This window comes from Pseudomonas neustonica (assembly GCF_003797945.1).
GTDB classification, from domain to species: domain Bacteria; phylum Pseudomonadota; class Gammaproteobacteria; order Pseudomonadales; family Pseudomonadaceae; genus Halopseudomonas; species Halopseudomonas neustonica.
Window position 1 is genome coordinate 173,015 of sequence record NZ_RKKU01000001.1, and the last position, 110,482, is coordinate 283,496.

118 protein-coding genes, 2 pseudogenes and 1 riboswitch (2 of these 121 cut by a window edge) are annotated in these 110,482 nt (G+C 56.6%); of the genes and pseudogenes, 64 read left to right on the forward strand and 56 right to left on the reverse strand.

Translation table 11 applies throughout. From position 1 onward, the window contains the following. A protein-coding gene (locus EF096_RS00715) for a DedA family protein (protein ID WP_158611214.1) crosses the window boundary here: on the reverse strand, positions 1-828 show its 5' portion. Its footprint begins 375 nt before the window's first position; only the first 828 of its 1,203 coding nucleotides appear in the window; its start codon is at positions 826-828; its stop codon lies beyond the left edge, outside the window. After that, positions 818-1,564: a DNA-3-methyladenine glycosylase gene (locus EF096_RS00720; protein ID WP_372237831.1), complete on the reverse strand. Its 747-nt coding sequence runs from the start codon at positions 1,562-1,564 to the stop codon at positions 818-820. The genes EF096_RS00715 and EF096_RS00720 overlap by 11 nt, the downstream gene beginning before the upstream one ends. A gap of 126 nt (positions 1,565-1,690) precedes the next feature. Here EF096_RS00720 and EF096_RS00725 point away from each other — a divergent pair, with 126 nt between their 5' ends. Genes EF096_RS00725 through lipB form a run of 11 tightly spaced genes read left to right on the forward strand, consistent with a single transcriptional unit; the run spans position 1,691 to position 11,648 of the window. Then, complete coding sequence (locus EF096_RS00725) at positions 1,691-2,956, forward strand: glutamate-5-semialdehyde dehydrogenase (RefSeq protein ID WP_235869585.1); 1,266 nt, start codon at positions 1,691-1,693, stop codon at positions 2,954-2,956. Positions 2,957-2,963: 7 nt separating this feature from the next. Continuing rightward, positions 2,964-3,605 (forward strand): nicotinate-nucleotide adenylyltransferase, encoded by a 642-nt coding sequence (nadD, locus tag EF096_RS00730; RefSeq protein WP_123887689.1) that lies wholly within the window; start codon positions 2,964-2,966, stop codon positions 3,603-3,605. 21 nt (positions 3,606-3,626) lie between these two features. Next, positions 3,627-3,986: a ribosome silencing factor gene (rsfS, locus tag EF096_RS00735; protein WP_123887690.1), complete on the forward strand. Its 360-nt coding sequence runs from the start codon at positions 3,627-3,629 to the stop codon at positions 3,984-3,986. 6 nt (positions 3,987-3,992) lie between these two features. Continuing rightward, positions 3,993-4,460 carry a 23S rRNA (pseudouridine(1915)-N(3))-methyltransferase RlmH gene (gene rlmH, locus EF096_RS00740; RefSeq protein WP_123887691.1) on the forward strand — a complete coding sequence of 156 codons (468 nt, stop codon included), beginning with the start codon at positions 3,993-3,995 and terminating at the stop codon, positions 4,458-4,460. Positions 4,461-4,463: 3 nt separating this feature from the next. Then, the gene (gene mrdA / locus EF096_RS00745) at positions 4,464-6,347 is read left to right on the forward strand and encodes a penicillin-binding protein 2 (protein WP_123887692.1); all 1,884 of its coding nucleotides are present in this window, start codon (positions 4,464-4,466) and stop codon (positions 6,345-6,347) included. Continuing rightward, positions 6,344-7,486 carry a rod shape-determining protein RodA gene (gene rodA, locus EF096_RS00750; RefSeq protein WP_123887693.1) on the forward strand — a complete coding sequence of 381 codons (1,143 nt, stop codon included), beginning with the start codon at positions 6,344-6,346 and terminating at the stop codon, positions 7,484-7,486. Before mrdA ends, rodA begins: the two co-directional genes overlap by 4 nt. Positions 7,487-7,510: 24 nt before the next feature. Further along, entirely contained in the window at positions 7,511-8,533 is a 1,023-nt protein-coding gene (gene mltB, locus EF096_RS00755) for a lytic murein transglycosylase B (protein ID WP_372237825.1), read from the forward strand. Next, complete coding sequence (locus EF096_RS00760; RefSeq protein ID WP_123887694.1) at positions 8,530-9,468, forward strand: septal ring lytic transglycosylase RlpA family protein; 939 nt, start codon at positions 8,530-8,532, stop codon at positions 9,466-9,468. The genes mltB and EF096_RS00760 overlap by 4 nt, the downstream gene beginning before the upstream one ends. Before the next feature lie 46 nt (positions 9,469-9,514). Further along, on the forward strand, positions 9,515-10,720 hold the full coding sequence (locus tag EF096_RS00765) for a D-alanyl-D-alanine carboxypeptidase family protein (RefSeq protein WP_123887695.1): 1,206 nt from the start codon (positions 9,515-9,517) through the stop codon (positions 10,718-10,720). 17 nt (positions 10,721-10,737) lie between these two features. Continuing rightward, positions 10,738-11,016, forward strand: a complete 279-nt coding sequence (locus EF096_RS00770; protein ID WP_123887696.1) for an HP0495 family protein — start codon at positions 10,738-10,740, stop codon at positions 11,014-11,016. After that, complete coding sequence (gene lipB, locus EF096_RS00775; RefSeq protein WP_177412282.1) at positions 11,016-11,648, forward strand: lipoyl(octanoyl) transferase LipB; 633 nt, start codon at positions 11,016-11,018, stop codon at positions 11,646-11,648. The genes EF096_RS00770 and lipB overlap by 1 nt, the downstream gene beginning before the upstream one ends. On the opposite strand, the gene lipA is transcribed toward lipB, so the two are convergent. Beyond that, a complete protein-coding gene (gene lipA, locus EF096_RS00780) occupies positions 11,649-12,698 on the reverse strand; it encodes a lipoyl synthase (RefSeq protein ID WP_123887697.1) in 1,050 nt (349 codons plus the stop codon). It lies immediately after the preceding gene. Positions 12,699-12,835: 137 nt separating this feature from the next. Beyond that, the gene (locus tag EF096_RS00785; RefSeq protein ID WP_123887698.1) at positions 12,836-14,131 is read right to left on the reverse strand and encodes a lytic murein transglycosylase; all 1,296 of its coding nucleotides are present in this window, start codon (positions 14,129-14,131) and stop codon (positions 12,836-12,838) included. A 375-nt stretch (positions 14,132-14,506) separates the two neighbouring features. On the opposite strand from EF096_RS00785, the gene EF096_RS00790 reads away from it, so the two are divergent. Together EF096_RS00790 and EF096_RS00795 are read left to right on the forward strand one after the other, a co-directional pair. Beyond that, positions 14,507-16,135 carry a SulP family inorganic anion transporter gene (locus EF096_RS00790; protein ID WP_372237824.1) on the forward strand — a complete coding sequence of 543 codons (1,629 nt, stop codon included), beginning with the start codon at positions 14,507-14,509 and terminating at the stop codon, positions 16,133-16,135. A 36-nt stretch (positions 16,136-16,171) separates the two neighbouring features. Next, on the forward strand, positions 16,172-17,035 hold the full coding sequence (locus tag EF096_RS00795; RefSeq protein WP_123887699.1) for a universal stress protein: 864 nt from the start codon (positions 16,172-16,174) through the stop codon (positions 17,033-17,035). A gap of 29 nt (positions 17,036-17,064) precedes the next feature. Here the strand turns inward: EF096_RS00795 and holA are convergent, their stop codons facing one another. From holA to leuS, 3 genes are read right to left on the reverse strand one after another with little or no spacing between them, the layout of a single operon-like run. Next, positions 17,065-18,093, reverse strand: coding sequence for a DNA polymerase III subunit delta (holA, locus tag EF096_RS00800; protein ID WP_123887700.1), 1,029 nt, complete (start codon positions 18,091-18,093; stop codon positions 17,065-17,067). 7 nt (positions 18,094-18,100) lie between these two features. Continuing rightward, on the reverse strand, positions 18,101-18,649 hold the full coding sequence (locus EF096_RS00805) for an LPS-assembly lipoprotein LptE (RefSeq protein ID WP_158611215.1): 549 nt from the start codon (positions 18,647-18,649) through the stop codon (positions 18,101-18,103). Between the two features lie 21 nt (positions 18,650-18,670). After that, positions 18,671-21,280 carry a leucine--tRNA ligase gene (leuS, locus tag EF096_RS00810; protein WP_123887702.1) on the reverse strand — a complete coding sequence of 870 codons (2,610 nt, stop codon included), beginning with the start codon at positions 21,278-21,280 and terminating at the stop codon, positions 18,671-18,673. A gap of 205 nt (positions 21,281-21,485) precedes the next feature. On the opposite strand from leuS, the gene EF096_RS00815 reads away from it, so the two are divergent. Continuing rightward, complete coding sequence (locus tag EF096_RS00815) at positions 21,486-21,758, forward strand: hypothetical protein (RefSeq protein WP_123887703.1); 273 nt, start codon at positions 21,486-21,488, stop codon at positions 21,756-21,758. On the opposite strand, the gene lnt is transcribed toward EF096_RS00815, so the two are convergent. The 5 genes from lnt to miaB all read right to left on the reverse strand — a co-directional run bounded on the left by lnt (position 21,708) and on the right by miaB (position 27,069). Next, positions 21,708-23,222 carry an apolipoprotein N-acyltransferase gene (lnt, locus tag EF096_RS00820; RefSeq protein WP_372237830.1) on the reverse strand — a complete coding sequence of 505 codons (1,515 nt, stop codon included), beginning with the start codon at positions 23,220-23,222 and terminating at the stop codon, positions 21,708-21,710. The genes EF096_RS00815 and lnt overlap by 51 nt on opposite strands. A gap of 39 nt (positions 23,223-23,261) precedes the next feature. Continuing rightward, entirely contained in the window at positions 23,262-24,101 is an 840-nt protein-coding gene (locus EF096_RS00825) for an HlyC/CorC family transporter (RefSeq protein WP_123887705.1), read from the reverse strand. Between the two features lie 6 nt (positions 24,102-24,107). Further along, positions 24,108-24,566, reverse strand: a complete 459-nt coding sequence (gene ybeY / locus EF096_RS00830) for an rRNA maturation RNase YbeY (RefSeq protein ID WP_123887981.1) — start codon at positions 24,564-24,566, stop codon at positions 24,108-24,110. Beyond that, entirely contained in the window at positions 24,556-25,584 is a 1,029-nt protein-coding gene (locus tag EF096_RS00835; RefSeq protein WP_123887706.1) for a PhoH family protein, read from the reverse strand. The genes ybeY and EF096_RS00835 overlap by 11 nt, the downstream gene beginning before the upstream one ends. Positions 25,585-25,728: 144 nt before the next feature. Further along, positions 25,729-27,069 (reverse strand): tRNA (N6-isopentenyl adenosine(37)-C2)-methylthiotransferase MiaB, encoded by a 1,341-nt coding sequence (miaB, locus tag EF096_RS00840; protein ID WP_123887707.1) that lies wholly within the window; start codon positions 27,067-27,069, stop codon positions 25,729-25,731. A gap of 151 nt (positions 27,070-27,220) precedes the next feature. On the opposite strand from miaB, the gene EF096_RS00845 reads away from it, so the two are divergent. After that, entirely contained in the window at positions 27,221-27,556 is a 336-nt protein-coding gene (locus EF096_RS00845; protein ID WP_123887708.1) for a DUF1820 family protein, read from the forward strand. A gap of 626 nt (positions 27,557-28,182) precedes the next feature. On the opposite strand, the gene EF096_RS00850 is transcribed toward EF096_RS00845, so the two are convergent. From EF096_RS00850 to EF096_RS00875, 6 genes are all read right to left on the reverse strand, one after another. Next, positions 28,183-28,788 (reverse strand): tetratricopeptide repeat protein, encoded by a 606-nt coding sequence (locus EF096_RS00850; protein WP_123887709.1) that lies wholly within the window; start codon positions 28,786-28,788, stop codon positions 28,183-28,185. Between the two features lie 7 nt (positions 28,789-28,795). Continuing rightward, the gene (locus tag EF096_RS00855) at positions 28,796-29,455 is read right to left on the reverse strand and encodes a hypothetical protein (protein WP_123887710.1); all 660 of its coding nucleotides are present in this window, start codon (positions 29,453-29,455) and stop codon (positions 28,796-28,798) included. Beyond that, entirely contained in the window at positions 29,452-30,738 is a 1,287-nt protein-coding gene (gene hemL / locus EF096_RS00860; RefSeq protein ID WP_123887711.1) for a glutamate-1-semialdehyde 2,1-aminomutase, read from the reverse strand. Before hemL ends, EF096_RS00855 begins: the two co-directional genes overlap by 4 nt. Before the next feature lie 11 nt (positions 30,739-30,749). After that, positions 30,750-31,379 carry a thiamine phosphate synthase gene (gene thiE, locus EF096_RS00865; protein WP_123887712.1) on the reverse strand — a complete coding sequence of 210 codons (630 nt, stop codon included), beginning with the start codon at positions 31,377-31,379 and terminating at the stop codon, positions 30,750-30,752. Then, the gene (locus EF096_RS00870; RefSeq protein WP_123887713.1) at positions 31,376-32,176 is read right to left on the reverse strand and encodes a hydroxymethylpyrimidine/phosphomethylpyrimidine kinase; all 801 of its coding nucleotides are present in this window, start codon (positions 32,174-32,176) and stop codon (positions 31,376-31,378) included. Before EF096_RS00870 ends, thiE begins: the two co-directional genes overlap by 4 nt. Positions 32,177-32,301: 125 nt before the next feature. Further along, on the reverse strand, positions 32,302-33,570 hold the full coding sequence (locus EF096_RS00875) for a DUF1835 domain-containing protein (RefSeq protein ID WP_123887714.1): 1,269 nt from the start codon (positions 33,568-33,570) through the stop codon (positions 32,302-32,304). A 238-nt stretch (positions 33,571-33,808) separates the two neighbouring features. On the opposite strand from EF096_RS00875, the gene EF096_RS00880 reads away from it, so the two are divergent. Further along, the gene (locus EF096_RS00880) at positions 33,809-34,231 is read left to right on the forward strand and encodes an Mpo1 family 2-hydroxy fatty acid dioxygenase (protein ID WP_123887715.1); all 423 of its coding nucleotides are present in this window, start codon (positions 33,809-33,811) and stop codon (positions 34,229-34,231) included. Between the two features lie 7 nt (positions 34,232-34,238). On the opposite strand, the gene EF096_RS00885 is transcribed toward EF096_RS00880, so the two are convergent. The 8 genes from EF096_RS00885 to EF096_RS00920 all read right to left on the reverse strand — a co-directional run bounded on the left by EF096_RS00885 (position 34,239) and on the right by EF096_RS00920 (position 40,132). After that, positions 34,239-34,868 (reverse strand): pseudouridine synthase, encoded by a 630-nt coding sequence (locus tag EF096_RS00885; protein ID WP_123887716.1) that lies wholly within the window; start codon positions 34,866-34,868, stop codon positions 34,239-34,241. A gap of 19 nt (positions 34,869-34,887) precedes the next feature. Then, complete coding sequence (locus EF096_RS00890; protein ID WP_123887717.1) at positions 34,888-35,334, reverse strand: PaaI family thioesterase; 447 nt, start codon at positions 35,332-35,334, stop codon at positions 34,888-34,890. 3 nt (positions 35,335-35,337) lie between these two features. Further along, entirely contained in the window at positions 35,338-36,993 is a 1,656-nt protein-coding gene (locus tag EF096_RS00895) for an acyl-CoA dehydrogenase family protein (RefSeq protein WP_123887718.1), read from the reverse strand. Next, entirely contained in the window at positions 36,990-37,631 is a 642-nt protein-coding gene (locus EF096_RS00900) for a TetR/AcrR family transcriptional regulator (protein WP_123887719.1), read from the reverse strand. The genes EF096_RS00895 and EF096_RS00900 overlap by 4 nt, the downstream gene beginning before the upstream one ends. A gap of 135 nt (positions 37,632-37,766) precedes the next feature. After that, entirely contained in the window at positions 37,767-37,964 is a 198-nt protein-coding gene (locus EF096_RS00905) for a DUF2788 domain-containing protein (protein WP_123887720.1), read from the reverse strand. Positions 37,965-38,036: 72 nt separating this feature from the next. After that, complete coding sequence (locus EF096_RS00910; protein ID WP_123887721.1) at positions 38,037-38,525, reverse strand: Lrp/AsnC family transcriptional regulator; 489 nt, start codon at positions 38,523-38,525, stop codon at positions 38,037-38,039. 315 nt (positions 38,526-38,840) lie between these two features. After that, positions 38,841-39,722: a cation diffusion facilitator family transporter gene (locus EF096_RS00915; RefSeq protein WP_123887722.1), complete on the reverse strand. Its 882-nt coding sequence runs from the start codon at positions 39,720-39,722 to the stop codon at positions 38,841-38,843. Next, a complete protein-coding gene (locus EF096_RS00920) occupies positions 39,722-40,132 on the reverse strand; it encodes a polyribonucleotide nucleotidyltransferase (protein ID WP_123887723.1) in 411 nt (136 codons plus the stop codon). Before EF096_RS00920 ends, EF096_RS00915 begins: the two co-directional genes overlap by 1 nt. Before the next feature lie 172 nt (positions 40,133-40,304). Between EF096_RS00920 and hrpB the strand changes: the two genes are divergently transcribed. The 4 genes and pseudogenes from hrpB to EF096_RS00940 all read left to right on the forward strand — a co-directional run bounded on the left by hrpB (position 40,305) and on the right by EF096_RS00940 (position 44,885). Then, positions 40,305-42,839 carry an ATP-dependent helicase HrpB gene (gene hrpB, locus EF096_RS00925; RefSeq protein WP_123887724.1) on the forward strand — a complete coding sequence of 845 codons (2,535 nt, stop codon included), beginning with the start codon at positions 40,305-40,307 and terminating at the stop codon, positions 42,837-42,839. A gap of 16 nt (positions 42,840-42,855) precedes the next feature. Then, a pseudogene (locus EF096_RS00930) lies at positions 42,856-42,993 on the forward strand ((2Fe-2S)-binding protein); the annotation flags it as partial. Positions 42,994-43,050: 57 nt separating this feature from the next. After that, the gene (locus EF096_RS00935) at positions 43,051-44,067 is read left to right on the forward strand and encodes a class I SAM-dependent methyltransferase (protein ID WP_123887725.1); all 1,017 of its coding nucleotides are present in this window, start codon (positions 43,051-43,053) and stop codon (positions 44,065-44,067) included. Positions 44,068-44,104: 37 nt separating this feature from the next. Next, a riboswitch (yybP-ykoY riboswitch) is annotated at positions 44,105-44,223 on the forward strand. A gap of 89 nt (positions 44,224-44,312) precedes the next feature. Then, the gene (locus tag EF096_RS00940) at positions 44,313-44,885 is read left to right on the forward strand and encodes a TMEM165/GDT1 family protein (protein ID WP_235869586.1); all 573 of its coding nucleotides are present in this window, start codon (positions 44,313-44,315) and stop codon (positions 44,883-44,885) included. Between the two features lie 19 nt (positions 44,886-44,904). Here EF096_RS00940 and EF096_RS00945 read toward each other — a convergent pair whose 3' ends face one another. The 7 genes from EF096_RS00945 to EF096_RS00975 form a co-directional block, all read right to left on the reverse strand. After that, a complete protein-coding gene (locus EF096_RS00945) occupies positions 44,905-45,849 on the reverse strand; it encodes a GGDEF domain-containing protein (RefSeq protein ID WP_123887727.1) in 945 nt (314 codons plus the stop codon). A gap of 185 nt (positions 45,850-46,034) precedes the next feature. Next, positions 46,035-47,333: a homocitrate synthase gene (locus tag EF096_RS00950; RefSeq protein WP_123887728.1), complete on the reverse strand. Its 1,299-nt coding sequence runs from the start codon at positions 47,331-47,333 to the stop codon at positions 46,035-46,037. Between the two features lie 107 nt (positions 47,334-47,440). After that, on the reverse strand, positions 47,441-48,037 hold the full coding sequence (locus tag EF096_RS20435) for a SpoIIAA family protein (protein ID WP_218565685.1): 597 nt from the start codon (positions 48,035-48,037) through the stop codon (positions 47,441-47,443). A 100-nt stretch (positions 48,038-48,137) separates the two neighbouring features. Continuing rightward, complete coding sequence (locus tag EF096_RS00960) at positions 48,138-49,166, reverse strand: ArsA family ATPase (protein ID WP_218565684.1); 1,029 nt, start codon at positions 49,164-49,166, stop codon at positions 48,138-48,140. Between the two features lie 6 nt (positions 49,167-49,172). Next, positions 49,173-49,457, reverse strand: coding sequence for a cory-CC-star protein (locus EF096_RS00965; RefSeq protein ID WP_123887729.1), 285 nt, complete (start codon positions 49,455-49,457; stop codon positions 49,173-49,175). Further along, positions 49,447-51,129, reverse strand: coding sequence for a carbon starvation CstA family protein (locus EF096_RS00970; protein WP_123887730.1), 1,683 nt, complete (start codon positions 51,127-51,129; stop codon positions 49,447-49,449). Before EF096_RS00970 ends, EF096_RS00965 begins: the two co-directional genes overlap by 11 nt. Positions 51,130-51,286: 157 nt before the next feature. Further along, positions 51,287-51,538 carry a DUF1272 domain-containing protein gene (locus tag EF096_RS00975; protein ID WP_123887731.1) on the reverse strand — a complete coding sequence of 84 codons (252 nt, stop codon included), beginning with the start codon at positions 51,536-51,538 and terminating at the stop codon, positions 51,287-51,289. 182 nt (positions 51,539-51,720) lie between these two features. Here EF096_RS00975 and EF096_RS00980 point away from each other — a divergent pair, with 182 nt between their 5' ends. Further along, positions 51,721-52,365: a DsbA family oxidoreductase gene (locus EF096_RS00980; protein ID WP_123887732.1), complete on the forward strand. Its 645-nt coding sequence runs from the start codon at positions 51,721-51,723 to the stop codon at positions 52,363-52,365. A 14-nt stretch (positions 52,366-52,379) separates the two neighbouring features. Here EF096_RS00980 and EF096_RS00985 read toward each other — a convergent pair whose 3' ends face one another. Both EF096_RS00985 and EF096_RS00990 read right to left on the reverse strand, forming a co-directional pair. Then, positions 52,380-52,814, reverse strand: a complete 435-nt coding sequence (locus tag EF096_RS00985) for a GFA family protein (RefSeq protein WP_123887733.1) — start codon at positions 52,812-52,814, stop codon at positions 52,380-52,382. 56 nt (positions 52,815-52,870) lie between these two features. After that, a complete protein-coding gene (locus tag EF096_RS00990; protein ID WP_123887734.1) occupies positions 52,871-53,392 on the reverse strand; it encodes a hypothetical protein in 522 nt (173 codons plus the stop codon). 399 nt (positions 53,393-53,791) lie between these two features. Between EF096_RS00990 and chrA the strand changes: the two genes are divergently transcribed. Next, the gene (gene chrA, locus EF096_RS00995; protein WP_123887735.1) at positions 53,792-55,144 is read left to right on the forward strand and encodes a chromate efflux transporter; all 1,353 of its coding nucleotides are present in this window, start codon (positions 53,792-53,794) and stop codon (positions 55,142-55,144) included. Between the two features lie 39 nt (positions 55,145-55,183). On the opposite strand, the gene EF096_RS01000 is transcribed toward chrA, so the two are convergent. From EF096_RS01000 to EF096_RS01010, 3 genes are all read right to left on the reverse strand, one after another. Then, entirely contained in the window at positions 55,184-55,843 is a 660-nt protein-coding gene (locus EF096_RS01000) for a 7-cyano-7-deazaguanine/7-aminomethyl-7-deazaguanine transporter (protein ID WP_123887736.1), read from the reverse strand. A 219-nt stretch (positions 55,844-56,062) separates the two neighbouring features. Beyond that, entirely contained in the window at positions 56,063-56,869 is an 807-nt protein-coding gene (locus tag EF096_RS01005; protein WP_158611216.1) for a M48 family metallopeptidase, read from the reverse strand. A gap of 59 nt (positions 56,870-56,928) precedes the next feature. Then, positions 56,929-57,060 (reverse strand): entericidin A/B family lipoprotein, encoded by a 132-nt coding sequence (locus EF096_RS01010; RefSeq protein ID WP_123887737.1) that lies wholly within the window; start codon positions 57,058-57,060, stop codon positions 56,929-56,931. 1,431 nt (positions 57,061-58,491) lie between these two features. On the opposite strand from EF096_RS01010, the pseudogene EF096_RS20840 reads away from it, so the two are divergent. Then, positions 58,492-58,647: pseudogene (locus tag EF096_RS20840) on the forward strand (HAMP domain-containing protein); the annotation flags it as partial. Positions 58,648-58,731: 84 nt separating this feature from the next. Further along, a complete protein-coding gene (locus EF096_RS20845) occupies positions 58,732-59,505 on the forward strand; it encodes a methyl-accepting chemotaxis protein (RefSeq protein ID WP_408003375.1) in 774 nt (257 codons plus the stop codon). Here EF096_RS20845 and EF096_RS01020 read toward each other — a convergent pair. The 3 genes from EF096_RS01020 to EF096_RS01030 are packed head-to-tail and all read right to left on the reverse strand — an operon-like array spanning position 59,490 to position 60,594. Next, the gene (locus EF096_RS01020; RefSeq protein ID WP_123887739.1) at positions 59,490-60,140 is read right to left on the reverse strand and encodes an SOS response-associated peptidase; all 651 of its coding nucleotides are present in this window, start codon (positions 60,138-60,140) and stop codon (positions 59,490-59,492) included. The two genes, EF096_RS20845 and EF096_RS01020, sit on opposite strands and share 16 nt — an antisense overlap. Next, positions 60,137-60,397: a putative signal transducing protein gene (locus EF096_RS01025; RefSeq protein WP_123887740.1), complete on the reverse strand. Its 261-nt coding sequence runs from the start codon at positions 60,395-60,397 to the stop codon at positions 60,137-60,139. The genes EF096_RS01020 and EF096_RS01025 overlap by 4 nt, the downstream gene beginning before the upstream one ends. 2 nt (positions 60,398-60,399) lie before the next feature. Then, on the reverse strand, positions 60,400-60,594 hold the full coding sequence (locus tag EF096_RS01030; protein ID WP_123887741.1) for a CPXCG motif-containing cysteine-rich protein: 195 nt from the start codon (positions 60,592-60,594) through the stop codon (positions 60,400-60,402). Between the two features lie 115 nt (positions 60,595-60,709). On the opposite strand from EF096_RS01030, the gene EF096_RS01035 reads away from it, so the two are divergent. Then, entirely contained in the window at positions 60,710-61,858 is a 1,149-nt protein-coding gene (locus EF096_RS01035; RefSeq protein WP_123887742.1) for a 1-acyl-sn-glycerol-3-phosphate acyltransferase, read from the forward strand. 28 nt (positions 61,859-61,886) lie between these two features. Here EF096_RS01035 and EF096_RS01040 read toward each other — a convergent pair whose 3' ends face one another. After that, positions 61,887-62,165, reverse strand: a complete 279-nt coding sequence (locus EF096_RS01040; RefSeq protein ID WP_123887743.1) for a hypothetical protein — start codon at positions 62,163-62,165, stop codon at positions 61,887-61,889. Positions 62,166-62,503: 338 nt separating this feature from the next. On the opposite strand from EF096_RS01040, the gene EF096_RS01045 reads away from it, so the two are divergent. The 7 genes from EF096_RS01045 to EF096_RS01075 all read left to right on the forward strand — a co-directional run bounded on the left by EF096_RS01045 (position 62,504) and on the right by EF096_RS01075 (position 68,949). Next, entirely contained in the window at positions 62,504-62,965 is a 462-nt protein-coding gene (locus EF096_RS01045; RefSeq protein ID WP_123887744.1) for an outer membrane lipoprotein, read from the forward strand. A 249-nt stretch (positions 62,966-63,214) separates the two neighbouring features. Continuing rightward, complete coding sequence (locus EF096_RS01050; RefSeq protein ID WP_123887745.1) at positions 63,215-66,007, forward strand: monovalent cation/H+ antiporter subunit A; 2,793 nt, start codon at positions 63,215-63,217, stop codon at positions 66,005-66,007. Next, on the forward strand, positions 66,007-66,333 hold the full coding sequence (locus tag EF096_RS01055; protein WP_123887746.1) for a Na+/H+ antiporter subunit C: 327 nt from the start codon (positions 66,007-66,009) through the stop codon (positions 66,331-66,333). Before EF096_RS01050 ends, EF096_RS01055 begins: the two co-directional genes overlap by 1 nt. Then, a complete protein-coding gene (locus EF096_RS01060) occupies positions 66,333-67,844 on the forward strand; it encodes a monovalent cation/H+ antiporter subunit D (RefSeq protein ID WP_123887747.1) in 1,512 nt (503 codons plus the stop codon). Before EF096_RS01055 ends, EF096_RS01060 begins: the two co-directional genes overlap by 1 nt. Further along, positions 67,841-68,347: a Na+/H+ antiporter subunit E gene (locus EF096_RS01065; RefSeq protein ID WP_123887748.1), complete on the forward strand. Its 507-nt coding sequence runs from the start codon at positions 67,841-67,843 to the stop codon at positions 68,345-68,347. Before EF096_RS01060 ends, EF096_RS01065 begins: the two co-directional genes overlap by 4 nt. Further along, positions 68,332-68,601 (forward strand): K+/H+ antiporter subunit F, encoded by a 270-nt coding sequence (locus tag EF096_RS01070; RefSeq protein ID WP_123887749.1) that lies wholly within the window; start codon positions 68,332-68,334, stop codon positions 68,599-68,601. The genes EF096_RS01065 and EF096_RS01070 overlap by 16 nt, the downstream gene beginning before the upstream one ends. Positions 68,602-68,610: 9 nt before the next feature. Continuing rightward, on the forward strand, positions 68,611-68,949 hold the full coding sequence (locus tag EF096_RS01075; protein WP_123887750.1) for a Na+/H+ antiporter subunit G: 339 nt from the start codon (positions 68,611-68,613) through the stop codon (positions 68,947-68,949). 236 nt (positions 68,950-69,185) lie between these two features. On the opposite strand, the gene EF096_RS01080 is transcribed toward EF096_RS01075, so the two are convergent. Beyond that, positions 69,186-69,740 carry an OmpA family protein gene (locus EF096_RS01080; protein WP_123887751.1) on the reverse strand — a complete coding sequence of 185 codons (555 nt, stop codon included), beginning with the start codon at positions 69,738-69,740 and terminating at the stop codon, positions 69,186-69,188. Between the two features lie 173 nt (positions 69,741-69,913). On the opposite strand from EF096_RS01080, the gene EF096_RS01085 reads away from it, so the two are divergent. Then, positions 69,914-70,564, forward strand: a complete 651-nt coding sequence (locus EF096_RS01085; protein ID WP_123887752.1) for a hypothetical protein — start codon at positions 69,914-69,916, stop codon at positions 70,562-70,564. A gap of 10 nt (positions 70,565-70,574) precedes the next feature. Here EF096_RS01085 and EF096_RS01090 read toward each other — a convergent pair whose 3' ends face one another. The 5 genes from EF096_RS01090 to EF096_RS01110 form a co-directional block, all read right to left on the reverse strand. Beyond that, the gene (locus tag EF096_RS01090) at positions 70,575-71,276 is read right to left on the reverse strand and encodes an ABC transporter ATP-binding protein (protein ID WP_123887753.1); all 702 of its coding nucleotides are present in this window, start codon (positions 71,274-71,276) and stop codon (positions 70,575-70,577) included. Positions 71,277-71,289: 13 nt separating this feature from the next. Next, entirely contained in the window at positions 71,290-72,057 is a 768-nt protein-coding gene (gene livG, locus EF096_RS01095; protein ID WP_123887754.1) for a high-affinity branched-chain amino acid ABC transporter ATP-binding protein LivG, read from the reverse strand. After that, positions 72,054-73,310, reverse strand: a complete 1,257-nt coding sequence (locus EF096_RS01100) for a high-affinity branched-chain amino acid ABC transporter permease LivM (RefSeq protein ID WP_123887986.1) — start codon at positions 73,308-73,310, stop codon at positions 72,054-72,056. The genes livG and EF096_RS01100 overlap by 4 nt, the downstream gene beginning before the upstream one ends. Then, complete coding sequence (gene livH / locus EF096_RS01105) at positions 73,310-74,236, reverse strand: high-affinity branched-chain amino acid ABC transporter permease LivH (RefSeq protein WP_123887755.1); 927 nt, start codon at positions 74,234-74,236, stop codon at positions 73,310-73,312. The genes EF096_RS01100 and livH overlap by 1 nt, the downstream gene beginning before the upstream one ends. Positions 74,237-74,344: 108 nt before the next feature. Continuing rightward, positions 74,345-75,466: a branched-chain amino acid ABC transporter substrate-binding protein gene (locus EF096_RS01110; RefSeq protein ID WP_372237829.1), complete on the reverse strand. Its 1,122-nt coding sequence runs from the start codon at positions 75,464-75,466 to the stop codon at positions 74,345-74,347. A 298-nt stretch (positions 75,467-75,764) separates the two neighbouring features. On the opposite strand from EF096_RS01110, the gene EF096_RS01115 reads away from it, so the two are divergent. Then, positions 75,765-76,070: a DUF2288 domain-containing protein gene (locus tag EF096_RS01115; RefSeq protein ID WP_123887757.1), complete on the forward strand. Its 306-nt coding sequence runs from the start codon at positions 75,765-75,767 to the stop codon at positions 76,068-76,070. Between the two features lie 201 nt (positions 76,071-76,271). Here the strand turns inward: EF096_RS01115 and phnE (EF096_RS01120) are convergent, their stop codons facing one another. Genes phnE (EF096_RS01120) through EF096_RS01135 form a run of 4 tightly spaced genes read right to left on the reverse strand, consistent with a single transcriptional unit; the run spans position 76,272 to position 79,526 of the window. After that, positions 76,272-77,036: a phosphonate ABC transporter, permease protein PhnE gene (phnE, locus tag EF096_RS01120; RefSeq protein WP_123887758.1), complete on the reverse strand. Its 765-nt coding sequence runs from the start codon at positions 77,034-77,036 to the stop codon at positions 76,272-76,274. Then, complete coding sequence (gene phnE / locus EF096_RS01125) at positions 77,033-77,869, reverse strand: phosphonate ABC transporter, permease protein PhnE (RefSeq protein ID WP_123887759.1); 837 nt, start codon at positions 77,867-77,869, stop codon at positions 77,033-77,035. Before phnE (EF096_RS01125) ends, phnE (EF096_RS01120) begins: the two co-directional genes overlap by 4 nt. Further along, positions 77,860-78,666: a phosphonate ABC transporter ATP-binding protein gene (locus EF096_RS01130; RefSeq protein ID WP_123887760.1), complete on the reverse strand. Its 807-nt coding sequence runs from the start codon at positions 78,664-78,666 to the stop codon at positions 77,860-77,862. The genes phnE (EF096_RS01125) and EF096_RS01130 overlap by 10 nt, the downstream gene beginning before the upstream one ends. Continuing rightward, a complete protein-coding gene (locus tag EF096_RS01135; protein ID WP_123887987.1) occupies positions 78,663-79,526 on the reverse strand; it encodes a putative selenate ABC transporter substrate-binding protein in 864 nt (287 codons plus the stop codon). The genes EF096_RS01130 and EF096_RS01135 overlap by 4 nt, the downstream gene beginning before the upstream one ends. 170 nt (positions 79,527-79,696) lie before the next feature. Here EF096_RS01135 and EF096_RS01140 point away from each other — a divergent pair, with 170 nt between their 5' ends. Next, positions 79,697-80,485 (forward strand): hydroxypyruvate isomerase family protein, encoded by a 789-nt coding sequence (locus EF096_RS01140; RefSeq protein ID WP_123887761.1) that lies wholly within the window; start codon positions 79,697-79,699, stop codon positions 80,483-80,485. Positions 80,486-80,840: 355 nt separating this feature from the next. Here the strand turns inward: EF096_RS01140 and EF096_RS01145 are convergent, their stop codons facing one another. Both EF096_RS01145 and EF096_RS01150 read right to left on the reverse strand, forming a co-directional pair. Next, on the reverse strand, positions 80,841-81,287 hold the full coding sequence (locus EF096_RS01145) for a PA0061/PA0062 family lipoprotein (RefSeq protein ID WP_123887762.1): 447 nt from the start codon (positions 81,285-81,287) through the stop codon (positions 80,841-80,843). Continuing rightward, on the reverse strand, positions 81,284-82,534 hold the full coding sequence (locus EF096_RS01150; protein ID WP_123887763.1) for a transporter substrate-binding domain-containing protein: 1,251 nt from the start codon (positions 82,532-82,534) through the stop codon (positions 81,284-81,286). The genes EF096_RS01145 and EF096_RS01150 overlap by 4 nt, the downstream gene beginning before the upstream one ends. A gap of 233 nt (positions 82,535-82,767) precedes the next feature. Between EF096_RS01150 and EF096_RS01155 the strand changes: the two genes are divergently transcribed. After that, positions 82,768-83,616, forward strand: coding sequence for an SDR family NAD(P)-dependent oxidoreductase (locus tag EF096_RS01155; protein WP_123887764.1), 849 nt, complete (start codon positions 82,768-82,770; stop codon positions 83,614-83,616). Positions 83,617-83,659: 43 nt separating this feature from the next. Here the strand turns inward: EF096_RS01155 and EF096_RS01160 are convergent, their stop codons facing one another. Next, positions 83,660-84,748, reverse strand: coding sequence for an alpha/beta fold hydrolase (locus tag EF096_RS01160; protein ID WP_328588815.1), 1,089 nt, complete (start codon positions 84,746-84,748; stop codon positions 83,660-83,662). A 508-nt stretch (positions 84,749-85,256) separates the two neighbouring features. Here EF096_RS01160 and EF096_RS01165 point away from each other — a divergent pair. From EF096_RS01165 to flhB, 28 genes are all read left to right on the forward strand, one after another. Then, a complete protein-coding gene (locus tag EF096_RS01165) occupies positions 85,257-86,678 on the forward strand; it encodes a flagellin (protein ID WP_123887765.1) in 1,422 nt (473 codons plus the stop codon). A 72-nt stretch (positions 86,679-86,750) separates the two neighbouring features. Further along, on the forward strand, positions 86,751-87,155 hold the full coding sequence (locus tag EF096_RS01170) for a flagellar protein FlaG (RefSeq protein ID WP_235869587.1): 405 nt from the start codon (positions 86,751-86,753) through the stop codon (positions 87,153-87,155). A gap of 104 nt (positions 87,156-87,259) precedes the next feature. Continuing rightward, positions 87,260-88,726 carry a flagellar filament capping protein FliD gene (gene fliD, locus EF096_RS01175; RefSeq protein WP_123887766.1) on the forward strand — a complete coding sequence of 489 codons (1,467 nt, stop codon included), beginning with the start codon at positions 87,260-87,262 and terminating at the stop codon, positions 88,724-88,726. A gap of 3 nt (positions 88,727-88,729) precedes the next feature. Continuing rightward, a complete protein-coding gene (fliS, locus tag EF096_RS01180) occupies positions 88,730-89,098 on the forward strand; it encodes a flagellar export chaperone FliS (protein WP_123887767.1) in 369 nt (122 codons plus the stop codon). 233 nt (positions 89,099-89,331) lie between these two features. Beyond that, positions 89,332-89,715 (forward strand): flagellar export chaperone FliS, encoded by a 384-nt coding sequence (gene fliS, locus EF096_RS01185; protein ID WP_123887768.1) that lies wholly within the window; start codon positions 89,332-89,334, stop codon positions 89,713-89,715. Positions 89,716-89,726: 11 nt separating this feature from the next. After that, complete coding sequence (locus EF096_RS01190) at positions 89,727-90,023, forward strand: flagellar protein FliT (protein WP_123887769.1); 297 nt, start codon at positions 89,727-89,729, stop codon at positions 90,021-90,023. 159 nt (positions 90,024-90,182) lie between these two features. Then, positions 90,183-91,652, forward strand: a complete 1,470-nt coding sequence (locus EF096_RS01195; RefSeq protein WP_123887770.1) for a sigma-54 dependent transcriptional regulator — start codon at positions 90,183-90,185, stop codon at positions 91,650-91,652. A 107-nt stretch (positions 91,653-91,759) separates the two neighbouring features. Then, entirely contained in the window at positions 91,760-92,983 is a 1,224-nt protein-coding gene (locus EF096_RS01200) for a sensor histidine kinase (protein ID WP_372237828.1), read from the forward strand. After that, a complete protein-coding gene (locus tag EF096_RS01205; RefSeq protein ID WP_123887772.1) occupies positions 92,980-94,392 on the forward strand; it encodes a sigma-54-dependent transcriptional regulator in 1,413 nt (470 codons plus the stop codon). Before EF096_RS01200 ends, EF096_RS01205 begins: the two co-directional genes overlap by 4 nt. A gap of 39 nt (positions 94,393-94,431) precedes the next feature. Continuing rightward, complete coding sequence (locus tag EF096_RS20245) at positions 94,432-94,575, forward strand: hypothetical protein (protein ID WP_158611217.1); 144 nt, start codon at positions 94,432-94,434, stop codon at positions 94,573-94,575. A gap of 124 nt (positions 94,576-94,699) precedes the next feature. Beyond that, complete coding sequence (gene fliE, locus EF096_RS01210; protein WP_123887773.1) at positions 94,700-95,032, forward strand: flagellar hook-basal body complex protein FliE; 333 nt, start codon at positions 94,700-94,702, stop codon at positions 95,030-95,032. A gap of 38 nt (positions 95,033-95,070) precedes the next feature. Next, positions 95,071-96,789, forward strand: coding sequence for a flagellar basal-body MS-ring/collar protein FliF (fliF, locus tag EF096_RS01215; RefSeq protein ID WP_123887774.1), 1,719 nt, complete (start codon positions 95,071-95,073; stop codon positions 96,787-96,789). Beyond that, entirely contained in the window at positions 96,782-97,804 is a 1,023-nt protein-coding gene (fliG, locus tag EF096_RS01220) for a flagellar motor switch protein FliG (protein WP_123887775.1), read from the forward strand. Before fliF ends, fliG begins: the two co-directional genes overlap by 8 nt. A gap of 69 nt (positions 97,805-97,873) precedes the next feature. Next, positions 97,874-98,692, forward strand: a complete 819-nt coding sequence (fliH, locus tag EF096_RS01225) for a flagellar assembly protein FliH (RefSeq protein WP_123887776.1) — start codon at positions 97,874-97,876, stop codon at positions 98,690-98,692. Continuing rightward, positions 98,679-100,031, forward strand: a complete 1,353-nt coding sequence (fliI, locus tag EF096_RS01230) for a flagellar protein export ATPase FliI (RefSeq protein ID WP_123887777.1) — start codon at positions 98,679-98,681, stop codon at positions 100,029-100,031. The genes fliH and fliI overlap by 14 nt, the downstream gene beginning before the upstream one ends. Continuing rightward, entirely contained in the window at positions 100,024-100,479 is a 456-nt protein-coding gene (fliJ, locus tag EF096_RS01235; protein ID WP_123887778.1) for a flagellar export protein FliJ, read from the forward strand. Before fliI ends, fliJ begins: the two co-directional genes overlap by 8 nt. A 59-nt stretch (positions 100,480-100,538) precedes the next feature. Further along, the gene (locus tag EF096_RS01240) at positions 100,539-100,844 is read left to right on the forward strand and encodes an STAS domain-containing protein (RefSeq protein ID WP_123887779.1); all 306 of its coding nucleotides are present in this window, start codon (positions 100,539-100,541) and stop codon (positions 100,842-100,844) included. 6 nt (positions 100,845-100,850) lie between these two features. Further along, positions 100,851-102,548: a fused response regulator/phosphatase gene (locus EF096_RS01245; protein WP_123887780.1), complete on the forward strand. Its 1,698-nt coding sequence runs from the start codon at positions 100,851-100,853 to the stop codon at positions 102,546-102,548. Between the two features lie 90 nt (positions 102,549-102,638). Continuing rightward, a complete protein-coding gene (locus EF096_RS01250; RefSeq protein WP_123887781.1) occupies positions 102,639-102,974 on the forward strand; it encodes an Hpt domain-containing protein in 336 nt (111 codons plus the stop codon). Between the two features lie 81 nt (positions 102,975-103,055). Beyond that, positions 103,056-104,498: a flagellar hook-length control protein FliK gene (locus tag EF096_RS01255; protein WP_235869588.1), complete on the forward strand. Its 1,443-nt coding sequence runs from the start codon at positions 103,056-103,058 to the stop codon at positions 104,496-104,498. Positions 104,499-104,734: 236 nt separating this feature from the next. Further along, a complete protein-coding gene (locus EF096_RS01260; RefSeq protein ID WP_123887782.1) occupies positions 104,735-105,247 on the forward strand; it encodes a flagellar basal body-associated FliL family protein in 513 nt (170 codons plus the stop codon). Positions 105,248-105,256: 9 nt separating this feature from the next. Beyond that, positions 105,257-106,228 (forward strand): flagellar motor switch protein FliM, encoded by a 972-nt coding sequence (gene fliM / locus EF096_RS01265; protein WP_123887783.1) that lies wholly within the window; start codon positions 105,257-105,259, stop codon positions 106,226-106,228. A 51-nt stretch (positions 106,229-106,279) separates the two neighbouring features. Then, the gene (fliN, locus tag EF096_RS01270) at positions 106,280-106,747 is read left to right on the forward strand and encodes a flagellar motor switch protein FliN (RefSeq protein WP_123887784.1); all 468 of its coding nucleotides are present in this window, start codon (positions 106,280-106,282) and stop codon (positions 106,745-106,747) included. A 2-nt stretch (positions 106,748-106,749) separates the two neighbouring features. After that, positions 106,750-107,190 (forward strand): flagellar biosynthetic protein FliO, encoded by a 441-nt coding sequence (fliO, locus tag EF096_RS01275; protein ID WP_235869589.1) that lies wholly within the window; start codon positions 106,750-106,752, stop codon positions 107,188-107,190. Beyond that, a complete protein-coding gene (gene fliP, locus EF096_RS01280; protein WP_123887785.1) occupies positions 107,187-107,939 on the forward strand; it encodes a flagellar type III secretion system pore protein FliP in 753 nt (250 codons plus the stop codon). The genes fliO and fliP overlap by 4 nt, the downstream gene beginning before the upstream one ends. A gap of 13 nt (positions 107,940-107,952) precedes the next feature. Next, on the forward strand, positions 107,953-108,222 hold the full coding sequence (gene fliQ / locus EF096_RS01285) for a flagellar biosynthesis protein FliQ (RefSeq protein ID WP_123887786.1): 270 nt from the start codon (positions 107,953-107,955) through the stop codon (positions 108,220-108,222). Further along, complete coding sequence (gene fliR, locus EF096_RS01290) at positions 108,222-108,998, forward strand: flagellar biosynthetic protein FliR (RefSeq protein WP_123887787.1); 777 nt, start codon at positions 108,222-108,224, stop codon at positions 108,996-108,998. Before fliQ ends, fliR begins: the two co-directional genes overlap by 1 nt. Beyond that, complete coding sequence (gene flhB, locus EF096_RS01295; RefSeq protein ID WP_123887788.1) at positions 108,998-110,128, forward strand: flagellar biosynthesis protein FlhB; 1,131 nt, start codon at positions 108,998-109,000, stop codon at positions 110,126-110,128. Before fliR ends, flhB begins: the two co-directional genes overlap by 1 nt. 31 nt (positions 110,129-110,159) lie before the next feature. On the opposite strand, the gene tssL is transcribed toward flhB, so the two are convergent. After that, on the reverse strand, positions 110,160-110,482 hold the 3' portion of the coding sequence (tssL, locus tag EF096_RS01300) for a type VI secretion system protein TssL, long form (RefSeq protein WP_123887789.1). Its footprint extends 589 nt past the window's final position; 323 of the gene's 912 nt are visible here — the last part of the coding sequence; its start codon lies beyond the right edge, outside the window; its stop codon occupies positions 110,160-110,162.

Sequence of the window (110,482 nt, forward strand, 5' to 3'; positions counted from 1 at the left end):
CATGGCGGCGTGATTCCATCGCCGGGACAGCATTAGCAAGGCGGTAATCGGCACGACGACCAGCAGAACCTGTGGGGTCAATATCAGCGTGTGATTGTCGCCCGGCAGTCGCAGGTGATCAGCACTGCTGACCAGCGTGCTGTCAAAGATCGTCAGTGCGCGCTGATTCATACCCAAGGTTAGCAGTGAGAGCAGGCAGCAGGCCGCTGCAACCAGGCAGCTCCAGCGTTTTTGCAGCTTGAGTACGTAGAGGCAGCAACTGATCAGGATGGCTGCACCGATCAGCAGGCTGAGTGCCTGGCTCCAGAAAAACGGTGGCACAGCCCACTGGGCTGCGCGGCCGGTGGTGTAGCCTGGAATCAGATAAGCCGGTGCCCAGATAAGAGCGGATGTCAGATTAATTGCGATAAAGCGCCAGACCGGCATGTCGAACATCCCGGCGATCATGGGAATGATCGGGCGTATGGGGCCGATGAAGCGACCCAGTACCACGCTAAGCCAGCCATAGCGCCGGAAGAAGCGCTCGCCACCGTCGATCCACTGGGGATTGCGCACGAAGGGGCCAAAGTCGCGAATATTCTGATGGAAGTAACGGCCAAGAAAGAAGCTGATCAAGTCACCCAGTACGGCACCGCTGAAGGCCCACATGACAGCAATCGTTAGTGACATGCCGCCGCCGGCGGCTAGCGCTGAGACGGCGAAGAGTAAAAACACGCCTGGCACTACCAGGCCCGCGACCGCCAGTGACTCGGTAAATGAAATCAGAAAAATAGCCAGCCCCAGCCATTGCTGATGCTCGGCCAGCCAGCTTGTTAGTTCAACCAGCAAGGGTATCTCCAGAGACCGCGTTTAGCTTTGCCTGTTGCAGGCTCAGCAAACGGTAGTCGCGATCAGGTTGGCGTGTTCTTCCCCGCGGGTTGCGTGTGCAGTAAGCGGCAAAGTCAGCATCGACAAAGCGGTAGGGTAGGGCTTCGTCGCGGCCGCTGGGTATGCCCAGTCTTGCTGCTTGTACGACTGTTGAGGGCCGATACGCATCGTCCGCGATGAACAGCTGGTTTGGGCAAAATGGCTTGGCGTTCCAGTCGGGTACTTTAATTCCTAAAGCTCGACACAGTAAAGTCTGCCCGGCGCAAAGGCGTTGCTGCGTTCGTTGAGTGCCGTCGCGGTTAGGGTTGAGCTGCTGCATCAGCTCCAGGCTTTTAGCGTCGCTGATAGAATCAACAACCGGGTAGGCTGATTTGATCAATACGCCATTGCCGGCGCCTTCGGCGCTGCAGTTCATGGAGTCGCCACCCCGCGCGTAATACATGTAAATCGTGCCACCCTCCATAAAAAGAGCGCGTCTGGCGTCGGTATAGCCGAGCGAGGCATGGCTGCCTTTTTCTGCTATCAGATACGCCTCGGTTTCAATGATGCGCGCGGACAGCCACCGCCCGTCCATTTGCCTGCGGATTACCTTGCCTAGCAAGTCAACGGCCAGGCTGCGGGCATCTTGCTGAAAGAAGGACGCGGGCAGCGGGTATTCAGGAGCGGGTGGCAAGGGGGTGTTTGGCATGGCGGTTATTCTAGCAGCTCGGGTATTGCAGGTTGAATTAGCCTGACGCTGCAGGATTCGGTAGGGCGGCCCTGTCAAGTGCCCGGTGACCCAGCTATAATGCCGCATTTGCGCAGACAGGTAATGGGTAACAGCATGAGTGCGGAACAGGTGGTCGTTTACATGACCGAGCTGGGGCAGAACGCCAGACGCGCATCGCGGGTCATTGCTCGCGCGACGACAGCGGTCAAAAACGCGGCTTTGCTGGCAACAGTCGATGCGATCGAGGCAGCCAGCGACAGGTTGGTCGCAGCCAACGAACTGGATTTGCAGGCCGGGCGCGATAGCGGTCTTGATGACGCCATGCTGGACCGGCTGGCGCTGACGCCAGCTCGCCTGCAGACGATGATCGAAGGCTTGCGCCAGGTTGCGGCACTGCCAGACCCGGTAGGTGTTATCCGTGATATGAAGTTCCTCCCTTCCGGTATCCAAGTGGGCAAGATGCGTGTGCCGCTGGGGGTGATCGGGATTATTTACGAGTCCCGTCCCAATGTGACCGTAGAAGCGGCCAGTTTGTGCCTGAAATCGGGTAATGCCTGTATTTTACGCGGCGGTTCAGAGTCGATTCACTCCAATCGTGCCATTGCCGAGTGCCTGCGCACTGGACTGGCAGCGGTCGGCTTGCCTGATGAAGTTGTGCAGGTGGTGGAGACCACCGACCGCGCGGCGGTGGGCGCACTGATTACCATGCCGGACTATGTTGACGTGATTGTGCCGCGTGGCGGCAAGGGGCTGATCGAGCGGATCAGTAAAGATGCCCGCGTGCCAGTGATCAAACACCTGGATGGCATTTGTCACGTTTATGTCGACGATCGCGCTGATCTGGATAAGGCTGAAGCCATTGCTATCAATGCCAAGACCCATCGTTACGGCGTATGCAATGCAATGGAAACACTATTGGTACATCAGGCCGTGGCGGCAGAGTTCCTGCCTCGGGTTGCTGCTATCTATGCGGCCAAGGGAGTAGAGCTGCGCGGCTGCCCGCTGAGCTGTGAGCTGTTGCCGCAGGCTGTTGCTGCTACCGAAGAGGACTGGTCCACCGAATATCTGGCGCCGATTCTATCGGTCAAAGTAGTTGCTGATATGGATGCGGCTATTGAGCATATTAATACCTATAGCTCACAGCACACCGATGCCATGGTCTCTGAAGACTTTTCCCGTGCTCGTCGCTTCCTGGCCGAAGTTGATTCCAGTTCGGTGATGATTAACGCATCGACGCGCTTTGCTGATGGTTTTGAGTATGGCCTGGGCGCTGAAATCGGTATCTCTACGGACAAGATTCACGCCCGTGGTCCGGTAGGCCTGGATGGTTTGACCAGCGAGAAGTACGTGGTATTCGGCGACGGCCATATTCGTCAGTGATACGCGGATGAGGAAGCGAATCGGCCTGTTGGGTGGCACTTTTGATCCGGTGCACTTTGGTCATTTGCGCAGTGCTATAGAGGTGCGCGAGCGGCTGCAACTTGATGAGCTGAGGCTAATTCCCAGCGCGCGGCCGCCGCATCGTGAGGTACCCGGCGCAAGCGCGGATCAACGTTTGGCCATGGTGCAGCTGGCGGTAGGCAAGGGCGGCGGTTTGCAGGTTGATGACCGCGAGCTATGCCGTGAAAAGCCGTCCTACACGCTGGACACACTGGAGTCCTTGCGCGCTGAGCTGGGTAGTGAGGTGGCCTTGTTTATGGTGTTGGGTTGGGACGCCTTTTGCGGGCTACCGAGCTGGCATCGCTGGCAGGAATTGCTGGGCTTGGCACACATAGTGGTGCTGCAGCGTCCGGATTACGATGTGGACGTGCCCGAAGTACTAAAGGATCTGCTGGCTGCCCGCAGTGTGGATGACCCGCAGCGACTGGCTAACGTCAGTGCTGGACATGTTTTTTGCTTGTCGCAGACGCCTTTGGCGATTTCTGCAACGCATATTCGCGGCCTGGTGGCCAGCGGCGCTTCGCCGCGATTTTTGTTGCCGGACGCCGTACTTGACTATATTGAAACTAAAGGGCTGTATCGGCCCTGATATTGAGGATTTAAACGTCTTATGCAGATCGAAGAGCTTGCGCAACTGGTTGAGAACGCGCTGGATGAACTCAAGGCTAAGGATGTCGTGCGCATTGATGTGCGTGAGCACACGAGCGTGACGGATTTCATGATCATTGCCAGCGGCACTTCCAACCGTCACGTCAACGCGCTCAGTGATAATGTGGTTGAGAAAGCCAAAGAGGCCGGTCGTAAGCCTCTGGGTATTGAAGGCAAGGGTTCCGGAGAGTGGGTCTTGGTCGATCTGGCCGACGTGGTAGTACACGTCATGCAGCCGGCTACGCGCGAGTTCTATGATCTTGAGCGCCTGTGGCAGAGTGCCGAGTCGCGTCGCGAACAGCAGCAACGTCCCGTGGAGTAAGGCCTTTTGCGTATTCGCCTGATCAGCGTGGCATCGCGGATGCCACGCTGGGTAGAACAGGGCTATCAGGAGTACGCCAAGCGCATGCCGCCTGATTTGCCCGTGGAGCTGGTGGAAATTCCGCTGGCAACACGTGGTAAAAATGCTGATGTCAGTCGTCTGATGCGCCGTGAAGGTGAGCAGATGCTGGCAGCGGTGCAGCCAGGGGAACGCATCGTAACGCTGGAGGTCACAGGTCGAGCCTGGTCAACCGAGACGCTGGCAGAGCAGCTGGAGATGTGGCGGCTGGATGCGCGTAACGTTAACCTGATGGTCGGTGGCCCCGAGGGTTTGGCCGACGAAGTCAGTGCGCGCAGTGACCAGCGCTGGTCGCTGTCTGCCTTGACGTTGCCGCATCCGCTGGTACGCATACTGCTTGCTGAACAGTTATATCGGGCCTGGACCATTATTAATCGCCACCCCTACCACAAGTAATTCATGTCCAAGCCAATTCACCTGAAAGACCATAGTAAAGATGCCGGGATAGTCCATCGCCGCTTGCTGGTGGCGGCTGTCTTGGTGTTGGCGCTGGTTGGTGCTCTGGTCGCTCGTATGTATTACTTGCAGGTGACGCAATACGAGCATCACTCCACGCTGTCGGAAAATAATCGGGTGCATGTGCAGCCAATTCCGCCAACGCGCGGCCGCATTTACGACCGTAACGGCGAAGTGTTGGCGGAAAATCGGCCCAGCTACAGTCTTACCATTACCCGTGACCGGGTGAAGGACCTGCCGGCTACTTTTGATTTGCTTAAATCGTTATTGGCGCTCAGTGATGAAGACGTGGAGCAAGCTGAGCGGCGTCTGATGCAGGCGCGGCGCCCTTTTGAATCAGTGCCGGTGATGCTGGAGCTGACGCAGGAGCAGATTGCCCGGATCGCGATCAACCAGTTTCGCTTACCAGGGGTCGAGGTCCAGGCGAGCTTTGTTCGTTATTATCCTTTTGCAGACCATTTTGCTCATGCCCTGGGTTACGTAGGGCGCATTAACGAGCGTGAACTCAAATCGATTGATACCGTGGCTTACGCGGGCACCCATTACATAGGAAAAACGGGTGTCGAGCGTTACTACGAAGAGTTGCTGCACGGCACCGTCGGGTACGAAGAAGTCGAAACCAACGCCCGCGGCAGGGTCTTGCGGGTGCTTTCGCGAACCGAACCAGTAGCCGGCAAGGATTTGACCTTGCAGTTGGATGCCAACCTGCAGCGCGTTGCCGAAGAAGCCCTGGGTGATCGGCGCGGCGCGGTGGTTGCCATCGACCCGGCGACTGGCGGCGTACTGGCTTTTGTCAGCAAGCCTGGCTTTGATCCCAACCTGTTTGTCACCGGCATTAGCTACGCAGACTACGGCGCGTTGCGTGACTCGCTGGATCAGCCCCTGTTCAATCGCGTTTTGCGCGGCCAGTATCCGCCTGGTTCAACTATCAAGCCAGTAGTCGCGCTGTCTGGGCTGGACAGCGGCGCCACCACGCGTAGTGCCCGAGTGTATGATCCGGGCTTTTTTCAGTTGCCCAACTTCAGTCACAAGTACCGTAACTGGAACCGCAGTGGTGATGGCTGGGTAGACATGTCTTACGCGATCGCCCGCTCGAACGATACCTACTTTTATGATCTGGCGAACAAAATGGGTATCGATAAAATGCACGACTACCTGACGCGTTTCGGGATTGGTCAGCGCGTTTCGATTGATATGTATGAAGAAGCGCCGGGCCTGATGCCGTCCAGCGAGTGGAAACGGAACAAGTACAAGCAGCCCTGGTACCCCGGAGAAACCCTGATTGCCGGTATCGGGCAGGGCTATATGCTGGCTACACCTCTGCAATTGGCGCAGACCATGGCGCTGATCGCCAATCATGGTAAGTGGCATCGCCCGCGGCTACTGATGGATGCAGAAGGCATTCCGCCTGATGAGTCTGACACCCCAGACGACATCAAATTGCGCGACGAGTCGGACTGGGGCTTCATTACTCAGGCTATGCAGGATGTGATGCAGTCGCCGCATGGCACGGCGCGTGCCGCTGCAAAGGGGGCGGAATATAATATGGCCGGTAAAAGCGGTACTGCTCAGGTAGTTGCCATAGCGCAGGGCGAGCGTTACGACTCCAAGAGTCTGCGCGAGCGCCATAGAGATCACGCCCTTTTTGTCGGCTTTGCGCCCACTGAAAAGCCGTTGATCGCGGTTGCCGCGCTGGTTGAGAATGGCGAGTCGGGGGGGCGGGTTGCTGGCCCGGTAGTACGCGCGGTTTTCGACGCCTGGGTGTTGCCGCGCCTGCCCAAACCTGAGGTTGAGATAACCGATGCGCCTCAGGAGGCAGCGCCATGAAGCGTCCAACCCCCATGCCTGCTTCTGCCGGGCTGAGTCGCCGGGAGTCCTTCTGGACGCGTATTCATGTCGATCCCTGGTTGCTGGTGTTGATCCTTGGTCTCGCGGTGGTTGATGCCTTCGTGCTTTATTCTGCCAGTGGCAAGAGTGTAGGCATGGTCTACCGGCAAATGGCTTACTTTGCTGTCGGTATTGCCGTGATGGTTGTTATTGCGCAGTTTCAGCCAAGGTTCATGCAGCGCTGGGTGCCTGTTGCCTATGTCGGCGGTACCTTGTTGCTGGTCGCGGTCCTGCTGTTTGGCACCGAAGCCAAGGGCGCGCAGCGCTGGCTCACAGTGCCGGGTGTGATGCGTTTTCAGCCCTCGGAAATTCTCAAGCTGGTCATGCCCATGAGTGTGGCCTGGTATCTGGGCGCACGCACGCTTCCGCCGCGTTTCAAGCATGTGGTCATCGCGCTGGCGATCATCTTTATACCGGTGGTATTGATTCTTAAACAGCCTGACCTGGGCACCTCATTACTGATTGCTGCATCCGGGATTTTTGCGCTTTTGTTGGCTGGGCTGCTGTTGCGTTACATTATTGGTGCGCTACTTTTGCTGGCGCCCGCGGCAGCCGGTATGTGGTATTTCGTGATGCATGGGTACCAGAAACAACGGGTACTAACCTTCCTTAATCCGGAGAGTGACCCCTTGGGCTCCGGCTGGAATATCATCCAATCCAAAGCCGCGATAGGTTCCGGCGGCGTGTTTGGCAAGGGGTGGCTCCAGGGTACGCAGTCGCATCTGGATTTCCTGCCAGAAGGGCATACCGACTTTATCATCGCGGTACTGGCCGAAGAGTTCGGCATGGTTGGGGTATGCCTGCTGCTTGGGGTCTATATGTTGCTGATCAGTCGCGGTCTGGTTATCACGTTGCAAGCACAGGACGCATTCTGCAAACTGCTTGCAGGTAGTATCACCTTGACGTTTTTCGTCTATGTATTTGTCAATATTGGCATGGTCAGTGGGCTCTTGCCGGTGGTGGGCGTGCCGTTGCCCTTTATCAGTTACGGCGGTACTTCGCTGATTACCCTGTTGTCAGGGTTCGGCATTCTCATGTCCATCCATACGCACCGTAAATGGATGGCACAAAGTTCATGACGTGGGCCGGGATTGAAACAAAACATGTATAAAAACAACGCGGGTCGTGGTTGCCGTTGGTTTAGTCGGGTCAGCGCAGTGATGGTTTCGGCATTGTTGGCCAGCGGTTCGCTGGCGCAGGATTACAGTGCCGAGCATGCAGGTGTGCCTGACTTTGTGCAGAAAATGCAGTTGGAATACGGTTTTAATGCTCAGCATGTGCAGGATCTGCTAGATCAGGCGGTTCGTCAGGAGGCTATTTTAAAGGCGATCGCCCGCCCCGCGGAGCGGGTCAAGCCATGGCATGAATACCGTGCGATCTTTATTACCGACAAGCGTATCGAGCAGGGTGTTGCGTTCTGGAATGAGCATGCCGATACCCTGGCCCGCGCCGAGAAGGAGTATGGCGTCGAGCCTGAAATTATTCTTGCGATCATGGGGGTAGAGACCTCCTATGGCGGCAATATGGGCTCCTATCGCGTTATCGATGCATTGACGACGCTCGGTTTCGACTATCCCCCGCGCGCTGATTTTTTCCGTCGTCAGTTGGAAAGTTATCTGGTTCTGACTCGCGAGCAGCAAATGGACCCGCTGGCGCTCAAGGGCTCCTACGCAGGTGCCATGGGCTATGGCCAATTTATTCCCAGTAGTTACCAGGCTTTTGCTGTCGATTTTGATGGTGATGGGGTCGTGGATATTTGGAACAACCCGGTCGATGCGATTGGTAGTGTTGCCAACTACTTCCGTCAGCACAACTGGGAGCACGGTGCTGATATAGCGATTGCTGCCGATGTCAGCGGCGATCAGTTTGCCGAGGGCGTTACCCTCGAGCAGGGGCTGGAAGCTCGCAAGACAGTTGGCGAGTTGCGACAACTTGGTTGGACGCCGCGGGTCACCCTGGATGCGGACGCAGAGGTAATGGCGTTCGAGTTTGATGCCGGGGAACAAATGCAGTATTGGCTGGGTCTTAACAACCTGTATGTTATCACCCGCTATAACCGCAGCGTGATGTATGCCATGGTGGTACACCAACTAGCCGATTTGTTACGTGAGGCCCGGCAGCAATGAAGCCAGCTTTTATCTCCCTTTTTCGCAGTACCTGTAGCTGCGCGGCGTTGCTGGCTCTAGCCGCCTGTTCTTCTGGTCCCAATACCACTAGTGGTAGCGGTGCAGCGCCGGCCGCCGGTATGCCTGGTCCAGTGCGCACCGTGCATGATGGGCCGCCCAGTTATATGCAGGACGTATCCCAGATTCCGGATGCTGTACCCGTGCCGCATACCGGGCGCTACAAGGCCGCGCCTTATCGTGTTTTGGGGCGCGACTACAATCCTATGCAGGATGGCCGTGACTATCGCGAAGAGGGCACCGCTTCCTGGTACGGGACCAAGTTTCATGGTCAAAACACCGCCAATGGCGAGCTCTATGATCTCTATGGCATGACCGCTGCGCACAAGACCCTGCCACTGCCCAGCTATGTGCAAGTGACCAATCTAGCGAATAATCGCAAGATTATTGTGCGGGTAAATGATCGTGGGCCTTTCTACTCCGATCGCATCATTGACCTGTCCTATGCAGCTGCCAAAAAACTGGGCTACGCAGATCAGGGTACTGCTCATGTGCTGGTTGAGGGTATTGATCCGGTCGCTTGGCAACAACAGAACAACCCCAGCTATCTGGTGCAGAATCCGTCGGCAGTCAGTCAGCCCGCAGTGGTAGTATCGCAGCCAGCCGAGGTTATACCGCCAGAGCCAGTTGAACTTGGGCACACGGGCTACTATCTCCAGGTTGCTGCTTTTTCCAACCCTCAGTCTGCCGAGCAGCTGCGCCAGCGTTTGAGGGGCGTTGTGTCCGCCAATGTTTTTGTCAGTGAGTTCCAGCAGGATGCGCGTACCTTGCATCGAGTACGCCTTGGTCCGGTAACCAGTCAGGACGAAGCTCGACGCCTTATGGAGGCTCTGCGCCTTGCCAATATGGGCACGCCTACGCTGGTTACGGTTAACTGAATAATCTGTTTTGAATAAACGCACTCCACCTTTGATTGTGAGTAACATGCTGAAAAATCTGATCTCCACCTTGCTCGTCACCGGCGCTACATTGCTTTCCGTCAGCGCTCTGGCACAAACGCCCACACTCAACTCGGCACCCACGCTGGACTCGCAGTCAGCGGCGCCCATTGTGCCTGCAGCACCCGAGTTAGCCGCGTCCAGCTACCTGCTGATCGATGCCAACAGCGGTGCAGTGCTCGTCGAGCACAACGCCGATGAGGCGCTGCCCCCAGCCAGTCTGACCAAAATGATGACCAGCTATATCGGCAGCCAGGAAATCAAACGCGGGCAGATAGGCCAGAATGACCTGGTGCTGGTTAGTGAGAAAGCTTGGCGTATGGGCGGCTCCAAGATGTTCATTAAAGTGGGCAACCAGGTCCCGGTGATTGACCTGATGCGCGGCATCATCATTCAATCCGGCAACGACGCCAGCATCGCGCTGGCCGAGCATATCGCCGGCAGTGAAGACGCTTTCGCCGATATGATGAATGGCCAGGCCAAGCGCCTGGGCATGACTAATAGTCACTTTGTCAACGCTACGGGATGGCCGGCCGAGGGACATTATTCCTCCGCTCGTGACCTTGCGATCCTGGCCCGTGCCATCATCGACGATGACCCGGAAGAGCACTACAAGATTTATGGTGAGAAAGAGTTCGTCTGGAACGAGATACGCCAGCCTAACCGTAACCTGATGCTCTGGCGTGACAGCACGGTTGACGGCCTGAAAACCGGTCATACCGAAGAAGCTGGCTACTGCCTGGTGGCTTCTGCCAAGCGCGAGGATATGCGCCTGATTTCTGTGGTCATGGGTACCACCAGCGAGCAGGCACGCGCAGCGGAAACTCAGAAGCTGCTGACATGGGGCTTCCGTTTCTTTGAGACCAAGACGTTTTATCAGCCTGGTCAGGTTATTTCGACGGCACGCGTCTGGAAAGGGCAACAAGAACAGGTCGACCTCGGTTTGCAGAACGGTTTGCAGTTGACCTTGCCCAAAGGTCAGCTGGATAGGCTGGAAGCGGGCGTCACCATGCAGACTCCAATTCAGGCGCCGATTAAAGCGGGTGACGTGCTGGGTCAGGTTGAGGTTAAGCTGGGTGATGAAATCGTACACTCGGCTCCTTTGGTTGCCTTGTCTGATGTTGCAGAAGCCGGCTTTGTAGGTCGTTTGTGGGACAGTGTTCGGCTGTTCTTTTATGGTCTGTTTAACTGAATCGGGAGCGAAAACTAATGGCCGATAGCAGTGAGCCGCGGGCACCCAAGATTGAGTTCCCTTGTGAATATCCGATCAAGATAATCGGCGCCGCCGCTGATGATTTTGCCGAAGTGATCTGCTCGGTGGTTGAAAAACACGCACCTGGCGTGGATACCACCAGCATCGAGATCAAGGACAGTAAAAACGCGCGTTTTCTATCCTTACGCATTGTTATCACTGCGACCGGACCTGAGCAGTTGGACGCCCTGCACAAGGAATTGAAGGCAACGGGTCGCGTGCATATGGTGCTTTGATGGGCGCTATCCCTGAGCTTTACGTCCGTGCGTTGGGGCTGGTTGAATACCAGCCAACGCTGGATGCCATGCGGCGGTTTACCGATGAGCGTAACGCCAACACCCCCGATGAAATATGGCTGTTGCAGCATCCTCCTGTGTTTACGCAGGGGCAGGCGGGCAAGGCGGAGCACGTACTGGCGGCAGGCGACATACCCGTTGTTCAGGCCGAGCGGGGAGGCCAGGTCACCTATCATGGGCCTGGCCAGCTGGTCGCCTATCTGTTGCTGGATCTCAGACGCTTGGGCTTAGGGGTGCGCGATCTGGTTACCGCCATGGAGCAGGCGTTGGTTGATGTGCTACGCCAGTATGATCTGGATGCCGCACCAAAGCCGGATGCGCCGGGTGTGTATGTGGCGGGTAACAAGATTGCCTCTCTGGGACTAAGAGTGCGGCGTGGGTGCTCGTTTCACGGGCTGGCTTTGAACGTTGATATGGATATGGAGCCTTTCCAGCGAATCAACCCTTGCGGCTATGCGGGGCTGCGCATGGTTCAGATGAGGGAGCTGGTTGCGGGCACGCTGTTGTTTGAAACTGTCGAGCAGCAGCTAACTCAGGCGCTGCGTGAGCGCCTGGGCTACAGTTTGGTTTGATTAATTCAGGTTCAGGGCAGGGATCAGGCTTTGATCAATATCCTGGCCTGGCACCGCCACAGGGGCGGCCAGTCCCAGATTGTTCTTTTCAAACACCCGGTCGGCTCGGTAGCTGGAGCGGACTAGCGGCCCAGATGCTACTTCCATAAAGCCTTTTTCCAATCCCAGATCGCGGAAGCGGTTGAATTCCTCAGGACTAACCCAGCGCTGAACCGATAAATGATTGCGCGTAGGTTGCAGGTATTGTCCCAGGGTTACGATATCCACGCCGATGGCTCGCAGGTCATCGAAGGTCTGCAGCACTTCCTCATCGGTTTCACCCAGCCCGAGCATGAGACTGGTTTTGGTCAGCACGTCGGGACGGTGGCGCTTGGCATGTGCCAAGACGTTGAGCGTTTTCTCATAACCAGCGCGCGGATCGCGAACCTCATGGGTCAGCCGCTTGACCGTCTCAACATTCTGCGCAAAAACCTGCAGGCCGGAATCAACCACCCGTTCGATCGCTGAAAGGTCACCATCAAAGTCCGGTGTCAGCGCCTCTACCACTACATGCGGAGTGCGCTGCTTGATGGCGCTGACGCAGGCGGCGTAGTGGGCCGCGCCGCCATCTTCGAGATCATCGCGATCAACCGAGGTAAGCACTATATAGCGTAGCGCCATGAGCTCAACCGATTTGGCCGTGTTTTCCGGCTCTTCCTGGTCGAGCCAGCCGTTCGGGTTACCTGTGTCCACCGCACAGAAGCGACAGGCCCTTGTGCACACCGAACCCATGACCATGATAGTGGCTGTGCCGTTTGACCAGCACTCGCCCATATTAGGGCAGTGCGACTCCTGGCATACGGTACTCAGGCGATGTTCGCCAACATTACGCTTTACCGCTTCAAAGCGGTCACCACTGGGCGCTTTGACCCTGAGCCATTTGGGCTTGGGACTAAACACTTTTGGTTCGCTGGAGTTGCGGCGTTTTTGGCCGTCCTTGATGGCCGGAATGCCTTGGGCATTACGAAACTTCTCGCCACTGGAAACGGTTTTCTGCGGACTGTCGGACATCGGAATCAGGGCTCCTGCGGGTAGCGGCTCCACGGGGGAATGTGCTGGGCACGGGTCGGCTTGTGGCCACGGCAAAGTTTATCACAGAACCTGTCGCGTGCACCGACCAGTGCTGGCCGGTGCTTTGCGCGTATGCCTTACTGTCTGCGCTTCAACTGCTCCAGCAACTCCGGTGTCGGGTAGCCGTCCGCAGGCCAGCTCAGTTGCTGCTGAACTCGACGGATGGCAGCACGCGTGTTGGCACCTATGATGCCATCAATGCCGCCCGGCTCGAAGCCCTGTTGTGTCAACAGCGTCTGCAGCTCGGTACGTTCGCTGCGTGATAGCGGGCGATCGGAGGTTGGCCAACTGCCGACGACCTTGCCGCCGCCCTGAAAGCGCTCCGACAGCAGGCCGATAGCCAGGGCGTAACTGGATGAGTTGTTGTAGCGCATGATGGTGCGGAAGTTGTTCATGACCAGAAAGGCGGGTCCGCGATGGCCAGCGGGCAACAGCAGGGCGGCGCTTTGCTCGTTCAAGCCGGGCGCCAATGGCGCGCCCTTGGCGTCAGTGATACCCAGCTCAGCCCATTGTTGCATGGGTTTGCGGATGCTGCTGTCGGCCAGAGCGTAGTCGAAACCATCGGGTAGTTTGACTTCCTGCCCCCAGGGCTGCCCGCTTTGCCAGCCGGACTGTTGCAGGTAATGCGCGGCCGATGCCAGGGCGTCGGTGGCACTAAACCAGATGTCACGACGGCCGTCGCCATCGAAATCAACGGCATATTGGTTGTAGGTGGTCGGGATGAATTGGGTTTGGCCCATTGCGCCTGCCCAGGAGCCGAGCATGCGTTCGGGCTCAATGTCACGGTGCTGCAGGATATCCATGGCGCCGAGCAGTTGATCGTGGGCGAAGGTAGGTCGCCGTCCTTCATGCGCCAGTGTAGCCAGGGAGCGAATGACCTGGCGGTTACCCATATTTTGCCCGAAGTTACTTTCCAGGCCCCAGATGGCCGCCAGGATATGGCGGTCTACGCCATAGCGCTGCTCAATACGCGCCAACTGGGCGCGCTGCTCGCCAAGTTTACGCTGTCCGGTAGCAACTCGCTGGCTCGATAGTGCGCTGTCCAGGTAAGCCCAAACCGGCCGCGAAAACTCAGGCTGGCTCTGGTCTGCTTTGATCACATCAGGGTCGGGGGTGACACCAGCGAAGGCACGGTCGAAGAGTTGCGGATCGATTCCCTGCGCCAATGCCTCGACACGAAAGTCGGCGCGCCAGTCGGCAAAGCTACGCGGAATGACAACGGGGTCTACCATTACACTGCTGTTTGGCTGGGCGGCGGCCTGGCTCGTCTCAATCTGGGCTTTGATCGGGGTGTCGGCGCAGGCGGTGACGCTGAACAGGCTGGCGCAGGCGATTAAGTATATGCCGGCGCGGCGTTGGGATGGATGGCGCATGTAGTCATTCCTGAAAGCGGTCTGGCACCGGGTCTGGCGCCAAGGTACGGGTGTTTGCTTTGGAGGATACTGACGTTGGAAGGTTCCTGCCAGCGCTACGCGATAACGTGTGGCGGGGTTGTGCGGTGGTCCGCATGGCGACGCTGTGCTAAAGTTCGCGGCCTTCTACTCCCAGACTGAATGACGGACAAGCTATGTTTTGCCCAAGCGGCGTTACGCCACCTTAGCCCTCTTTTCAGTGGTGTTCGTTGTTTGCGTGCGGCGTCCGCGCATCAACACCTTATGCAGCAGCCTTGCAAAGAGTGCGTGTCTATCAGGGCGCCATCGCCCTTGCTGGGCAGTCAATCAGCTATATCGAACCGGCAGAAATAATTTATGACTCTGATCGAATCCATTCGCCAACAGTGGTTTTCCAATGTGCGTGGTGACCTGCTCTCAGGTTTAGTGGTAGCGCTGGCACTTATTCCTGAAGCTATCGCGTTCTCCATTATTGCCGGGGTTGACCCCAAGGTCGGCCTGTACGCCTCATTCTGTATCGCTGTAGTGATTTCCTTTACCGGTGGCCGGCCTGGCATGATCTCGGCCGCAACAGGCGCTATGGCGCTCTTGATGGTCACCCTGGTGCGGGATCATGGCTTGGAGTATCTGCTCGCTGCCTCCATTCTCTGTGGGGTGCTGCAGATAGGCGCTGGTTATTTACGCCTTGGCTCGCTAATGCGTTTTGTCTCGCGTTCAGTCGTAACCGGTTTTGTTAACGCCTTGGCTATCTTGATTTTTATGGCGCAGTTGCCAGAGTTGACCAATGTTACCTGGCATGTATATGCCTTGACCGCAGCGGGTCTTGGCCTGATTTACGGTCTGCCCTGGTTGGGCAAGTACACTTTTCCAGGTGTTGGCCTTTATGGCTTGATTATTGGTTTCGCACTGGTGATCGGTAGCATAGATGTGCGGGCGGGTTACGGGGTCGTTTTGATAGGTATCATTCTGGCTACGGTAACCGCGCGCTGGAGCCGAAATATAGTCATTCCTTCGCCGCTGATATGCATTGTGCTGCTGACGGGCGTTGCCATGTGTTTAGGGCTGGATGTTCGCAGCGTTGGAGATATGGGTGAGCTGCCGGATACCCTGCCGATCTTCCTCTGGCCAGATGTACCCCTGAATCTGGATACGCTCCTGATAATCTTGCCTTATTCCGCTGCCATGGCCGTGGTCGGCCTGCTCGAATCCATGATGACCGCGACCATCGTTGATGATCTGACCGATACCAGCAGTGACAAGAACCGGGAGTGCAAGGGGCAGGGGATTGCCAACATCGGCTCGGGCCTGCTCGGCGGTATGGCGGGTTGCGCTATGATCGGTCAGTCGGTAATTAACGTGAAGTCTGGCGGGCGTACGCGTTTGTCGTGCTTTGTCGCAGGTGTGGTTTTATTGCTGATGGTGGTATTCGCCAGCGACTGGGTTGGCCAGATTCCCATGGCTGCACTGGTTGCTGTGATGATCATGGTTTCCATCGGTACCTTCAGCTGGGACTCGCTGCGTAATCTGCGCAAGCACCCGCTGTCGACCAATATCGTCATGGTCACCACAGTGCTGGTGGTGGTTGTCACGCATAACCTGGCCTACGGGGTGTTGGCTGGCGTGCTGCTGGCTTCGCTGTTCTTTGCCAATAAGATTGGCCACTTCTTGTATATCACCAGTGAGGCCAATACCGACGGCACCGAGCGGCGTTATCAGGTGGTCGGGCAGGTGTTTTTCAGCTCCGCAGACAAGTTCAGCGACAGCTTTGATTTCAAAGAGGTGCTTGATAAGGTGGTGATTGATCTTAGCCGCGCACATTTCTGGGATATTACTGCTGTGGGAGCGTTGGATAAGGTGGTAATGAAGTTCCGCCGCGAAGGCAGCGAGGTGGAAGTAATAGGTTTGAATGAGGCCAGTGCGACCATCGTTGATCGCTTTGGTGTGCATGACAAACCCGATGCCGTTGACCGACTGATGGATCACTGAGCCTAACTAACCCGACAGCAACAAGGAGAGCAGCAGATGAGCGAAAGCGAAGCCAAGGTAGTGGCCTGCATTGATGGCTCCGGCGCTGCGGTTGCCGTGTGCGACTACGCGGCCTGGGCCAGTCAGCGTTTGCAAGCACCGCTTGAGCTACTGCATGTATTGGATCACAGTCAGTCGCCAGCCCATGCGGACCTGTCCGGCAACATTGGCTTGGGTAGTCGTGAGCATCTGCTGGTTGAATTGGCCGAGCTGGATGAAAAGCGTGGGCGGCTGCTGCGTGAGCAAGGTAAAACCATGCTCGAAGCAGCAGCTCAGCGCGTACGTGCCGACGGTGTTGAAGCACCTTTGACGCGTCAGCGTCACGGCGAGTTGGTCGATACGCTGCGCGAGCTGGAAAGCGATATCCGGCTGCTGGTGATGGGGCGTCAGGGCGAGGTAAGTGACTCTCTGGCACGCCACGTGGGTAGCCATCTGGAGAGCGTGATACGTACTCTGCATCGTCCCATCCTGGTCACCACGGGCGAGTTCACGGCGCCGCGCAATCTGTTACTGGCTTATGACAACAGCCCCAGCACCCGCAAGGGTCTGGAAATGCTGGCGGACAGCCCACTCTTTGCCGGGCTGCCAATTCACCTGTTGATGGTCAGTGGCGATAGCGAAGAGGCCTGGGCCAGCTTGGGCGCCGCACAGCAACGTCTGCAGCAAGCAGGGTTCAGTGTTACCACTGCGGTGCGTACGGGTGAGGTTGAGGCTGCGCTGCTGGCTTATCAGCGCGAAGAGAGTATCGACCTGATCGTGATGGGCGCCTACGGCCACTCACGTATTCGGCAGTTCCTGGTGGGCAGTACCACAACCGGCATGCTGCGCAATACCCAGTGTCCGTTGTTGTTGCTGCGCTGAGTTGTTGCTGATTAGCAGGTGCTGAAGTCTCAAAGACTGAGGCGTACGCCTGCCGCTTCTACCAGAATGCGCGCCAGGCCGTCCCAGGGCGAGCCTTGAGCCTGCCCCTTGATCTGTTCATCAACGGTTTGCGCTGCACCCAGCCACTGCTCCCAGGCGCCGGCTGGATGGCGATCCAGTGCGCTTTTCATTACCGGTTTGCGTTTATCCCAGATAGGCGGTCGCTGGCTGGAAAACACCTTCTCCAGCGGAATGCCTCTTGCGCTTTCCTGCGCCATGTTGGCGAGTGTGCGTAATTCACGGGTCAGAGCCCAGAGCACCACAGGCGCCTCAACGCCTTCGCCCCGCAGACCCTGCAGAATCCGAACAGCCTGTTGTGGCTGGCCCAGCAACATGGCATCAGACAGGTTGAAAACATCAAAGCGAGCGCTGTCGGCAACCACCTGCTGCACGGTGTCGAGATCCAGCTCGCCGCTGGCACAGAAAAGTTTAAGCTTTTCGATTTCCTGAGCGGCGGCGAGCAGGTTGCCCTCCACCCGCGCAGACAAAAGCTCTAAAGCCTGCGGGCTGGCCTGGATGCCAGCGGCGGCGAGGCGGTCGCGCATCCAGCTGGGTAGCTGATGGGCTTCTATCGGCCACACTTGGACAAAACGGGTGTCCGCATGCTCGACCAGCGTCTTGGCCCACTTGCTGCGCAGCGTTGTACCATCCAGTTTTGGCAGGCTAACGAGCAGGGTAGTGTCTGCTGGCGGCTGCTCCAAGTAGCCTAGCAATGCCTTGGCACCCTGATCGCCCGGCTTGCCACCAGGAATGCGTAGCTCCAGCATGCGTTGCTGGGCGAACAGAGACAGGCTGTGGCTGGCCTCGTAGAGCTGAGACCAGTCGAAGCTGCGATCAACGTGGAATACCTGGCGTTCTTCGCTACCTGCGTCGCGGCATGCCTTGCGGATAAGGTCCTCAGACTCGCTGGTCAGCAGCGGATCATCGCCGCTGACGACGTAGACTGGCGCCAGGCCTTCCTTCAGCTGGCGTGGCAGTTGCGCCGCGTTCAGCTTCATAAGAGGCTCAGCGTGCCTGCTGTTGGTCTAGGGTCTGCTCGCGCGCAGACAGCTCACTTTCGGTCAGACTCGACAGACGAAACAGCAGCTGCCGTGTCAGGTCGCCGCGCATCTCGCGACGCAGCAGGCTCTCTTCTTCGCTGGTGCCGATGATGTTGTCCTTGTCGTTGACGTAAGTGCGTCGCGTGTCCAGGGTTTCCGGGCCAATCAGAGCACGGCCCTGGCGGTCGGAGATCACAAAGGTCAAGTCGCTGGTCAGCTCGTACTCGGCAGGCGTCGCCCGGCTGGTGTAGCTGAGGGCGCGGCGGCCGACAGACTCATCCAGCAGCTGTAACTTATAAGGTGCGGTCGAGGTGACCTGTACACCGTCAATCTCAAGCGCGTCCAGTACTTGCTGATAGGTCTGCCCGTAGCGGTTACTGGCGGACACGTCGAGTTCACTCAGTTCGACGTTGTCGACGCCGGTTCCGCGCAGCTGAAAGCCGCAGCCGGAGACGAGCAGAGCCGCGCCGAGCAGGGCGCTGCTCAACAGCAGACGAGGTGTGTTCAGGGACATCTTGGCTCTCCGTTGCATAATTCAGTTGGCGACAATATTGACTAGTTTACCCGGTACCACGATCACCTTGCGGATGGTCAGGCCTTCGGTAAAGCGTTGCACGTTCTCATTATCTCTTGCCGCCGCCTCAATGGCGTCACGGCTGGTATCGGCAGCGACATCGATATGGCCGCGCAGTTTGCCGTTCACCTGAATGACCAGCTGCAGCGTATCCTGCGTCAGCGCGTTTTCATCCAGCTGCGGCCAGCGTGCGTCGATGACAGCATCGTTGTGACCCAGTGCCTGCCAGAGGCTGTGGCAGATGTGCGGCGCAATAGGGGCCAGCAGCAGTGCGACTGTTTCCAGACCTTCTTGCAGCAGGGCACGATCTTGCGCGGTCTCCTGTGGCGCTTTTTCCAACACATTCATTAGCGTCATGACCGCCGCGATGGCGGTATTGAACTTGTGGTGTTGACCAATATCCTGGCTGGCTTGCCTGATTGCCAGATGGATAGCCCGGCGAACGTTTTTCTGTGCATCGCTGAGGGCGTTCAGGTCTGGCTTGCCTGCCGGACCACCATTGTTAGCGTGCGCGTGATTCAGACGCCAGACGCGGCGCAGGAAGCGGAAAGCACCCTCGACCCCTGAGTCGGACCATTCCAGGCTCATATCCGGCGGTGAAGCAAACATCATGAACAAGCGGCAGGTATCGGCGCCGTATTGCTCAATCATCGCCTGCGGGTCCACGCCATTGTTCTTTGATTTGGACATCTTTTCGATGCCGCCGACTACAACCGGCAGGCCATCGCTTTCCAGCTTGGCAGCGAGAATCTTGCCCTTGGCATCGCGCTCAACTATCACGTCAGCGGGATTGAACCAGCTTTTGCTGCCATTGGCCTCAAGGCGGTAATAAGTTTCTGCGATCACCATGCCTTGGGTCAGCAGGTTCTTGAAAGGCTCACTGGCCTCAATCAAGCCTTCGTCGCGCATCAGCTTGGTAAAGAAGCGCGCGTACAACAGGTGCAGAATGGCGTGCTCGATTCCACCAATGTATTGGTCAACGGGCAGCCAGTGGTTGGCGGCTTTGGGGTCAACCATACCTTGATCATAGTTAGGCGAGGCGTAGCGGGCAAAGTACCAGGAGCTTTCTACGAAAGTGTCCATGGTATCGGTTTCGCGCTTGGCCGCAGCGCCGCACTTGGGGCAACTGCAATCATAAAAATCAGCCATTTTGGCTAGCGGCGAACCCGAGCCGTCAGGTACCACGTTTTCGGGCAGTACGACCGGCAGCTGATCTTCGGGTACCGGCACGTCACCGCAGGCATCGCAATGGATGATCGGGATCGGACAGCCCCAATAACGCTGGCGGCTGATGCCCCAGTCGCGCAGTCGGAACTGGGTGCGTGGCGCGCCCAAATCGTTCTGCTCCAGTACATCACCAATGGCGGTGAAGGCGCTGGCAAAGTCCAGGCCGTCGAACTCTTCCGAGTTAATCAGCTCGCCTTTCTCGCCGTAAGCGTCCTGCCAGGGCGCTGGCGTGGAGTCGCCGGCAGAAGTGCGTACAACCGGCTTGATTGGCAGGTCAAACTTGGTGGCAAACTCGAAATCACGTTCGTCGTGCGCCGGTACGGCCATCACCGCGCCTTCGCCGTAGGTCATCAGCACGTAGTTGGCGACCCAAACGGGCATTTTGGCGCCAGTCAGTGGATGCTTGACGAACAAGGGGGTCGGCAGGCCTTTCTTTTCTTGAGTGGCGATGTCGGCTTCGGCGACGCCGCCGCGTTTGCACTCATCAATAAAGGTTTGCAAGCGCTTATCGCTTTTGGCCGCCAGGGTGGCTAGCGGGTGTTCGGCCGCGACCGCGACATAGGTCGCGCCCATCAGGGTGTCGGGGCGCGTGGTGAAGACTTTCAGTTTGCCGTCTTGACCGATGCTGTCGGTATCGTAAGGGAAGTGCACTTCCATGCCGACCGATTTGCCGATCCAGTTGCGCTGCATCGTCTTGACCTGCTCAGGCCAGCCAGGCAGATCATCCAGTGAGCTGAGCAGTTCTTCCGCGTAATCGGTGATCGCGAAGTAGTACATGGGGATTTCGCGTTTTTCGATCAAGGCGCCTGAGCGCCAGCCTTTGCCGTCGATAACCTGCTCGTTGGCCAGTACTGTTTGGTCTACCGGGTCCCAGTTTACCGTGCCGTTCTTGCGATAGATCACGCCTTTTTCGAACAGCTTGGTAAACAGCCACTGCTCCCAACGGTAGTAGTCTGGCTTGCAAGTTGTGACTTCGCGCGACCAATCGATGGCCAGGCCCAGACTTTTGAGCTGGGTGCGCATGTAGTCAATATTGGAGTAGGTCCACTCGGCTGGGGCAACCTTGTTGTTCATGGCCGCGTTTTCCGCAGGCATACCAAAGGCATCCCAACCCATTGGTTGCAGCACATTCTTGCCCTGCATGCGCTGATAACGCGCAATCACATCACCGATGGTGTAGTTACGCACGTGCCCCATGTGCAGCTTACCGCTGGGGTAGGGGAACATGGACAGACAGTAGAACGTTTCCTGGTCGGGCGTTTCAGTGACCTTAAACGCGTCTGCGTTCTCCCAATCTGTCTGTGCGGCGGCTTCTATATCACTCGGTGAATACTGTTCTTGCATGGCGTGGGTCTGAAGACTCGTAGTTGAGAAAAGTTAATGGGGCAGGATACACCACCAGGCTTGGCACAGGTAGTCATATGCCATTCGTCGCCGAGCACTTTGCGCGCGGCGATGCGGGTCTATCATCAGAGGGACATGCTTATCAGCGCGACTCAGGGAGGAGGCGATGAGAGGGCAGTGCGACCACCATTGAGGAGGGTAAGGCATGAGTTGGAGAACGCCTGACGCAGTAGCTAGGCGAGAGCAGGACTGTTCCTACAGTCGCATTCTGCGTCGCCTGGATCAGGCGCTGGATGTAGCGCATACCCGTCAATGGCTTGCCGGGTATAGTGGCGACTGTATAGCCGAGCTGGAGCTGCGCGGGCTAAGTCAGGAGGATCTAAAGGTGTTGTGGCAAATACTCTTGTCGCTGGATGCCTATGTGCCCTTACCGGGTGTTTTGCCGCCTGCGGCGCAACCCGATAACCAGCAACACTAGTACGACAAGTGCCATCAGAGGGGCGCTCTGCCAACGGAGGTAGGGCGTCAGGCCCTGCATCGGTTGTACTTCCCCCAGTAGTACTTCTTGCTGAAATTGAGCTATACGTTGACGAATCCGTCCCTGTTCATCGATCAGAGCGGTGACGCCGTTATTGGTCGCTCGGATCATCCAGCGTTGGCTCTCGATCGCGCGCATCTGGGCCATCTGCAGGTGTTGTAGCGGGCCAATTGAGCTGCCAAACCAGCTGTCGTTACTGATGGTGATCAGCAGGTCACTTTGCGCCGCCTGCCTGGCGGCAAAGTCGGGATAGACCGCTTCGTAGCAGATCAACGGTGCGAGGCGGTAACCGGCCGCCAGCAGCGGGCCCTGGTCCGCCGGACCACGGCTGAAGCTCGACATGGGCAGATTAAAAAAGTCGATCAGACCGCGCAGTAGCTCTTCCATGGGAACGAACTCACCAAAGGGCACCAGTTTTTGTTTCAGGTACTCACTTTGCGGTTCGCTGCCGCCGACCATGATGCCGTTGTAGATTTTCATCCCAGCGGGCTGCATATCGTCTACCGGAATGCCGGTAATCAAGGTACTGCCGCGTTTGGCGAGATTGGCCGCGATACCATCAACAAAATACTGGCCCTGACTCTGCAGTACCGGCACGGCGGTCTCTGGCCAGACGACCAGGTCCGTGGCTGGCTGTGCGTAAGTAAGATCACGGTAGAGTGACAGGGTGTGGGTTATGTAGTCGGGGTCCCACTTCAGCGCTTGCTCTATATTGGCCTGCACCAGATTGACCGTCAGCGGGTCGCCTTTGGACTGGGTCCAGTTCACCTGCTGGAGAGCGTAGCCGCCACACCAGAATGCAGCGACCAATAACAGGGCCGCCAGCGCTTGCTTTGGACGGCGCAGCAGCTGCCACTCGCTGAGTAGGCAGGCGATAAACACGGAGATACCGCCAACCAGCCAAACTCCGCCGACCGGAGCCCAACCATTAAGCCAGGTTTGGGTGTGCGCATAGCCGTGGTACAGCCAGGGAAAGCCGGTCAAAAACCAGCTGCGGAAGATTTCTTGCGCGACCCAGATAGCAGCAAAGCTCAGGCTGCCAAACCAGGGTCCGTGACTGCGAAAAAATCGTACCCAGACCCACGCCATCAGCGCGAAGAATAGCGACAGAATCAGCTCGAGTCCGCCGGTCAGCACGCCAGCCAACAGCGGCGAGGCGTTGCCATGCAGGTGAATGCTGATGTAGATCCAGGAAACACCGGAGGCAAATAGGCCAAGGCCCCAGGCGCCGCCACGCACTGCTGCCTGCTTGCTGTCGACCTGACATAGCCCCTGATACAGCAAGGCAACGGAGAGCATGCCCAGCGGCCAAAGATGGTAGGGCGCAAACGACAGCGTACTGAGCGCGCCGGCCAGCATGGCTATCACATGGCCGACCAGGCCGGGGCCGCGCAGTCGGTTCAGCAGAGCGGTTGGCAGATGCATGCCGTTCCTTAGGTAACTTTAGGTATTGACCAGTGTGACGCGAAGCAGATGCACGCGGCGGCTGTCTGCGTTGAGTACGCGCACACGGAAACCGTCCAGCTCCACCACTTCGTTGCGCTTGGGTAAATGGCCAAAGGCATTCATGACCAGGCCGCCGACGGTGTCGAATTCTTCATCCGGGAAGCTGGTGTCAAAGTGCTCGTTAAACTCTTCGATGGGAGTCAGACCCTTGACCAGATAGTCGCCGCTGGGCAGTGGTTTGATTTGACTGTCCTCATCGACGTCATGCTCGTCTTCAATATCACCAACGATCTGTTCAAGCACGTCTTCAATGGTCACTAGTCCTGAGACGCCGCCGTATTCATCGATCACCACGGCCATGTGGTTACGCGTGGCGCGAAATTCCTTGAGTAGCACATTCAGGCGCTTGGACTCTGGTACAAAGGTGGCCGGGCGCAGGATGTCCTTGATATTGAACCGCTCCATATTATCTTCGAGCAACAGCGGCAGAAGATCCTTGGCGAGCAATATGCCCAGCACGTCGTCAATGCTCTCGCCGATGACAGGGAAGCGCGAGTGAGCGGCTTCGATGACTTCCGGCAGAAACTCGCGCGGGGTTTGGGTGGCTTTGATGGTGGTCATCTGGGAGCGCGGGATCATGATATCCCGTACCTGCATGTCGCTAACCTGCAGGGCGCCTTCGATAATCGACAGGGCCTCAATATCCAGGACTTCGTTAGCGTGCGCCTCGCGCAGTAGCTCTAGCAGTTCCTGGCGGTTCTTGGGTTCATGGACAAAAGCCTGGACCAGCTTGTCCAGCCAGGACTTCTGTCCATTAGTCGATCGGTCTTCGCTCATTGATCCTTACTCATTATCGTCTAGATAGGGGTCGGCTATGCTCAGCTGTGCCAGCAGTTCGCGTTCCAGGGTTTCCATTTCATCTGCCTCGGTGTCGTCAATATGGTCATAGCCGAGTAAATGCAAGCAGCCATGTATGACCATATGCGCCCAGTGGGCGTTCAGCGGTTTGCCCTGTTCAGTTGCCTCGCGGGCAACCACCGGGGCGCAAACGACCAGATCGCCGAGTAGTGGCAGGTCAAGTTCGGGGGGCAGGTCAGCCGGAAAGGAGAGTACGTTGGTGGCGTAATCCTTGCCGCGATAGGTGTGATTGAGGCTGCGGCCTTCGTCTTCATCGACCAGGCGAATGGTTAGTTCACGGTCGGTACCAGCACCCAGCGCCAGCCCGACCCAGCGTAAAAAGCTGTCGTCGTCTGGTTGCTCTGGCGCCTCAGAAGCGCGTTGAATATCCAGCTCAATGCTCATTTTTGCGCTGCTCATTCTTGCGTTCTTCGCGCTCGATTTCCTGCAGTACTTCAAAGCGATCGTAGGCTTCCACAATGCGCTGTACCAGTGGGTGGCGCACTACATCTTTGGACAGGAAGTGGGTGAAGCCGATGCCGGGTACGTCTTTCAGTACCTGAATAACATGGGCGAGCCCCGACTTGGTGCCGCGTGGCAGGTCTACCTGGGTGATGTCGCCGGTGATGACGGCGGTAGAGCCAAAGCCGATGCGCGTCAGGAACATCTTCATTTGCTCGAGCGTCGTGTTCTGGCTCTCATCAAGAATGATGAAGCTGTTGTTCAGTGTGCGGCCACGCATATAAGCCAGTGGCGCGACTTCGATGACCTGCTTCTCGATTAGCTTAGTGACCTGTTCAAAGCCAAGCATTTCGTAGAGCGCGTCGTAAAGGGGGCGCAGGTAGGGATCGATTTTTTGCGCCAGGTCACCGGGCAAAAAGCCAAGCTTCTCGCCAGCTTCTACTGCCGGGCGTACCAGCAGGATGCGGCTGATCTGCTCGCGCTCAAGCGCATCTACCGCGCAGGCTACCGCGAGATACGTCTTGCCGGTACCCGCCGGGCCAACACCAAAGTTGATGTCGTGTTCCAGGATCGAGCGCACATAGCTTTGCTGGTTCGGACCACGCGGCTGAATGGTCATGCGGCGCGTACGCAGAATGACCGGCTTGCCGTCACCGCTCTGGTTGAGGGCTTCGCTCAGGCTTTCAAGGCCAGACTCCTGCAAAAAAAGATGCACTGTATCTGGGCTCAGGTCCTTGCTGTCACGGGTTTCACGGTACAGCTGGCGCAGCACGGCTTCGGCGGAGCGGGTGATGGCTTCCTCGCCAATCAGCTCGAAGTGATTGCCGCGATTGCGCACCTCAATGCCGAGGCGCTGCTCGATCAGGTGGAGATTGTCGTCGAACTGGCCGCAGAGGGCGGCAAAGCGCCGAGGATCGACGGGTTCGATGCTAAAACGATGAATATGTAGAGGTGCGTTCAAAATAGTCCGTAGGTCGCCAGGTGGCTTGGAAGAAACGACAGAATAGCGCGCAATTTGGAGCCTGCAAAGCACTGCCAATGTCTGATGGTCGCAAGCCAGCCATCAGACATTGGCATATCACTATTGCTTGGCGAGCAGATCGCGTTAATGCAGCGTCTCGCTGATCAGAGTGCCGCGCAGGGAGTGGGGCAAGGCTTCGTCGATAAGCACGTCAACAAACTGCCCGATCAGTTGCGGGTTGTTGCTGCGGAAATTGACGATGCGGTTGTGCTCGGTGCGGCCCTGCAGCATGCCAGGGTCTTTTTTCGAGTAGTCGGTCACCAGAATGCGCTGGGTGGTGCCAGCCATGCGGCGGCTGTTCTCGAAGCCCTGCTGGTTGAGGCGGTTCTGCAAAATCTGCAGTCGCTGCTTCTTGACCTCATCCGGCGTATTGTCCGGCAGGTCGGCAGCCGGTGTCCCCGGGCGCGAGCTGTAGATAAAGGAATACGAGAAATCGAAGCCTACATCCTCTACCAATTTCATCGTCTGCTCGAAGTCACGATCGGTTTCGCCAGGGAAGCCGATAATAAAATCGGAGCTGAGAATGATGTCCGGTACGGCGGCTTTCAGCTTGCGAATCCGCGACTTGTATTCCAGTGCGGTGTGGTTGCGCTTCATGCCGGCCAATACCCGGTCAGAGCCCGATTGCACTGGCAGGTGCAGGTATTTCACCAGCTCTGGCACTTCGGCATGGGCCTGGATCAGGCTGTCGGAGAATTCCAGTGGGTGCGAGGTGGTGTAGCGAATGCGATCAATGCCATCAATCGCGGCAACAACGCGAATCAGATCGGCGAGGTCGGCCACGCTGCCGTCATGGGTCACGCCGCGAAAGCCGTTCACGTTCTGGCCCAGCAGGGTGACTTCACGCACGCCATTTTCGGCCAGGTGGATTACCTCAGCCAATACATCATCAAAGGGCCGACTGACTTCTTCACCACGGGTGTAGGGCACCACGCAGAAGCTGCAGTACTTGCTGCAACCTTCCATGATGGAAACAAAGGCGGTGGGGCCATCAACGCGCGGTTCTGGCAGGCGATCGAACTTTTCGATCTCGGGGAAGCTGATATCCACCTGCGGCTTGTGCGTGGTGCGCGCGGCGTCAATCATTTCTGGCAAGCGGTGCAACGTCTGCGGGCCAAAGACCACGTCAACGTAGGAGGCACGGCTGCGGATCGCATCGCCTTCCTGACTGGCCACGCAACCACCGACGCCGATAATCAAATCGGGGTTCTTTTCTTTCAGTGGGCGCCAACGACCGAGTTGGGAAAACACCTTTTCCTGTGCCTTCTCGCGGATCGAACAGGTGTTGAGCAGAATGACATCTGCGTCTTCTGCGCGGTCGGTCAGCTCCATTGCCTGGTGCTCACCGAGCAGGTCTACCATACGAGAACTGTCGTACTCGTTCATTTGGCAACCGTGGGTCTGGATAAAGAGTTTCTTGGCCATGGGATATGTGCTGAGCATCGCTTGAGAAAAGGGGCGATTATACACACAAGCGAGGGCCTTTGTTATGCCCCGCGCTGTGCTATGATGCGCGCCCGCTAAACGGCAGCTGCCGTGGCGTCCACGGTTTTTTAAAGGTTTTGGTCATCCCGCTATGAGTAAAGAAAGTCAGCCGGTCTTTCGGATTATCTTCAACAACCAGGGACAGGTGTTTGAACTCTACGCACAGCAGATTTTTCAGAGCGAGCTGTGGGGCTTCATGGAGATCGAAGAGTTGATCTTCGGTGAGCGCTCGCAACTGGTGGTCGATCCGGGCGAAGAAAAGCTAAAAAATCAGTTTGATGGCGTCAAGCGCAGCTTTATTCCAGTGCACTCGATCATTCGTATCGACGAAGTTGAGCGCGTGGGCACGGCCAAGATCAGTGAGGCCAAGGGTGATAGTGGTAGCAATGTGATGCATTTTCCGATGCCGCCGCGGTCGGATAGCTGACCAGGCTGGGCGCTAGCTCCACAGGATGGATACGGTCCAGATTGGGCTTTCTGCAAGCCCAGTAACGTAAAAAAGCTCACGCGACTTTCGGGTTTAGCTACTTTTCCTGCTGTTGGTGAGCATGCCTTTCGCCTTTTTCCGGCGAGTTACTTTTCTTTGAATGGCCAAAGAAAAGATAACCAAAAGAAATCCACCCAACCAAGCTAGCCTGCGGCTTCTCTGCGTTACGCGGTGTTGAGCGCGCCTGCGGAACTCGCTTCGCTCAGGCTAGGCGCCCCCAACATTCCTCGGCTCAATCGCTCAACCCCTGCGTTACTCGACAGCTTGGAACGGGGATTTATGGCGAGCCACCGCGTGATTTTTGAGTTTGATTGTCTGGCCTGACCTCTTGCGCAAAAGGCCTGTGACTGCACGTACTATCTAATCCCATCTGAGCGGGCGAGCAACGCAGCGTACCCGCAGGGCCGCGCAGCTGGGTGCCCTGGGGGATCGCTAAGGGGGCATGGGCAAACATGCCCCCTTGGCTCGCCTAAAGGCGAAAACGTAAGTGAGTTAAAACACCAGCTTCAAGCATCATGAGCGAGTTTCGTTGGACGTTATGCCAAGCCTAAACAAGGCGGCGAAGACTACTCCAACAATTCCTCAATCTCTTCCGCATTAGACTCAGGCCGCAACTGAGGCTCTTCCGTCTTGAGCGTCCCACTCAACTGCTCTTCCCGAATCTGCGCCAGATAATCCCGAAACAGCGTACCCAGTACATGGGTGGCGGCACTCATTTCCTGCTGATTCATCTGCAGTGCGACCAGGTCGGCACTGTCCATGGCGGCGTCATGGCCGTTAATGGACGCCATTTTCAGAATGACGTAAGCCTGCGGCAGGTTGCGCTGCACCCCTTCACCCTTGAAGTGCATCATGCCGAGGCGGTATTGCGCGCGGGGTTCGCCTTGAATAGAGGCTTGTTCCAGCCATTGCAGGGCAGTCTCGTAGTTCTGCTCCACGCGCTCGCCACTGAAGTAGAGTTGGCCCAGTTCGTATTGCGCCTTCATGTCGCCCTTGTCTGCCGCACTGATACAGGTATCGATCGCCAGCTGCAGGCTGTCGTTGTTCACGCGCTCGAAGGCGCAGCGATCGTTGGCGCTGATCAGTAGTGTATTGTCAGTCTCTGCATTGGCCTGGATGGCGGGCGCGAGCAATAAACCGATCAGTGTGAGCCTTGGCAGCAGGCGGTGCATGGTGTTTTCAGATCCTCTCGGCAGTCGGTTCTTTGGCACTTCGATTAGCGCTATTGTGCGCCTGTTCGCTGAGCAGGCCAACAGTCAGTCCTGCACCTAGTAGCGCGGGGAATAACCACAGCGCCAGTGCCGAACTGTCGAGGAGGCCAGCCAGTGCCGCCGCGCCGGGGCTAAATAACGGGGCAAGAATGCCGATTGTGGCGATAATGCCGGCTAATACTGGCCGCAGATCACGGCGTAATATCAGCATGCAGGCAAGTATCAGCAGAGTCAGGCCGATCAGGCTGATGCTCCATTGATAGCCGTGTTGCATATCCATGCGACGGGTCAGCTCAAAAGCGGCCATCAGGCCGAGCAGGATGCGCCCCCAGTTTGCGGGCTGCCAACGCAGGCCAAACGCCAGGTAGAAGGCGGTCAGGCCCAGCAGTGGCAAGCTGATGCTTTGCGCGGCCAGACCGAGAATCCTTTGGATATGGGTAACAGTTTCACCCAGCGCCAGGCTGTCCAGAGTCAGCAGCAGACTGCTGGCAGCCGGTAACAGCAGCGCCAGCAAAGACGCGGTGACAGCGCCGCGAGCGTTCTCGTGCAACCTGTTGCGGCGTTGCCATAACCATAGGCTGAGCCCTAGCAGGGCTGCGCTCAGCAGCCCGTATAGCAAACTCATCATAAGGCGGCGAAGGCCTTCTCGGCCGCGTCCAGGGTGAGCTGCAGCTCGGCATCGCCATGGGCGATGGAAGTAAATCCGGCCTCGAAAGCGCTGGGCGCCAAATACACGCCACCGTCCAGCATCAGGTGGAAGAACCGCTTGAAGCGTTCACCGTCGCTGGTCATAACGTCATCGAAGGTAACGATCTTGTCTGCGTCAGAAAAGTACAGACCAAACATACCACCGGCCTGGGTCGTGACGAAGGGCACGCCAGCGGCGTCAGCCCGTTGTTGCAAACCAGCCAGCAGGCGGCTGGTGTAATCGGTCAGCTCATCGTGGAAGCCGTCGCGGCTGATCAGTTTGAGCGTAGTCAGACCCGCCGCCATGGCCAGTGGGTTGCCGGACAGAGTGCCAGCCTGATAAACCGGACCGAGCGGCGCGATCTGTTCCATCACTTCGCGTTTGCCGCCGAAGCAGCCGACCGGCATGCCGCCGCCGATAATCTTGCCGAAAGTAGTCAGGTCCGGTTTAACGCCGTAGAGCGCCTGCGCGCCGCCAAGGGCCACCCGGAAGCCGGTCATTACTTCATCAAAAATCAGCACTACGCCGTGCTCGTCACAGGCGTCGCGCAGACCTTGCAGGAAGCCCGGCGCTGGCGGCACACAGTTCATATTGCCTGCTACGGGCTCAACAATGATGCAGGCGACATCTTTACCGACCTCGGCCAGGGTTTCGCGCACTGCGTCGATGTTGTTGAAGGGCAGGGTGAGCGTGTGCTTGGCAAAAGCGGCGGGTACACCGGCGGAATTGGGCACGCCTTGGGTCAGTGCGCCGGACCCAGCCTTGACCAGCAGGCTGTCGGAGTGGCCGTGGTAGCAGCCCTCAAACTTGATGATGCTATCGCGGCCGGTGTAGCCCCGCGCCAGCCGGATGGCGCTCATGGTGGCTTCGGTACCGGAGCTGACCATGCGCACCATATCCATGGAGGGCACCAGCGCGCAGACCAGATCGGCCATTTCGGTTTCCATCGCTGTTGGCGCGCCATAGGACAGACCATGCTGTAACTGATTGCGCACGGCATCCAGGACGTCCGGATGGCTGTGGCCCAGAATCATCGGGCCCCAGGAGCCGACATAGTCAACGTAGCGCTTGTCGTCTTCGTCAGTAACGTAGGCACCTTCGGCGTGCTTGAAAAACAGCGGCGTACCGCCGACGCTTTTAAAGGCGCGCACCGGCGAGTTGACGCCGCCTGGGATGTGTTTCTGGGCGCTGGCAAACAGGGATTCGGAACGGGACTGAGACATGGTGAACTCTCTCAACAGGCATTAATGAGTTGGCTGAAATTGCTGGCACGCTGTTGCACGGCGCCAGCATCAGAAGCGCCGAACAGGCCGTTGATCACGGCCAGGTAGTCGGCGCCGGCGCCGAGTAGTTGCGGCGCGTTGTGCAGGGTGATGCCGCCGATAGCAATGATCGGCAGGGTGAAGCGTTGGCGCGCCTGCTGCAGCAGTACGGGTGTGGCTGCTGGGGCGCCGGGTTTGGTGACCGACTGAAAGAAGCGGCCAAAGGCAATATAGCTGGCGCCTGCGTTGACGGCCTGGTCGGCTAGCTCAAGGCTGGCGTGACAGGTGGCGCCAATCAACGCCTGCGAACCAAGCTGCTGACGTGCTTCATGCAGTGAGCCATCTTCCTGACCCAGGTGCAAACCAACGCCAAGGCGGCTGGCCAGCGCCAGGTCATCGTTGATTATCAATTGGCAGTCATAGCGCTTGCACACTTGCGCCAGCTGGCTGGCTTCGTCCAGCCGGCGGCCCCGATCACCTGATTTATCACGGTATTGCAACCAGCGAGCACCGCCTTGTAGCGCGGCTTCGACAAAAGGCAGCAGCTTGCCATTGGCCAGCAGTGCGCTGTCAGTAATGGCATACAGGCCGCGTTGGCTCACGAGCAGAAGTCCAACGGCAGGCGGCGCGGCACGTATTGGCCGTGGCCCGGTTTTTCGGCGTCGCGCAGGGTGCGCCAGGTGTAGTCGAGCGCTGACCTGACAGCGCTGACCAGATCTTCGCCGAGAGCCAAGCGGCCACTCAGGGCACTGGCTAGTGTGCAGCCGGAGCCATGATAGCTGCCGGGCAGGCGCGCGCAGGTAAAGTCGTGTTGGCTGCCGTCCTTGCAGTACAAACGGTTGTGAATGTCGGCTTCGTCGCCATGGCCACCGGTGATCAGCAGGTTCTGGCAGTAGGGCAGCAGTTTGGCTGCGCACTCATCGGCGCTGCCTGTAGGCAGCTCAGCGAGAATGCGTGCTTCGGGCAGATTCGGGGTAGCGATCAAGGCGAGCGGCAGCAGGCGTTCACGCATGGCAAAACCGACATCCTCTTTACCCAGTGATCCGCCGCCACCGGCGCGTAGTACCGGGTCGCAGACCAAAGGCAAGCCCGGGTTGGCCTGCATGATCTCGATAATGGTATCGACCATGCCGACACTCCCCAGCATCCCCAGCTTGACGGCAGAGACGGGCATGTCGCTGAGTACGGCATGGGCTTGGGCCAGTACCCATTCGCGATCAAGCACGCGGAAGTCTGTGACATCGACGGTGTTTTGCACCGTGAGTGCGGTCACGGCTGGCGCAGCGTGACAGCCTTGGGCCAGCAGCGCTTCGATGTCAGCCTGCAAGCCGGCGCCGCCGCTCGGGTCATGGCCGGACAGGCAGAGAACGACCGGCTTGAAGGGATTGGGTTGTGGCATCTATCTGGATTCCAACTCGTTGGCTATGCATTGGGCAGGGCTTGCGGCATGCGTGCGGCACAAGCCCTGCGAAACAGTGCGCTAGCTTATCATCTCAGACCGCTGTCGGGCAGCGGTGCGACGTCTCAGCGGTGGTGATAATGCAGTTGCTGTTGTGCGGCGTCGTAGCGCCAATGCGGCTGCGCGGGTGTTAATTTGACTCCGCCAACCCAATAGCCGCTGGCGCGGGCGGCAAAGCCATCAGCCTCGCCAAGCAGCACCGCCTGGCCTTTCGCGGTGAGGCGTAGCGGACGTTGTGGCCAGTCTGGCTGGTGGTCGTCGATTTGCAGCAGCGGTGTGTCGCCGAGCAGCAGCGGCTGTAATAGCCACCAGAACATCATATCGCCAAGGTAGGGCAGCGGCTCGTGCGTGACCATCAGCTCACGAAAGACCTGCCCGACGGTCAGCGACTCGCTTTGCTGAACAATCTGCAGTGTTAGTCGCTCGGTCAGGCCCAAGCCATCGTGCTGGCCAGGCAACTGCTGCAAATGCCGCTCCAGCGCCTTGCCCAGCATGGGTAACGCGGGTGTGCCCTGTTTTATCAGCCGTAACAGGGCTTGCGGACTTGGCGCAGTCAGTGCGTGCCAAGCTTGCGTACCCAGTTCCAGCAACGCATCACTGACTGGTTGGCGCTGTGGCCACAGCCAACTGAGCAGGTCGGGTGCCAACTGGCCAATACCGATGAAGCGTTTTACGCCTGGAATCTGGTCGACGGCAACGAGTTCGATTTTTGCTGTTGGTTTTAGCTGCTGTAATTGCTGCAGTAGATACGCAAGGATCAACTGGTCGTAGCTGTCGTGCTCAAACCAGAGCACGATGCGTTGGTAATGACCCAGCTGCTGCAGACACTGGTAGCTCTTTTGTTGGCGTGCGAGCGCATCGGCGGGCGCCAGATCAAAGGCCTCAGCGAGAAAGTCAGCGCGTTCGCGTAAAAGCGCTTCAGGTGCCTGGTCGCTGAGCGGGCCGATGCAGTAGGGATCGGAAAATTCCAGAAAGTCGCCATTGAAGCCGGCGATAGTAAGACTGTGCTGAATATCACTGCCGCAGCGGATGTGCAGAGTACGCAAATCCTGGTCACCGTGGCGCAGCAGTTTGCGGCTGGCATGATCAAGACTATCGATATGCGCTTTCAATTTGGGCCAGCTGCTGAAGCCGGCTTCGCGGGCGATCACCAACTGGGCTTCGGCCAAACGCAGTGCTTCGCTGCGCGGCGGTAACCAACGGCTGATGCGCAACAACGCTTCGTTGTCGCCCGCTTTGAGCGCTTTCAGCAGCTCTTTGGCGCGCTTGCGCTGCTGTTCGAGGTTGATGCGGCCGTGACTAATCGGGTTGCTTGGTGCTTTGGTCGTGGACATACGATTCCCTTATCGGGCCTGTGTCCGCCAGGCAGGCTGGGTGTCGTATGAATAAACAGGTGTTGGGTACAGCGGGCGCAGCCCTTTCCGCGAACGGGGACGCCAATCGGCGTGTGTTGCAGATGTTCACTGCTTGTCTGCCGGTTGTCAATGATGTCGCCTGTGGCGCCTTATAAGCTTGTTGACTTACACTGGTCCAACAATGAACACCTGACTAAATCGATAATAAGGGTGCTACATGAAAGCGATAGATCAATGGTTCGACGAGTACGGCGAAAGCCATCTCAACCCCGTCAACAAGTTGCTGCACTGGATCTGCGTCCCGCTGATCACCTTTAGTGTGCTGGGCATTCTGTGGGCGATTCATCCCTGGGTATCCATGCTTGCGGTAGCTGCGGCTCTGGCCTTTTACCTTACGCTCTCATGGCGCATTGCTGCTGTGATGCTAGTGATCTCGCTCTTGATGTTGTTGATTTTGAGCATGATGACCTACGTGTTCTGGCCCTGCGTAGCCGTCTTTGTAGTGGCTTGGGTTGGCCAGTTCATTGGTCATCATCTGGAAGGTAAAAAACCGTCTTTTTTCAAGGATGTACAGTTCCTGCTGATCGGCCCAATCTGGCTGTTGGGGTTTGTGTTTCGTCTGTTTGGCTTGCGTTGCTAACATTTTATCAGGTGGTAATTGCCAGCTCTCGCCATTGGCCGGGCTGCAACTCACCTAGCTGCCAATCGCCAATACTGACGCGTACCAGCCTCAGTGTCGGCAAGCCTACGGCGGCAGTCATGCGTCGAACCTGGCGATTGCGTCCCTCACGAATCGTGATTGCCAGCCAATGGGTCGGAATGCTTTTGCGGAAGCGCACCGGCGGATTGCGAGGCCAGAGGGTGGGTTCGGCAATGGCTTCAACGTCAGCGGGGCGGGTGGGGCCGTCATTCAGCACGGGTCCGGCGCGTAATTGGTCAAGCTGCTCTGGCGTCGGCTCGCCCTCTACCTGAACCCAATAGGTTTTTGCCAGTTTGTGCTTGGGATCGGTAATGCGTGCCTGCAATTGTCCGTCGTTGGTCAGCAATAACAGACCTTCGCTATCACGATCCAGGCGTCCGGCCGGGTAAACCCCGTGCAGGTCAATAAAATCCTTGAGTGTTGCCCGCCCCTGTCCATCGGTAAACTGCGTTAACACGTCAAAAGGTTTGTTCAGCGCAATCAACTGCGGATTGGCAGGCGGTGGCGCGGGCTGGCGTCGCGGCTTGCTGTTAGCCTTCTGGTGTGGGCGTTTTGCTGGAAGAGGGCGTTGGGCCATGCAATCTAACCTTGTGTAATCAGCGCGGCTGGGTGTCGGCAATAGGCATAACGGCGAGGGTCACAGTTGCTTTGCTGAACAAGCGTTTTTTGCCGTCTGCCCATGCAAAGACCTCTGCTTCGACCACGCAGATCTGTTTTCCGGGCTTGAGGACCTCCGCGCGGCATAACAGGGTAGCGCAAAGTGCGGGGCGTAGCAGGTTGACTTTGAACTCCACACTTAGCACGCCGAATCCGTCAGGGATCAAGGTCGCTGCTGCTGCGCCAGCGCTATGGTCGGCGAGGGTGGTTTGCACCCCGGCATGTACGAAGCCGTTCTGCTGGCTGTGGCGTGGCAGGATTTGCAGCTCTGCCTCAACCCAACCGGGCCCGCAGGCGGTCGGGCGAATACCCAGATCATTGATGAAGGCGGCCTTGGCGAAGCCTGCCTGTACACGAGCGTCGATATCTTGCTGTGCTAGCGTCATGCCTTACTCCTGAAAACCGGCTGGTGTGGAGCGCGCAATCAGCGCCGCTAGGTTCAGGCCGCGTGGCAGCGTCCCGTAGGCTTGACCATGCTGGCCCAGACGGCTAGCGATAAAGGCGTCGGAGACGCTGCTGTTGCCTGCCTCAAGTAATAGTTTGGCCTGTAGCGCGGTAGCGACGTCTTCGGTCAGTTGGCGTGCGCGGTGCTGAATTTCATCGGTGTCACCGAACTGTTGCTTGAGTTGCTCAATTTGTTGCTTTAGCACTGCCGAGCCGTGCCCGTCGCCCAGTTCGGCAAATAACACATCAAGTACGCCTGGCTCTTTGGATAGGGCGCGCAGCACGTCCAGGCACTGCACATTGCCGGAGCCTTCCCAGATCGAGTTGACCGGTGCTTCGCGGTACAGGCGCGGCAGTATGCTGTCCTCCACATAACCGGTGCCGCCCAGGCATTCCTGTGCCTCGTTGATCATGCCCGGTGCGCGTTTGCAGATCCAGTATTTGCCAATTGCTGTTACCAGGCGTGCGAACTTGTCTTCCTGTTCGTCATGTACGGAGTCGAGCGCCTTGCCCATGCGCATGGTCAGTGCCAGCGCCGCTTCGCTCTCCAGTGCCAGATCGGCGAGTACGTTCTGCATCAGCGGCTGCTCATTGAGTACGCGGGTGCCGACCATGCGGTGCGCGCAGTGGTGCGCTGCCTGGGTGAGTGCCTGACGCATCAGCGAGCTGGAGCCGATCATGCAGTCGAAGCGAGTCAGTGAGACCATTTCAATAATAGTGGGCACGCCGCGGCCCTCCGCGCCGACCATCCAGGCCAGTGCACCGCGAAACTCGACTTCGCTGGAGGCGTTGGCCCAGTTGCCCAGTTTGTTTTTCAGGCGCTGAATATAAAATTCATTACGCGAGCCGTCCGGGCGGTGGCGTGGCAGCAGAAAACAGCTCAATCCCTTGTCGGTCTGGGCCAGCGTCAGGAAGGCGTCGCACATAGGCGCCGAGCAAAACCATTTGTGGCCGACCAGTTCGTAGGCTTGGCCGGGACCGCCGACGCCCACGGGATAGGCGCGGGTGGTATTGGCGCGTACGTCGGTACCGCCCTGTTTCTCGGTCATGGCCATGCCGATAGTAGCGCCGGTTTTTTGCTCGACTGGCAGATTGCGTGGGTCGTATTGGCGCGAGAGTATTTTCGGCAGCCAGTGCTCTGCCAGGTCGGGCTGTAGACGCAGCGCGGGCACACAGGCGTAAGTCATGGTCATGGGGCAGCTAGTGCCGGCCTCGGCCTGATTATGCAGGTACATGGTGGCCGCGCGCGCCACTTGGGCGCCGGGGCGCGGGTCAGTCCAGGGCGCACTGGTCACTCCTGCGCCAATGCCGGCAGCCATCAACTCATGGTAAGCGGGATGAAACTCAACCAGGTCAATGCGGTGCCCGCAGCGGTCATGGCTCTTGAATACCGGCTTGTTCTCGTTGGCTAGAAAACCGGCCTGCATCAGGCTGCTGCCCGCTAGCTGGCCGTACGTGTTTAGCGCTGCGTCTGCCCATTCGCCCTGATAGCGTTTGACCCACTCCTGCAGCGGCAGGTCATCGCGGTACAGGTTGATAGCGCTGAGTGGCGGTACCTGGTTGGTGACGTCGTGGGTTTCGGCATAGTGATGTAGGTTCATTGCGGTAGGTCCTTCGCACCGAGTGCGCGTAGACAAAAACGGGTGATGGTGCGCGTTACGGCTGCCAGCGTTTCAGTGGGTAAGCCGCTTTCCCGGTCGGCGCGTGCTTGTGGCGAGAGTGGGCCAACGAGTGACTCGGCGACAGCGCCGACCAGGCAGGCTGCGGTGAGCGGGATGTTTTCAACCACAAAGCTGCCGTCTGCAACACCGTCTTTCAGCAGCTCGCCGTAGATGGTGGCGTAGGCCTGACGGTAATAAAGGCGCTGTGTTTCCACTTCTTCTTCGGCGGGCTCGGCAATCAAGGCGTAAGCCAGTTGGCGGCTATGCCAGGCTCTGGCGGCAAACTGCGCGATGCCATTGCGCAGGCGGTCATGCGCCAAGCCAGGCGCAAGAAACTGCTCTTTGAGCGTATTGAGCTCAATGCGGGTAGCCTTTACAAAGACCTCGGCTGTCAGCGCGCCTTTGCCGGGGAAGTGCCGGTACAGGCTGCCGGTGGCAATGCCAGCAGCGCGGGCCAGTCCGCTCATGGTCAGGGCGCCGAAGCCACTGTCTGCGACCTGCTGCAGGGCGCAGTTGAGTATGTGCTCGCGGGTGACTTCGTCACGCTCGAGGCGGGTGGCGGTGGTACGATAAACCATAAGCTGAATCCGGATTCATTATTTGTTTATAGTGAATCAGGATTCAGGCTTTGATGCAGGCGGTAAAATGGTCAGACTCAGTGGCGTTCTGGTCGTTGGTGCTGGGTCGACAGGGAGAGGGTGAGCGGCAGTGTCTCAGCCAATAACACCGATCACCACTTCCTTGATCACAAAGGCGATAACGCCCAGGCCCAGAACTGAAAACAGGACGAAAGTGCCGTAGCGTCCGGCCTTTGATTTTTTTGCCAGATCCCAGACGATAAAACCCATAAAAGCGACCAGGGCAAAGATCATGACTGGCATGGCCAGGGCTTCAAATTGTTGGTAGGTCATGGGGCATGCTCCAGACAGTGAAAAAGGGCGCCCAGTATAACGGCTCTGGTTGGCATGCGCGCGAGTCGGTAATTAGTTCAGGCCAAGATGCTTCAATGGCAGTTCGGTGCTGGCCAGTACTTGGCTGAGTACAAAGCTGGAGCGCACGCTTGATACGCCTTCGATCCGCGTGAGCGTGCCTAGCAGCAGTTGCTGATAGTGCTCCATATCCGGTACCACCACGCGTAGGTGGTAGTCGGCATCCATGCCGGTTACCAGGCAGCAGTCGAGCACTTCCGGGCAGTCGCGAATAGTCTTCTCAAACCCGGCAAAGCGTTCAGGGGTATGCCGGTCCATGCCGATCATGACGAAGGCAGTCAGTTTTAGGCCGAGCATGGTTGGATCGAGCAGAGCGACCTGTTTTTTGATCAGTCCGCTGTCTTCCAGCTGCTTCACCCGGCGTGAGCATGGCGAGGGCGATAGGCCGATGCGTTCGGCTAGCTCCTGATTGCTGATACGAGCGTCCTGCTGTAACGCGGCCAAAATCTTCAAGTCGTAGCGATCAAGGTTGACGGAATTCATGGTTTTTTACCTTATTGCGCATTTATCGCTATTTTTAGGTTTTTATTGCTGTTAAGGCAAGTATTTATGCAATATTAGAAAAGTTATTTCGCTCTTGTCGGCTTACTATAGTCAACAGTTTCAGCCAGAACCGATCGTCCAACCGGCTCGCTTATCCGGCGAGTTGGGGCAAGATCACCTACCAGGTGTGCTGCCAATCGGTTACCCAGCCCACAAGGCACGGGAATAAGGCAACATCCCATCAGGATGCAGGAGGACGCATAAAAAAGGCGAGCTACCTTTCTCGGTGGCTCGCCTTTTTTTTGCCTGCTTTGCTTAGGCAGGGTCTTTGTGCACCAGCACGTCTGCTTGCGGGTAGCGCTCAATGATGGCTAATCGCACCTGCTCGCCGCGCGCGTGCGCATCCGCCAAGGTTAGCGTAGCGGGCAGCTCAAGATGCAGCTGCATGAACCAGTGGTGGCCCGACTGGCGAGTGCGCAGATCGTGCACATCGATGACGTCGGGCACCGCGCGGGCGATGGCCAGCGAGGCTGCACGCACGTCGTCCGGCAGTTCGTGATCCATCAGTATCGCAATGGCTTCCAGGCCGATGCGCACGGCGCCATAGCCGATGAATACCGCAATGCCCAGTCCGAATAGAGCATCTGCGCGCTGAATGCCGAAGTGCGCCAATAGTAAGGCGGCGATAATGCTGACGTTAAGTATCAGGTCTGAGCGGTAATGCAACGAGTCTGCGCTGATGGCGGTGGAATGGGTGCGTTTGATTACGTGTTGCTGGATTGCCAGTAGGCCGAGTGTTGCGACAATGGAAAATACCATGACGGCGATGCCAGCCCAGGCGGTCTCAAGCGGTTGGGGGTGCAGCAGCCGGTTGATACCTTGCAGCAGCACCAGAACCGCAGAGCCGGTAATGAAGGCCGATTGCGCCAGCCCGGCCAGCGCTTCCGCCTTGCCGTGCCCGAAGCGATGCTCTTTATCCGCCGGCTTCAGCGCGTAGCCGACGGCAAACAGATTGATGATGGAGGCACCCGCGTCCATCAATGAGTCGATTAACCCCGCCAGCAGACTGACCGAGCCTGACATCAGCCAGACTCCACTCTTCAGCGCTATAAGCACCAGTGCAACGATGACCGAAGCACGTGTAGCCAGCCTGAGTAGGCGAGCGCGTTCGGTTGCATCGTGGGTTTGCTCTGTCATCAGGCGCGCGGTGTGCTGTGCAGCATGGCGATATGGCTGGGCAGTGGCTGTCGGCTTTCCTCGGCCTGCTCAACTGGCAGATCCAGGTTCAGTTCCTGGCGAATGATCGCCTGAAGTTTGGCCTTGTCGACCTTGCCATCGGCATCGATAGCGGGCTGCAGTTGTTCCGGTTCCAGGCTGTAGCGCGCGTCAGGCAGGTATATGGCGCCGGTAGCGAAGTCGACAGCAAAGGCGATTACACCAGGAATGATATAGAACAGCAGGCCAATACCGTTGAGAATCGCCACGCCGGGATCGATTTCTCCACTGATCTGGCCGCGGCGCTCCGGATAAAACACGGTACCGCAGGCGCTAAGTTGGGTGATGACAGTAGTGGCAAGCAGAATGCTGGCTAGGGGCTTGAGACGCATGACTGCGGGACTCCTGAAAGCAGTGAGGGAATCGGTAGGTGCTATTTTCCAGGCCACGGCAAACACGGCGTTCTGTGCGATGCTCTGGTTGTGCATAGCATATCTGCGCCTTGGGCTGACTGAAAGCCCGTAAGCCGTATAATGCGGCCTCTATTTTCGGTACGGTTTAGCCATGAGCGAATTACCCGTCACGCAGATTCTGCCTGAGTTATTGCAGGCATTGGAGTATAGCCCCTCGGCGGTGCTGCAGGCGCCCCCCGGCGCGGGTAAAACCACGCTTGTGCCTTTGGCGCTGTTGGACGTGGATTGGCTGGCAGGGCAGAAGATTATATTGCTTGAGCCGCGCCGGCTGGCAGCACGCGCTGCGGCGGAGCGCTTGGCTGATTTGCTGGGTGAGCCGGTGGGGCAGACTGTGGGCTATCGTATTCGGCTCGACAGCAAGGTCAGTGCGGCCACCCGCATTGAGGTCGTAACCGAAGGTATTTTGCAGCGCCAGTTGCAGTCGGACCCCGAGTTGCCTGGGGTGGGCATAGTGATCTTCGATGAATTCCATGAGCGCAGCCTGGATGCTGACTTGGGGCTCGCGCTCTGCGTTCAGACCCAGCAATACCTGCGCGATGAGTACCCCCTGCGTTTGTTGGTGATGTCGGCCACACTGGACGCTGACGCGGTCAGTCAGCTATTGGATGATGCGCCGGTGATAACCAGTATGGGTCGTCAGTATCCGGTGACGGTGAACTACGGTACCCCCTGGGAGCCGCGCCAGTTTATTGAGCCGCTGGTTTGTCAGACGGTGATGCAGGCGCTGGACGACGAGCACGGCAGCGTACTGGTGTTTTTACCGGGCACGGCGGAGATCCGCCGAGTGCAGGCGCAGTTGGAGCAAAGCCTGAACGGTCGTGCGGATGTGCTCTTGACGCCGCTCTACGGTGAGCTGGATTTCGGCACTCAGCGACAAGCGATTCAACCGGCCCCGGCGGGTCAGCGCAAGGTGGTGCTGGCAACCGCTATTGCGGAAACCAGTTTGACCATCGAGGGGATTCGGGTGGTGGTGGACGCTGGTTTATCGCGCGAGGCTGCCTTTGATCCACAATCGGGTATGACCGGCTTGCATACTCGCCGGGTGTCGCGTGCAGCAGCAGAGCAGCGTGCAGGCCGAGCGGGCCGTCTGGAGCCCGGTGTTTGTTACCGGTTGTGGTCGGCACAGCAGCATGAGCAACTGGCGGCGCAACGCGAACCGGAAATAAAACAGGCTGATTTGGCGCCGCTTGCATTGCAGTTGGCGCATTGGGGCGTGCAAGACGTCAGCGAGCTGGTGTGGCTCGATCCGCCACCCGCTGCGGCGCTGCAGCAAGGCAGAGACTTGCTGCAGCGGCTCGGTGCCTTGCAGCTGTCTGCACAGGGCTGGCAGTTAACCCCGCACGGTGAGACGCTGACACGCTTGCCTATGCACCCGCGGCTGGCACATATGCTGGTTGAAGGGCAGCGTCTGGGCCTGGGTCAGTTGGCGGCCAGACTGGCTGCAGTGGTTGATGAGCGCGATTTGCTGCGCCGCGCACAGAGCGCGGATATCAGCCGCCGCGTGGCCCTGTTTGACGATCCACGTGGCGCGGATGCTGACCGTAACGCGTTGCAGCGGGCGCGCAAGCTGGCAACACAGTGGCAAGCATTGCTCAAGCGACTCCCGGTTACCTCGCCGGTCAATGATGCGCAGGATGAAAAGTGGATTGGTGTGCTGCTGGCGCTGGCTTACCCGGATCGCATAGCGCAGCGTCGGGGGGAGTCCGGCACTGAATACCGTCTGGCCAATGGCCGGGCGGCCGCGTTTATGGAGCCGGACTCGCTGCAGCAGTGCAACTGGTTGGCGATCACCGCGCTCGGCGGTCAGGCCAGTCAGCGTAATGCGCGCATTTTCATGGCGGCGGAGCTGGATGTGCCTGCCTTACTTGCAGTGCAGCCCGGCCTGCTTAGTCAGCGTGAAACCCTGTCCTGGGATGCGCGTACAGAATCCTTGCTGGCCGAACGGCAGGAACGTATCGGTGAGTTGGTCTGGCAACGCGCAGCATTAGCGCAGATCGATCCGCAGCAACGTCAGCGCGCGCTCTGTGATGTCGTGCGTCGGCAAGGGATCAACCTGCTGCCGTGGACGCCAGCGCTGCGCCAGTGGCAGGCGCGTATCGGTTTGTTGCGTGCCCTCGATCTGGCTGAAAAGGGTGATAGTGCCTGGCCGGATCTTGCTGATCAGACGTTGTTGGACACCCTGGAAGACTGGCTCGCGCCCCATTTAAACAAGATCACCCGCTTGGCTCATTTCGCCCAGCTGGAGTTGGCCAATATTCTTCTTGGGCTCTTGCCCTGGCCCTTGCCCCAGCAATTGGAGGAGCAAGCCCCGACCCATTGGACGGTGCCCACGGGGTCACGTATTCGTATTGATTACAGCGAAACGCCGCCAAGTCTCTCGGTACGCTTGCAGGAGCTGTTTGGCAGCGCCGACACACCGCGCATTGCGCGCGGCCGCCAGGCGCTGAAGTTACAGTTATTGTCGCCCGCGCAGCGCCCTGTGCAGGTCACTCAGGATCTGGTCGGCTTCTGGCATGGCAGTTATGCCGAGGTAAAGAAGGACCTGAAAGGCCGCTACCCCAAGCATTATTGGCCGGACGATCCGTTGCAGGCCGAGCCCACCAGACGCGCAAAGCCGCGCAAGTAAATATTCCCCTGGCGTTCGCCGTACCTGCTGCTTTTACTATCGGGCCAGCAGCCCGATTGAGTACTGCGCCGCCTGTCCTTTGTTGCGCGGAAAAAGCACTAGTTTGCTGACGTTGCTGCACCCTTGTTATGTGCTTGATCAATCGTCTGGTTGACCCGCTTGTCGCTGTGCTTACAATGCCCACTTTGCGCAGACCGCCCCGGAGTAGACGATGGACAACACCAGCCAGATTCTTGAACGTAGTGCCGAGTTGTTTAGCGGCCAGCGCCTGCTGCTGGTCAATCCCGCAGCAGATACCCTGACTCGTAGTCTGGCGGCGGACTGGACGCTATGGAGCTGGGATTTTTCGGTCGCGCACGGCCTGGCCAACCAGTTGCCTGCAGACAAGCTGGTATTTTCTCACCTGTGCCCTGCGGTGGATGCGCTGGATGCTGCCATTCTGGTGATGCCCAAGGCGATAGAGCGGGCGGAATACGCGTTGGCGCAGATGGCACCGTTGCTGGCCGCTGGTAAGCCGCTTTATCTGGTGGGTGAGAAGAAAGGCGGGGTCACGCGTGCCGAGCGATTGTTGAGCCAGTTCGGCGCGCGGCCGGAAAAGCTCGATTCGGCGCGGCATTGTCAGCTGTGGCGCGTCGTCGTTGACCGGGTCGCAAAACCCTTCAATCTGCAAGACTGGCAACAGCATTACACGCTGGAATTGGCTGACCAGAAGATTGACTTGCTCAGTCTGCCCGGCGTATTCAGCCACGGCCGGCTGGACGAGGGTAGCGAGTTGCTGCTTGAAGAGCATTCAGCGTTGCGCGGCAAGGTGCTGGATTTCGGCTGCGGTTCCGGCGTGCTTTCTATCGCGTTGGCTCGTCGCAACCCGGATTGTCAGTTTGAGCTGGTGGATGTTGATGCGCTGGCCATTTATTGCGCCGAGCAATCGCTCAAACTCAATGACGTTGAGGCGCAGGTTTATGCCTCTGATGGGTTGAGTGAAGTGCACGGTCGTTATACGTCGGTTATCAGCAACCCGCCGTTTCATACCGGCATCCGCCAGGACACCAGTATCGCTGAGCGCTTTTTCAGTCAGGTGACGCGTAATTTGCAGCCACGCGGTGAGTTACGGATTGTGGCCAACGGTTTCCTGCGTTACCCGCCATTGATCGAGCAGCATATTGGTCCCTGTCAGGTGTTACGCGAGAACAACCGCTTCAAGGTCTACTCTGCGGTGGTGCCGGGCTGATTTGTAGTTGCCTGGTGTTGGCGATACTGGTAAATTTGCTGCTGTCTTAGGGGAGTAGTCTCTCCGGAAGCCTGTCTTCCATTGGCGAACGTCAACATAATTGATCCGCAGATCATGGCGTTCGCAAACCTCAGTCGCCTGGCGCGACACGGGTTTGACGAGACCTATGACATACGAACACCAGCCGAGGGCGGGGGTGTCTGTATGTCATTGGTATGTCTGACCCGCCCTCCTTTGGAACCTCCGTGGAAGCTTTTTTTGTATCAACCGGGATTGTCTCGCTGGCAGAGATCGGCGACAAAACCCAACTGCTGGCGCTCTTGCTGGCTGCCCGTTTTCGTCGTCCCTGGCCCATTATCTGGGGCATTCTTGTTGCTACCGTGGTCAACCATGCCCTTGCCGGTGCGGTGGGACAGGTGGTGGCCGATATGCTCAGTTCGCAATGGCAGCACGGCCTGCTGGCAATCTCCTTTCTGGCTGTGGCGGCCTGGACGTTGGTGCCGGATAAACTGGATGAAGACGAGGCGCCACCGATAGGAAAATACGGCGCCTTCATGGCAACCCTGGTGGCATTTTTCCTTGCTGAAATGGGCGACAAGACACAAATTGCGACTGTGGTTCTGGCCGCGCAGTTTGATGCCTACATCTGGGTGGTAATGGGTACGACGCTGGGTATGCTACTGGCTAATGTGCCGGTAGTGTTATTGGGCAACGCGGCGGCCGACAAGTTGCCGCTGGCCTGGATTCGCCGGGTAACGGCGTTCGCCTTCCTGTTGCTGGGTCTGTACGCCGCCTGGTTGTTTATTCAGGCAGGTTGAAGGGCGAGCTGGACTCGTATCAATCGAGTCCGCACACCGCACGATTACGGCCTCTTTGCTTGGCCAGATACAGGTTGCGATCCACCGCGTCGATAAAGGCGCGGGGATCGTCTTTCTGGCTTGGTACTATGCTGCCCAACCCCATGCTGATGGTCAGTATCTGGCTGACCTCTGAGGCATTATGTGCGATCTGTTCCTTGAAGATCAGATTACGGCAGCGCTCGGCGACCAGCTCTGCAGCATGAGCGTCGGTTTCAGGTAACACCAGAATGAACTCTTCTCCGCCATAGCGAGCGAAAAAATCCCGTGAGCGAGCCGCGGCAGTATTCAGTGCCTTGGCTACCCGCTTGAGGCTATCATCACCTTTGATGTGTCCATAATGATCGTTGTATTGCTTGAAGTAGTCGATATCTATCATGACTACCGACAATGGCTGGCCTGTGCGCCGGGCGTTCGTCCACTCCAGCTGTAAAATAGAGTCAAACATGCGGCGGTTGGCAACGCCGGTTAGGCCATCCTTGAATGAAAGCTCTTCCAGTTCCTTCTGCAGGTTGAGTAGCTTTTCTTCGTTCTTTTTGCGCTCACTGATATCGAACATGAAGCCAATCAGCGATTCGACTTCGCCGTCGTCGTTGCGAACCACATGCACGACATCACGGATCCAGACATAGTTGCCGTCGCTCGTTAGCGCTCGGTAGTCGGCCTCATGGTCAATGCCGGACTGGGATTGAGACACGCAGAAGTTGACTACCCACTCGCGATCTTCGGGGTGCATGCGATCAGACCAGTCGTTCACGCTCAGCCAGCTATCCTGGGACCAGCCCAGCAGTGATTCTATCTGCGGGCCGATATAGGCAAATGCCATGGTTTCCCAATCAATTTTCCAGGGAATGGCCTTGGTCGATTCCAGCAGTGTTTTATAAACCGCGCTGTCCTGCTCTATCTCTCGGGCTATGTCTTTCATAATCCTTCAACTCTGTTTGTTGACGTGCCAGAGTGCAGGGCTCAGCCATTTCCTTGGCATTCAGGGCTGATCCGCTACGGGCAAGATCACTGTTGCGAACTGTGCGTTAGCGCACGGAATCACTATAACCTTTTGTTTTAGACCCTGATCGGGGTGGTTGTAAAGCCCGACATGCAGGATATTGCTCAGGCTTGGCCGCCGGCACGTTGATATAAGGCCATCAACTGTGTTGGTTCATCGTAGACAATACGCTCGCCGGCACGCAGTTCACGTCGCATGAGACGCACCATTTGCTCCAGCACCTCGGCCGAGAAAACACTGGAAGGCCGCCCGGTCACCTCGCTCAAACGCCCGGCTATCACGTCTGGATCGCTTACCACCGGGCAGATACGATAGCCGTAGCTACCGCCGATAGCCTCGGGTACCAGGTCCATGAAGCGGTCCGGGCGTTGGCGGAAAAAACTCAATGGCAGGCGATAGGCATTGTGGCCCAGGATCGGCAGATCATCCGGAACCTGTTGCTCCTCATCCATGATTTGCAAGCTGGTTGCCAAAGGCATCAGTTGATCCAGCTGGTAGTTGCTCTGCATGTGCTGGTTACCGACGCGCACCAGATTGGCGATGAGCTCACCCAGTGACGCATGGCCAATAATGGCTGCACGCTTGGGCAGGCCTCCCCAGGCACCGTCGGCGCCTCTTAGCAGCGCTTCCAGTACTGAGGCATTTTCAAAACCGCCGCCTGCGTGCATGTGCACCAGCAACTTCAATGGCGGGGGAATGACGCAACGAATAGCCTCGACGAAGGCGCCAACCTGAAAGGGCAGGTAGGTACCACGATCGTCTTCGATGCTGATGCCTTCTATGGGTTGCTGGGCCAGCATGGCGAAAACGGCGCAGGCGCTGTCCGGGTTTTCAGCCAGTGCGTCGCAGCCATCCACTACGTTGATCAGTATCCGTGGGGCGCCGCCATGATCTCCGCGGATATTTTCCTGTAGCCATTGAATGCTGGCAGGCAAACTCCGCAGCAAGGTAACCATGTCGTATTGCCCCGCCATGCCGTCTTTGCTCAGGTAGATCTCGTGCAGTGTGTTGGGTACCGCGTAGTCGCGTAGCTTGAGCATGGAGGCAGACGGGGTGAAGTGACCCTGCGCATCCACCAGGCCGATATCGGTAAAGGCGTAACAACCGGTGGTGTCGATGTGGTGATCACGCAGGTAAAGCATAAAGTCGTCGTCGACTTCTAGCTCGTCGGGCATTGAGTAGTCGAGGGTGCCGAGCAGGATTTTATCGAAACCAAACGCACGTATTTTCGGCAGAATCGCCAGCTTGTCCGCCAGCGTTTGCCCAACGCGCGCACCAACTGGATTTTCTCTCAGGGATAGATCGATGAAGAAGGGGGTTAGTGCGCGCAGTTGCTCTATTTTGTCTTGTGCGCCAGTGAGAATGGAATCTATCTTGTTTTTAGTAGCGGGGTTCAGTGCCATGTTTGATCCTGTCCTTGGATGATCTTTTGCACTGTATAGCATGTTTACATGTCAGCTTCGAGTTAGCTCACGCAGTGGGGAGCGCTATCGGTTATGGCCGTATTTACTCAAGTGTCCAAGATCCAGCGCTGGGCATCTGCCAATTGGTCAAAACCAAAGGATTTGATTTCGGCTGCGACAAGGTGTGATCCCAGCGTCTCTGCCACATTACCCAGGTTGGAGTCGCTGGTAACGGCAATGCGCTTAATCTTGCGGTGGTGATCCTGGATGAAGGTAAGGTGTGAAATCATGGCGCTGAGGGAGTCCCAGCCCGGGAATGAGTGGACATGAATAATCATGCCATTTAAGCCGCCGTGTAGTTCGATGAAAGGGTCAACAGCGGCGCGTACGCGGCGGAAATCCTCTTCGCTCAGAGTGCCCTGTGGTTCCAATACAACAATGGCGTTCTCGGGATCAAGCGTAATGCTGAGCATGCGGCTATCCTCGTTTTGGTTTCGGCGGATCTGGCCGCCGTCGGTAGTGTCTTCAAAGGCCTCGGCACTGAGCTGCTGCTGGATGCTTGAGGAAAAATTCATGACCCAGCGGTTGTAGGGATTTATTCGACCACCTTGGTAATCCAGTTGCTCACTGCTGTGGTAATGAATGCTGTAGCGCTTGGCTGAGTACGGAATCTCGATGGTAGCTTGATAATCGCGTAGCTGCATCCTGGCATGAATCAGCCCCGGCGCTATTAGCTCGCGTACTTCATGGCTGTTCCCTTTCAGTAGATTGTGTCTGCGCGCTGTGCCACGGGCCTAACGTAATTTAGAACCCCTGCGCGGCTAATTGTTCGGCAATCTGCTGCAGTATTTCTATCCCCTGTACGTCGGTTTCCAGCCAGGGCAGTTGTGGACGTGGCAAATGGCCCAATTCCTGATCTATACGTTGCAGGTAGGTTGCTTCCTGCTCACGTCGGCGTTGCAAAAAATGGCCGTCTGCGGTGTCAGGTATTACCCGGTTGACCAGCGCTGCAACCACCGGAATATCGACAGACTGCAGCGTGCTGATTGCCCGCGCTGTCTCCAGTATAGGCAAGCGTTCTGGTGTCAGTACAAAAAGGAACCCGCTTTGCTGGTGGTCCTTTAGCACCCGTCTGGCCTGATGGAACAAGCGTCGCCGACTAAGTAGCGTTTCGGCGACATCGCGGGTTTTGCGATCAAACTCGCTTAGCGCATCATCTTGTGGGTTATCAAAGGGGCTATCGATATCGCGGCCACGCTTGGGCGTCAGATGCTGCAGCACTTTGCCCAGTTCTTCGGATTTTCGATTATGGCTCAGCAGGCCATCAGTCCAGGCGGCCATGGCTTCAGGTAGCGTGAGCAGGCGCAAGGTGTGGCCGGTGGGTGCAGTATCAAAAATGATCACGTCGTAATCAGGTTGCGGGCTATTGATTAGACGAGCGATGCGCTCGAGTAGCGCAGCTTCCTGCGTGCCTGGAGATTGACGGGTCAATTTGAGCTGCCTTTCCAGCTCCGGCAGCATTTCGGCACTGGCGAACTGACGCATCTGCGCAGTGACTCGCGCCAGATGTGCTTCCACCTCAGCGTCCGGGTCTATCTCCATCGCGTCGAGGTTGAGCATTAGTCGACGCGGGTGGTCGTTTAGTTGAGTCGCAAAGACATCGCCCAGGCTATGGGCCGGGTCAGTGGAAACGATCAAGCAGCGTTTGCCGCGCGTTGCTGCCAGCACTGCCAGGGCGGCGGAAACGGTGGTTTTACCAACTCCGCCTTTACCGCCCACCCAAATCAGGCGGCGGTCAAGCAGATCAAAGCGTGGGGGTGTAATAACAGGCACTCCAGATTAGCAGCAGCGGAAATGGTCCAAGGGCGAGTGTTCCATACCCATACGCCGATGCCAGTCATGGAAGCGCTGCAGCAATAGCGGTTGCAGCTCCAGGGTGTAATAGCTGGCCGGGTTGGGTACGCCCATCATTTCCGAGAAGACCAGCAGCATAAAGAGATCATCTTCATCACGCCTGGCACGGGCGATGGCGCCGCGATAGCGAGTACTGTACGTCTCCTCAAGAAAAAAGCGCGCCTTACCAAACCAGGCGCGCCACTCTCCGGCTTTCTGATCACGTGGCATTGTTGTCCTCGGTGGCAGCCAGTGCGCGATGGCGCTTCAGGGCCGAGGCACACTCCATGGCAACCAGGATGGCGGCAATCAACACCACAATATCCAGAAACAGCAGGAAGTAGTTTTCCTGCTCATAAAAAGTGCGCAATTGAGTGACCAGGGCAACGACGGTCATGATCAGCAGGAAGCACAGTGGTGCCAGCGTGTACCACATGGGGCGTCTGAGGTGCACCAGCATCACGGTGATGACCAGTAGCGTTAGCCCGGCGAGCAGCTGATTGGTGGTGCCGAATAATGGCCAGATGATCATCCCGCCGGATCCGTCGGCACCTGCGCCAAAGGCCAGTAGCATGCAGCTACCAACGGCCAGCAGGGTGGCAACCAGTGGTTTTTTCATCCACTCCTGATTATAAATTTCGCCCCACTCCTGGAAAATATAGCGCTGCAGGCGTAGGCCGGTATCCATGGTCGTGCCAGCGAAGAGTGCAGCCATCACAGTCAGCAGAGTTGCAGCAGTCACCTGCGGTAAGCCCAGGCCGTTATGGATGATATAGGCGCCGCCCTCAACGAAGGCGGTCACGCCACCCTGGCCGAAGGCTGAATACATCGCTTGCCAATCCGTCAGGCTAGCGAAGCCAGCTGTGGCGACCAGTATCGCCGCGAGGGACAGGCAGCCCTCGCCGATGGCGCCAAAGTAACCGACAAAACGGGCATCGGTTTCCTTGTTTAGCTGCTTGGAGGTGGTGCCGGATGCGACCAGGCCATGGAAGCCGGAGATAGCACCGCAGGCGATAGTCACAAAGAGCAACGGTATTATCGAAGGTGTTCCGGGTGGCACGGCGTCGTTGAACATGGGCGCAACCATGGTCGGATTCAGCAGCAGGATGGCGCCGTAAAGGATCAACAAACCAACAAAGAGTTGCAGGCCGTTAATGTAATCGCGCGGTTGTAGCAGCATCCAGACGGGCAGAATAGATGCGACACCCGCGTAAACAAACAACAGCACAATCCAGACTGCGTTGCCTGATATACCAGCTACTTCTGCTGGCATTTGAATAGGTACGGAGGGGCCGGCGAAGATCAATGCATAGAGCGCCACCACGCCGATGACCGATACGCTAACCAGGTTGATAATGCGCCGGTAAATCAACTGGCCAACTATCAGGGCTACGCCAATCGCCCCCCACACGGGTAGCACCGCAGTCGGGAATTTCATCATGAGCTTGGCGATGACAACGGCGAATACCGCGTTGACCATCAGCAGTACCAGGAAGATGACGATCATGAATATGCTGCGAGCGCGCTTACCCACTACATCGCCGGTCAGCGAGCCGACCGAGCGCGCTCTGTTGCGCACGCTGGCCCAGATGGCACCCATATCGTGAACGCCAGCGAAGAAAATGGTCCCGCATACCACCCACATAAAGGCGGGCGCCCAGCCCCAGATAACGGCGATGGCTGGGCCGACAATAGGGGCAGCGCCGGCTACGGAGGTGAAGTGGTGGCCCCAGAGTACGAATTTGTTGGTGGGTACAAAGTCGATACCATCTTCAAATTCGTGCGCTGGTGTTAGAAAGTCAGGATCCAGCCGGTAGATTTTTTCCGCAATGAACTTGGAGTAGATGAAGTACCCCAGCGTCATTATGGCTAACCCCACCAACAACAGTATTACAGCGCTCATGCAAGACTCCCGTTTTTTTATTTTGACGGAAATGGGCGAACCAAGCGTTTACAGTCTCGATTAACTATAGACGAGGCGATCCTGAAGGGTAGCGGGCTACGAGAATTAAAACGATGGCTCTGTGACTAAAGTCTAAAATCGTGGTTATGAGCGGTATTCACGATACGTTGCCACAGGGCTTTTGGTCTCTAACGATTCGGGTAGTTGCGGCTGGGTTTGCCGCTAGCAGTGCTGCAGGACGGGTCGGGCGTGCGACAAGACCGCCGCCACAATTGGGACAGAGCCATCGCAACCGGTGTTTGGCGCATTCGCGGCAAAAAGTGCATTCAAAGGAGCAGATAAGTGCATCTGTCGCACTGGGCGGCAGATCCTTGTTGCAACACTCGCAGCTAGGGCGTAGTTCCAGCATGGCAAATACCGTTCAGATGAACTCAGTGCAGTAGACAGCAGTCTAGCTGTGTAACGCGTTTGTATTCACCAGACTTTTCGTTCAGGCATTCGCACGCACGTATCAAGCCTGGTTAAAGGTGAAAGCCGCCACTGGGGCGTGTACGCTATGGCCATTAACAATGACTCGGAGTGAGACAGTTCATGACTAATTTACATGTTGATATCGTATCTGATATCGCCTGCCCCTGGTGTGCTATCGGTTATGCTCGCCTGGAACAAGCCATGGCTACTCTTGCCGGTGAGCTGGAGCTGGATATTGAATGGCACGCCTTTGAGTTGAACCCCAATCCTGAGAGCAAACCGCAACCCATTCTGCAGGCTTTGAGCCGTAAATATGGCCGTAGCGAAGCAGAAATGGAAGCGGCTCAGGCCAATATGATAGAGGTTGCCACGGGGCTGGGTTTGAATTTCAGCAAAATGCAGGAGCGCTATACCGCCAATACGTTCAATGGCCATCGATTGGTCAAATGGGCGGCAGAGCAGGGCAAGCAGACCGCGATGAAGCAGGCGCTGTTTGATGCCTATTTTGGCCATGCAGAAAATGTAGAAGATACCGAAGTGTTGCTGCGCTGCGTGGAATCCATTGGATTGGATACCGAGGCTGCGCAGCAGGTTTTGGACTCCGACGCCTTTGCTGATGCTGTACGCAGTGACGAAGCGCGTTATCAGCAGGCGGGTGTCTCGTCAGTACCTGCTTTTATCGTGAACAATCAGTACCTGATTTCCGGCGCGCAGGAGCCAGCCTATCTGGTTGAGGCCTTGCGCGAGATTGCGCAGCAGAAATAGGCGGGCCCCCCGGCCTAATCGGCTGTTTTTCTGACCGCTGCTTCATTACCCGGCCAGCCGGGGTACTGAGGCAAGTCATCAGTAATCTGGTGCCAGCTCGCTTTATTGTCGGTAAAGATATGTGCCTGTGGCTGCGCATCGGTCAAGCCTTCCAGGGCGCCCAATGGAATGCCCAGAACCTGCGGGCGGTCACGATATGTACTAATCAGAGGTGAGCCGCAGGTACGGCAAAAGTAGCGGGTGACGTTGTCCGACGAGTCGAAGCGCGACAGTTGATTTTCACCGCTGAGCCATTGGAACTGATCGATATGGATGGACGCTCGGGTGCGGAAGGCGGCGCCATGCCAACGTCGGCACTTGCTGCAATGGCAGTTGAAAATAGGGCCCAGCGACCCCGTTATGCGATATTGCACTGCTTCGCAGAGGCACTTGCCATGTATTGCGCTCATAGCCTGCTCCTTTTCCATGATGTGGGCTAATTGATCAATTTTCTCCAGCTGGCTTTCTAGGCCTTGGCGATAGGATTATCTTGTGCAGTAAGTCGCCGCTCCGCTTCACTTGCAGCCAGACGCAGCACTACTTCCTGTTGGAATGCGGCCGAGGGTTCAACTCTGTTGGGCGGGAATAGCATGGCGTAGCCGTTACGCAGCAACGCCAGCGGCGTGAAAATCAGTCCAAAAGGTATACCCCACCAGCCAGCCAGTAACGACAATCCGAAATCGCTTCCCTGTTTTTTTAGTGCACAGGTGCGGCAGCATAGGAGGGTATGACTGCCATGCCGGGTAAACAGTACGAACGACATGACGTAGTGGGACTTGTAAAGATCAATACCGCCGCGTTTATCGCATTGGGGGCAAGGTCCGCGAAACAGGGTCTGAGCTGCACGTACGCGATCTGCTTCCGGCATACTCGCCGCCAGCATCACTACCTGGCCTTGCGCTAAGCAGTCCTTGTTGCAGAAGCGAAAGCCCTCTTGGTGGACCCCGCCCAGCAGAATGGTTTTTTTGCAGTATGCACAACTTGCCATCGTTTTTATCCTTGTTGATTGGCTGTCTGAGGCTTTGATCTTGTTATGCTTTTGTAATGACCGGACGCTATCGAGAACAGTTATTCGCACGCCTACACTTCATGCTCGCAGCAGAATCACCATTGTGGTTCTGCAATCGGTGCGCGCGAATGCCGGCAACAGGCCGGGTCAGTAGATAGCAGGAAGGCAACGTGTCGGGGCATCCATGCCGCAAGGAAGGGCCGCGAGGCAGTGCCTGCGTTAGCAGAATAATGCCTGCGGTCAGGCGTTTCGCCTAGCCCAAAATAGGGTTTTTAATATTGCAATGATGTTGCAACCTTCGCTTGTCATACTCAGGTATTGAGTTAACCCGTTTGAATATATCCTTATGATAAGCGCCCAACAGCAGTGCCAGAGAAGATGACTGACAAGCAGGCATTGGCCGCACCAGCCGCTGCAGCACCCGCTGCGCCTTTCTATCAAGCCATGCTGTTCTGGTTGAAACTGGGCTTCATCAGTTTCGGTGGCCCGGCTGGACAAATTGCGCTCATGCATGAAGAGCTGGTTGATAAGCGCCGCTGGATTTCCGAGCGGCGTTTTCTGCATGCGCTCAATTACTGCATGATGCTGCCTGGCCCGGAGGCGCAGCAGCTTGCTACTTATCTGGGGTGGTTGCTTCACCGTACCTGGGGCGGTGTTGTGGCCGGTTTGTTGTTTATCTTGCCTTCGCTGGTCCTGCTGATTCTGCTGGCCTGGGTGTATATCGCTTATGGCGATTTGCCCTGGGTGGCGGGGGTGTTTTACGGCATTAAACCGGCGATTACCGTGGTGGTGTTTCAGGCGGCCTGGCGCATTGGTGGGCGCGTACTGAAGAACCACTGGTTGTGGGCGATTGCGCTGAGCGCCTTTGTGGCGATTTTTGTGTTGCGGCTGCCGTTTCCACTAATTGTCCTGGGAGCAGGTGTGGTCGGATATCTCGGCGGACGGCTGCGGCCCGAGCTCTTTCAGCCGGGTGGGGCAATGCCAGTGCAACCGCTGGATCACAGGCCGGCGCTAATTGATGACGCGACGCCAACGCCCGAACATGCACGGTTCAAGTGGTCCTCACTGTTGTGCTTGCTGGTAGTTGGTGCGCTGCTCTGGTTGCTGCCGATGGCACTATTGATCGCCTGCTATGGCTGGGGTGGTGAGCTGACGCAGATGGGCTGGTTTTTCACCAAGACGGCGCTGTTGACCTTCGGTGGCGCATACGCTGTGCTGCCCTACGTTTTTCAGGGCGCAGTTGAACAGCATGGCTGGGTCACGCCGGCGCAAATGATTGATGGGTTGGCACTGGGTGAAAGCACGCCCGGGCCGCTTATTATGGTGGTGACCTTCGTGGCTTTTGTTGGTGGCTATGTGTTGCAGGTGTTTGGTCAGGAACAAGCTTTTCTGGCGGGCGTCACAGCAGCCATATTGGTCACCTGGTTCACCTTTTTGCCGTCGTTCCTGTTCATCCTTGGCGGCGGGCCGTTGGTTGAGTCGACTCACAACAAGCTGTCATTCACGGCCCCGTTGACCGGCGTAACGGCGGCAGTTGTGGGTGTTATCGTTAATCTTGCCTTGTTTTTTGCCTGGCACGTATTTTGGCCAGAGGGATTCACTAGTGGCCTTGATGTTGGCTCTCTGGTGATTGCGGGCGTGGCAATCCTGCTGTTGTTTGCTGCAAAGTGGTCGGTATTGAAGACGTTGGCTTGTTGCGCGCTAATGGGGCTGTTGATTAGCCTCTGGTAGCCGCGCTCTGCTGAACGCGGCGTCCTACTTGGGCGGCGTCTATCGGGATGCTGTAATAGTGGCTGGCCCGGTAAAGCGGCGCATTAACGCTTTGAGCAAAACGCCATATAGTGGCAAAAACAGTAGCAGGCTGATGCCGAGCTTGATGGCGTAATCGATGGTCGCAATCTCGACCCAGTGGGTAGCCATAAACTCGTTGCTGCTGCGCCAGAAGGCGACCGAGAAGAACGCGAAGGTGTCAGCCAGGTTGCCCAGTACCGTCGATAGACTGGGCGCAATCCACCAGCGTTTGGATTGGCGCAGTCGGTCGAATACCTGGATATCCAGCAATTGGCCGATCACGTAAGCGACAAAGCTGGCCAGCGATATGCGCAGCACGAAATCATTAAACGAGAGCAGTGACTCAACGCCGCGATAACTGCCTTCCTGAAATAACACCGATATGGCGTAAGAAACCACCAGTGCGGGCAGCATGACGCGGGCTATCACCTTGCGCGCAGCGCTTTTACCCAGCAGGCGCACGGTTAAATCGGTGGCGAGAAAGATAAAGGGAAAGCTAAAGGCACCCCAGGTTGTGTGGTAGCCGAATAGGGTGATGGGCAACTGCACCAGATAATTGCTGGCAATAATAATGGCAATATGGAAAGCGATCAGCAACGCCAAGGCTTGCCGCCGGCGCGCGGAGGGGAGGGTCGTCATCTTGTATCCTTTTTACGGGTTCGGAAGCCGCTGCCTCCGCCGTTGTTTGTAAATGGGGTTAGGGAACCCATGCTGGTCGGAATGACCTTGAGCGGCGCATATTCTAATGATTTCTCAATAGACAGCCAGAATTTTCCCTGACAACAGATGAACGGCGTCTTACGAAATCGTATTTAGGCGTCAGAAGGCCGGGCGCCCTTGGGAGCCCGGCGACAGCCTTTACTTATTGGCCCGGTACAGAGGCTCGACGCTTGGCGCAGCGGCGCGCAGTGCTTCTATACGGCCAGCAGAGGAGGGGTGAGTGCTCATGAATGCGGGCGGCGCACCCTGCGAAGCAGCTGACATTTTCTGCCACAGGCTAACCGCTGCATCCGGGTTGTAGCCTGCGCGCGCTGCCAGTTCAAGACCGATTAGGTCAGCTTCGCTCTCATTGCTGCGGCTATTGGGTAATGTCAGGCCATATTGAACCGCCATCTGAGCGGCTTGTTGGCTGCCAGAACCCAAGCCGAGCAACGCACCTGCCAGCTGCGTGCCCATTTGTGTGGCGTAGGCACGTGACATAGCCTCGCGGCCATGCTCGCGCAGGGCGTGAGCAATCTCGTGGCCCATGATTTGGGCGATTTCGTCATCGGTTAGATTGAGCTGGTCGATAATGCCCGAGTAGAACAGGATCTTGCCGCCGGGTGCACAGCTGGCATTAAGCATGTCATCCTTGATCAGATTCACCTCCCAGTCCCATTGCGCCGCATCGGGACGAAAGTAAGTGGCTTCTGCTGTCAGGTCGTCGGCTATTTTGCGCAGTCGACGAACGGTCGCGGCATTAGTGTTCAACACCCCGGCCTTCTTGGCTTCCGCCAAGGTCTCGTCATATGACTTGGCTGCCATCTCATTCACTTCTTCACTCGACAGACCGCTCATCATGTACTGGGTTCGGTTTACCCCTACATTACCGCCTTGGGTGGTTTGTACGCTTTGGCAACCTGTTACGGCTATAACCCCTACACACAGCAGAAAACGCAATCGCATGGTTCTTTAATCCTTGGAGGAACTGGGCGTGGCGAATGACCGCCACGCTGCTTTGGTTCTTATCGATCAGCAGAGTTTTCTATGCCGTCGCCTACCTTTTGCACATCCTTGCCAAATCCCTCAACCGTATTGCAGCCAGAGAGAACAGCTAGACCGAACAGTGTTGCTATGATCACAAGCGTCTTTTTCATTACGTTGTATCTCCAGGATTATCGGATGCAAATAAGAACCCGAATCTTTAATTTAGCAGAGCAGCAGGCAGTACTTGAATAATTTATGCAACTGATGGCTGGCCGGGCTAAGGTGAATTGAGGCGGGAACGGCGATGCCTAATCACGGTGAAGCGCGCGGTTGTATTTTGACTATTATCAGTTTCAGGCAATTTGACCGTATTAAAGCGCTAATGTCATCACGGGACTGAAGTTTATTTGTCGTTCGCCGATATAATAAGAAGCCCCTCAAGAGGGCACCCTTATTCTGCCGTTAAGCCGAGGTAATTAATGAAATTCAAGTCCATTCAGCTATCCATCGCAGTGCTTGCTGGAGCTTGTCTGTTCATCGCAGTCGGGGTCATGACCCTGTACTCGGTCTATTCATCCGAGCGCAGTCAGGCCTACGTTCAGGGGCGCAGCGAACAGCTGCTTGAGGGGTTGGTAAAGGATCGTCTGCTATCCATTGCCAATGGCGAGCGATCACGTATTCAGCGCCGCCTGGAATATCCCATCGCGGTTGCCCAGCAGGTAGCCAATCTCAACGCGATGTTGGGTGAGATACAGCCTGACGGTATGCCTTCGTTGATGATGGGTCGTGAAGAAATGACGCGCGTGCTCCGTATGACCTTGGCAGAGAATCCCGATCTGTGGGATGTCTATGTCGGTTGGGAGCCGAATTCGCTCGATGAAATGGATGAGTTTTACCGAGGGATAGAAACCGATGGCTATGACGGTAGCGGCCGTTATATGCCGGTCTGGTTTCGAGGTGAGGGTGGCGAGCTTGAGCTTGAACCCCTGGGTGACATGGAGAGTACAACGCTGCTTGATAGCGGTGTTCGCACCGGCGAGTATTACTTGTGCACGAGGGAAACGCTTAAACCCTGCGTGATTGATCCTGCCTCCTATGAAATGGGTGGCAAGCAAGTATTGCTGTCATCGTTCACCGTACCCATCATCGTCGACGGTGAGTTCAAGGGCGCGGCCGGCGCCGATTTGGCCATGGACTTTCTGCAGAATATGTTGACCGAGAGCGACAGTGAACTGTACGACGGTCAGGGCGATCAGGCGCTGGTCAGCGACAAGGGGCGTCTGGTTGCTTACACGGGTACCGATGCTCGTCCGGGTGATCGTGCCGATACTGTGCTCGATCAGCACGAGCTGGCGAATATGGCATCCCTTGGTGATGAGCCCATTTACGATATCGACGAGGAGGGTGGGCATATCGAGTTGATCATGCCGATCACCTTTGGTGACAGCAATACGCGTTGGTCCCTGTTGATCACGCTGCCACTGGAAGCGGTTATGGCTGATCTCGACGCGCTCAACGCAGAGCTAAAGGATCAGCGCGTTGCCTCGGCAGTATGGCTGGCGGTGATCGGGTTTCTGGTTGCGCTGGTTGGGCTGGTCGTTATGGTCTTCGTTGCTTATGGTCTTGCCAAGCCTGCGCGCAGACTGGTCTCCATGCTGGATGATATTGCCAAGGGGGATGGCGACTTGACCAAGCGGCTTGAGGTCGATCGTGCGGATGAGTTGGGCGCCATTGCCAGCGGTTTCAATGCTTTCCTGGACAAGTTGCAAGGCATGATTCGCGAAGTGGTCGGCTCCGTGCAGCAGGTTACTGACGCCTCCGAGCACACCGCTGATATTGCCATGCGGACCAATGATGGCGTTCAACGCCAGCTCAGTGAAATCGATCTGGTCGCTACCGCTGTTACAGAGATGACAGCTACTGCGCAGGATGTGGCGCGCAATGCGTCGCAGGCAGCCAGTGCGGCCCATAACGCAGATGGCTCGGCGACGCACGGCCGCGAGGTAGTCAAGGCGACCTCCGACACCATCATGGCGCTCTCTCAGGATATTCAGCGCGCTGTTGAAAGCGTGCGCTCGCTGGAGCGTGATAGTGAGAATATCACCGGTATTCTGGACACCATCCGCGGTATTGCAGAGCAGACCAACCTATTGGCTCTGAACGCTGCAATCGAGGCTGCTCGCGCCGGTGAGCAAGGGCGTGGCTTCGCGGTGGTTGCCGATGAGGTGCGTAACCTGGCCCAGAAAACGCAGAGCTCGACGGCTGAAATTCAGACCATGATCGAGCAGTTGCAGAATGGCACCAAGGAAACGGTAAAAGTGATGGAGCAGAGCCGGTCGCGGACCGACCAGAGTGTGCTGCAGGCCGAAGAGGCAGATGCTGCACTGACCTCAATCACGCAAGCGGTATCGGTCATCAACGATATGAACAATCAGATCGCCAGCGCTGCTGAAGAGCAAAGCGCGGTAGCTGAAGACATCAATCGCAATGTCATGACCATCGATACCGTTGCCAAGTCGGTTGCCAAAGGGGCTGATGAAGCATCTGAGGCCAGTGCGTCACTGACCAAGCTGGCCGAGCATCAGCGTCGTCTGATCAATCAGTTCAAGGTCTGAATCGGGCCACTGGGGTTGCAGCAATGCGGCCCCTTGGTTTCTGGGCTGCTGACCGCGCTCGCAACCGGGTGGATCATTTCTACCTGGGCGTCAGCATTGAGTAATAAGGGTTGTAGTGCACTGACCGGCGTTGCCTCTGCGAGCCATATTGACTGTTCGCCGCTGTTGAGTGCCACCGGCATGCGTTCAGCCAGCGTGGCTGGCAGTCCTTTGGATGGCACCGTTATCAGTGCGCAGCTATCCCAGTAGTGCTCTTTATCCAGTTGATAACGCTCCCAAATGCCCGCCAAAGCCAAGCCACCCTCGCGACGACGCAAATACCAGGGGTGCTTGCGCGAGCCGTTATTTTTCCAGAGATAGTAACCGTTGATCGGGATCAGGCAGCGCCGTTTGGCAAACGCTTGCTTGAACATAGGCTTTTCGTGCAGAAACTCGGCCCTGGCGTTGAAGCTGGCGCGGCTCAGATCCTTGAGCCATCCAGGCGTGAGGTTCCATAACACCGGCACGCATTCCAAGCGGCCCTGCTGCTTACGCAGGATCAAGACACGGCCACCTGGGGGCAGATTCCAGTCAGGCTTCCAGTCGGTCGGAGTGCTTGCATGCGGAGGGGTGAACTGGGCAAGGCGTCCAGTCATTGGTTTACCGGGTCTGATGAAAGGCTATTAACGTTCTCTTCAAACGGACTGGCAGCCAGGTAGTCATTGATCAGTTGGCTGGCGCGCTGGGCATCCTCGTCAGTCAGCCAAAGAGCGAGCAGGTCTTGTGCTGGCAGGTCCCCTACCGCACCTTGCAGGTATTGGCCGCTGATATGGCAGCTGATGTGGTGATCAGCCAGCATACTCTGCAGCAGCGTGGCCTCGGTCATATCCAGTGGACGGTAAACGCACTGCATGCTTAATCCTGTTCGCGGCGCAGATCGACATGGTAGTCGTCCTGCTCGTGGTCAATCCACAAGCTAACGTGGATAGGTTGGCAGCAGACCTCACAGTCTTCTATATAGCTTTGAGTGCCGCTGGCGATATCGAGTAGTAGCACAATAGGTTCGCCGCAATGCGGGCAGGCGAGGGTGGCTTCTTCTAGGGCCTGCAAGGTAATGGCTCCGCTGTTTTAAATGTGACAGCCAGTGTAGCCCCATCGTCAATTTGGCGAAACCGCTGCGCACATCGCATAATGCGCGGCCAACGCAAATGAGATTGAGGAATACATGGGCGAGTTTGATGCTATTCGGCCGTATAACGACGCTGAGGTGCCTGCTGTAATGGAGCGCCTATTGGGCGACCAGGAGCTGATGCGGATGCTGGCTGCATATCGTTTTCCGCTACTGGCACGCTGGTTTCCGGGTGTGGTGCGGCGCGCGGTGCAGTTTGCTCTGCGGCGCGAGGCAAGGGGTATCCAGTGTGTTGATACCTTGCAGCACAAGCTGGAGCCCTACCTTGATCGTGTGATCGAAAGCAGCACTCTCAACGTTACCTACAGTGGCCTCGACAATTTGCGCCAAGGTCAGGCTTACCTGTTTCTGGCCAATCATCGTGATATCGTGATGGACCCGGCCTTCGTTAACTACGCCCTTTACCATACCGGCCATCCAACTCCGCGGCTGGCCATTGGTGACAATTTACTTCAGCGCCCCTTCGTTGCCGACCTGATGCGGTTAAACAAGTGTTTTATCGTGCGCCGTTCACTGACCGGGCGCCGAGAGAAGTTGCAGGCTTATCAAATGATGTCCGCTTATATCAGTCATTCACTGGCAGAAAGCGAATCAATCTGGATTGCGCAGTCTGAAGGACGTGCGAAGGATGGGCTGGATGAGACTGATCCGGCGATCATAAAAATGTTTTGTATGAGCCGCAAGGGAGAAGAATTTGGTCCGTTGATTCGCTCTCTGAATCTGGTGCCCGTGTCCATTGCCTACGAATGGGATCCTTGTGACCTGTTGAAAGCTCGTGAATTGGAGCAGAAGGCGCGGCTGGGTGAGTATCACAAGGAGCCAGGCGAGGACGACAGATCTATCGCTATGGGGCTGACGGGCTACAAAGGGCGTGTGCATGTTGCGTTTGGTGAGCCGCTGCAGGACGACTACGCTGATGCCAAGGCAGTAGCGCGAGCAGTGGATAAACAGATTCTGACGAATTACCGACTATCGCCAAGCAATTATTTGGCGATAGAGCAGCAGGGCCAGATTCCCGCGCAAGTGGCTGCCTGGCGTAATGACTTCACTCCGACTGAGGTTGCCGCAGAAGAGCAACGTTTTAAGACCAGACTGGCTGCCTGCCCGAGTGATCAACGTGCTTACTGGCTGTTGCAGTATGCCAATCCGGTCCACAGTCGCCTGCGAGTCTTAGAGCATCAATAGTCGTGCGCCAGATGATCGGAGCAGCCTATTAGAGCTGGGTGCTAATCAAACTCAATAGCAGTCCGAGTGCAAGGGATGCGCCGCCAACTCGGTAGAAAAGGCGGTCTGCGCGCCGCGAAGCATTTTCATCGCTGTCGATAGCCAGATTCTGTGGCGTTGCAGTCATACGGTTGGCGCGGCTCGCCCCACGGAGTTGGGTAGCGAGCCACAACCAGCTGCCATTGGCGGAAAAGAAGAGCGCCAGGCTATTTATCGTAAGTGCGGGGTGCGCAAGATAATACAGCCATGCTGCCTGTAAGGGAGACATGCTGAAACCTCCGTAAAGCGGAATCGGTAACCTGCGGCTTGGTGACGGTAATGGCGGTTCTTGCTTTCCGTACAGTCCTTGCCTGTCTATTCTTATGGTTATGGAGAGTTACGGCGATACCCAAATGGGATGGTATGGTGATAAGTGTTTGCTATACCACCTGTGTATAAAGAAGCGCCATTTTAGGTTATTTGGCGATTTAATTCGACCAGGGCACTAGCGTTCCCGATCAATGGTCATAGATGCCGCTAGCGTGAAATGGCCGATTTGCTGCAAGCTGCGCAACCCGTCATTTTGCAGCGGGCGTGATCATTTACACCCAACTTGAGGTTATTGATATGAACAGACAACTGGTGACAACCCTGCTGCTTGGCGCGATCTTGACGCTGGGTGGTTGCGCTTCCTCGTTGACCGGAGATACCTACAGCAGGGACGATGCCCGCGCGCCACAGATTGTGCGCATGGGGACTGTGGAGTCTGTACGCTTAGTGAAGATTGAAGGCACAAAAACAGCGATTGGGCCGATTGCCGGTGCGGCCATCGGTGGCGTCGCTGGCAGTGGTGTAGGTGGCGGTAGTGGTCGGGCGATCGCTTCCATTGTAGGCGCATTGGCTGGTGGTATGGCCGGGGCCGCAGCGGAAGAGGGTATTACGCGTACTCAGGGCGTCGAAATTACGGTCACGGAGGATTCTGGTCAGACTCGGGCTTATGTGCAGGCCGTGCAGGAAGGCGTTAGCTTTGCCGCGGGTGACCGGGTACGAGTCATGACAGTTAACGGTGAGTCGCGCGTCGTTAAGTAAATCGGGTTTCTTACCCAGGCCTGCCGGCTTTGTGCCGGCAGGCTACGCATTTTGTAACGCAATGCGCTGTATTCGATTCCCGCTGCAAAGGTTCAGACATTTATACTATTGGCCTTTGCTGGTGCATTGCGATGCCTCTGCCACTGCCATGATAGTCTGTGCATTCAGACTAGACCGCACGGGTCTGCTGCGTCAGGCGTGGGCAAGACCGGTAATAGCCTTTTTGGCCATAGATGGAGTAAGTCCTGCATGACCCTGGCGCTTATCGTCATTCTTCCTCTGATCGGCAGCCTCCTGCCGCTATTGTTCAATAAGCATGGTCGCTCGCTGTGCGCTAGTATGACCATGCTGGCCCCCGTTCTGGGTATGATCCTGCTGTGGCAACAGGCGTCAGCAGTATTCGCTGGCGAGACCATAGTGCAGACATGGCGTTGGCTTGACGTGCTGGGTTTGCATATCAGCTTTCGGCTTGATGGGCTTAGCTTCCTTTTCGCGCTGATGATTTTAGGCATTGGTCTCCTGGTCATCCTTTACGCGCGTTACTATCTGGCAAAAAAAGACCCCATGGGCCGGTTTTTTGCCTACCTGCTGCTATTTATGTCGGCCATGTTGGGCGTAGTGCTGTCAGAGAACCTGCTGCTGATGATGTTCTTCTGGGAGATGACCAGCCTCTCTTCCTTCTTGCTCATTGGCTATTGGTCGCACTCGACTGACGCCCGCAAAGGCGCCCGTATGGCGTTGGCGGTCACGGGCGCAGGCGGGCTCGCCCTGCTGGCGGGGGTCTTGCTGATCGGCCAGGTGGTGGGTAGTTATCAGTTAACTGATGTATTTGCTTCTGGTGACCTGCTTCGTGATCACGCGCTTTATCCGGTCATATTGGTATTGGTGCTGCTGGGCGTGTTTACCAAGTCGGCACAGTTTCCTTTTCACTTTTGGCTGCCGCATGCGATGGCAGCGCCGACGCCAGTTTCGGCTTATCTCCACTCCGCAACCATGGTCAAAGCGGGTGTTTTTCTCTTGGCCCGGCTCTATCCGGCGCTGTCCGATACCGACCTATGGTTTTATCTAGTCAGCAGTGCAGGCATGGCGACTTTGCTGGTCGGCGCCTGTACAGCGTTGTTTCAGCACGACCTCAAGGGGCTGCTGGCCTATTCGACGATCAGCCATTTGGGTCTAATCACGCTGTTGTTTGGTCTGGACTCGCGTTTGGCCGCGGTAGCCGGCGTTTTTCATATTATTAACCACGCTACCTTCAAAGCTTCGCTATTCATGGCAGCAGGCATTATTGACCATGAAACGGGTACGCGTGACATGCGGCGCATCAACGGTCTGCTGCGGTTTATGCCGCACACGGCGACGCTGGCCATGGTTGCTGCGTCAGCAATGGCGGGTGTGCCACTACTCAATGGCTTTTTGAGCAAGGAGATGTTCTTCAGCGAAACGCTGGATACGCACATGCTCGGCAGCTTTAGCTGGCTGATTCCGCTGGGCGCGACCTTGGGTGGGGTGTTCTCCGTCGCCTATTCGCTGCGCTTTATTCACGATGTGTTCTTTAATGGTAAACCTGTCAATTTGCCCAAGTACCCTCCGCACGAGCCGCCGCGTTATATGAAAGTGCCGGTAGAGATTCTGGTGGCCATGTGTCTGCTGGTCGGGCTGGCACCAGGGCTTACTGTCGCAGGCCTGCTTTCGGTCGCAGCACAGGCAACGGTTGGCGGTGAATTGCCGGAGTATAGTCTTGCGATCTGGCACGGCTTTAACCTGCCGTTGCTGATGAGTTTTGTCGCTCTGGTTGTGGGTGTACTTGTCTACGCGGCGCGCGCGCCTTTGTTTGCCTGGTATGCACGCCAGCGCGAGTTGGACGCTAAGCTGGTGTTTGAACGCATGGTGCAGGCGGCTGTGCGCGGTGCTGGCCAGTTCACGCTGCTGTTGGAAAATGGATCGCTGCAGCGCTACCTGGCCTGCCTGCTGGGTGCGGCACTCATCGTCAGTGGCTATTGGCTGTTCCGACTGCCGAGCTTGCAAGGCAACGTAGCCATGACACCCATTGACGGTACTAGCCTTGCGGTGGCTTTGATCATGTCTGTTGCCGCGTTGTGCACTGTTTTCTGGCACCGCAAGCGACTGGTATCGCTGACGATGCTCAGTGTTGTTGGTCTTGGTGTGGTGCTTGCCTTTGCTCGCTTTGCCGCGCCAGATCTGGCCCTCACGCAAATATCGGTTGAAGTGGTCACCATAGTGTTGTTGATGTTGGCGCTGTTCTTCTTGCCCGCGCGCTCACCGCGCGAGTCCTCCCCGTTGCGGCGTGGCAGAGATGTGTTGCTGGCACTCATGTGTGGGGGGCTGGTAGCGGCATTGGCCTTTGCCGTCATGACGCGTCCCTACGACAGCATCGCCAGTTTCTTCTTGCAGAACAGTTTGACTGGCGGCGGTGGTACCAACGTAGTCAATGTGATCCTGGTCGACTTCCGTGGCTTTGACACTATGGGCGAGATTACCGTGCTGGCGATTGCAGCCATTGGTATTTATGCGCTGATAGATGGTCTGCGTCTCCGTCTGCCGGGTGGTGATAGTTTGGGTAAGCCTTGGGCAACCCGTGGCGAGCAACTGATGCTGGTGAACCTGTCGCGGGTCTTGCTACCACTAGCGCTGCTGATATCGGTATTTATATTCCTGCGTGGCCACAACCTGCCGGGTGGTGGCTTTATCGCTGGCCTGATTACCGCCGTCGCCTTGATTCTGCAATACGTTGCCAGTGGCGAGGAATGGACATCAGAGCGTTGGCCGGTCAATTACCATTATCTGGCTGCTGCCGGTGTGTTGATTGCAGCAGCGACCGGCTTTGGCAGTCTGTTCTTCGGCTATCCCTTCCTGACCAGCGCCTTTGATCACTTCCATATTCCGTTGATAGGAGACATCGAGCTGGCAACTGCGATGCTGTTTGATCTGGGTGTTTACTTGACCGTAGTGGGTGCCACTTTGTTGATACTCGCGAATCTGGGCAAGTTGTCACAGATGCCGTTGCGAAGGGGGGATTTCTGATGGAGCTGATGTATGCACTGCTAATTGGCCTGCTGACCAGTTGCGGGGTGTTCCTCATGCTGCGCGCACGGACCTTCCCGGTGGTGATAGGGCTGACCCTGCTGAGCTATGCGGTCAACCTGTTTCTGTTTGCCATGGGCCGCATTGGTGAAGCGGTGCCTGCGGTATTGGGTGAGCGAGTGGACTATGCGGACCCACTGCCACAGGCATTGGTGCTGACGGCTATTGTGATCGGTTTTGCTATGACCGCCTTTGCGCTGGTCCTATCCCTGCGAGCGCAGGGTGAGTTGGACAGTGATCACGTTGATGGTAAGGGAGATCGTTGATGACTCATCTGCCGATCCTACCCATTGTGTTGCCTATGGTGGTGGGCGCTGTGCTGCTGCTAATGCGTGGTAGCATGAATTTTAAACGTGGCGTCAGTCTGCTGGCGACCTTTCTGCAGTTGCCGTTGGCAATCATGTTGCTCCTGCGTGCCAGCGAGGGGACGCTGGTTTACACCTTGGGCAACTGGGCACCGCCCTTTGGTATTGTGTTGGTGGTTGATCGCCTCAGTGCGCTCATGCTGTTCATAACCGCTGTGCTCGCCTTTTGTGCGCTGTTGTTTTCACTGCGCGGCGATGACGCTGCAGGGCGCAATTTTCATCCGCTGTTTCAGTTTCAGTTGATGGGGATTACCGGCGCCTTTCTGACTGGCGACCTGTTCAATCTTTTTGTATTTTTCGAGATTCTGCTGATCGCCTCCTATGCGCTTTTGCTGCATGGTGCGGGGTCCGCGCGAGTGCGCGCAGGCTTGCACTATGTGCTCTTGAATCTGACTGGGTCAGCTTTGTTTCTGATTGCAGTCGGTACCCTGTATGGGGTGCTAGGAACGCTTAATATGGCTGATCTGGCGATTCGCGTCAGCCAGCTATCGCCAGAGGAGCAGCCTCTGGTGGGCGCCGCAGGCATGCTGTTATTGGTGGTCTTCGGTTTGAAAACAGCGATGTTCCCGCTCTATTTCTGGCTGCCGCGTGCCTATTCGGCAGCCAGTGCCCCGGTCGGTGCGCTATTCGCCATTATGACCAAGGTTGGTCTGTATTCGATCCTGCGGGTTTACACGCTTATCTTCGGTGAGCAGGCCGATAGCCTGGCATTTATGGTTAATGAGTGGCTTTGGCCACTAGCGCTGGTAACGCTGTTGCTTGGCGCACTGGGCGCATTGGCTGCAGCCACGCTCTCGGGACTGATTGCTTACCTGGTGGTGCTCTCGGTTGGCACCATGCTCGCGGGGCTGGCGATTGGCACGCCTGAAGCCCTGCGGGCCACGCTATTCTATTTGATGCACTCGACCTGGATTACCGGGGCCTTCTTTTTGTTCGCCGGCGTGCTGCAACGTGTCCGCGGGCCGCGCTACGCTGCGCGTCTGATTGCCGGACCAGCCTTGCCGTACCCAATGCTGCTGGGTGGCGTGTTCTTTTTGGCTGCGATGTCGATTGTCGGTATGCCGCCGTTGTCCGGCTTTATCGGTAAGCTGTTGCTGCTTAGTGCCGTGGGCACCGGGCAGCAGGCTGCCTGGTTATATCCGGTCGTGCTGGGAGCCGGGTTCTTGAGCCTTGTTGCCTTGAGCCGCGCGGGTACCACGCTGTTCTGGCGTCAAACTGAGGCAGCTGCGTCGGCTGAGCCGATCGATGCGCTGCGCATGACGGCGGTACTGCTGTTATTGCTGGCCAGTCCGGCGCTGGTGATCTTTGCCGAGCCGGTACTGGCCTACCTGGCTGCTACCGCAGATCAGCTGCTGGCGCCGCAAAACTACATTGATGCGGTTATGTCCATCACTCCGGAGGCCAGTCCATGAGCTTTTTCAAGCGCATCCTGCCGCACCCCTGGCTGAGTCTGTCGCTGTTGGTTGGCTGGCAATTGCTGATGAATGCGGTATCGGCAGGTAGCCTGATAATGGGCGCCTTTCTCGCCCTGGTCATTCCCTTGATGACCAATGTGTTCTGGCCTAACCCGCCAAGCAACTGCCGGGTCGATCGATTGCTGCTGTTTGTGTGCCGCGTGTTTGCCGATATTGTGCTGGCCAACCTTCAGGTAGCCAAACTGATTCTCGGCCCGCGCCGCGAGTTGCGCCCGGCTTTTGTCGAGTATCCACTGAGTTTGCAGCACGAATTTTCTATCAGCGTGCTGGCCAGCACAATTTCGCTGACACCGGGCACGGTCTCGGCTGACATCAGCGAAGATCGCAAGACGCTGCTGATACATGGGCTGGATGTGGGTGATGAGGAGGCGATGATTGAGCATATTCGACGCCGCTATGAGCAACCGATCAAGGAGGTGTTCGAATGCTCCAGGCCGTAATTCTATTCTGCCTAGGCATCATGAGTGTTGCCTTGCTGCTGACCTTTGTTCGCCTGATCAAGGGGCCTGATCTGCCGGACCGCATACTGGCCATGGATACCCTGTATATCAACGGTATTGCGCTGATCATGCTGTTTGGTTTGTATCTGGACTCCAACCTGTTTTTTGAAGCCGCGTTGTTGATCGCCGTCATGGGGTTTATCAGCACGGTCGCGATTGCCAAGCACCTGATGCGCGGCAATATTATTGAGTAAGGAAAGATTATGAGTGGACCAAGCTGGGTCGAGTGGCTGATTGCAGCCTTGCTGCTAACCGGTAGCCTGTTCGCGCTGATTGGCTCTATCGGGTTGGTCAAGCTGCCGGACTTCTTTATGCGTCTGCATGGTCCGACGAAGGCGACCACATTGGGTGTAGGGGCGCTGGTTATTGGCTCCATGCTGTATTTTTCGCAGCAGACTGGCGAGCCTAGCCTACACGAGCTCTTGATTACCTTTTTCCTGTTTTTAACTGCGCCGGTCAGCGCACATATGCTGGCTAAAGCCGCCATGCATGAAAAACTGCGGCGTGAACCGCGAACTCGCGGCGAGCCTTGGGATCAGTGAGCTCCTGCCCTTAGAGCAACGCCAATCTGTGGCGGTATTTAGCGCCTGAACGGGCTCGTGAGATTGTCTGGTCTGGTTGGCTAGAGCGCAAAGTACTGGCAGCGCAGGGCTTGGCGTACGTTAAGAGTACGCAATGCCTGGGTGCTGCTAAGTTGTGAAAGGCTTTTTACTACTTACTACAGCAGACCTGGCCTGCAAAAGCGACGTACTGCTATTGCAGGCCAGAAGGGCTCATATCAAGGCGCAAGGGCCAGATTCGAGAAGCCGCCACGGGGGGTGATTTCGATTTCTACCCGACGGTTCAGATCGCGACCTTCCTGGGTGCTGTTATCTGCCCGGGGTTGATCCTCGCCCAAACTCTTCAGCTGCATGTTGGTACGACGAACGCCGCCCAGTTGCAGTACGCTGGCAACAGCCTGGGCGCGCTCAAGGCTGAGTTGCTCGTTTACGTCGTCTGCGCCGACATCGTCGCTGAAGCCAATAACGGCAATATTGCTATCAGTCGCTGTGCGCAGAACCTTGGCGACACGTGACAAAGGCACCAGGCCTGAGGGTAGTAGCAAGGTCCGCTTGGGATGGAAGTTATTTTTGACCGGTATTACCAGACGAATCTGCTCACCGGTATTGTGAATCTCGTAATGCTCTTCCAAGGCAATGACGGTGAGCTCAGCCATATGCTCCTGGGCCCATGGGGTCGCCTCGGGCTGAGGTGCTGGGGCGGGTTTGCTGGTGGAGCAGGCAGTAAGGGTTATTGCGACAGTGCTCAGTATGGCGGCAGAGATCATCTTCATTATTGTGCTTCCAACAGTGTTTTCCGACAAAGTGATACCAGGGAACCAAACCCGCCAATCTGAATCGCATGCGGGTGAATGGGGCACAGAGTACCATTGCCAATCGCATTTGTGATCTGCCGTATGTCATGATTTTGGCGGCATCACCTATTTTACGCTGAGGAGTTCACATATTGAGTGCTTTCTTGTGTCAGAGCGCGCGTATTACGCTGGCCACGGCGGTGTTGTTGACGTCGGGTTGTAGCTTGTTGAGTGATCGTTGGGCGGGGGGGCAGCAGCGCCTGAGTGGCCTTCTTGAACAGAGCGAAAGCGGGTTTGTACTACGCCAGTGCGGCCGCGACAACGCACAAGCGGTAAGTGCCAACGATAGGCTCGATGAGCTGTTCGCACAATCAGCACAACCAGGACAGACAGCGATTTTTGTCGACTTGCTGGGGCGGGTTGATAGCGCCGGGCGAGTTCGGTCTGACGAGGTGCTGCGCATGCAGTCGCACGGCCGGGGTTGTGCTGATCGCAGTGCTGATGCGGCGCAGTGGGTCGCGGTGCAAAGCAAGCCAGCCTGGCGTGTCAGTCTTGCGGCGAATGGTCTGACGCGCAATGATGCCGAGCGATCTTACTCGCCTCAGCCCGTAGTGAGCGAGCAGTTGCCAGATGGTTCGCTGAGCGCTCGTGGGCTGGAGGACGCTGGTATTGAGTTATGGCTTTATCCGCAAGCCTGTCAGGACGCGATTACTGGTGATTATTTTCATATGAGCGCCACTTTGCTGCTTAATGGTGAACGCTATCAGGGTTGTGCCTATCAGGGGCGCCAGACGGCTCCCTGACAGTCTGGGGCTAGCCGCCGAGATAGGCCTTGCGCACATCGGGGTTGGCTAATAGTGCTTCGCCAGTGTCCTGCATGACGATATGGCCGTGCTCCATCACGTAACCCCGGTCGGCGAGCTTAAGCGCCTGATTGGCATTTTGCTCGACCAGGAAGATGGTGACGCCCTGCTGGCGCAGCTGCTCGATAATATCGAAAATCTGCTGGATAATGATAGGTGCCAGCCCGAGCGACGGCTCATCGAGTAGCAAGAGCCGTGGTTTGCTCATTAGTGCACGCCCGATTGCCAGCATTTGCTGCTCACCACCTGACATGGTGCCTGCGCGCTGTTGATAGCGTTCTTTCAAGCGCGGAAACAAGGTTAGCGTGGTGTCCAGTTGCTCTTGCAGTTCTTCCTTGGCGGTAAAAAACCCACCCATGCTCAGGTTCTCCTCCACCGTGAGCCGTGAAAATACCCGCCGGCCTTCCGGTACTATGGCGATATCCTTGCGCATGATTTCGGCGGTGGTTAGACCGGTCAGTTCATCGCCATCGTAGCGGATGCTCCCCGTGCTGGCGTGGGGGTCGCCGCACAGGGTCATCAGCAGGGTTGTCTTGCCCGCACCATTGGCACCGATAAGGGTGACGATTTCGCCGCGTTGAACCTCAAGGTTCACCTCGTGTAGCGCCTGGATCTTGCCGTAGTGGGTTGATACGTTCTTCATGTACAGCATGGTTGGCAATTCCTCAGGTTTCACCCAGGTAAGCTTTGATGACATCCGGATTCTGCTTGATTTCTTCCGGCGTGCCGGCAGCCAAAGGCCTGCCCTGGTTGATTACAACGATCTTGTCGGAAATGCTCATCACCAGTTTCATGTCATGCTCAATCAGCAATACCGTGAGTTGATGGTTGTCGCGTAGCTCGGCGATCAACGCCTTCAGATCGTCGGTTTCCCGTGGGTTCAGGCCAGCTGCAGGCTCATCCAGCATCAACAGCTTGGGCTGGGTAACCATGCAACGTGCTATCTCCAGACGTCGTTGCTGGCCGTAGGCGAGGGTGTTGGCCTCGCGATTGGCGAACTCGTGTAAGTCAACGCGCTCCAGCCAGTAGGCCGCGCGCTCCATTGCTTCGCGTTCACTGCGGCGATAGCTTGGCGTTTTGAACAGCCCGGCCAGCATACTGGTGTTCATATGCTGGTGCTGGGCTACCAGCAGGTTCTCGACTACGGTCATTTCCTTGAACAGCCGAACATGCTGGAACGTTCGAATCATGCCGCGGCGCGCTACCCTAAAACCCGGCAAGCCTTGAATTTCCTGCCCATCAAACACGATCTTGCCGCCGCTCGGCTTGTAGAAGCCGGTAAGGCAGTTGAAGACCGTTGTTTTACCGGCGCCGTTGGGGCCAATCATAGAGACGATTTGTCCCGGTTCAACACTCAACTCTACACCGTCCACGGCCAACAGGCCGCCGAAGCGCATGGTCAAACCGGATACTTCCAATAGCGGCCGGCTCATGTGCGCAACTCCAGGTGCGGACGGTTCATTGGCAGCAGCCCTTGGGGGCGCCAGATCATCATCAGCACCATCATCAAACCAAACAGCAACATGCGGTACTCGTTAAACTCACGGGCCATCTCCGGCAGGATGGTCATGATGATGGCAGCCAGAATGACGCCGATCTGTGACCCCATGCCGCCCAGCACCACAATGGCGAGGATGATGGCAGACTCGATAAAGGTGAAGGATTCCGGGCTGATAAAGCCCTGTCGTGCAGCAAAGAAACAACCGGCAAAACCGGCGAAGCTGGCACCTATGGTGAAAGCGCTGAGTTTTACCGCGGTAGGGTTGATGCCCAGCGCGCGGCAGGCAATCTCATCCTCACGCAGAGCTTCCCAGGCACGGCCAATCGGCATGCGCAGCAAGCGATTGATTACGAACAGGGTGATCAGCACGAGCAGGAGCGCGAGCAGATAGAGAAACATGACCCGGTGCTCAGAACTGTAATCGATACCTACAAAGTCGTGGAAGCTCTGCATGCCCTCGCTGGCCTTGCGGCTGAATTCAAGTCCGAAGAGCGTAGGCTTGGGGATGCCGCCGATGCCATTGGGGCCGTTGGTTAGCCAGGTCATATTATTCAGCAGAATGCGAATGATCTCGCCGAAGCCCAGGGTAACAATGGCCAGATAGTCTCCTCGCAGGCGCAGTACCGGAAAGCCGAGCAGGAAGCCGAATAGGGCGGCGAGTAAGCCGGCGGAAATCAGACCGGTCCAGAAGCCGATATCAAAATACATCGCGAGCAGGGCATAACCATAGGCACCCACCGCGTAAAAGCCGACATAACCCAGATCCAGCAGGCCAGCCAGACCAACCACGATGTTGAGCCCCAAGCCAAGCATCACGTAGATCAATACCAGCGTCGCCAGGTCAGTACCGCCTCGGTTGGAGATGAAGGGCCACAGGATGGCGAGCGCGATCAAAAAGCACCAGAACAACTGACGCAGTACGGGTTTTTTGCTGGCTTCAACCAGCTGTGTCGGCGTTTTTGGCATGCCTGGCATGCTCTGCCATAGCCTGGCCAGGTGGTCGCGGAACAGGTTGTAGAAAAAGATGAAGGTGGCGGCAATCGCGATCTTCCAATACACGTCAGGGCCAGCGCCAACCAGGGATAAGTTGGTGCCGTCCTGATCGAGTCTCACGCCCATCAGCAATCCAGAAAGAACTACGACGACGACGGCGGAAATGACCGCCGGTTTCAAATTGGCGCGAATCATACTTTCTCTACCTCCGGGCGGCCAAGAATGCCACTGGGGCGGAACAGTAGAATCAGGATCAGCAGCCCAAAGGCCACCACGTCCTTGTACTCGGTGCTGAAGTAACCCGCAGTGATGGCCTCGGTAACACCAAGCAACAGGCCGCCCAATACGGCGCCGGGAATACTGCCGATGCCGCCCAGTACAGCGGCGGTGAAGGCTTTAAGGCCCGCCATGAAGCCGATGTAGGGGTTGATCACGCCGTAGTACATGCCGAGCAGCACACCGGCAATGGCTGCCAGTGCAGCGCCGATGACAAAGGTCAGCGCGATGATGCCGTTGGTATTGATACCCAACAGGTTGGTCATTTTCAGGTCTTCAGCGCAGGCGCGACAGGCACGGCCCATGCGCGAGCGGGAGATGAACAGGGTTAGCAACACCATGCTCACCAGCGTGACCGCAAAAATGATCATCTGCATATAGGACAGGCTGGCGTGGAAGGCATCCTGCGGGCCAATGTCGATACCGCCGGTGATCAGGCTGGGCATCGCAATGTCACGCGAGCCTTGGGCTATACGCACCAGGTTCTGCAGGAAAATAGACATGCCGATCGCTGAAATAAGCGGGATCAGGCGGTTGCCGCCACGCAGCGGGCGGTAGGCGACACGCTCGATACTGTAGCCATAGGCACTGGTGACCACCATGCTGATGACGAAGGCAGCAAAAATCAGCAGCGGTACCGACTCAATACCGAACATCGCCAGCGCGGCAATAACGATAAAGGCGATATAGCTGCCAATCATGTAAATCTCGCCGTGGGCGAAGTTGATCATGCCAATGATGCCGTACACCATGGTGTAGCCAATGGCGATCAGGGCATAGGTACTACCGACGGTAAGTCCGTTCAGTAGCTGTTGAATGAAATAATAGAGGGACTCTGGCATAGCCATGACACCGAAAATACAAGATGAGCAATGCTGGTCCGCAAAGACAGGCATCAACAAAAAAACCGGGCCTGTCAGCTAAGCTGAGCAGGCCCGGAGTTAATTCACTTACTCGGTCAGTGCAGTTTTGCTGGCGTCAGAGTGCCATTCATAGACCACGAAGTTGAAGTCTTTCAGATCGCCTTTCTCGTCGAAAGCAAGAGTGCCCGTCGGAGTGTCGAAGTTGTTGCTTCGCAGCGCCGCAGCGACGGCTTCGGTGTCGGTGCTATCGGCCAGCTTGATACCATCGGCAATGACCTGCACTGCTGCGTAAGCCGGGAATACGAAGGGACCGGAAGGGTCTTCGTTCTTGGCTTTGAAGGCTTGTACCAGGTCAGCGTTCCTGGGGTCTTCGTCAAAGGCTTTCGGCAGGGTGACCAGCAGACCTTCGGAGGCTTCACCGGCGATGGCAGAGATGTCGGTGTTACCTACGCCTTCAGGCCCCATGAAACGCACATCCAGACCTTGCTCGGATGCCTGGCGCAGAATCAGGCCAAGCTCTGGGTGGTAGCCACCGTAGTAAACAAAATCGACATCGGCCTGGCGCAGCTTGGCGATGAGCGCAGAGAAGTCCTTGTCACCCGCGGTGATGCCTTCAAACAGGGGTACGTCGATGCCGGCTTCAGTCAGCACGTCACGCACTGCGGTCGCGATACCTTCACCGTACTGTTGTTTGTCATGGATGACGGCAACTTTGTTTGGCTTTATCTGTTCAACAATATATTTGCCAGCAGTCGGGCCCTGCAGGCTGTCCAGACCAATGGTGCGAAATACCAGGTTGTAGCCGCGATCGGTGATCTCGGGGCTGGTGGAGGCTGCGGTAATCATCAGGATGCCTTCATCTTCATAGATGTCGGAAGCAGGCTGAGTAGAACTGGAGCAAAGGTGACCAACGACAAAGCTGATGCCATCGTTAACGATACGGTTGGCGACGGCGACAGCCTGTTTGGGGTCGCAGGCGTCATCAAAAACCACACCTTCCAGCTGGCTGCCATTCACGCCGCCTGCCATGTTTATCTGCTCGATGGCCATTTTGGCACCGATGAACTGCATGTCACCGTACTGTGCTACGGGACCGGTAACCGGGCCTGCCAGCGCAATCTTGATCGTATCAGCTGCCAGCGAGTAGCTGCTGGCACCGACCAGTGTCGCCGCGGCGATAATTTGGGACAGTGCTTTTTTGTGTGCCATTTTCATAGTATCTGCTCACTTATATTGTTATGCCGAATTAGTCTTGGCCTGTTCCTGCTTGTCCGGGTACGCAGCCTGATCAGAACTGTACCGGAGCAGTTTAGCAATCGCTACTATTACAGGGAATCGGCCGTTGTCGATTTATGGGTCAATGTCCTTTAACTGCAACATTGTGTCTGTATAGCGACATACTGTGTGACAGATTAGGTTGTTTTTGGCGACATTGCCGACGATGTCTTGCATGTCAGCCGCAGCTGGCTACCATGCAGCTTTTTGATAGAGGAAAGGAATTAGCCTGATGACCCTGTCTGACGAAGCCTACGCGGCTATTCTTGGTGCCACTGGCAATATTGAATGGAAAACCCTCGAGCCTCACTTTGCGCGTGGCGATTTGCTGATGGTCGCCCCGGATCTTGATCTGGTGCAGGCGGCTGCGGCGATGATGGAAGACAACAGCGAGCAGATAAAAGGCTGGATGGATGCCAGGCAGTTGCAGTTGGCGACCGATGCACAAGCGGCAGACTGGGCTGAGCGAGAGCCTGACAATTTGTGGGCGGTGGTTATTCGGCCTTGGGTCTTGGTGCAGGAGCGGGTTGAGAGCTGACCAATTTTTTGCTCCTGAGTATTTCTGAAGCATGGTTTTATTCGGTTGGCTTTTTCTGACTGCGGTCACTCAAATACTGATAATCAGTTTGGGATCGGTTTCGCCTAGCGGCGAAACCGTTATCTAGCTAACGCATGATGGTTGAGATAATACTCGGAGCAAGCTTCGTTCAGGCCTTGGCAGACAGAGTCAGACGCCAGTTCACCCCAATCTCGCCCGCAACCACCCGCTCAACGCATCCACCAACAACACCATCGCCAGCATAGCCAGAATCACACTCATCGCTTTGGATTGCTGAAACAGGCTGAGTGTGACGTGCAGCATCTGCCCCAAACCACCAGCGCCCACAAAGCCCAATACCGCGGCCATACGAATATTGTTTTCCCAGCGATACAGGGTGTAAGCCAGCCACTGGGGTATGACGCCCGGCAGGGTGCCGTAGAGAAAAGCGGTGGTGGCGGAGGCACCTGCTGCGCGCAAGGCATTGGCCGGCTCGGGTGGGGTGTTTTCCAGCGCTTCGGCGAAGAGCCTGCCGAGTACGCCCGTGGTATGCAGGGCGATGGCCAGGGTACCGGCAAAAGGGCCCAGTCCTGCTGCCAACACCATCAGTGCAGCCCAAACCAGCTCCGGCACAGAGCGCAGCGCATTAAGCAGCAGGCGGCAGAGGGCTTTTGCCATATTGCCCAGTCGGCCTGCTGCCAGCAGGCTAAATAGCGCCCCAAAGAACGCGGCCAGCAGGGTGCCGATAGCTGAGATCGCCAAGGTCTCAAGCGTGCCTTGCCACAGTTTGTTGAGCCAGCCTGCGGAGGTGTTGGGTGGGAAGAAAGAGCCTGCATAGTCCAGCATCTGTGCGCGACTATCAGTGCTGAACAGGCTGGCAAAGTCCAATTGCAGATAAGCAAAAGAGGCTACCACTGCGGCAACGATTGCCAGTAGCCATAGTGCTGCGCTGAGGCTCTGCTTCATGCCAGCCTCTTGCGCAGTTGCTGGCTGATCTGGTCGGCCAGCAGCACCAGCAACAGGAAGGTCAGCAATATGCTGACTACTTCCCCACCGGCAAACATGCGCATGGACAGGTCAATCATTTGGCCCAGCCCGCCAGCTCCTACGAAGCCCATGATGACCGAGGCACGCACGGCGCACTCCCAGCGATACAGAGTGTAGGACGTTAGTTCCTGTGCAGCATTGGGCAGTACACCGTACAAAAAAGCAGCCAGGCGGGAGCTGCCACTCTGCAGTAATGCGCGGGCAGGTTGTGGATCAACCGATTCATAGATTTCCGCATAGACTTTGCCGAGCATGCCGCTGTAGGTAATGGCTATCGCCAGGACGCCAGCAGTGGGGCCCAGTCCCACGGCGCGCACGAACAGCAGCGCCCAAACGATCTCCGGTATGCTGCGCAGTACGATCAGAACAAAACGAACAGGGTAGCGAAGCAGGCGGCCAGTCCGGCTGGGACGGCCACTAAAGAGTGCCGAAATAGAGAGCGTGCGGGTAGCGATGAGGCTGAGGGGGATAGCCAGAATCAGTGCCAGAGCCAGGCCCGCGGTTGCCATTGCCAGGGTTTCCAGTGTGGCTCGACCAAGCATTAGCAGGAACTCAGCGCTGGTATCCGGCGGCCAGAACCCTGCCAGGAAACGGCCCATTACCTCGCGGTTTTGCGCGTTAAAGAGTATCTGCGGCCGAAACTCGGTCAGTTGCAGGCCAGGCCAAAGCACCAGCAAGAGTGCCAGTGTCAGCAGTGCGCGGGGAGTGGCAGCTGGGTCATGCCAGTGGGCCCGAGTTGCGGTTACAGGCATCGGCTACGCAGGCTGTTGTTGGCCGCAGCGGCGTATTGATCGGCGGTATCGTCCAGGTCGGTATTCAGGTAAAGCGCATCCAGATCCTGCTGGCTGATGGTGTCTGCGCGCTTGTCGAAAAGAATCTCGCCCGCTCTAAGGCCGATCACGCGGGGGAAGTGTTTCAGCGCCAGTTCTACCGCATGCAGGCTGGCGATCAAGGGCACGCCGCGTTCACGGGCAATGCTGCCGAGGATGCTCAGCGTATGTTCGGCCAATACCGGGTCCATCGCCGAGACGGGTTCGTCTGCCAGCATGATGTCCGGTTTTTGATAGAGCACGCGGGCGATGCCGATGCGTTGTTGCTGTCCGCCCGACACCTGATCGCAGCGTTCGAAGAGTTTTTCTGCCAGATCCAGGCGAGACAACTCCGCTCGGGCGCCTTCGATATCGCTCGGATAACACAGGGACAGGCAGGCGCGTGCCAAAGACCATTGCCCCAGCCTGCCGGCCAGTACAGCGGTTACCACCCGTTGGCGTGGTGGCAGAGGAGGGCTTTGGTGAATCAGGCCAATGCGGCTGCGCAGCTGGCGCAGAGCTCGGGCACCCAGTTGTGCGGGATTATGCTGCAGCAGCTGAAGGTCGCCGGAGGAGCTCAGTAGGCTGGTTGCCAGCAACTTTAGCAGGGTGGTTTTGCCCGCACCTGATGAGCCAATGATGGCGACCTGTTCGTCAGCTGCAATGCTTAAGTTGATATCCGATAGCGCGCGCATCCCGTTGGGGTGGGTATAACCCACCCCTGTCAGGCTGATGCTCACTCAAGCAAACCGGCAGCACGGGCAGCTTCTTCAATGCCCTGATAGTTTTCTGCACTGGTTGGCACAAAGCGTGAGGCGCGCTGTAGATCCAGAATCGCTTTATGCTCAGGATTGGCAGGGTCCAGTGCCAGGAAAGCGGCCTTGATCTTCTCGACCAACTCTGGCTCCAGGCCGCCGCGTACTGTCCAGTTATAGTCGTAGTACGTGGGGGTGACGGCGTAAACGTGGACTTTGTCAGTGTCGACCTTGTCCTGCTCGATCAGTTTTTCCCACACTGATGAATTCAGCACGCCAGCGTCTACCTTGCCGGATTCAACCCAGGCGACGGTCGCGTCGTGGGCGCCTGAAAAGCCGACACGGCTGAAGAAGGTATCAGGATCAATACCGTCCTGCTGCAGGAAGTAGCGCGGCATCAGGTGGCCAGAGGTAGAGGATACAGAGCCGAAGGCGAAGCTCTTGCCTTCCAGGTCTTGGTGGGTTTTGACGTCCGGATCAGCCGTGATGAAGGTACTGGTGAACACTTCGTCCTGCTCGCGCTGAACCAGCGGAATTGCGTCGCCGGTGCGAAGTTTGGCTTGCACGTAAGTGAAACCACCCAGCCACGCCATGTCTAGGCGCTTGGCACCCAGCGCCTCAACCACGCCAGCGTAATCGGAGACAGGCTGAAAAGTAACCGGGATGCCAATTTGTTCTTCCAGATACTTGCCCAGCGGCTCGAACTTGCGCATCAGCTCGGTAGGCGCTTCATCGGGGATGGCGGAAACGCGTAGCTCAGTGGTTTGCGCCAGTGCAGCGGTAGAAAAAAGGGTGGCAACAGACAGGCACAAACCCGCCAGCGCAGCCAAGGGGCGTTTGATCATCGACATGTTTTACTCCGGTTCAATAGCGGAAGACTCCCAAACGGCTGTCGTGGCCGAGCGGGGCATGGTCGCAAGTGTAAAGAAAAACCGCCTGCAGGCGAAGCCCTGAGACGTGCAGCTATGCCGCAAGCTGCTTACAATTGAGTGCTTTACCTTTCGGAGAACACTCCATGCGCTGGAAGCTGGCCGCCAACCTCTCGCTGCTGTTTACTCAACTTCCTTTATTGGAGCGCGTAGGCGCTGCTGCCAAGGCAGGGTTTGATGGAGTGGAAATCCAGTTTCCCTACGCCATACCGGCTATCGAATTGCAGGTTGAGTTGCAGCGCCACGGCATGCCGCTGGTGTTGTTCAACTTGCCGGCCGGAGACATGCAACAGGGCGGGCCAGGGCTGGCAGGTGTGCCGGATCGCCAAGCAGAATTTGCCAGCGCCCTGCAATTGGCCCTGGAGTATGCGCAGGTGCTGCGGCCGCAAAAGGTCAACGTGCTCCCCGGCAGATTGGCCGCAGGAGTTGATCGAGCTACCGCACTGACCATCTTGGCCGCCAACCTGAAGAACACAGCCGAGGTCTTTGCGCCTCTGGGTATCGGCGTGGTGTGCGAGGCGATTAACCGGCTGGATATGCCGGACTTTTTGCTGTCCGGCTCCGACGAGCTGGCTGAGATGCTGGAGCGGGTCGATCATCCTAATCTCTCCGCGCAGCTCGACTTCTATCACATGGCACGTATGAGCGAGCATTTGCCACACAGCGTGCAGCGCCTGGCCGGACGCATCGGCCACGTGCAGTTTGCTGATTGCCCTGGTCGCGGCGCACCCGGTTCAGGCGAACTGGATTTTGCCGCAGCGTTAGCGGCGATGGACAGCGTTGGGTACGACGGATGGTTGGCTGCTGAGTATCGCGCTGAGGCGGATGATGATATGGCTTGGATGGAGACTTGGCGGGCGGCTGGGTGGGTATGACTGCATTTCTGCGGTACTCGACAGCTTGGAGTATTCGTATGATGTTGGTTCTTCGCCTGTTTTAACCGCGCAACTAAGCTACGACACGGACTATTAAATCCCATCTGAGCGGGCGAGTAGCGCAGAGCTGCCGGGGAAAAGGTCCTCGCGGTGTCTGAGCGAAGCGAGTTTGCGAGGGGCCCCGGCAGGTCGAGCAACGGAGCGAACCCGAAGGGCCGCGCAGCCGGGTACCGAGGGGGGGTGTCGGGGGGAGTGGGTAAGCATTCCCCCTGACTCGCCATCCGGTGAAACCGGAAATCAGCTAGCCACATACTGTATGCATATCGCATGCTGGCTGGCAGCCTAACCACCCCAACTACATACCCGGCCCACAACGCACTTCTTCCGCATCAACCAGCTTCTCCTGAGTCTGCTGATCATAAAGCCAGCCTGCAGGCCGCCAGCCACGGCGTTCGGTTTTGAGCAGATACTGCATGCCGGCAGCAAAATTATCGTATTTCACCTCCATCACACAGGTGCGTAAGTTGGCGTCCAACAGGGCGCCGCTGCCGGCGCCACCGGGTACTTCGAAGTGATAGCGCACCTGCAGGCTGTGCGCGCCGGGCGTGATGTCGCCGAAGCGAATGCTGGGCGTAAGCTCACCATCCAGGCGGTAAGCTCTCACATCGTTGCCCACATCAGCATCCAGGTTGACCCGAGCCATGCCGCCGTCCAGTGGCTTTTGCGGTACCGGAGAGCAGGCGCTGCATGCCAGTATGATTGCCAGCGCGCTGGCGCAGAGGTGGAGTGCAGTGTGGCTCATTGTCTAGGTAATTCTCCGCTATTTAAGCTGTTTTCCATCTTCAAGGCCCGTTCGATATCAATCCCCAGAATGATCACGCCAGTCACCTCACCGCTGCTGGGGTTACGCACGGTATTGCTCACGTGTACCTGATAACGCTGGGTCGATTGGTCGTAACTTAGCGGGCCCATATAAGGTTGATCCTGACTGGCAAAGAAGGGTTCGGCAAATTTGGCTTCGTCTCCTTGCCAGTAATCGGTAGTGACTTCGCTAGCGGCGATGTTCAGGCCATGCTGGTCGGTCACTATAATCTCACTTATCAAACCCTTGTAGCTCGCCTGCTGTTGCTTCAGCCAAAGTGACAGGGAATTGTTGCGTACGCTGTCTATCAGCGGTTGCTCTGTTTGTTGCTGCTCTTGTAGCCATTGCTGGTCCAGCGCATGTATCCGGCTCAAGGCCATATCGCCGCGGGTTTTATTCTCCTGTAACACCGCCTGCACCAGCAGAGGCTCGCGGCGCCAATTGTCGAATAGTGTTTCGTATAAGTGTGCTAGGCGAGCGCGCTCATCCGCTTGTAGTACGGCAATTTCGGGGATGCACTGGAAAACCTGTCGGTTAAACTGAGTCATAAAGGCAGGTTCACGGCTCAACAGCGAATTGGAGAAATAGACGCCCAAGGTGGTGTATTGCTGGAAGTGCGCATGGCTCGGGCGCAGATCCAAGGGTTGTTGCGTCATCTCAATACGCAGCGTCTGCTGGTCAGCCAGAAAGGCGTCGATGCGACCGCGCTCGAGCAGATAGAGCAGTTGCGCGGTATTTGTCACCAGCGGATCTACGTTATAGCCATGCTGTATCAGCCAATCTACCTGATTGCTGCCGCGCACTCCGCCGATGCGCAGGCTGCTGGAGGCGCCGAAGGCCGGAGGCCGCTCTGTGTTGTTGCTGTACCAATACCACTTTTCCAGCGCCAGTGGAGCTGACAGGGTGGCGAAGTTGCTGGCGTTGTTCATCCTGGTAGATGAGAAAAATCCTTCGGCCTTACCCTGACTAACTTCATGCACGGCGCGTTGCCAAGGCAGCACTCTGATCTCGTACTCCTTATCCATGGCATCGAAGATACAGGCCAAGGCCGTTATAGAACTCCCCGTCAAGCGATCACCCTCTTGCACCTGATAGGGTGGGAAAATGTCCGTATTCAGCATCAATGGCTCACTTTGAGCGGCCAAGGGGAGGGTGAAGATGAGCGCTAACAACAGGCGTCCCGGCATGATTATTTTCCAGCGACCTCGTTATGCCAACTATAGGACATAACCAGCGGAGGTGAGGGTGTTTTGCCGGGCCTCATCTCAGAATATAACGAGCTTTATAAATCGGACTGCTTGGGCTAGATCAATCCGGCCCATAGCGCTGGTATGGTTAATGTGAACGAGGCATGCTATTCACCTTATTTATAATTCATCGACGTCCGAATAAGCAGGGCGCAGATTCAGAGGAGTAGGGCATGCAAAATCTACAGGGCAAAGTAGCGGCTATTACCGGCGGCGGCAGTGGGTTGGGTCGTGAATTTGCGCTGTGTTGCGCAGCACGCGGCATGAAGCTGGTGCTGGGTGATGTAGATGAAGCAGGCATGCAGGAAACCCTGCGCGTGGTCGAAGCCGCGTACCCGGGCACGCCAGCCGCGACCATGCGGCTGGACGTATCCAAGCTGGAGCAAGTGCAGGCCTTTGCCGATCTGTGCAAAAGCGAATTTGGCGCCGCGCATTTGATCTTTAACAACGCTGGCGTAAGCGTCGGTGGTCCGGCTTGGGAAAATACCGTTGCGGACTGGGAATGGGTAATGGGCGTCAATCTGTATGGCGTGGTCTGGGGCGTTAAAGTCTTCACCCCAATGTTTATCGAGCAGGGCGAAGGTCACATTATCAATACCGCCTCCGCAGCTGGCTGGTTGAATGGCCCGAGCATGTCGATTTACAACGTCACCAAGCACTCGGTCGTTGCTTTGTCAGAAACCCTGGCGCTGGACCTGCAAGACATCGGTGCCAAAGTCGGCGTAACCTGCCTCTGCCCGGCCTTCTTCCCCACCGGCATCTCCGATTCGCAGCGCAACCGGCCTGCGGATATGGCAGATACCATCACGCCCAGCGAGATGATGCTCAAACGCACCGAAATGACCAAAGCCGCAGTGCAAAAGGGCAAGATTCAAGCGCCGGACATCGCCGAGCAAACCCTCAAGGCGGTAGAAGCTGACCAGTTCTACGTATTCCCGCACCGCAAGATCAAGCAGCTGATCGGCCTGCGTGCCCAAGCGGCGGATGCTGAAACCACCGTGTTCGACTCAATGAATCCCTGATCGCCGCGACAGCCTGCAGCTCTTTTTTTTGAGTGCAGGCTGTTCAGCCAACCATCGCCAGCCGGTGATGTGGCTGGTGTATTGTCTGCTGGGCCTCGCCAAACACAAATTCTTCGATTGCCGCTCTGGTGTCCTGCCAGGCTGTCTTGTGCTCCAAGTCCAGAAAGTGCCCGGTATGCGCGATACGCACGAAGGTCGCGCGGGGCGCCAGATCAGCAAAGTGCAGCGCATCATCCACGCTGGTGTACTTGTCCCAGGTTCCATTGATAAACAGCAGCGGAATATCAATATTGCTCACGCAACTCATGTACTGACTACTGTCCAGCTCCAGCACCTGGCGAATATGCAGCAACATCTGCGCGTACTCATGCTCATCCAGACTGCTGACATGTCGGAAGTTGCAGCGTTTGAACAGCGGTGGCAGGTGCTCGCCAATGGTTTCATTGATCAGATTGCCGATCTGCTGACGATCACAGGCAGCAAGATAGGTTTTGCCGCGTGATAGATAGTCATGCATCGCCGGGTTGATGATGGGCGAGAAAGAGGTGATTGTCGCGCGCTTGATGCGATCAGGGCGCTGGGCCAGTGCCAGCATGGTAGCGACCCCGCCCCAAGAGAAGGACAGCACTTGGTCAACACAGAAATGTTCAATCAGATCCAGCAGGATCAGCGCCTCATCTTCTTTGCCGATTAGCAGGTGGTTGCTGTTGTGTGCCCGTGAATGCCCACTGTAAGGTTGATCAAAGAGTACAACGTTGAATAGTGGCCTCAGATAGCGCAAGGTCTGCCCGAAGGACGCACTTGTCGCCAGTGAGCCATTGACTAGGATGATGGTCGATTCGGCGGTGGGATTGGGGTAGAACCAGGTGTGCACCTTTAAATCTCGGTGCACGCGAATAACGGCTTTTTCAGCGCACATGGGTACCTCGGCGTCAGTCTGTTGGCGTGCGCCTTGGCACACGGGTCTGGAAATGACACCAGCTAACCCCACGGAGGTTACAGGGGTGTTGCATGGCTGTACCGCTGGGGCAATCTTCATGCAGATGTAATGTAGGGCGGTGCGCTGAGCGGGAATCGCTGAACTGATCGCTGCCATGCTCGGCGTGGGAATGCAGCGCGGGGCGCTTAGCATCCCTCCTGCTACCCGAGTCGCCCAGAATGCGTGCGTTCCCACGCCGAGCATGGGAACGATCATGTAGTAGAGCACGCTGCCGCGGGATTCCGGTCGTTCCCGCGCTCCGCGTGGGAATGCAGTCCAGGACGCTCAGCGTCCCTGCTGCAACCAGCGTTACTCAGACCGTGCGCGTTCCCGCGCTGGAGCATGGGTACGATCTACGGGAGGACCATGCCCAGCCGAAATCAGGCCCGTGCAACACTCGCCCTAAAGTTATTCCTCACCCCGTCGATAAATAGTCATCGGCGGAGCATCTGATTGGCGTCAAAACCATGTCAGGTGCGTTTAGGGTGTTCTGGGTTAGCTGAGCGCTTGCAAAGCACAGCAAAAATAATTCAGCAAAAACCCTAAAGGTCCTGACAGGGATGCCGATAAAGTAATCGAATGCGAACTCAATGGGTGCCTGGGCAAAGCCGGCCCGCGAGTCGCAAGCTCAGGCAAACAACACTAGGTCGAGGTATTTATCATGGCTCTTACAGTCAACAGCAACATCGCTTCCCTGAACGCTCAGCGTAACCTGAGCTCGTCTTCCAGCAACCTGTCTACTTCTCTGGAGCGTCTGTCTTCCGGTTCGCGCATCAACAGCGCCAAAGATGATGCTGCTGGCCTGCAGATATCCAACCGTCTGACCAGTCAGATCAACGGTCTGGGTGTTGCGGTAAAAAACGCAAACGATGGTATCTCTATCGCGCAGACCGCTGAAGGTGCTTTGCAAGAGTCTACAAATATCCTCCAGCGCATGCGTGATCTGTCTCTTCAGGCTGCCAACGGTAGCAACAGCGATGTAGACCGTGATTCACTGCAGAAAGAAGTTTCTTCATTGCAAAGCGAGCTAACTCGAATCGCTGATACGACTTCATTCGGTACTCAGAAGCTGCTGGACGGGACTTTTGGAAGTAAGAGCTTCCAAGTGGGTTCTAACGCAAATGAGACTATCTCAGTAAGCTTGTCAGATGCATCAAGCGGCAAACTTGGTGAGAACGTGAAATCTGGTGCTGGTGGTGTGTTCGGTGCAGCGGCTGCTGCCGGTACGGCGTATGGCGTTGCTACTGGTGCAACCGACATGGTATTGAGCGGCAACCTCGGCACCTCTGTTGGAACTGACGTCTCAACACAAAACGCAAAGGATGCAGCAGCTACACTTAACGCTTTGGGGACGGGTGTCGAAGTATCTACTAAGGTCTCTGTAGAATTAGCGAACTTTACTGCAGCTGACACAGGTACGTTGTTTGTTGGGGATACAGAGTATGATCTCAGCAAATACAATGGCAGTGCGAAGGAGCTTGCAGCTGCTATCGGCAAAGATGGCTATTCTGCAACGTTTGATAGCACTACCAATAAGCTCACTGTTTCAGCTGAAGGCGTAGAAGGTATTCGTGCTGAAGGTACTGCCTCTGGTACGTTGACTATTGCTAATGCAACCGGGGGCACTGTTGGCGCTAGCGATGTTGTGGACGTGGGCGGAGTGGTTGTTAACTCTGAGCTTAAGTTCAGTTCGAGCGATGCTTTCACTGTGACTGGTGGGACTGGTACTACTGCGGCCATTACTTCGGCAGGCACTACGTCAACTTTGGCCTCGGTTAACACTATCGACATTAGGTCTCAGGACGGTGCTCAAGACGCACTCTCCATTATTGATGCGGCTTTGGCTAGTATCGACAGCCAGCGAGCTGACCTCGGTGCGGTACAGAATCGTTTTGATTCGACCATCAGCAATCTGCAAAACATTGGTGAGAACGCTTCAGCAGCACGCGCTCGCATCATGGATACCGACTACGCTGCTGAGTCTGCCAACCTGGCCAAAAACCAGATCATGCAGCAGGCTGGTACTGCGATGCTGGCTCAGGCCAACCAGTTGCCACAGGCGGTCCTCAGCCTGTTGGGCTAAGGGTAAACTGAGGTAATATTGCGTAGAGAGGGCGCGCCCTCTCTCCGCTTTCTCCTTTGTGAGGTACGCGCCATGGATATGGGTGTAATTAAACCGTTTGAAGTAACCCGCTCTGCGCCAAGCGCTGCGGCGGTGGAAGCGGGCGCCGGCAAGGGCCAAGCAATAAGGCAGATGGACGCTGCACAATCAGCATCAGCGCCGCAACCGGTAGAGACACAAACCCCTGAAGCGGTAGAGCAAAGCCCGGAAGTAGAACGCGATCAACTGCAGACAGCAGTGACTGATCTCCAGGATTTTATCCAGTCGGTACGCCGAGACATCAATTTCAATCTTGATGAAGACAGTGGCCGAGTGGTGGTTAATGTAACCGAGGCAGCCAGTGGTGATGTGATTCGCCAGCTTCCCTCGGAAGAGGCATTGCGATTGTCGGAAAATCTTTCTGAAATCCGCAGTTTATTGTTTGAAGCCAAGGCCTGACTAACTGCTTGGCTATGCCGGTTGGTGGCATGGGATTTGCTTTCTTTCCGGAAACGTACGTTCGGCAAGCGAACCGTCAATAATCGGTCGCAGAGGGTAAAGTCATGGCAATTACCGGTATCGGCTCTGGTTTAGATATCAATAGTTTAGTTGGCGCTCTGGTCAACGCAGATGCGGCTCCCAAAACGGCGCAGCTGGATCGGCTCGAGAAAGCCACCACCACCAAAGTGTCGGCACTCGGACAATTCCGCAGTGCGCTATCTACTTTCCAGGCCGCCCTTGAAAAGCTTAACGATCCTGCACTCTTTGAAAAGCGCAGCGCCACCTCCAGTGCGACGGATAACGTCAGTATCTCGGCCAGCTCCAAAGCTGTTGCTGGCAATTATAACGTGCAGGTATTTAACCTAGCGCAGACCGGTAAGGTAGCTTTGGCAGGGTTTGATAACGCTACCGATGCACTGGGTACTGGCACCCTTACCATCAGTGTTGGCGATGAGTCGCTGGACATTGATGTGCCTGAGGGCGGTAACAGTTTGGCTAATATCCGCGATGCAATTAACAAGGCCGGCAAAGAGAGCGGTCTGAGCGCGACTATTGTTAATGATCCAAGCGGTGAGGGTGGTGCACGGCTGGTATTGAGCTCTAGCAAGTCGGGTACTGGTAATGATATCAGCGTGGCTGTATCGGCAGATGCTGCGGGCGAGCTTGGTAAGCTGGCATTTACTCCGCCATCTGGTGTTGATGCTAATTTTGAGCCAACCTCTGCAGATGCAAACGATCCGCGAGCCGCGCGCGTCATTAGCTATTCTCGAGATGCCAATTTCGCCATTGATGGTTTGAATCTCAGCAGCGCCAGCAATACCGTTGAAAACGCCATCGAAGGCGTGACTTTGACACTCAAAAGCGCGCAATCGGCTGAGTCGCTGGCGAATGCTGAAAGCATTAACGTAGGTGTGGCTGAGGATAAGGTTGGTGTTCGCAAATCGATCACTGATTTCGTCGATGCATACAACAAGATGCTTGGCAGCGTAAATGCTCTAACCAACGTCACAGCTGTTGGCGGTGATAATTCTGAACCTTTAGTGGCAGCTTTGGTGGGTGATTCTTCTGTGCGCTCATTTATGAGCAGCATGCGTGGCGAGTTGGGCTCTCCGGCGAGTGGTGATGGTATTCGTGTTTTGTCCGAGCTAGGTATTACTACTCAGCGTGACGGTAAGCTGGCAGTGGATGACACCAAGCTGGATGAGGCACTGGAAAGTAATTTTGAACAGGTAAATGCTTTTTTCACTGGCGATGAAGGATTGATGGCGCGTCTGGAAAGCAAGGTTAAGCCATATACGGAAACTGGTGGTTTGTTGGAAAATCGTACCAAAGCGTTGCAGAACACACTGTCAGGGCGCGGTGGGGTGGACGAGCAGCGCGAAGCCCTAACTCTCCGCTTGGGTAAACTGGAAGCACGCTTGTTCGCACAGTTTAATGCTATGGATACGCTAATCTCCCAACTGAGTAGTACAGGTGGGTTTCTTGACGCTCAACTCGACAGTCTCCCCGGCTTCGTGAAAAAGGATTAAGCAATGGCTAGCCCAATCGACACCTACAAGCAGGTTAATATTTCGCAAGAAGTATCCCAGTATCGCGCCGTGCAACTGCTGCTGGACGGCGCTATTGAGCGCCTCAAATTAGCCCGTCACGCGCAGGCAACCGGTAACCCTGAACGACGCGGTGTGGCGGTGAGCAGCACCATCAGCATCATCGGGGCACTTCAGGCGTCGTTGGATAAAGATATGGGCGGCGAGATCGCCGAAAATCTTGATGCACTTTACGATTATATGACCCGTAAGCTAGCTGGTGTCGCCTTGGATGACACGCCGCGCTCGCTCGATGAGGTTCAGCAGTTGTTAAATGAGATCAAAGAAGCTTGGGATGCCATTGAACCTGCTTGATTGATCGCTCTTTAATACAGAACTTCCACGTTTAAGCTGCTTATTTGGGTATGCACTGCTTCTGCTTCTGCTTCTGCTTCTGCATCTGCATGCGCAAGTAGGCCGCGCTTGCGATGGGACGGCTATCTTCGCTAGGCTGTTATATATGTTGTTCTTTTTAGCAAATTCGCCTCAAGTTTCCCCCGCGCTGCCGATATAAACATCATGTGCCATCTATCTTCAGGATATGCCCCATGAATGCTTATGCCGCGATGAAGCAGTACCAAACCGTCAACGTTAACGCGCAGATCAGTGAAGCTGATCCGCATCGTTTGATCCAGATGCTGATGGATGGTGGTTTGCAACGTGTAGCTCAGGCCAAGGGTGCCATGCAGCATAGCAACGTGGCGTTGAAAGGTGAGCAGATTGGTAAGGCTATCGCGATAATTGGTGGCCTGCGTGAATCGCTGGACCACAAGCAGGGCGGTGAGGTTGCTGGTAATCTCGATAGCCTCTATGCTTTCATGCAGCAGCGTTTAAGCCAGGCTAATTTGCGTAACGAAGTGGCATTACTGGATGAGGTGACCGAACTGCTGCGTGAAGTTAAATCCGGCTGGGACGGCATTCGCCAATCTTGAGGAGCACTCCGATGGCTAATGCCGTTGAACAAATCCAAAACACGCACGAATCCTTGATCTCTGCTGTGCAGGCCGGCGACTGGCAGCAAGTAGGCGAGCTGGATCGGCTTTGCCGTCTGCAGGTCCAGCAAGCTATGCAGGACCCGCAGCGTGACGATCAGCAAATTGCTGACGTACTGGAGCATCTGAGCGGTACTTACCGTGAGGTCGTTGCCTTGTGCCAGGCAGTGCAAGGCAAGCTGGCGGAGGAGTTGCAGGGGTTACAGAAAAGCCGTCAGGGTGCCAAGGTATACCAGATGTTTGACTGAAGGACTCTGACTGCAAATAATTAGCCAACTTTGCTGCGCCAACTATTTGACTGTTGCGTCATTTCTGACTACATTTAAGCCCAATATAATAGAGTGTGGCTCGGTGCTATCATTATGCCGTGTCCTACCTAGTGCGCCCACAGGAAAGCCCCCCTGCCTATGCTGCTCAACAGTCATATCTTGTCGATCGACGACTCCCCGCAAAACCGCCATGACTTGGCTGTTATTCTCGGCTTTTTGGGCGAGGACGCTATTATCAGTGACTCGCAGAGCTGGCTTGCCGATGCGGGTGCTCAGGTTGAATCTGCGGGCGCGGTCAAGTGTGTCATTCTCGGTCGCTGCGAGCATGAGCATGGCTTGCCTGCGCTGCTGGGACAGCTCGATAAGTGGGACGAAAACCTGCCGGTGATCCTGATTGACCCAGAGCAATCGAGCAAATGGCCTGATCACCTCAAGCAACGCCTGCTGGCCGTGCTGGAACCTCCGCTCAGTTATAACCATCTGCTTGATGCCTTGCATCGTGCCCAGGTGTACCGCGAGGTTTTTGAAGAGAACGCTAATCGTCAGCGCCAGCGAGAGCCCAACCTGTTCCGCAGTTTGGTAGGTACCAGCCGCTCGATTCATTCCGTCCGCCAGATGATGCAGCAGGTTGCCGATACGGAAGCGACAGTGCTCATTCTGGGAGAATCGGGCACCGGTAAAGAGGTGGTCGCGCGCAACCTGCATTACCACTCGCGCCGTAAGGACGCTCCCTTTGTGCCGGTGAATTGCGGTGCGATTCCTGCCGAGTTGCTGGAAAGCGAGCTGTTTGGTCATGAAAAGGGCGCTTTCACTGGCGCTATTACTAGTCGGGCGGGGCGTTTCGAGCTGGCTCAGGGCGGCACGTTGTTTCTCGATGAAATAGGCGATATGCCGCTGCCGATGCAGGTCAAACTGCTTCGCGTGCTGCAGGAGCGCACCTTTGAGCGCGTTGGTAGCAACAAGATCCAGACTGCGGATGTGCGAGTGATTGCGGCAACGCATAAGAACCTGGAGCAGATGATAGAGCAAGGCAGCTTCCGTGAAGACCTGTTCTATCGTCTCAACGTATTTCCTATCGATATGCCCGCCATGCGCGAGCGCATTGAAGATTTGCCGCTGTTGCTGAACGAGCTGATTACCAGGCTCGAGCAGGAAAAACGTGGCTCAATTCGTTTCAGTACCTCTGCCATCATGTCGCTGTGTCAGCACGAGTGGCCGGGTAACGTGCGTGAACTGGCAAACCTGGTGGAGCGTATGGCTATCATGCATCCGCATGGTGTTATCGGTGTGGGCGAGCTACCACGCAAGTTCCGCTATGTAGAAGATGACCAGGACGACCTGCGTCAACTTCGAGAAGAGGATGACGAGCGCAATGATGCTTTCAGTGGCTTGGTCGGGCTCGATAGTCCTGCCTTCCTGCCGCCAGAGGGGCTGGATCTGAAAGACTATCTCGCGGGTCTTGAGCAGACGCTGATTCAGCAGGCGCTTGATGAGTCCAACGGTGTGGTCGCGCGCGCTGCGGAGCGGCTAAAAATCCGTCGCACGACCCTGGTTGAGAAGATGCGTAAGTACGGTCTCAATCGTGGCGCTGACGTGTCAGAAGACTGACGCGACTTTCTTTTTTTATTGATAAGCTCTTGTTTTAAATCATATATTATTTAGTGGCACGGGCTTTGCTTTGTCTCCCCTGACGACAGGTTTCAGTACCCAGGGGAATCCCGATGGCCGTATCCGCAAAACCCATTTCGCAGGACGCAAAGCAGGCTGACGCAGAGAGTGACGCTCAGCCGCTGGCAGGTGCGTACGCGCGTTTTAGTGAAGTCTCTGAGCAGCTGGCGCAGTCGCATGCATTGCTGGAACAGCAGGTTTCCATGCTCAAGCGTCAGCTCGCCGATGCCGAGAAGCAGCGCACGCATGAGTTGTCGGAAAAAGCCCGCTTGGCCGGACGCCTGCAAAATGTACTGGATTTGCTGCCCGGCGGCGTGGTGGTTCTCGACGGGCGAGGTGTGGTGCGCGAGGCAAATCCTGCCGCGCGTGAGCTGTTAGGTGAACCACTGGAAGGCCAGCTGTGGCGAGACCTTATTCGCGATCGCTTCGCGCCGCGTGATGATGATTACCACGAGGTGTCTTTACGCAGTGGTCGGCGGGTATCGCTGGCTACCCGGTCTTTGATTGGTGAGCCTGGTCAACTGATCCTGTTGAATGATTTGACCGAAACCCGTCAATTGCAGAGTCGTTTGGCGCGCAGTGAACGCCTGTCAGCACTGGGACGCATGGTCGCCTCGCTGGCTCACCAGATTCGTACCCCCCTTTCTGCAGCCCTGCTATACGCCGAACACCTTAACGATCAGGCATTGGCGCCAGCTCATCGTGTGCGTTTTACCGAGCGTCTTCAGGGTCGTCTGCATAGCATTGAACACCAGATTCGCGACATGCTGCAGTTTGCCAAGGGCGATTTGCCGATTGAGGACTACTTGCCGGCGTCGATTTTCTTTGAGTGGCTGCAGAATCAGGCGGACAACCTGATCGAAGAAAAGGGGGGGCGTTGTCGCTGGGACTACTTGCTGTCAGAGGATGTGATGCTTCGCTGCAATCGCGACACCTTGACTGGGTCGGTAACCAATTTGATCGATAACGCCTTGCAGGCAGGTTCTCCTGGCGCCAACCTCAAGGTCACCATGCGCTTGATTGAGGGTCAGCTGAGTATCAGTGTGGTAGATACCGGGCGAGGCATGTCGCCGGAACTACTGGCGCGTATTGGTGAGCCTTTCCATACCACCCGTGCGCAAGGTACAGGTTTGGGTGTTGCGGTAGTCAAATCGGTTGTTAAGGCGCATAGCGGGATGTTTATGCTGCGCAGCAAGGCGGGCTGGGGCACCTGTGCAGAGATACTTCTGCCGGTTCGCCAGTTGGATCTGGATGAACAGGAGGCCTTATGAGCACTCAGACCACCCGTGTTTTGCTGGTTGAGGATGATCAGTCATTACGTGAAGCGCTGGCTGATACCCTGATGCTGGGCGGCTACGACTACGTACAAGCGCCGGATGCAGAGACCGCGCTGAAATTGCTGCGCCAGGAAAATGTCAGCATGGTTATCAGTGATGTAAATATGCCGGGCATGGATGGCCACGCACTGTTGCGGCACTTGCGTAGCGATTATCCCCATTTGCCAGTGTTGTTGATGACGGCTTACGGCACAGTGCAGCAGGCCGTTACTGCCATTCGTGATGGTGCGGTTGATTATTTGGTTAAGCCTTTTGCGCCCAAGGCGCTACTCGATCTGGTGGCGCAGCATGCTCAGGGCAAGCTTCAGTTGATACCCGGTGAGGGGCCGGTTGCGGTCGAGCCCGCCAGCCTGCAGTTGCTGGATTTGGCACGTCGGGTTGCTGCGAGCGACTCCACCGTGCTGGTGTCTGGTGAGTCGGGTACCGGTAAGGAGGTGCTGGCGCGGTACATTCATCAGAACTCACCACGCGCAGAGCAGCCCTTTATCGCAATCAATTGCGCAGCTATTCCCGAAAACATGCTGGAAGCTACCTTGTTTGGTCATGAGAAGGGGGCCTTCACCGGGGCGGTCGCGGCGCAGGCTGGCAAGTTCGAGCAGGCGAATGGCGGTACGCTGCTACTTGACGAAATTTCTGAAATGCCACTGAGTCTGCAGGCCAAACTTTTGCGTGTTTTGCAGGAACGAGAAGTGGAGCGTGTGGGCGGTCGTAAGCTGATCAAGCTGGATATTCGCATCATCGCTACCACTAACCGTGACCTCCCTGCGGAGGTGGCGGCAGGCCGTTTCCGTGAAGACCTGTATTATCGCCTTGGCGTTTTTCCTCTGCAGTGGCAAGCACTGCGCGAGCGCCCCGGCGATATTCTGCCGATTGCGGAGCGGTTGCTGGTCAAGCACAGCGGTAAAATGAATATGAGTGCTGTGCGCTTTTCAGCTGAGGCGATAGAAGCTATGCGTGCGCATGCCTGGCCAGGCAACGTGCGCGAATTGGATAACGCCGTTCAGCGCGCGTTGGTGCTGCAGCATGGAGGGCTAATCCAGCCGCATGACTTATGTTTGACGGTGGCGCCTGGCGCAGCGGTGACGGCGAGTGCAGTCAGACCGCTTACTCCCGCAGTTGAGGCTGCTCCTGTGGATGCTCAGCCCGTGAGCGGCGGTGTATTGGGTGCAGGCGTTAAACAGCGCGAGTACCAGATGATCATTGATGTGCTGCGCTCTGAGCATGGTCGTCGCAAGGAGGCGGCAGACCGTCTGGGTATTAGTCCTCGCACGTTGCGTTATAAGCTCGCACAGATGCGTGATGCCGGCCTGGACGTTGAGGCCAGCCTGTTCGCGGGGGTCTAATCCGCTAGGACTGTATGGATAAAAGGGCGGCTCAGGCTGATGGCCGCCTGGTTGCTTTGGCTCTGCCCTTATCTGTTTCGTCGTCCTGGTACTATTAGTCTGTTCGTTGTGGTGGTTGCATTTCTGCTAGATCGCTTTTCCCCGTTCTTTGAGCATTCCTTTCATGCTGCCATTGCTGGCTGACTGTCTCGCATACCTGCCTGTGTATTCCTCCTGCTTGCGTTGATGTTGTCTGTTGGCATCCATTTTGCTTGAGTACCTGTAAAGCGACAGTAGCCGTCAAAAAATTTACGGCGTGGAGGCAGGTATGACCCAAGGTGTTGAATTCAATCGTTTGATGTTGCAGATGCGCACCATGCAAATGGAGGCCATGGGTAAACCGCAACCAGTGGCCAAGGTAGAGCAAAACGTCAATGCTCCGGCTTTTGATGACATGCTCAAGCAGGCCGTTGACCGCGTGAACGAGCTGCAGAAGACCACTGGTGAGCTACGCACGGGCTATGAACGAGGTGATCAGGGAATTGATCTGACCGAAGTGATGATCGCATCGCAGAAGTCGTCAGTTGCCTTCCAGGCCATTACGCAGGTGCGAAATAAAATGGTGAGCGCCTACGAAGACATCATGAAGATGCCGATCTAGTCTGTATTATTAGCTGCTGACTGTCTGAGGAAAGACCCATGGAATCCGCCAACATACCTGCTACCCAGAATCAGTCGAGCGCTGAGCGTAAACCGCTCATGGGCTTGGCTGTTCTGGATAATCTGTCGCAGCTGCCGATGTTACGACAGTTTGGCCTGCTGATTGGTCTGGCAGCCAGCGTAGCCATTGGTTTTGCTGTGGTGTTGTGGTCGCAGGAGGCGGATTACCGCCCGCTGTACAACAGCATGGAAGGGTATGACGCATCCCAGGTAGTGGATATTCTGCAGCAGAGTCGGGTCGACTATAAAGTTGAGCCTAACAGTGGCGCTTTGCTGGTTCGCACTGAAGATCTGGCTGACGCGCGCATGCGCTTGGCCAGTGTGGGGATTGCGCCAACCGACGGCAATGTCGGGTTTGAGATTCTCGATCGTGAGCAAGGTCTGGGTACCAGCCAGTTCATGGAAACGACGCGCTATCGTCGAGGCCTGGAAGGCGAAATGGGGCGGACCATTTCCAGTCTCTACAACGTCAAGAACGCGCGGGTACACATTGCCATGCCGCGCTCCACGGTCTTTGTTCGCGATGACCGCAAGCCCAGTGCTTCGGTGCTGCTGGAGATGTATGCCGGTCGTCGATTGGAGCCCGCGCAGGTCATGGCCATCGTCAATTTGGTGGCGACCAGTATTCCAGAGCTGGATAAAGACCAGGTCACCGTGGTGGATCAGAACGGCAATCTGCTGTCCAATCAGAATGAACTGAACGAATTGACCGTGGCCGGTCGTCAGTTTGATTACTCGCGCAGGCTGGAAGATACCTATACCCGCCGTGTACATAATATTCTGCAGCCGGTACTCGGTGAGGGGCGCTACAAGGCCGAGGTCTCGGCTGATGTGGATTTCAGCGCAGTAGAGTCTACCGCCGAAATGTATAGCCCCGAATCTGCGTTGCGCAGCGAGCAGGTGGTAAGCGAAGAACGTAGTGGTTCTGCGGGTCCAGTCGGTATACCCGGCGCCTTGTCCAATCAGCCGCCGGTAGCCGGTCAGGCGCCAGAGCAGGTTGTTGATCCGGTTACCGGCGAGCCTGTTGCACCCGTTATCCCCAAAGACACCCGTGAGCAGGCTACGCGTAACTATGAGCTTGATCGCCAGATCAGCCATACACGTCAGCAGCAGGGGCGCCTGCGTCGTCTCTCGGTTGCGGTAGTGGTTGATGATCCCGCGGAGATCAATGCAGAAACAGGCGAGGTCACGCGTACGCCGCTGACCGAGGTGGAGATTGCTCGCTTGACGCGCCTGGTGCAGGATGCGGTTGGCTTTGATGCGAGTCGAGGTGATAGCGTAAGTGTGATCAATAGCGCCTTTGTTGCTCAGCCTGATGCCGAGCCTTTGCCGTCCATCCCTTTCTGGGAGCAGCCCTGGTTCTGGGATGTGGCGAAGCAGATGCTGGGTATTCTGTTTGTACTGATACTGGTGTTCGCCGTGCTGCGTCCGGCATTGAAGAATCTGACTGTGGCCAGCCGCGGCGGCAGTGGTGACGACGGTTATGCCTCGTCTCTGCCGGGCGGTGCCATGGGTGGGCTGGATGGCGATTTGAGTCCTGATCAGGTTAGCCTGTCCGGTTCTGGCGCCGGCCCCGTGTTGCTGCCGCCACCAGGCGCCGGGTATGAGCAGCAGCTGAATGCGATCAAGGGGCTATTGGCTGAAGATCCGGGCCGGGTGGCTCAGGTAGTTAAAGAATGGATTAACGCTGATGAGTGAAGACGCGAGTAAGCGCCCGCAAAAACTGTCTCGCCTGGATAAGGCTGCAGTCTTTTTGTTGAGTCTTGGTGAGTCGGACGCCGCCGCCATTCTCAAGCATATGGGGCCAAAGGAAGTGCAGCGCGTAGGTAGTGCCATGGCGGGCTTGCGCGCGGTGCACCGCGAGCAGGTGCAAGAGGTCATGGGTGACTTTATCGAGGTAGTGAGTGACCAGACAGGCCTCGGAGTCGGGGCTGATGGTTATATTCGTACCATGCTGACCCAGGCATTGGGCGAAGATAAGGCCAATGGCCTGGTTGATCGTATTTTGCTGGGCGGCAATACCTCTGGTCTGGATAGTTTGAAGTGGATGGAACCACGCGCGGTAGCCGATGTGATTCGCTTTGAGCATCCACAAATTCAGGCCATCGTGGTGGCCTACCTTGACCCCGATATGGCGGCTGAAGTTGTCGGCTATTTTGACCACAAGGTTCGCCTTGACGTGCTGCTGCGTGTGGCCTCACTGAATACCGTGCAGCCCTCCGCGCTGAAAGAATTGAACGAGATTCTGGAGAAGCAGTTCGCCGGGAACTCTAATACCACCCGCGCTAACATGGGCGGTATCAAGCGCACTGCCGATATTATGAACTTCCTTGAATCAAGTACCGAGTCGCAGTTGATCGAAGCCATCCGCGAGATGGATGAAGATCTGTCGACCAAGATCGAGGACTTGATGTTCGTATTCGATAACTTGTCCGAGGTGGATGATCGCGGGATTCAGGCACTGTTGCGAGAGGTGTCTTCCGAGGTTCTGATCATCGCGCTCAAAGGGGCCGACGAGTCTATTAAGGATAAGTTCCTGCGCAACATGTCCAAGCGGGCATCCGAACTGCTGCAGGACGACCTGGAAGCCAAAGGGCCGGTGCGCATCAGCGAAGTAGAAGCTGCGCAAAAAGAGATTCTCACGATTGCTCGACGCATGGCCGATGCTGGCGAAATCATGCTGGGTGGCAAGGGCGGCGAGGAAATGGTCTAAAGGCTGAACTACGCCTGGGTGCCGCGATGGTATTCTGACGCAGTCACTTAATCAGCAGCAGGGTAGCCAATGTCATCAAAGAAATCCGAGTCCGAACTGCTGCGCGGCGGTCAGGTAGAAGCCTTTAGTCTCTGGGATTTGCCCAGTTTTGATACCGCGTCCCATCAGGTAGCACTGGAGCGTGATGACGCTGAGCCAGAATCTGAGACTGAGGGCGAAGATTCCTTGGCTGAAGTGGAAGAAGAGATTGAAGAGGTTAAACCTTTTACCGTAGAGGAGTTGGAGCAGATCCGCCAGGAGGCTTACAACGATGGCTTTTCTACCGGTGAGAAGGACGGTTTTCACGCTGGTCAGCTGAAGGCGCAGCAGGAAGCCCGCACGGCGCTGGAGGCTCGGCTGGCGGAGCTGGAAAAACTGATGACGCAGCTGATGTCGCCGATGCAAGCGCAAGACGAGCAGATTGAAGACATGCTGCTGCATATGCTCAAAGCTATGTTGCGCGAAGTGCTGCAGCGCGAGATGAGTACCGATCAGACGCAAGTGCTTCAAGTGTTGCGTGGCGCGCTCAAAACCCTGCCAGTGGGTGCCGGCAATATCCGCATTTATCTCAATCCCGCCGATTTTGACGCCATCAAGGCGCTGCGCGAGCGCCACGAAGAAACCTGGCGTCTGCTTGAGGACGATAGTCTGATGGCCGGTGGTTGCCGTGTAGAAACCGAACACAGTCAGGTTGATGCCACGCTGGAAACGCGTATGCAGCAGCTGATCGCTCAGCTGTATGAGGAGCGTCAGGAGCAGCGCGCTCATCCGCCGGAAGCTGATATCAGTATTACGCCCAGCGAAAAAGGCGAAGAAGCTAGGGATGGCGGCGATCATGAGTCAGCTTGAACGCATCAGTTTCGCCCGTCGTCTCTCGCGCTATCAAGGCGCAATCAAGCTCGCCGCCGACCCGGTGGTAGAAGGCAGGCTGATTCGCATGGTAGGTCTGACGCTGGAGGCCGAGGGCTGCAAGGCGCCGGTCGGCAGCCGTTGCCAGGTCATCAGTGATACGCCTAATGGTCAGAGCAGCATTGAAGCTGAAGTCATGGGATTCTCCGGCAACAAGATTTACCTGATGCCGGTAGACCGTCTGGAAGGTCTGCAGCCCGGCGCTCGGGTAGTGCCTTCAAGTGGTGGCGGAAAGCTGCCGATGGGGTCAGCGATGCTGGGGCGAGTGGTTGATGGCATCGGCCGACCACTGGATGGCAAAGGCAGCTTCAAGGCTGAAGACTGGGTAGACCTCAATGGTCCGGTAATCAATCCGCTCAAGCGCCATCCGATCGAAGAGCCGCTGGATGTAGGCATCCGCTCGATCAACAGTTTGTTGACTGTCGGCCGTGGCCAGCGTCTGGGTCTCTTTGCCGGTAGCGGCGTGGGCAAGAGTATGTTGCTGGGCATGATGACCCGCTTTACCGATGCGGATATCACTATCGTGGGGCTGGTTGGCGAGCGTGGCCGTGAGGTGAAAGAGTTCATCGAGCAAATTCTGGGCGAGAAGGGGATGGCGCGCTCTGTCGTGGTCGCCTCTCCTGCTGACGATGCCCCTCTCATGAGGCTGCGTGCGGCGATGTACTGTACGCGCATTGCTGAATACTTTCGTGATCAGGGCAAAAATGTGCTTTTGCTGATGGACTCCCTGACGCGTTTTGCCCAAGCCCAGCGCGAAATCGCGCTGGCCATCGGCGAGCCTCCTGCTACCAAGGGCTATCCTCCGTCGGTATTTGCCAAGTTGCCGCAACTGGTCGAGCGCGCGGGTAACGCCGAGCAGGGCGGTGGCTCAATTACCGCGTTCTACACCGTGCTGTCTGAGGGTGATGACCAGCAGGATCCTATCGCTGACGCATCGCGCGCGATTCTCGATGGTCACGTAGTGCTATCGCGCCGGTTGGCCGAGGAAGGGCACTACCCGGCGATTGATATTGAGGCTTCTATCAGCCGCGCTATGCCGCAGATCGTTTCACCTGAGCAATTACAGAAGGCGCAACAATTCAAGCAGCTATACGCGCGCTATCAGCAGAGCCGAGACCTGATCAGTGTGGGTGCTTATTCTGCTGGTTCCGACCCCTTGACGGATAAAGCGATGGAAAAGATGCCGGCCATGCAGGCCTTTCTGCGTCAGGGGCTGCATGTCAGCGTTAATCTGAGCGATAGTCAGGCGGCGCTGGAGCAGACCATCACTAATGAGTGAAAGTCGCATTCGTCGACTCATGCCGGTCGTCGATATGGCGCTGGAAGAGGAGCGCAAAGCTGCTACGGTGCTGGGGCAGTGCCAGCAGCAGTTGGATGAAGCGCAGAATCGTCTGCGTGATCTCGAATATTACTGTACCGAATATGCCAAAGGGTGGACGCAGCGGGGCGAGCAGGGCGTCGGCCGTGAATGGCTAATGAATTACCAGCGTTTCATGGCGCAGATGGAAGTCGCGCTGGAGCAACAGCGGCAGACGGTGAGCTGGCATGGCCAAAGTATAGAAAAGGCGCGAGAAAGTTGGCGTGAGCGTTATCAGCGGCTTGAGGCGCTTCGTAAGCTGATTGAAAAGTACCGTTTGGAAGCGCAGGCCAGAGCTGATCGGCAGGAGCAGAAGCTCCTCGACGAATTGTCGCAACGTGCTCATGGGCAACGTGGAAATAATCCCTGACAGGTGCCAGTCCCTGTGCTAAAAGAAATGGAGAACTTAAATACTGTCAGGGAGAGATTATGTCGATTCAGGCGACTTTATCGGCGGATAGCCAAGTACTTACCATCAGCGTAAAAGGCCGCTTTGATTTCGGCGCCCATCAGGACTTTCGCAACGCCTACGAGCGCAGCGGTCTGACTCCGCAAGAGTACGTGGTTGATCTGCACGACACTGACTATATCGACAGCTCGGCGCTGGGTATGCTTCTTTTGCTGCGTGATCACGCCGGTGGGGATAGCGCGCAGATCAGTATCGTGCACTGCAATCCGGATGTGCGCAAAGTGCTGAGTATTTCCAACTTTGAACAACTCTTCAGTATCAAGTAACCCTTGATGGCCACGCAGTTGTCGGCGTCGGCGCTCAAGGTTGCGGACCGGCTAACCGTCCTGGTTGCCGACGACAATCCTGCTGATCGTATGATTCTGGGTCGGTTGGTTGAGCGATTGGGTCACCAGGTTTATCTCGCCGAGAATGGCCAGGTGGCGGTAGAGCAGTTTTCCGAACGTCGGCCAGATATTGTTTTGCTTGATGCGCTTATGCCGGTGATGGACGGCTTTGAGGCTGCCCGGCTGATCAAGCAGCAGGCGGGTGAAGACCTGGTGCCGATCATCTTTCTCACCAGTCTGACCGAGACCGATGCCCTGGTACAATGCCTGGAAGCGGGCGGCGACGACTTTTTGACCAAACCCTATAACCCGGTGATCCTGGATGCCAAGATCAGCGCGTTTCGCCGCATGCGCGAGATGCATCAAACGTTGCAGGCGCAGCGTGATGTGATTGCTGCGCAGCACGCCAGTCTGCTGCAGGACCAGGAAGTAGCCAAAATCATTTTTGATCGCGTGGCGCATTCAGGGGCTCTGAGCCACAGCAGTCTGCGTTACCTGCAGTCCCCCTATGCGATGTTCAATGGCGATATTCTGCTCGCAGCCAATCGTCCCTCAGGTGAAATGCATCTGCTGCTGGGGGATTTCACCGGGCACGGTTTGTCAGCTGCGATCGGCGCGATGCCGCTGGCGGAAGTGTTTTACGCAATGACCGCAAAGGGGTTTGCCCTGCGCGATATTTTGTTTGAGTTGAATGACAAGCTGGCAACCATTCTGCCGGTCGGTATTTTCTGCTGCGCTGTGCTGATTGAGGTAAACCCCGATAAAGGGCTTGTGGAAATCTGGAATGGTGGCTTGCCTGATGTGATGATTCTCGGCCCGTCGGCAGAGCTTATGCGCAGCGTCGCCTCTACCAACCTGCCGCTGGGTGTCGCCAACCGGCAACGCTTTAATCCTCAGCCTGAAGTGATGGTGATGCGCCCGGGTGAGCGTCTGTTGTGTTGGACTGATGGCGTTATTGAAAGCCGTAACCAGGCAGGTGAGCTGTTTGGGGAAGCTGGCGTGCACGAGGTACTGGATGCCTATCTGGGGCATCCAGGGCGAATTTTCGATGGGCTGCTCGGCGCGCTTGAGCGCTTCCACGGTAGCCCTGAGGATGATGTCAGTTTGCTTCAAGTGGTGATGCCTGAGCGGAGTGAGCGTATACCTTCACCGCGCGCCACCGCGCCGCCGTCTCGGCCGCAGGACTGGTGCCTGAGCTACACTTATCGAGCTGCGTCTATCCGCGAACAAAACCCGCTGCCTTTCCTGCTCTCGCGACTATTGGAGATCCCAGGGCTGCGGCCGCAAGCGGGTGCGTTGTTTACCGTGCTGAGTGAGTTATATAGCAACGCTCTGGAACACGGCCTGTTGCGGCTCGACTCGGCGTGGAAGCAGGATTCGGATGGCTTCGCTCTCTATTATCAAGAGCGAGGTGAGCGGCTGCGCAGCCTGGTAGACGGCTGGATTCGTATCACCTTGAACCACTTGCCAACCCCTGATGGCGGGATGCTGCAGATTGAATGTGAAGATAGCGGCAATGGGTTTGCGCCTGATCGCGCATGCGCAGATTATGCCGGACGAGGCCTGGCGTTGGTGGCGGCGCTGGCGCAGGAAGTAGAAGTCAAAGGAGCCAGCAGCACTGTCAGGGTGGTCTTCAGCTGGTAGCTTGGGCATACTGCGGGCACTTTCGTTAGTTCAGTTTTCTGCCGATCAGGTCGCGATTAAACTCGGCTACGCTCCATACAAGGTTTTCTCATGTCAGATCATTTGCCGGATATCGATCATGCTGCGCTGGATGCACTGCGCGAGCTCATGCAGGACGATTATCCTCTGTTGCTTGAGACCTTTCTGACTGATGCCAATTTACGCCTTTCTCAGCTGAGCGCTGCCTTGCAAAGCGAAGATCTCGAAGCCTTCCGCCAGGCTGCTCATAGCTTCAAGGGTAGCTGCGGTAATATGGGTGCCCTTGCCTTGGAAAATGCATGCCTTGACGGTGAACGTGCCGCTTTGAAAGGTGATCTAGCTGCGGCAAAGGTAAGTTATTCAAACATCCTCGCGTGTTCTAGTCGCGTGCAAACGCAACTTTCCTGACTCCTACTGCTCCACTTGGCCCATGCATTGCAACACGTCTGCAAACGCAAGGATTCTTGCAGACCGGGTGGAGATTTAGGTATGCCAATTGGGCAAAATCTGCTGGCGCTGATGGGCGCCGAAATGCCACGAGACAAGCTCTCAGGGCTGGGCACTGCAAAAGGTGAAAGCCCTGCAGCTGAAGGGTTGGCGGCTTTTTCTTCTGTTTTGGCAGCGCAACAGCCCGCTGAGTTGAAGGCCTTGATCAGCCAGTTTAGTCAGTCTCAAGAGGCGATTGCCGCGGGCGAGGAGGGCATGCCTGGCTTTGCCGCAGACGGCAAAAGCTTGCCGGTCGAGATCAGGGACTGGCTACAACAGCTTGCTGCGTTGGAATCCCCTCTGCAGGGCGCTGCTGAAAGTGATGGAGGTGGCGCTGAACTGACGCTGTCAGCGGATGGTGAGCCGCAGGAGGATGCAGACCTGTTGGCCGCCTTGAGCAGTCAGTGGCAACAGTGGTTGTCGCAGTTACCACAAGAAGGGTCCGGCGCTGACGCCGCAACACAGGCTGTCTCGAGCCCGGTATTGGCGCAGCAGATGACGGCAGCTGAAGCCAGCAAAGTCCTGGCGCAGGCCGCGGACGCGAGCCTGGCCGCTGGCGCATCGGGTGATAAACCACTTGCCAGCAGCCAGAATCCTCTCAGTTTGCCGGAAATGCTCGCGCAGCTGCGTGCTGCCATGGCAGGTTCTGCAGCGGCTGATGCGGATGCAGCCGTCACTGCTAACGAAGACAGCACTCTCAAGGGCAAGACGCAGTCGACCGACGCTGATGACAAACTTTTGACCAGTAATCGACAGGCCAATTCTGCTGACCAGCCGCAACAAACCCAGCGGGTAGCTAACCTGGCAGCCAGTGTAGACTCCCAAGGATTGTTCGCCGCAAGACTTGCCGAGCAGAAGGGAGGGGGTCCGGCGAAACAGGAAAACTCAGCCATTGATGCGTTGGACTCCCAGAACAAGTCTGCGGTCGCGGCTGGCTCAGCGCAGGGTGCGCTAACGCAGCGACCGGTCGCTGGCGCGGCACAATCACTTGCGGTGCCTTTTGGTCAAAGTGGTTGGAGCGAGTCTGTAGTTAATAAGGTTATGTGGATGTCCAGCCAGAATCTCAGGAGCGTTGAGATTCAACTCGACCCTGCTGAGTTGGGGCCGCTAGAGATCAAGATTCAGGCGCGTGGGCTCGAGCACCAGGTGCAGTTTGTGAGTCAGAATCCGGCGGTGCGTGAAGCGTTGGAAGGGCATATGCATCGTTTGCGCGAACTATTTTCCCTGCAAGGGGTTGATCAGCTCGACGTTACTGTTTCTGATGGTAATAGTGGTCAGCAGCGCGGCAATGAGGCGGCTGGTGGTTTTGCTGGTGGCGATTCCAGTGAGGGTCGAGCAGGTGGTTCAGCGGCTAGCGCTTCGCGGGCCAGCGGGGAAGATGAGTTGCCGATGGCGGCGGCCCAACAGATCGCTGCCAATAGTCGATTAGTTGATTACTACGCCTGAGCATTGGGCGCCTTTCAGCAGTTCCTGCGTCTTTGTCAGCCGCCTTTCCAGGCGGGCTGACAAAGACTTTTCTGCACTTTCCCTTTATCCTATGACCATCCGGTCCTGATGACTGAGCGCGGGCCTGGCTACTTGGCTAAAGCGCGCTTAGCCGGTATGCGAATGCATGTACTGGCACGTTCAATGCATTACCCTCATAAACAGGGAAAATCCCGCTGGAGTGACGGAATATTGTCATGGCAAAACAAGCAGATAACACAGCGAAAGACGATGGGTTGGAAAAACCGGCCAAGAGTCGCAAGAAACTATTTATTCTGATTGGTATTGGTCTACTGGCATTGCTGCTCTCGGCTGGCGGAGTGGCCTACTTCATGCTCTCCGGTGAAGACGAAGAGGCTGCCGCCGAAGTGCCGGCAGAGCCGGTTAAGCAAGAAGCGCTATATCAGGCTCTTGAACCACCCTTTGTGGTTAATTACAGCGACAGTGGTCGCCAGCGTTATATGCAGGTGAGTGTGGTACTCATGGGCCGTAACGCGGAGGGTATGGCCAAGCTGAATCAGCACCTTCCGCTGATACGTAACCAGTTGGTGCTGTTGTTCGGTAGTGAAGACTTTGCCGCCTTGATGAGTCCTGAAGGTAAGGAGGCACTGCGTGAAAAAGCTGGCCTTGCGGTGAAGGCGCTGATGGAAAAGGAAGTGGGCGACCCGGTAATCGAGTCGGTACTCTTTACCAATATGGTTTTGCAATAGGACGCGTTCATGGCCGTACAGGATCTGCTCTCCCAGGATGAAATCGATGCCCTGTTACACGGGGTAGATGATGGCGCCATTGATACCGAGCTGGAGGGCGAGCCCGGGTCGATCAAGAGCTACGATATCACCAGCCAGGATCGCATCGTACGTGGGCGGATGCCTACGCTGGAAATGATTAACGAACGCTTTGCGCGCTATACGCGCATCAGCATGTTCAACCTCATGCGTCGATCGGCAGATGTCGCAGTGGGCGGCGTGCAGGTAATGAAATTTGGCGAGTATGTGCACTCGCTCTACGTGCCCACCAGTCTCAACTTGGTGAAGATGAAGCCGTTGCGCGGTACTGCATTGTTCATTCTGGATGCGAAACTCGTATTCAAGCTGGTGGATAACTTTTTTGGCGGTGACGGACGTCACGCCAAGATTGAAGGCCGTGAATTCACGCCGACCGAGTTGCGCGTGGTGCGAATGGTATTGGATCAGGCTTTTATTGATTTACGTGAAGCCTGGCAGGCAGTGCATGACGTGCAGTTTGAGTACGTTAACTCCGAGGTTAATCCGGCACTGGCAAATATTGTGAGCCCCAGCGAAGTGGTGGTGGTTTCCACTTTCCATATCGAGCTCGATGGGGGTGGTGGTGACCTTCACGTAACCTTCCCTTATTCCATGATTGAGCCGCTGCGCGAAGTGCTGGATTCTGGCGTACAGTCCGATGTTGATGAGCATGATGAGCGGTGGGTGCGAGCGCTGCGTGAGGAAATTACCGGCGTTAAGGTCCCACTAAGTGCGACCGTGGTTAAAAGCAAGCTGAAGCTCAATGACTTGCTGACGATGCAGCCGGGAGATGTGATTCCGGTTGAACTACCCGATCATATGGTGCTGTGTGCCAATGGTGTGCCTACCTTCAAGGCCAAGCTGGGATCGGTAAAAGGTAATCTTGCCCTGCAGATTCTCGGTCCGCTGACGCGACCACGTTGATCAATACATAATCAGCGACCCGATAAGTATCAATAACAGAGGAATAGCGTGATGGCTGATGACAATAGCCCGGACGAACCCACTCCAGAAGAGCAGGCGTTAGCGGATGAGTGGGCGGCTGCGTTGGACGAGGCGGGTGATGCCAGCCAGGATGATATTGACGCCATGCTGGCACAGAGTGATGCCGAGCCACGTATGCCGATGGAAGAGTTCAGCGCTCCTGCTAAAGCCCAGGATGACCGATTTGATCCGGGTGACAGCCCTAATCTGGATGTGATTCTCGACATCCCGGTCACGATCGCGATGGAGGTGGGCAATACCGATATCACTATCCGCAACCTGCTGCAGCTTAACCAGGGCTCGGTTGTAGAGCTTGATCGGTTGGCTGGTGAGCCACTCGATGTGACGGTAAACGGTACCTTGATCGCGCACGGTGAAGTAGTTGTCGTGAACGAGAAGTTCGGTATTCGTCTGACGGACGTGATCAGTCCTACTGAACGTATCAAGAAACTGCGGTGAGCATGAAAATGCTCCGTTGTTTACCGCTTCTTGCAATGGCACTGCTGCCCGGCACCAGCCTGGCTGCTGAAGAGCCGGCTGTGGCGGCTATCGGCGCGTCGTCAGGCTCCTTGGTTGGCCAGTTGCTGCAACTGGCGCTTGGCTTGGCGGTGGTCATAGGCTTGATTTTCGCCCTGGGCTACTTGATGCGCCGTGTTGGGCCGTTGGCTCCGCAGGGTGGGCAGCACATCAAGCTGGTCAGTAGCTTGCCATTAGGGCCAAGAGACCGTCTGTTGCTGGTCGATGTTGGAGGTACTCAGATGCTTCTGGGCACCTCCCCCGGGCGAATCAATACCCTGCATGTCTTTGAGCAGCCGGTCGCGGATTTGGCCGCTGCAGCGGCTGGCAATGGTGACTTTGGGCGCAAACTTCAGGCGCTGTTGAAGCGGGGAGCAGATTCATGATGCGTTGGATTTGGCTCTTGCTGATGCTGGCGGCGCCATCGGTATGGGCGCAGACAGCGGCTGATCCGCTTAGTTTGCCAGCGGTCACACTGAGCACTGATGCCAATGGTGAGCAGACGTACTCTGTGAGCCTGCAAGTTCTGCTGTTGATGTCGGCGCTGACCTTCATCCCGGCCTTCGTCATGATGATGACCAGTTTCACCCGCATCATCATTGTGTTCGCGATTCTGCGTCAGGCGCTGGGTTTGCAGCAAACGCCGTCCAGCCAGATTCTGGTTGGTCTGGCGTTATTTCTCACCCTGTTTATCATGGCGCCGGTTTTCGAGCAGATCAATCAAACAGCGTTGCAGCCCTACATCAACGAGGAGATGCAGGCACAGGAAGCGATGGAGGTAGCGAGCGTGCCAATGCGCGAATTCATGTTGGCGCAGACCCGTGAAACCGATCTTGAGCTTTTTGTGCGCTTGGCCAATCGCACCGACCTGACGGGCCCCGACGAAGTGCCCTTTCATATTCTGGTACCGGCTTTTGTTACCTCTGAACTGAAGACTGCCTTTCAGATTGGCTTCATGATCTTTATTCCGTTTTTGGTTATCGATCTGGTTGTTGCCAGTGTGCTGATGGCCATGGGTATGATGATGCTGTCGCCGCTGATTATTTCCTTGCCATTCAAGATCATGCTGTTCGTGCTGGTAGATGGATGGGCGCTGATTATCGGCACTCTCGCTGCCAGCTTTGCTGTGCGTTAGGGGAGGGCCGGCAATGACTCCAGAAGTAGCTGTTGATCTGTTCCGCCAAGCGCTATGGCTGACCTGTATCATGGTTGCCATTGTGGTAATGCCAGGTTTGTTGATCGGCCTTGTGGTTGCCATGTTTCAGGCGGCTACGCAGATCAACGAACAGACCCTGAGTTTTCTCCCGCGTCTGCTGGTAACCTTCGTTACCTTGATTTGGTTGGGGCCTTGGTTAACTACTCAGTTGATTGAGTTTACCGATACCCTGTATCGGCAGATTCCAGGGCTGATCGGCTGATGCTGGAGCTATCCAGCGCCGAACTTAGCCGCTGGGTCTCAAGCTACCTGTGGGTGCTCTTTCGCATCGCAAGCGTGCTGATGACCATGCCGGTATTCGGCACTCAACTGATACCAACTCGTATACGCCTGTATTTTGCCTTGGCGCTTACCTTGCTGGTCGCGCCACAGATTCCTGAAGTCCCAACCCTTGATGCGCTGTCACTGAGTACCTGGACCATTATCGCCGAGCAAATAGTGATAGGCGCTGCTATGGGGCTTTCGCTGCAGCTCTTATTTCAAGTTCATGTGATGGCTGGTCAGATTATTGCGATGCAGATGGGCTTGGGGTTTGCGTCGATGAACGACCCTAGCATGGGTATCTCTGTGGCCGTTGTAGCGCAGGTATTTACCATGCTGGTTACCTTGTTGTTTTTGGCGATGAATGGCCATCTGGTCGTGCTTGAGGTGCTGGTTGAGAGCTTTAATACGTTACCTATTGGCGAGACGCTGGCGGCAACTGACTTTGAAGCATTGGTTTACCGTTTCTCTTGGGTAATGGCCTCGGCCATTCTGATTGGTTTGCCCGCCATTGCAGCGCTGCTGATCGTTAATTTGTCCTTTGGCGTGATGATGCGCGCGGCGCCGCAGCTAAATATTTTCTCGATTGGCTTTCCGCTAACGCTGATCTTTGGCTTGTTCATACTCTGGGTTCTGTTGAGTAACGTGCTGGGGCAGTATCAGGAGTTAGCGTCTGATGCTCTTATCTGGTTGCGTGCTTTGGTGAGGGCGAGCTGATGTCCGAATCCGAGAGCGGTCAGGAAAAAACAGAAGACCCCACGGCCAAACGGCTTAAAGAGTCGCGCGATAAGGGGCAGGTGGCTCGCTCGAAAGAGCTGAATACGCTGGCTGTGGTGATGGTCTCAGCGCTCGCGCTGCTAATGCTCGGCCCCGAAATGGCACGTAAGTTGATGGGTATCATGGTCTTCAACTTCTCATTTGAGCGTGAGGCGCTGTTGGGCACTGATGCCATGGCGCTCCATCTGTACACCTCGGTAATGGAGGGGATAGTTGTACTTGCGCCCCTGTTTGCCATGCTGCTGGTGGCTTCTATCGTCGGCCCTATCATGCTCGGTGGATGGCTTTTTAGTGTCAAATCGTTGGCGCCCAAGTTCGAGCGAATGAATCCCCTTGCAGGGCTCAAGCGTATGTTTTCGCTAAAAGCCTTGGTCGAGCTGCTCAAAGCGCTGGCCAAGTTTTTGGTTGTGCTTGGTACCTCATTGCTGGTGCTGCATTTGCGCACCGATGACTTTCTCAGTATTGGTCAGGAGCCGCTGGAACAAGCCATAGTGCATTGCGCCTGGGCGCTGGCCTCCGCGTTGTTGATTCTTTCATCTTCGTTAATCCTCATTGCACTGGTCGATGTGCCCTTCCAGCTATGGGATAACAAGCAGAAGCTGATGATGACCAAGCAGGAGGTGCGTGACGAGTTCAAGGACTCCGAGGGTAAGCCTGAGGTCAAGGGTAAAATTCGGCAGCTGCAACGTGAAATGGCCGAACGCAGGATGATGGAGAAAGTACCGCAGGCGGACGTGGTGATTACTAACCCAACGCACTTTGCTGTGGCCTTGAAATATGATCCGCTGAACGGCGGCGCCCCGATTATGCTGGCCAAAGGCGCTGATTTCATCGCGCAAAAGATCCGTGAAGTCGCCAACGAAAACAATATCGTAGTGCTGGAGTCACCGCCGTTGGCGAGAGCGGTCTACTACAGCACTGAGCTTGATCAGGAGATTCCTTCCGGTCTCTATTTGGCAGTGGCTCAAGTATTGGCTTACGTGTTTCAGCTGCGCCAATATCGTGCCGGCCAGGGCAAGCGGCCAGGGCCTATGCCCGAACCGCCCATTCCTGATGATCTGAAGAAGTAACCAGGCCTGACAGATAAACTGGTTGATTTGGTTATTGTGCCGGCGGTGGGCTGTCCTGCAACTCCAGTTCCTGGATCAATTCACCCAGGTCTTCCTCCATGAGTCGTCGCAGTTCTGCTTCGTATTCATCAATAGAGCCTGACAGGTCGAGGATGATTTCTACCCGGCGGTTGAGTGCACGGTTTTCCGGGGAGTCGTTATCTGCCCGTGGACGAGTTTCGGCATAGCCTTGCACTCTTATTCGCTCCGGCTCGATGGTGTCGTTCAGCAGCAGTGCATTGGCTACCGACGAGGCACGTGCTGCCGATAGGTCCCAGTTGGAGTGGAAGCGGTTGGTTTTGATCGGGATGTTGT

Excerpts from the sequence above, each read along its gene's own strand:
- hrpB (WP_123887724.1), top strand. The coding sequence starts at position 40,305 with ATGAGCGAATTACCCGTCACGCAGATTCTGCCTGAGTTATTGCAGGCA.
- EF096_RS00895 (WP_123887718.1), bottom strand. The coding sequence starts at position 36,993 with ATGAACCTACATCACTATGCCGAAACCCACGACGTCACCAACCAGGTA.
- EF096_RS00980 (WP_123887732.1), top strand. The coding sequence starts at position 51,721 with ATGACTAATTTACATGTTGATATCGTATCTGATATCGCCTGCCCCTGG.
- EF096_RS00790 (WP_372237824.1), top strand. The coding sequence starts at position 14,507 with ATGACTCTGATCGAATCCATTCGCCAACAGTGGTTTTCCAATGTGCGT.
- hemL (WP_123887711.1), bottom strand. The coding sequence starts at position 30,738 with ATGTCTCAGTCCCGTTCCGAATCCCTGTTTGCCAGCGCCCAGAAACAC.
- EF096_RS01075 (WP_123887750.1), top strand. The coding sequence starts at position 68,611 with ATGAGTGGACCAAGCTGGGTCGAGTGGCTGATTGCAGCCTTGCTGCTA.
- fliQ (WP_123887786.1), top strand. The coding sequence starts at position 107,953 with ATGACTCCAGAAGTAGCTGTTGATCTGTTCCGCCAAGCGCTATGGCTG.
- fliS (WP_123887767.1), top strand. The coding sequence starts at position 88,730 with ATGGCTAGCCCAATCGACACCTACAAGCAGGTTAATATTTCGCAAGAA.
- EF096_RS01045 (WP_123887744.1), top strand. The coding sequence starts at position 62,504 with ATGAACAGACAACTGGTGACAACCCTGCTGCTTGGCGCGATCTTGACG.
- EF096_RS00870 (WP_123887713.1), bottom strand. The coding sequence starts at position 32,176 with ATGCCACAACCCAATCCCTTCAAGCCGGTCGTTCTCTGCCTGTCCGGC.
- EF096_RS01025 (WP_123887740.1), bottom strand. The coding sequence starts at position 60,397 with ATGCAGTGCGTTTACCGTCCACTGGATATGACCGAGGCCACGCTGCTG.
- EF096_RS00900 (WP_123887719.1), bottom strand. The coding sequence starts at position 37,631 with ATGGTTTATCGTACCACCGCCACCCGCCTCGAGCGTGACGAAGTCACC.
- fliR (WP_123887787.1), top strand. The coding sequence starts at position 108,222 with ATGCTGGAGCTATCCAGCGCCGAACTTAGCCGCTGGGTCTCAAGCTAC.
- EF096_RS00950 (WP_123887728.1), bottom strand. The coding sequence starts at position 47,333 with ATGGCACTGAACCCCGCTACTAAAAACAAGATAGATTCCATTCTCACT.
- EF096_RS00905 (WP_123887720.1), bottom strand. The coding sequence starts at position 37,964 with ATGACCTACCAACAATTTGAAGCCCTGGCCATGCCAGTCATGATCTTT.
- EF096_RS00880 (WP_123887715.1), top strand. The coding sequence starts at position 33,809 with ATGAAAGCGATAGATCAATGGTTCGACGAGTACGGCGAAAGCCATCTC.
- EF096_RS00975 (WP_123887731.1), bottom strand. The coding sequence starts at position 51,538 with ATGCTGGAACTACGCCCTAGCTGCGAGTGTTGCAACAAGGATCTGCCG.
- EF096_RS00845 (WP_123887708.1), top strand. The coding sequence starts at position 27,221 with ATGAGTAAAGAAAGTCAGCCGGTCTTTCGGATTATCTTCAACAACCAG.
- rsfS (WP_123887690.1), top strand. The coding sequence starts at position 3,627 with ATGCAGATCGAAGAGCTTGCGCAACTGGTTGAGAACGCGCTGGATGAA.
- EF096_RS20435 (WP_218565685.1), bottom strand. The coding sequence starts at position 48,037 with ATGCAGCTACGCGATTATCAAGCTACCATCGAGATTCCGTACTCAGCC.
- EF096_RS00850 (WP_123887709.1), bottom strand. The coding sequence starts at position 28,788 with ATGCACCGCCTGCTGCCAAGGCTCACACTGATCGGTTTATTGCTCGCG.
- EF096_RS00970 (WP_123887730.1), bottom strand. The coding sequence starts at position 51,129 with ATGAGCGCTGTAATACTGTTGTTGGTGGGGTTAGCCATAATGACGCTG.
- EF096_RS01205 (WP_123887772.1), top strand. The coding sequence starts at position 92,980 with ATGAGCACTCAGACCACCCGTGTTTTGCTGGTTGAGGATGATCAGTCA.
- EF096_RS00935 (WP_123887725.1), top strand. The coding sequence starts at position 43,051 with ATGGACAACACCAGCCAGATTCTTGAACGTAGTGCCGAGTTGTTTAGC.
- EF096_RS00855 (WP_123887710.1), bottom strand. The coding sequence starts at position 29,455 with ATGATGAGTTTGCTATACGGGCTGCTGAGCGCAGCCCTGCTAGGGCTC.
- fliD (WP_123887766.1), top strand. The coding sequence starts at position 87,260 with ATGGCAATTACCGGTATCGGCTCTGGTTTAGATATCAATAGTTTAGTT.
- EF096_RS01135 (WP_123887987.1), bottom strand. The coding sequence starts at position 79,526 with ATGATCAAACGCCCCTTGGCTGCGCTGGCGGGTTTGTGCCTGTCTGTT.
- EF096_RS01110 (WP_372237829.1), bottom strand. The coding sequence starts at position 75,466 with ATGGCACACAAAAAAGCACTGTCCCAAATTATCGCCGCGGCGACACTG.
- EF096_RS00920 (WP_123887723.1), bottom strand. The coding sequence starts at position 40,132 with ATGCGTCTCAAGCCCCTAGCCAGCATTCTGCTTGCCACTACTGTCATC.
- fliP (WP_123887785.1), top strand. The coding sequence starts at position 107,187 with ATGATGCGTTGGATTTGGCTCTTGCTGATGCTGGCGGCGCCATCGGTA.
- EF096_RS01020 (WP_123887739.1), bottom strand. The coding sequence starts at position 60,140 with ATGACTGGACGCCTTGCCCAGTTCACCCCTCCGCATGCAAGCACTCCG.
- lipA (WP_123887697.1), bottom strand. The coding sequence starts at position 12,698 with ATGTCCGACAGTCCGCAGAAAACCGTTTCCAGTGGCGAGAAGTTTCGT.
- EF096_RS01260 (WP_123887782.1), top strand. The coding sequence starts at position 104,735 with ATGGCAAAACAAGCAGATAACACAGCGAAAGACGATGGGTTGGAAAAA.
- mltB (WP_372237825.1), top strand. The coding sequence starts at position 7,511 with ATGTATAAAAACAACGCGGGTCGTGGTTGCCGTTGGTTTAGTCGGGTC.
- fliJ (WP_123887778.1), top strand. The coding sequence starts at position 100,024 with ATGAGTGAAAGTCGCATTCGTCGACTCATGCCGGTCGTCGATATGGCG.
- livG (WP_123887754.1), bottom strand. The coding sequence starts at position 72,057 with ATGAGCCGGCCGCTATTGGAAGTATCCGGTTTGACCATGCGCTTCGGC.
- EF096_RS01065 (WP_123887748.1), top strand. The coding sequence starts at position 67,841 with ATGAGCTTTTTCAAGCGCATCCTGCCGCACCCCTGGCTGAGTCTGTCG.
- rodA (WP_123887693.1), top strand. The coding sequence starts at position 6,344 with ATGAAGCGTCCAACCCCCATGCCTGCTTCTGCCGGGCTGAGTCGCCGG.
- phnE (WP_123887758.1), bottom strand. The coding sequence starts at position 77,036 with ATGAAGCAGAGCCTCAGCGCAGCACTATGGCTACTGGCAATCGTTGCC.
- miaB (WP_123887707.1), bottom strand. The coding sequence starts at position 27,069 with ATGGCCAAGAAACTCTTTATCCAGACCCACGGTTGCCAAATGAACGAG.
- EF096_RS01060 (WP_123887747.1), top strand. The coding sequence starts at position 66,333 with ATGACTCATCTGCCGATCCTACCCATTGTGTTGCCTATGGTGGTGGGC.
- EF096_RS01035 (WP_123887742.1), top strand. The coding sequence starts at position 60,710 with ATGGGCGAGTTTGATGCTATTCGGCCGTATAACGACGCTGAGGTGCCT.
- EF096_RS00725 (WP_235869585.1), top strand. The coding sequence starts at position 1,691 with ATGAGTGCGGAACAGGTGGTCGTTTACATGACCGAGCTGGGGCAGAAC.
- EF096_RS01245 (WP_123887780.1), top strand. The coding sequence starts at position 100,851 with ATGGCCACGCAGTTGTCGGCGTCGGCGCTCAAGGTTGCGGACCGGCTA.
- fliN (WP_123887784.1), top strand. The coding sequence starts at position 106,280 with ATGGCTGATGACAATAGCCCGGACGAACCCACTCCAGAAGAGCAGGCG.
- EF096_RS00910 (WP_123887721.1), bottom strand. The coding sequence starts at position 38,525 with ATGAATTCCGTCAACCTTGATCGCTACGACTTGAAGATTTTGGCCGCG.
- EF096_RS00985 (WP_123887733.1), bottom strand. The coding sequence starts at position 52,814 with ATGAGCGCAATACATGGCAAGTGCCTCTGCGAAGCAGTGCAATATCGC.
- fliF (WP_123887774.1), top strand. The coding sequence starts at position 95,071 with ATGGAATCCGCCAACATACCTGCTACCCAGAATCAGTCGAGCGCTGAG.
- EF096_RS00760 (WP_123887694.1), top strand. The coding sequence starts at position 8,530 with ATGAAGCCAGCTTTTATCTCCCTTTTTCGCAGTACCTGTAGCTGCGCG.
- EF096_RS00890 (WP_123887717.1), bottom strand. The coding sequence starts at position 35,334 with ATGACGCTAGCACAGCAAGATATCGACGCTCGTGTACAGGCAGGCTTC.
- EF096_RS01150 (WP_123887763.1), bottom strand. The coding sequence starts at position 82,534 with ATGCCGGGACGCCTGTTGTTAGCGCTCATCTTCACCCTCCCCTTGGCC.
- EF096_RS20245 (WP_158611217.1), top strand. The coding sequence starts at position 94,432 with ATGGCCGCCTGGTTGCTTTGGCTCTGCCCTTATCTGTTTCGTCGTCCT.
- livH (WP_123887755.1), bottom strand. The coding sequence starts at position 74,236 with ATGCCAGAGTCCCTCTATTATTTCATTCAACAGCTACTGAACGGACTT.
- EF096_RS01240 (WP_123887779.1), top strand. The coding sequence starts at position 100,539 with ATGTCGATTCAGGCGACTTTATCGGCGGATAGCCAAGTACTTACCATC.
- flhB (WP_123887788.1), top strand. The coding sequence starts at position 108,998 with ATGTCCGAATCCGAGAGCGGTCAGGAAAAAACAGAAGACCCCACGGCC.
- EF096_RS01195 (WP_123887770.1), top strand. The coding sequence starts at position 90,183 with ATGCTGCTCAACAGTCATATCTTGTCGATCGACGACTCCCCGCAAAAC.
- EF096_RS00770 (WP_123887696.1), top strand. The coding sequence starts at position 10,738 with ATGGCCGATAGCAGTGAGCCGCGGGCACCCAAGATTGAGTTCCCTTGT.
- nadD (WP_123887689.1), top strand. The coding sequence starts at position 2,964 with ATGAGGAAGCGAATCGGCCTGTTGGGTGGCACTTTTGATCCGGTGCAC.
- EF096_RS01115 (WP_123887757.1), top strand. The coding sequence starts at position 75,765 with ATGACCCTGTCTGACGAAGCCTACGCGGCTATTCTTGGTGCCACTGGC.
- EF096_RS01010 (WP_123887737.1), bottom strand. The coding sequence starts at position 57,060 with ATGAAAAAGACGCTTGTGATCATAGCAACACTGTTCGGTCTAGCTGTT.
- mrdA (WP_123887692.1), top strand. The coding sequence starts at position 4,464 with ATGTCCAAGCCAATTCACCTGAAAGACCATAGTAAAGATGCCGGGATA.
- fliS (WP_123887768.1), top strand. The coding sequence starts at position 89,332 with ATGAATGCTTATGCCGCGATGAAGCAGTACCAAACCGTCAACGTTAAC.
- EF096_RS00990 (WP_123887734.1), bottom strand. The coding sequence starts at position 53,392 with ATGGCAAGTTGTGCATACTGCAAAAAAACCATTCTGCTGGGCGGGGTC.
- fliI (WP_123887777.1), top strand. The coding sequence starts at position 98,679 with ATGAGTCAGCTTGAACGCATCAGTTTCGCCCGTCGTCTCTCGCGCTAT.
- EF096_RS01080 (WP_123887751.1), bottom strand. The coding sequence starts at position 69,740 with ATGAAGATGATCTCTGCCGCCATACTGAGCACTGTCGCAATAACCCTT.
- leuS (WP_123887702.1), bottom strand. The coding sequence starts at position 21,280 with ATGCAAGAACAGTATTCACCGAGTGATATAGAAGCCGCCGCACAGACA.
- EF096_RS01040 (WP_123887743.1), bottom strand. The coding sequence starts at position 62,165 with ATGTCTCCCTTACAGGCAGCATGGCTGTATTATCTTGCGCACCCCGCA.
- EF096_RS00885 (WP_123887716.1), bottom strand. The coding sequence starts at position 34,868 with ATGGCCCAACGCCCTCTTCCAGCAAAACGCCCACACCAGAAGGCTAAC.
- EF096_RS01090 (WP_123887753.1), bottom strand. The coding sequence starts at position 71,276 with ATGCTGTACATGAAGAACGTATCAACCCACTACGGCAAGATCCAGGCG.
- EF096_RS01070 (WP_123887749.1), top strand. The coding sequence starts at position 68,332 with ATGCTCCAGGCCGTAATTCTATTCTGCCTAGGCATCATGAGTGTTGCC.
- holA (WP_123887700.1), bottom strand. The coding sequence starts at position 18,093 with ATGAAGCTGAACGCGGCGCAACTGCCACGCCAGCTGAAGGAAGGCCTG.
- EF096_RS01190 (WP_123887769.1), top strand. The coding sequence starts at position 89,727 with ATGGCTAATGCCGTTGAACAAATCCAAAACACGCACGAATCCTTGATC.
- chrA (WP_123887735.1), top strand. The coding sequence starts at position 53,792 with ATGACTGACAAGCAGGCATTGGCCGCACCAGCCGCTGCAGCACCCGCT.
- EF096_RS00965 (WP_123887729.1), bottom strand. The coding sequence starts at position 49,457 with ATGCCACGTGATCAGAAAGCCGGAGAGTGGCGCGCCTGGTTTGGTAAG.
- fliO (WP_235869589.1), top strand. The coding sequence starts at position 106,750 with ATGAAAATGCTCCGTTGTTTACCGCTTCTTGCAATGGCACTGCTGCCC.
- EF096_RS00945 (WP_123887727.1), bottom strand. The coding sequence starts at position 45,849 with ATGAAAGACATAGCCCGAGAGATAGAGCAGGACAGCGCGGTTTATAAA.
- EF096_RS20845 (WP_408003375.1), top strand. The coding sequence starts at position 58,732 with ATGCGGACCAATGATGGCGTTCAACGCCAGCTCAGTGAAATCGATCTG.
- EF096_RS00875 (WP_123887714.1), bottom strand. The coding sequence starts at position 33,570 with ATGTCCACGACCAAAGCACCAAGCAACCCGATTAGTCACGGCCGCATC.
- EF096_RS01255 (WP_235869588.1), top strand. The coding sequence starts at position 103,056 with ATGCCAATTGGGCAAAATCTGCTGGCGCTGATGGGCGCCGAAATGCCA.
- ybeY (WP_123887981.1), bottom strand. The coding sequence starts at position 24,566 with ATGAGCATTGAGCTGGATATTCAACGCGCTTCTGAGGCGCCAGAGCAA.
- EF096_RS00815 (WP_123887703.1), top strand. The coding sequence starts at position 21,486 with ATGAGTTGGAGAACGCCTGACGCAGTAGCTAGGCGAGAGCAGGACTGT.
- EF096_RS01160 (WP_328588815.1), bottom strand. The coding sequence starts at position 84,748 with ATGCTAAGCGCCCCGCGCTGCATTCCCACGCCGAGCATGGCAGCGATC.
- fliG (WP_123887775.1), top strand. The coding sequence starts at position 96,782 with ATGAGTGAAGACGCGAGTAAGCGCCCGCAAAAACTGTCTCGCCTGGAT.
- fliH (WP_123887776.1), top strand. The coding sequence starts at position 97,874 with ATGTCATCAAAGAAATCCGAGTCCGAACTGCTGCGCGGCGGTCAGGTA.
- EF096_RS00765 (WP_123887695.1), top strand. The coding sequence starts at position 9,515 with ATGCTGAAAAATCTGATCTCCACCTTGCTCGTCACCGGCGCTACATTG.
- EF096_RS01000 (WP_123887736.1), bottom strand. The coding sequence starts at position 55,843 with ATGACGACCCTCCCCTCCGCGCGCCGGCGGCAAGCCTTGGCGTTGCTG.
- EF096_RS01140 (WP_123887761.1), top strand. The coding sequence starts at position 79,697 with ATGCGCTGGAAGCTGGCCGCCAACCTCTCGCTGCTGTTTACTCAACTT.
- EF096_RS01155 (WP_123887764.1), top strand. The coding sequence starts at position 82,768 with ATGCAAAATCTACAGGGCAAAGTAGCGGCTATTACCGGCGGCGGCAGT.
- fliE (WP_123887773.1), top strand. The coding sequence starts at position 94,700 with ATGACCCAAGGTGTTGAATTCAATCGTTTGATGTTGCAGATGCGCACC.
- EF096_RS01250 (WP_123887781.1), top strand. The coding sequence starts at position 102,639 with ATGTCAGATCATTTGCCGGATATCGATCATGCTGCGCTGGATGCACTG.
- EF096_RS00805 (WP_158611215.1), bottom strand. The coding sequence starts at position 18,649 with ATGTCCCTGAACACACCTCGTCTGCTGTTGAGCAGCGCCCTGCTCGGC.
- EF096_RS01005 (WP_158611216.1), bottom strand. The coding sequence starts at position 56,869 with ATGCGATTGCGTTTTCTGCTGTGTGTAGGGGTTATAGCCGTAACAGGT.
- EF096_RS01055 (WP_123887746.1), top strand. The coding sequence starts at position 66,007 with ATGGAGCTGATGTATGCACTGCTAATTGGCCTGCTGACCAGTTGCGGG.
- EF096_RS00825 (WP_123887705.1), bottom strand. The coding sequence starts at position 24,101 with ATGAGCGAAGACCGATCGACTAATGGACAGAAGTCCTGGCTGGACAAG.
- EF096_RS01145 (WP_123887762.1), bottom strand. The coding sequence starts at position 81,287 with ATGAGCCACACTGCACTCCACCTCTGCGCCAGCGCGCTGGCAATCATA.
- EF096_RS00795 (WP_123887699.1), top strand. The coding sequence starts at position 16,172 with ATGAGCGAAAGCGAAGCCAAGGTAGTGGCCTGCATTGATGGCTCCGGC.
- EF096_RS00785 (WP_123887698.1), bottom strand. The coding sequence starts at position 14,131 with ATGCGCCATCCATCCCAACGCCGCGCCGGCATATACTTAATCGCCTGC.
- fliM (WP_123887783.1), top strand. The coding sequence starts at position 105,257 with ATGGCCGTACAGGATCTGCTCTCCCAGGATGAAATCGATGCCCTGTTA.
- EF096_RS01170 (WP_235869587.1), top strand. The coding sequence starts at position 86,751 with ATGGATATGGGTGTAATTAAACCGTTTGAAGTAACCCGCTCTGCGCCA.
- EF096_RS01050 (WP_123887745.1), top strand. The coding sequence starts at position 63,215 with ATGACCCTGGCGCTTATCGTCATTCTTCCTCTGATCGGCAGCCTCCTG.
- phnE (WP_123887759.1), bottom strand. The coding sequence starts at position 77,869 with ATGCCTGTAACCGCAACTCGGGCCCACTGGCATGACCCAGCTGCCACT.
- EF096_RS00915 (WP_123887722.1), bottom strand. The coding sequence starts at position 39,722 with ATGACAGAGCAAACCCACGATGCAACCGAACGCGCTCGCCTACTCAGG.
- EF096_RS01165 (WP_123887765.1), top strand. The coding sequence starts at position 85,257 with ATGGCTCTTACAGTCAACAGCAACATCGCTTCCCTGAACGCTCAGCGT.
- lipB (WP_177412282.1), top strand. The coding sequence starts at position 11,016 with ATGGGCGCTATCCCTGAGCTTTACGTCCGTGCGTTGGGGCTGGTTGAA.